Annotated in this window: 134 protein-coding genes, 2 tRNA genes and 1 pseudogene (1 of these 137 cut by a window edge); 72 read left to right on the forward strand and 65 right to left on the reverse strand. The window is 51.7% G+C overall.

What is annotated here, in order from left to right:
• The 6 genes from VGS11_06735 to VGS11_06760 form a co-directional block, all read left to right on the forward strand.
• The coding region (locus VGS11_06735) for a hypothetical protein (protein ID HEV2119780.1) at positions 1-629 on the forward strand (629 nt) is incomplete at its 5' end.
• A 212-nt stretch (positions 630-841) separates the two neighbouring features.
• A complete protein-coding gene (locus tag VGS11_06740) occupies positions 842-2,068 on the forward strand; it encodes an ORC1-type DNA replication protein (protein ID HEV2119781.1) in 1,227 nt (408 codons plus the stop codon).
• Positions 2,069-2,070: 2 nt separating this feature from the next.
• On the forward strand, positions 2,071-2,382 hold the full coding sequence (locus VGS11_06745; GenBank protein HEV2119782.1) for a winged helix-turn-helix domain-containing protein: 312 nt from the start codon (positions 2,071-2,073) through the stop codon (positions 2,380-2,382).
• 309 nt (positions 2,383-2,691) lie between these two features.
• Positions 2,692-3,954 carry a DEAD/DEAH box helicase gene (locus tag VGS11_06750; GenBank protein ID HEV2119783.1) on the forward strand — a complete coding sequence of 421 codons (1,263 nt, stop codon included), beginning with the start codon at positions 2,692-2,694 and terminating at the stop codon, positions 3,952-3,954.
• 156 nt (positions 3,955-4,110) lie between these two features.
• On the forward strand, positions 4,111-4,656 hold the full coding sequence (locus tag VGS11_06755) for a hypothetical protein (GenBank protein ID HEV2119784.1): 546 nt from the start codon (positions 4,111-4,113) through the stop codon (positions 4,654-4,656).
• Between the two features lie 148 nt (positions 4,657-4,804).
• Positions 4,805-5,941 carry a deoxyhypusine synthase family protein gene (locus VGS11_06760; GenBank protein HEV2119785.1) on the forward strand — a complete coding sequence of 379 codons (1,137 nt, stop codon included), beginning with the start codon at positions 4,805-4,807 and terminating at the stop codon, positions 5,939-5,941.
• Here VGS11_06760 and VGS11_06765 read toward each other — a convergent pair.
• The 4 genes from VGS11_06765 to VGS11_06780 form a co-directional block, all read right to left on the reverse strand.
• The gene (locus VGS11_06765) at positions 5,938-7,023 is read right to left on the reverse strand and encodes an inositol-3-phosphate synthase (GenBank protein ID HEV2119786.1); all 1,086 of its coding nucleotides are present in this window, start codon (positions 7,021-7,023) and stop codon (positions 5,938-5,940) included. The genes VGS11_06760 and VGS11_06765 overlap by 4 nt on opposite strands.
• A 78-nt stretch (positions 7,024-7,101) precedes the next feature.
• Positions 7,102-11,952 (reverse strand): DEAD/DEAH box helicase, encoded by a 4,851-nt coding sequence (locus VGS11_06770; GenBank protein HEV2119787.1) that lies wholly within the window; start codon positions 11,950-11,952, stop codon positions 7,102-7,104.
• Between the two features lie 22 nt (positions 11,953-11,974).
• Positions 11,975-16,726 carry an LAGLIDADG family homing endonuclease gene (locus VGS11_06775; GenBank protein ID HEV2119788.1) on the reverse strand — a complete coding sequence of 1,584 codons (4,752 nt, stop codon included), beginning with the start codon at positions 16,724-16,726 and terminating at the stop codon, positions 11,975-11,977.
• Entirely contained in the window at positions 16,723-17,160 is a 438-nt protein-coding gene (locus VGS11_06780) for a hypothetical protein (GenBank protein ID HEV2119789.1), read from the reverse strand. The genes VGS11_06775 and VGS11_06780 overlap by 4 nt, the downstream gene beginning before the upstream one ends.
• Before the next feature lie 277 nt (positions 17,161-17,437).
• On the opposite strand from VGS11_06780, the gene VGS11_06785 reads away from it, so the two are divergent.
• On the forward strand, positions 17,438-18,436 hold the full coding sequence (locus VGS11_06785; GenBank protein HEV2119790.1) for a replication factor C small subunit: 999 nt from the start codon (positions 17,438-17,440) through the stop codon (positions 18,434-18,436).
• Positions 18,414-19,649, forward strand: coding sequence for a replication factor C large subunit (locus VGS11_06790; protein HEV2119791.1), 1,236 nt, complete (start codon positions 18,414-18,416; stop codon positions 19,647-19,649). Before VGS11_06785 ends, VGS11_06790 begins: the two co-directional genes overlap by 23 nt.
• Here VGS11_06790 and VGS11_06795 read toward each other — a convergent pair.
• Positions 19,646-19,837, reverse strand: a complete 192-nt coding sequence (locus tag VGS11_06795) for a hypothetical protein (protein HEV2119792.1) — start codon at positions 19,835-19,837, stop codon at positions 19,646-19,648. The genes VGS11_06790 and VGS11_06795 overlap by 4 nt on opposite strands.
• Positions 19,838-19,910: 73 nt before the next feature.
• The gene (purB, locus tag VGS11_06800) at positions 19,911-21,248 is read right to left on the reverse strand and encodes an adenylosuccinate lyase (GenBank protein ID HEV2119793.1); all 1,338 of its coding nucleotides are present in this window, start codon (positions 21,246-21,248) and stop codon (positions 19,911-19,913) included.
• A 71-nt stretch (positions 21,249-21,319) separates the two neighbouring features.
• Here purB and VGS11_06805 point away from each other — a divergent pair, with 71 nt between their 5' ends.
• The 7 genes from VGS11_06805 to VGS11_06835 all read left to right on the forward strand — a co-directional run bounded on the left by VGS11_06805 (position 21,320) and on the right by VGS11_06835 (position 27,603).
• Positions 21,320-22,666, forward strand: a complete 1,347-nt coding sequence (locus VGS11_06805) for an asparagine synthase-related protein (GenBank protein HEV2119794.1) — start codon at positions 21,320-21,322, stop codon at positions 22,664-22,666.
• A 48-nt stretch (positions 22,667-22,714) separates the two neighbouring features.
• Complete coding sequence (locus VGS11_06810; protein HEV2119795.1) at positions 22,715-23,260, forward strand: hypothetical protein; 546 nt, start codon at positions 22,715-22,717, stop codon at positions 23,258-23,260.
• A gap of 31 nt (positions 23,261-23,291) precedes the next feature.
• Positions 23,292-23,750, forward strand: coding sequence for a rhodanese-like domain-containing protein (locus VGS11_06815; GenBank protein ID HEV2119796.1), 459 nt, complete (start codon positions 23,292-23,294; stop codon positions 23,748-23,750).
• A gap of 157 nt (positions 23,751-23,907) precedes the next feature.
• On the forward strand, positions 23,908-24,525 hold the full coding sequence (locus VGS11_06820) for an RsmD family RNA methyltransferase (GenBank protein HEV2119797.1): 618 nt from the start codon (positions 23,908-23,910) through the stop codon (positions 24,523-24,525).
• 194 nt (positions 24,526-24,719) lie between these two features.
• Positions 24,720-24,862 (forward strand) — tRNA-Pro (locus tag VGS11_06825).
• 145 nt (positions 24,863-25,007) lie between these two features.
• Positions 25,008-26,837: an ABC transporter permease subunit gene (locus VGS11_06830; GenBank protein HEV2119798.1), complete on the forward strand. Its 1,830-nt coding sequence runs from the start codon at positions 25,008-25,010 to the stop codon at positions 26,835-26,837.
• A gap of 4 nt (positions 26,838-26,841) precedes the next feature.
• Complete coding sequence (locus VGS11_06835) at positions 26,842-27,603, forward strand: ABC transporter ATP-binding protein (GenBank protein ID HEV2119799.1); 762 nt, start codon at positions 26,842-26,844, stop codon at positions 27,601-27,603.
• Here the strand turns inward: VGS11_06835 and VGS11_06840 are convergent.
• Positions 27,600-28,022 (reverse strand): AAA-associated domain-containing protein, encoded by a 423-nt coding sequence (locus VGS11_06840; GenBank protein ID HEV2119800.1) that lies wholly within the window; start codon positions 28,020-28,022, stop codon positions 27,600-27,602. The genes VGS11_06835 and VGS11_06840 overlap by 4 nt on opposite strands.
• Before the next feature lie 120 nt (positions 28,023-28,142).
• Positions 28,143-29,030 (reverse strand): TIGR03619 family F420-dependent LLM class oxidoreductase, encoded by an 888-nt coding sequence (locus tag VGS11_06845; GenBank protein ID HEV2119801.1) that lies wholly within the window; start codon positions 29,028-29,030, stop codon positions 28,143-28,145.
• 135 nt (positions 29,031-29,165) lie between these two features.
• Here VGS11_06845 and VGS11_06850 point away from each other — a divergent pair, with 135 nt between their 5' ends.
• From VGS11_06850 to VGS11_06875, 6 genes are all read left to right on the forward strand, one after another.
• Positions 29,166-30,101, forward strand: a complete 936-nt coding sequence (locus VGS11_06850; GenBank protein HEV2119802.1) for an ATP-binding cassette domain-containing protein — start codon at positions 29,166-29,168, stop codon at positions 30,099-30,101.
• Positions 30,098-30,862, forward strand: a complete 765-nt coding sequence (locus VGS11_06855) for a hypothetical protein (protein HEV2119803.1) — start codon at positions 30,098-30,100, stop codon at positions 30,860-30,862. Before VGS11_06850 ends, VGS11_06855 begins: the two co-directional genes overlap by 4 nt.
• Before the next feature lie 68 nt (positions 30,863-30,930).
• Positions 30,931-31,671, forward strand: a complete 741-nt coding sequence (locus VGS11_06860) for a hypothetical protein (protein ID HEV2119804.1) — start codon at positions 30,931-30,933, stop codon at positions 31,669-31,671.
• 76 nt (positions 31,672-31,747) lie between these two features.
• On the forward strand, positions 31,748-32,059 hold the full coding sequence (locus VGS11_06865) for a GNAT family N-acetyltransferase (protein HEV2119805.1): 312 nt from the start codon (positions 31,748-31,750) through the stop codon (positions 32,057-32,059).
• Between the two features lie 97 nt (positions 32,060-32,156).
• Positions 32,157-32,624, forward strand: coding sequence for a GNAT family N-acetyltransferase (locus VGS11_06870; protein HEV2119806.1), 468 nt, complete (start codon positions 32,157-32,159; stop codon positions 32,622-32,624).
• 52 nt (positions 32,625-32,676) lie between these two features.
• Positions 32,677-34,020 carry an FAD-dependent oxidoreductase gene (locus VGS11_06875; GenBank protein HEV2119807.1) on the forward strand — a complete coding sequence of 448 codons (1,344 nt, stop codon included), beginning with the start codon at positions 32,677-32,679 and terminating at the stop codon, positions 34,018-34,020.
• A 36-nt stretch (positions 34,021-34,056) separates the two neighbouring features.
• Here the strand turns inward: VGS11_06875 and VGS11_06880 are convergent, their stop codons facing one another.
• The 4 genes from VGS11_06880 to VGS11_06895 all read right to left on the reverse strand — a co-directional run bounded on the left by VGS11_06880 (position 34,057) and on the right by VGS11_06895 (position 36,679).
• Positions 34,057-34,791 (reverse strand): DUF6081 family protein, encoded by a 735-nt coding sequence (locus VGS11_06880; GenBank protein HEV2119808.1) that lies wholly within the window; start codon positions 34,789-34,791, stop codon positions 34,057-34,059.
• Between the two features lie 80 nt (positions 34,792-34,871).
• A complete protein-coding gene (locus tag VGS11_06885) occupies positions 34,872-35,048 on the reverse strand; it encodes a VOC family protein (GenBank protein ID HEV2119809.1) in 177 nt (58 codons plus the stop codon).
• Positions 35,049-35,315: 267 nt separating this feature from the next.
• Entirely contained in the window at positions 35,316-35,837 is a 522-nt protein-coding gene (locus tag VGS11_06890) for a DNA-binding protein (GenBank protein HEV2119810.1), read from the reverse strand.
• 2 nt (positions 35,838-35,839) lie between these two features.
• On the reverse strand, positions 35,840-36,679 hold the full coding sequence (locus VGS11_06895; GenBank protein ID HEV2119811.1) for an NAD(+)/NADH kinase: 840 nt from the start codon (positions 36,677-36,679) through the stop codon (positions 35,840-35,842).
• A 125-nt stretch (positions 36,680-36,804) separates the two neighbouring features.
• On the opposite strand from VGS11_06895, the gene VGS11_06900 reads away from it, so the two are divergent.
• The 3 genes from VGS11_06900 to VGS11_06910 are packed head-to-tail and all read left to right on the forward strand — an operon-like array spanning position 36,805 to position 39,498.
• Positions 36,805-37,200, forward strand: a complete 396-nt coding sequence (locus tag VGS11_06900; protein HEV2119812.1) for a translation initiation factor IF-5A — start codon at positions 36,805-36,807, stop codon at positions 37,198-37,200.
• A gap of 58 nt (positions 37,201-37,258) precedes the next feature.
• Entirely contained in the window at positions 37,259-38,173 is a 915-nt protein-coding gene (locus VGS11_06905; GenBank protein ID HEV2119813.1) for a deoxyhypusine synthase family protein, read from the forward strand.
• Between the two features lie 2 nt (positions 38,174-38,175).
• Complete coding sequence (locus tag VGS11_06910; protein HEV2119814.1) at positions 38,176-39,498, forward strand: signal recognition particle protein Srp54; 1,323 nt, start codon at positions 38,176-38,178, stop codon at positions 39,496-39,498.
• Between the two features lie 55 nt (positions 39,499-39,553).
• Here the strand turns inward: VGS11_06910 and VGS11_06915 are convergent, their stop codons facing one another.
• The 3 genes from VGS11_06915 to VGS11_06925 all read right to left on the reverse strand — a co-directional run bounded on the left by VGS11_06915 (position 39,554) and on the right by VGS11_06925 (position 40,997).
• Positions 39,554-39,910 (reverse strand): VOC family protein, encoded by a 357-nt coding sequence (locus VGS11_06915; protein ID HEV2119815.1) that lies wholly within the window; start codon positions 39,908-39,910, stop codon positions 39,554-39,556.
• Positions 39,911-40,069: 159 nt separating this feature from the next.
• Positions 40,070-40,360, reverse strand: coding sequence for a hypothetical protein (locus VGS11_06920; protein HEV2119816.1), 291 nt, complete (start codon positions 40,358-40,360; stop codon positions 40,070-40,072).
• A gap of 433 nt (positions 40,361-40,793) precedes the next feature.
• Positions 40,794-40,997, reverse strand: coding sequence for a hypothetical protein (locus VGS11_06925; protein HEV2119817.1), 204 nt, complete (start codon positions 40,995-40,997; stop codon positions 40,794-40,796).
• An 82-nt stretch (positions 40,998-41,079) separates the two neighbouring features.
• On the opposite strand from VGS11_06925, the gene VGS11_06930 reads away from it, so the two are divergent.
• From VGS11_06930 to VGS11_06940, 3 genes are all read left to right on the forward strand, one after another.
• Complete coding sequence (locus VGS11_06930) at positions 41,080-42,237, forward strand: RsmB/NOP family class I SAM-dependent RNA methyltransferase (protein ID HEV2119818.1); 1,158 nt, start codon at positions 41,080-41,082, stop codon at positions 42,235-42,237.
• Between the two features lie 7 nt (positions 42,238-42,244).
• Positions 42,245-42,517, forward strand: a complete 273-nt coding sequence (locus VGS11_06935; GenBank protein ID HEV2119819.1) for a hypothetical protein — start codon at positions 42,245-42,247, stop codon at positions 42,515-42,517.
• A 71-nt stretch (positions 42,518-42,588) separates the two neighbouring features.
• Positions 42,589-43,428 (forward strand): DHH family phosphoesterase, encoded by an 840-nt coding sequence (locus VGS11_06940; GenBank protein ID HEV2119820.1) that lies wholly within the window; start codon positions 42,589-42,591, stop codon positions 43,426-43,428.
• On the opposite strand, the gene VGS11_06945 is transcribed toward VGS11_06940, so the two are convergent.
• From VGS11_06945 to VGS11_06960, 4 genes are all read right to left on the reverse strand, one after another.
• Positions 43,425-45,005 carry an aldehyde dehydrogenase family protein gene (locus VGS11_06945; protein HEV2119821.1) on the reverse strand — a complete coding sequence of 527 codons (1,581 nt, stop codon included), beginning with the start codon at positions 45,003-45,005 and terminating at the stop codon, positions 43,425-43,427. The two genes, VGS11_06940 and VGS11_06945, sit on opposite strands and share 4 nt — an antisense overlap.
• A gap of 83 nt (positions 45,006-45,088) precedes the next feature.
• Entirely contained in the window at positions 45,089-45,511 is a 423-nt protein-coding gene (locus tag VGS11_06950) for a hypothetical protein (protein HEV2119822.1), read from the reverse strand.
• Between the two features lie 71 nt (positions 45,512-45,582).
• Positions 45,583-45,801 (reverse strand): ribbon-helix-helix protein, CopG family, encoded by a 219-nt coding sequence (locus VGS11_06955; GenBank protein HEV2119823.1) that lies wholly within the window; start codon positions 45,799-45,801, stop codon positions 45,583-45,585.
• A gap of 107 nt (positions 45,802-45,908) precedes the next feature.
• Positions 45,909-46,523, reverse strand: a complete 615-nt coding sequence (locus VGS11_06960) for an orotate phosphoribosyltransferase-like protein (GenBank protein HEV2119824.1) — start codon at positions 46,521-46,523, stop codon at positions 45,909-45,911.
• A gap of 130 nt (positions 46,524-46,653) precedes the next feature.
• Here VGS11_06960 and VGS11_06965 point away from each other — a divergent pair, with 130 nt between their 5' ends.
• Both VGS11_06965 and VGS11_06970 read left to right on the forward strand, forming a co-directional pair.
• Positions 46,654-47,847: a nicotinate phosphoribosyltransferase gene (locus VGS11_06965; protein ID HEV2119825.1), complete on the forward strand. Its 1,194-nt coding sequence runs from the start codon at positions 46,654-46,656 to the stop codon at positions 47,845-47,847.
• Between the two features lie 365 nt (positions 47,848-48,212).
• Positions 48,213-49,187 (forward strand): threonine/serine dehydratase, encoded by a 975-nt coding sequence (locus tag VGS11_06970; GenBank protein ID HEV2119826.1) that lies wholly within the window; start codon positions 48,213-48,215, stop codon positions 49,185-49,187.
• A gap of 10 nt (positions 49,188-49,197) precedes the next feature.
• On the opposite strand, the gene VGS11_06975 is transcribed toward VGS11_06970, so the two are convergent.
• The gene (locus VGS11_06975) at positions 49,198-50,205 is read right to left on the reverse strand and encodes a 2-hydroxyacid dehydrogenase (protein ID HEV2119827.1); all 1,008 of its coding nucleotides are present in this window, start codon (positions 50,203-50,205) and stop codon (positions 49,198-49,200) included.
• A gap of 105 nt (positions 50,206-50,310) precedes the next feature.
• Between VGS11_06975 and VGS11_06980 the strand changes: the two genes are divergently transcribed.
• Positions 50,311-51,120, forward strand: a complete 810-nt coding sequence (locus VGS11_06980) for a hypothetical protein (GenBank protein HEV2119828.1) — start codon at positions 50,311-50,313, stop codon at positions 51,118-51,120.
• Here VGS11_06980 and VGS11_06985 read toward each other — a convergent pair.
• Positions 51,094-51,330: a hypothetical protein gene (locus VGS11_06985; protein HEV2119829.1), complete on the reverse strand. Its 237-nt coding sequence runs from the start codon at positions 51,328-51,330 to the stop codon at positions 51,094-51,096. The two genes, VGS11_06980 and VGS11_06985, sit on opposite strands and share 27 nt — an antisense overlap.
• 312 nt (positions 51,331-51,642) lie before the next feature.
• On the opposite strand from VGS11_06985, the gene VGS11_06990 reads away from it, so the two are divergent.
• Complete coding sequence (locus VGS11_06990) at positions 51,643-52,317, forward strand: hypothetical protein (protein HEV2119830.1); 675 nt, start codon at positions 51,643-51,645, stop codon at positions 52,315-52,317.
• 19 nt (positions 52,318-52,336) lie between these two features.
• A complete protein-coding gene (locus VGS11_06995; protein HEV2119831.1) occupies positions 52,337-52,525 on the forward strand; it encodes an RHS repeat-associated core domain-containing protein in 189 nt (62 codons plus the stop codon).
• 52 nt (positions 52,526-52,577) lie between these two features.
• Here VGS11_06995 and VGS11_07000 read toward each other — a convergent pair whose 3' ends face one another.
• Positions 52,578-54,140, reverse strand: coding sequence for a DNA topoisomerase I (locus VGS11_07000; protein HEV2119832.1), 1,563 nt, complete (start codon positions 54,138-54,140; stop codon positions 52,578-52,580).
• A gap of 149 nt (positions 54,141-54,289) precedes the next feature.
• On the opposite strand from VGS11_07000, the gene VGS11_07005 reads away from it, so the two are divergent.
• The 5 genes from VGS11_07005 (at position 54,290) to VGS11_07025 (ending at position 58,983) form a co-directional block, all read left to right on the forward strand.
• On the forward strand, positions 54,290-54,916 hold the full coding sequence (locus tag VGS11_07005) for a hypothetical protein (protein ID HEV2119833.1): 627 nt from the start codon (positions 54,290-54,292) through the stop codon (positions 54,914-54,916).
• Between the two features lie 45 nt (positions 54,917-54,961).
• Positions 54,962-56,503 (forward strand): helicase-related protein, encoded by a 1,542-nt coding sequence (locus tag VGS11_07010; GenBank protein ID HEV2119834.1) that lies wholly within the window; start codon positions 54,962-54,964, stop codon positions 56,501-56,503.
• Between the two features lie 15 nt (positions 56,504-56,518).
• On the forward strand, positions 56,519-57,277 hold the full coding sequence (locus VGS11_07015; protein HEV2119835.1) for a nucleotidyltransferase domain-containing protein: 759 nt from the start codon (positions 56,519-56,521) through the stop codon (positions 57,275-57,277).
• A gap of 171 nt (positions 57,278-57,448) precedes the next feature.
• On the forward strand, positions 57,449-58,333 hold the full coding sequence (locus VGS11_07020; GenBank protein HEV2119836.1) for a hypothetical protein: 885 nt from the start codon (positions 57,449-57,451) through the stop codon (positions 58,331-58,333).
• A gap of 74 nt (positions 58,334-58,407) precedes the next feature.
• A complete protein-coding gene (locus VGS11_07025; protein ID HEV2119837.1) occupies positions 58,408-58,983 on the forward strand; it encodes a DUF308 domain-containing protein in 576 nt (191 codons plus the stop codon).
• A 64-nt stretch (positions 58,984-59,047) separates the two neighbouring features.
• On the opposite strand, the gene VGS11_07030 is transcribed toward VGS11_07025, so the two are convergent.
• Both VGS11_07030 and VGS11_07035 read right to left on the reverse strand, forming a co-directional pair.
• Positions 59,048-59,260 carry a hypothetical protein gene (locus tag VGS11_07030; GenBank protein HEV2119838.1) on the reverse strand — a complete coding sequence of 71 codons (213 nt, stop codon included), beginning with the start codon at positions 59,258-59,260 and terminating at the stop codon, positions 59,048-59,050.
• Between the two features lie 253 nt (positions 59,261-59,513).
• Positions 59,514-60,611: an Ldh family oxidoreductase gene (locus VGS11_07035; GenBank protein HEV2119839.1), complete on the reverse strand. Its 1,098-nt coding sequence runs from the start codon at positions 60,609-60,611 to the stop codon at positions 59,514-59,516.
• A gap of 86 nt (positions 60,612-60,697) precedes the next feature.
• On the opposite strand from VGS11_07035, the gene VGS11_07040 reads away from it, so the two are divergent.
• Both VGS11_07040 and VGS11_07045 read left to right on the forward strand, forming a co-directional pair.
• Positions 60,698-61,219 (forward strand): nitroreductase family protein, encoded by a 522-nt coding sequence (locus tag VGS11_07040; GenBank protein HEV2119840.1) that lies wholly within the window; start codon positions 60,698-60,700, stop codon positions 61,217-61,219.
• A gap of 79 nt (positions 61,220-61,298) precedes the next feature.
• Positions 61,299-61,769 carry a dual specificity protein phosphatase family protein gene (locus VGS11_07045; protein ID HEV2119841.1) on the forward strand — a complete coding sequence of 157 codons (471 nt, stop codon included), beginning with the start codon at positions 61,299-61,301 and terminating at the stop codon, positions 61,767-61,769.
• A gap of 42 nt (positions 61,770-61,811) precedes the next feature.
• On the opposite strand, the gene VGS11_07050 is transcribed toward VGS11_07045, so the two are convergent.
• Positions 61,812-62,174, reverse strand: coding sequence for a hypothetical protein (locus tag VGS11_07050; GenBank protein HEV2119842.1), 363 nt, complete (start codon positions 62,172-62,174; stop codon positions 61,812-61,814).
• Positions 62,175-62,465: 291 nt separating this feature from the next.
• Between VGS11_07050 and VGS11_07055 the strand changes: the two genes are divergently transcribed.
• A complete protein-coding gene (locus tag VGS11_07055) occupies positions 62,466-62,873 on the forward strand; it encodes a hypothetical protein (protein HEV2119843.1) in 408 nt (135 codons plus the stop codon).
• A gap of 41 nt (positions 62,874-62,914) precedes the next feature.
• On the opposite strand, the gene leuS is transcribed toward VGS11_07055, so the two are convergent.
• The 9 genes from leuS to argF all read right to left on the reverse strand — a co-directional run bounded on the left by leuS (position 62,915) and on the right by argF (position 72,936).
• On the reverse strand, positions 62,915-65,812 hold the full coding sequence (gene leuS, locus VGS11_07060) for a leucine--tRNA ligase (protein HEV2119844.1): 2,898 nt from the start codon (positions 65,810-65,812) through the stop codon (positions 62,915-62,917).
• A 10-nt stretch (positions 65,813-65,822) separates the two neighbouring features.
• A complete protein-coding gene (gene alaS / locus VGS11_07065; GenBank protein ID HEV2119845.1) occupies positions 65,823-68,615 on the reverse strand; it encodes an alanine--tRNA ligase in 2,793 nt (930 codons plus the stop codon).
• A gap of 124 nt (positions 68,616-68,739) precedes the next feature.
• On the reverse strand, positions 68,740-69,042 hold the full coding sequence (rpl12p, locus tag VGS11_07070; GenBank protein HEV2119846.1) for a 50S ribosomal protein P1: 303 nt from the start codon (positions 69,040-69,042) through the stop codon (positions 68,740-68,742).
• 60 nt (positions 69,043-69,102) lie between these two features.
• Positions 69,103-69,978 (reverse strand): 50S ribosomal protein L10, encoded by an 876-nt coding sequence (locus tag VGS11_07075; GenBank protein ID HEV2119847.1) that lies wholly within the window; start codon positions 69,976-69,978, stop codon positions 69,103-69,105.
• 4 nt (positions 69,979-69,982) lie between these two features.
• Positions 69,983-70,645: a 50S ribosomal protein L1 gene (locus VGS11_07080; GenBank protein HEV2119848.1), complete on the reverse strand. Its 663-nt coding sequence runs from the start codon at positions 70,643-70,645 to the stop codon at positions 69,983-69,985.
• A gap of 17 nt (positions 70,646-70,662) precedes the next feature.
• On the reverse strand, positions 70,663-71,154 hold the full coding sequence (locus VGS11_07085) for a 50S ribosomal protein L11 (GenBank protein ID HEV2119849.1): 492 nt from the start codon (positions 71,152-71,154) through the stop codon (positions 70,663-70,665).
• On the reverse strand, positions 71,132-71,629 hold the full coding sequence (locus VGS11_07090) for a transcription elongation factor Spt5 (protein HEV2119850.1): 498 nt from the start codon (positions 71,627-71,629) through the stop codon (positions 71,132-71,134). Before VGS11_07090 ends, VGS11_07085 begins: the two co-directional genes overlap by 23 nt.
• A 15-nt stretch (positions 71,630-71,644) precedes the next feature.
• Positions 71,645-71,845 (reverse strand): protein translocase SEC61 complex subunit gamma, encoded by a 201-nt coding sequence (locus VGS11_07095; protein ID HEV2119851.1) that lies wholly within the window; start codon positions 71,843-71,845, stop codon positions 71,645-71,647.
• Positions 71,846-72,012: 167 nt separating this feature from the next.
• Entirely contained in the window at positions 72,013-72,936 is a 924-nt protein-coding gene (gene argF / locus VGS11_07100; protein ID HEV2119852.1) for an ornithine carbamoyltransferase, read from the reverse strand.
• Between the two features lie 141 nt (positions 72,937-73,077).
• Between argF and VGS11_07105 the strand changes: the two genes are divergently transcribed.
• Positions 73,078-73,347 (forward strand): Rdx family protein, encoded by a 270-nt coding sequence (locus tag VGS11_07105; GenBank protein ID HEV2119853.1) that lies wholly within the window; start codon positions 73,078-73,080, stop codon positions 73,345-73,347.
• 58 nt (positions 73,348-73,405) lie between these two features.
• Here the strand turns inward: VGS11_07105 and ftsY are convergent, their stop codons facing one another.
• The 8 genes from ftsY to VGS11_07145 all read right to left on the reverse strand — a co-directional run bounded on the left by ftsY (position 73,406) and on the right by VGS11_07145 (position 77,539).
• Complete coding sequence (gene ftsY / locus VGS11_07110; protein HEV2119854.1) at positions 73,406-74,311, reverse strand: signal recognition particle-docking protein FtsY; 906 nt, start codon at positions 74,309-74,311, stop codon at positions 73,406-73,408.
• On the reverse strand, positions 74,304-74,774 hold the full coding sequence (gene pfdA, locus VGS11_07115; protein HEV2119855.1) for a prefoldin subunit alpha: 471 nt from the start codon (positions 74,772-74,774) through the stop codon (positions 74,304-74,306). The genes ftsY and pfdA overlap by 8 nt, the downstream gene beginning before the upstream one ends.
• A 253-nt stretch (positions 74,775-75,027) precedes the next feature.
• Positions 75,028-75,693: a translation initiation factor IF-6 gene (locus VGS11_07120; GenBank protein HEV2119856.1), complete on the reverse strand. Its 666-nt coding sequence runs from the start codon at positions 75,691-75,693 to the stop codon at positions 75,028-75,030.
• A gap of 3 nt (positions 75,694-75,696) precedes the next feature.
• Positions 75,697-76,155, reverse strand: a complete 459-nt coding sequence (locus VGS11_07125; protein HEV2119857.1) for a 50S ribosomal protein L31e — start codon at positions 76,153-76,155, stop codon at positions 75,697-75,699.
• Positions 76,156-76,160: 5 nt separating this feature from the next.
• A complete protein-coding gene (locus VGS11_07130) occupies positions 76,161-76,316 on the reverse strand; it encodes a 50S ribosomal protein L39e (protein HEV2119858.1) in 156 nt (51 codons plus the stop codon).
• Positions 76,317-76,661 carry a DNA-binding protein gene (locus tag VGS11_07135; GenBank protein HEV2119859.1) on the reverse strand — a complete coding sequence of 115 codons (345 nt, stop codon included), beginning with the start codon at positions 76,659-76,661 and terminating at the stop codon, positions 76,317-76,319.
• Positions 76,661-77,113, reverse strand: a complete 453-nt coding sequence (locus VGS11_07140; GenBank protein HEV2119860.1) for a 30S ribosomal protein S19e — start codon at positions 77,111-77,113, stop codon at positions 76,661-76,663. The genes VGS11_07135 and VGS11_07140 overlap by 1 nt, the downstream gene beginning before the upstream one ends.
• An 84-nt stretch (positions 77,114-77,197) precedes the next feature.
• Positions 77,198-77,539 carry a ribonuclease P protein component 4 gene (locus VGS11_07145; protein ID HEV2119861.1) on the reverse strand — a complete coding sequence of 114 codons (342 nt, stop codon included), beginning with the start codon at positions 77,537-77,539 and terminating at the stop codon, positions 77,198-77,200.
• A 42-nt stretch (positions 77,540-77,581) separates the two neighbouring features.
• Here VGS11_07145 and VGS11_07150 point away from each other — a divergent pair, with 42 nt between their 5' ends.
• From VGS11_07150 to VGS11_07160, 3 genes are all read left to right on the forward strand, one after another.
• Positions 77,582-78,289, forward strand: coding sequence for a 16S rRNA methyltransferase (locus VGS11_07150; GenBank protein ID HEV2119862.1), 708 nt, complete (start codon positions 77,582-77,584; stop codon positions 78,287-78,289).
• 37 nt (positions 78,290-78,326) lie between these two features.
• Positions 78,327-78,713: a DNA-binding protein gene (locus VGS11_07155; GenBank protein ID HEV2119863.1), complete on the forward strand. Its 387-nt coding sequence runs from the start codon at positions 78,327-78,329 to the stop codon at positions 78,711-78,713.
• Between the two features lie 125 nt (positions 78,714-78,838).
• Positions 78,839-79,456 (forward strand): hypothetical protein, encoded by a 618-nt coding sequence (locus tag VGS11_07160; protein ID HEV2119864.1) that lies wholly within the window; start codon positions 78,839-78,841, stop codon positions 79,454-79,456.
• On the opposite strand, the gene VGS11_07165 is transcribed toward VGS11_07160, so the two are convergent.
• The 3 genes from VGS11_07165 to VGS11_07175 form a co-directional block, all read right to left on the reverse strand.
• Positions 79,453-80,487 carry an aminomethyltransferase family protein gene (locus tag VGS11_07165; protein ID HEV2119865.1) on the reverse strand — a complete coding sequence of 345 codons (1,035 nt, stop codon included), beginning with the start codon at positions 80,485-80,487 and terminating at the stop codon, positions 79,453-79,455. The two genes, VGS11_07160 and VGS11_07165, sit on opposite strands and share 4 nt — an antisense overlap.
• A gap of 122 nt (positions 80,488-80,609) precedes the next feature.
• A complete protein-coding gene (locus VGS11_07170) occupies positions 80,610-80,882 on the reverse strand; it encodes a hypothetical protein (protein HEV2119866.1) in 273 nt (90 codons plus the stop codon).
• Between the two features lie 375 nt (positions 80,883-81,257).
• Complete coding sequence (locus VGS11_07175; protein ID HEV2119867.1) at positions 81,258-81,596, reverse strand: hypothetical protein; 339 nt, start codon at positions 81,594-81,596, stop codon at positions 81,258-81,260.
• On the opposite strand from VGS11_07175, the gene VGS11_07180 reads away from it, so the two are divergent.
• A complete protein-coding gene (locus VGS11_07180) occupies positions 81,595-81,912 on the forward strand; it encodes a hypothetical protein (protein HEV2119868.1) in 318 nt (105 codons plus the stop codon). The two genes, VGS11_07175 and VGS11_07180, sit on opposite strands and share 2 nt — an antisense overlap.
• A gap of 82 nt (positions 81,913-81,994) precedes the next feature.
• Complete coding sequence (locus tag VGS11_07185) at positions 81,995-82,126, forward strand: hypothetical protein (GenBank protein HEV2119869.1); 132 nt, start codon at positions 81,995-81,997, stop codon at positions 82,124-82,126.
• A gap of 51 nt (positions 82,127-82,177) precedes the next feature.
• Here the strand turns inward: VGS11_07185 and VGS11_07190 are convergent.
• Positions 82,178-82,299 (reverse strand) — tRNA-Gly (locus VGS11_07190).
• A 208-nt stretch (positions 82,300-82,507) separates the two neighbouring features.
• On the opposite strand from VGS11_07190, the gene VGS11_07195 reads away from it, so the two are divergent.
• The 6 genes from VGS11_07195 (at position 82,508) to VGS11_07220 (ending at position 87,248) form a co-directional block, all read left to right on the forward strand.
• Positions 82,508-83,359, forward strand: a complete 852-nt coding sequence (locus tag VGS11_07195) for a DUF4234 domain-containing protein (GenBank protein ID HEV2119870.1) — start codon at positions 82,508-82,510, stop codon at positions 83,357-83,359.
• Complete coding sequence (locus VGS11_07200) at positions 83,356-84,129, forward strand: hypothetical protein (protein HEV2119871.1); 774 nt, start codon at positions 83,356-83,358, stop codon at positions 84,127-84,129. Before VGS11_07195 ends, VGS11_07200 begins: the two co-directional genes overlap by 4 nt.
• 18 nt (positions 84,130-84,147) lie before the next feature.
• Positions 84,148-85,740 (forward strand): stage II sporulation protein M, encoded by a 1,593-nt coding sequence (locus VGS11_07205; protein ID HEV2119872.1) that lies wholly within the window; start codon positions 84,148-84,150, stop codon positions 85,738-85,740.
• Positions 85,741-85,768: 28 nt separating this feature from the next.
• Positions 85,769-86,224, forward strand: coding sequence for a ribonuclease HI family protein (locus VGS11_07210; protein HEV2119873.1), 456 nt, complete (start codon positions 85,769-85,771; stop codon positions 86,222-86,224).
• A gap of 202 nt (positions 86,225-86,426) precedes the next feature.
• A complete protein-coding gene (locus tag VGS11_07215; protein ID HEV2119874.1) occupies positions 86,427-86,666 on the forward strand; it encodes a hypothetical protein in 240 nt (79 codons plus the stop codon).
• A gap of 99 nt (positions 86,667-86,765) precedes the next feature.
• Positions 86,766-87,248 (forward strand): PH domain-containing protein, encoded by a 483-nt coding sequence (locus tag VGS11_07220; protein ID HEV2119875.1) that lies wholly within the window; start codon positions 86,766-86,768, stop codon positions 87,246-87,248.
• A gap of 31 nt (positions 87,249-87,279) precedes the next feature.
• On the opposite strand, the gene VGS11_07225 is transcribed toward VGS11_07220, so the two are convergent.
• The 3 genes from VGS11_07225 to VGS11_07235 form a co-directional block, all read right to left on the reverse strand.
• The gene (locus VGS11_07225) at positions 87,280-87,441 is read right to left on the reverse strand and encodes a hypothetical protein (protein ID HEV2119876.1); all 162 of its coding nucleotides are present in this window, start codon (positions 87,439-87,441) and stop codon (positions 87,280-87,282) included.
• Between the two features lie 102 nt (positions 87,442-87,543).
• The gene (locus VGS11_07230) at positions 87,544-88,371 is read right to left on the reverse strand and encodes an aldo/keto reductase (GenBank protein ID HEV2119877.1); all 828 of its coding nucleotides are present in this window, start codon (positions 88,369-88,371) and stop codon (positions 87,544-87,546) included.
• A gap of 301 nt (positions 88,372-88,672) precedes the next feature.
• Positions 88,673-88,843, reverse strand: coding sequence for a hypothetical protein (locus tag VGS11_07235; protein HEV2119878.1), 171 nt, complete (start codon positions 88,841-88,843; stop codon positions 88,673-88,675).
• Positions 88,844-89,323: 480 nt separating this feature from the next.
• Here VGS11_07235 and VGS11_07240 point away from each other — a divergent pair, with 480 nt between their 5' ends.
• From VGS11_07240 to VGS11_07275, 8 genes are all read left to right on the forward strand, one after another.
• A complete protein-coding gene (locus VGS11_07240; GenBank protein ID HEV2119879.1) occupies positions 89,324-89,896 on the forward strand; it encodes a hypothetical protein in 573 nt (190 codons plus the stop codon).
• Positions 89,897-89,947: 51 nt separating this feature from the next.
• Positions 89,948-90,928 (forward strand): hypothetical protein, encoded by a 981-nt coding sequence (locus tag VGS11_07245; GenBank protein HEV2119880.1) that lies wholly within the window; start codon positions 89,948-89,950, stop codon positions 90,926-90,928.
• A 21-nt stretch (positions 90,929-90,949) separates the two neighbouring features.
• Positions 90,950-91,552 (forward strand): GNAT family protein, encoded by a 603-nt coding sequence (locus VGS11_07250; protein HEV2119881.1) that lies wholly within the window; start codon positions 90,950-90,952, stop codon positions 91,550-91,552.
• An 82-nt stretch (positions 91,553-91,634) separates the two neighbouring features.
• Positions 91,635-91,868 (forward strand): hypothetical protein, encoded by a 234-nt coding sequence (locus VGS11_07255; protein ID HEV2119882.1) that lies wholly within the window; start codon positions 91,635-91,637, stop codon positions 91,866-91,868.
• 164 nt (positions 91,869-92,032) lie between these two features.
• Entirely contained in the window at positions 92,033-93,493 is a 1,461-nt protein-coding gene (locus VGS11_07260; GenBank protein HEV2119883.1) for a hypothetical protein, read from the forward strand.
• Between the two features lie 86 nt (positions 93,494-93,579).
• On the forward strand, positions 93,580-93,885 hold the full coding sequence (locus VGS11_07265; protein ID HEV2119884.1) for a hypothetical protein: 306 nt from the start codon (positions 93,580-93,582) through the stop codon (positions 93,883-93,885).
• 252 nt (positions 93,886-94,137) lie between these two features.
• Positions 94,138-94,704 carry a hypothetical protein gene (locus VGS11_07270; protein ID HEV2119885.1) on the forward strand — a complete coding sequence of 189 codons (567 nt, stop codon included), beginning with the start codon at positions 94,138-94,140 and terminating at the stop codon, positions 94,702-94,704.
• Between the two features lie 301 nt (positions 94,705-95,005).
• The gene (locus VGS11_07275) at positions 95,006-95,317 is read left to right on the forward strand and encodes a hypothetical protein (GenBank protein ID HEV2119886.1); all 312 of its coding nucleotides are present in this window, start codon (positions 95,006-95,008) and stop codon (positions 95,315-95,317) included.
• A 14-nt stretch (positions 95,318-95,331) separates the two neighbouring features.
• On the opposite strand, the gene VGS11_07280 is transcribed toward VGS11_07275, so the two are convergent.
• On the reverse strand, positions 95,332-96,225 hold the full coding sequence (locus tag VGS11_07280; GenBank protein ID HEV2119887.1) for a fibronectin type III domain-containing protein: 894 nt from the start codon (positions 96,223-96,225) through the stop codon (positions 95,332-95,334).
• A gap of 61 nt (positions 96,226-96,286) precedes the next feature.
• Positions 96,287-98,293 carry a S9 family peptidase gene (locus VGS11_07285; GenBank protein HEV2119888.1) on the reverse strand — a complete coding sequence of 669 codons (2,007 nt, stop codon included), beginning with the start codon at positions 98,291-98,293 and terminating at the stop codon, positions 96,287-96,289.
• Here VGS11_07285 and VGS11_07290 point away from each other — a divergent pair.
• The gene (locus tag VGS11_07290) at positions 98,271-98,744 is read left to right on the forward strand and encodes a hypothetical protein (GenBank protein HEV2119889.1); all 474 of its coding nucleotides are present in this window, start codon (positions 98,271-98,273) and stop codon (positions 98,742-98,744) included. The genes VGS11_07285 and VGS11_07290 overlap by 23 nt on opposite strands.
• A gap of 114 nt (positions 98,745-98,858) precedes the next feature.
• On the opposite strand, the gene VGS11_07295 is transcribed toward VGS11_07290, so the two are convergent.
• The 4 genes from VGS11_07295 to VGS11_07310 form a co-directional block, all read right to left on the reverse strand.
• A complete protein-coding gene (locus tag VGS11_07295) occupies positions 98,859-99,092 on the reverse strand; it encodes a hypothetical protein (GenBank protein ID HEV2119890.1) in 234 nt (77 codons plus the stop codon).
• Positions 99,093-99,125: 33 nt separating this feature from the next.
• Positions 99,126-99,764: a hypothetical protein gene (locus VGS11_07300; GenBank protein ID HEV2119891.1), complete on the reverse strand. Its 639-nt coding sequence runs from the start codon at positions 99,762-99,764 to the stop codon at positions 99,126-99,128.
• 100 nt (positions 99,765-99,864) lie between these two features.
• The gene (locus VGS11_07305; GenBank protein HEV2119892.1) at positions 99,865-101,724 is read right to left on the reverse strand and encodes a hypothetical protein; all 1,860 of its coding nucleotides are present in this window, start codon (positions 101,722-101,724) and stop codon (positions 99,865-99,867) included.
• A 202-nt stretch (positions 101,725-101,926) separates the two neighbouring features.
• A complete protein-coding gene (locus VGS11_07310; GenBank protein HEV2119893.1) occupies positions 101,927-102,313 on the reverse strand; it encodes a hypothetical protein in 387 nt (128 codons plus the stop codon).
• A 100-nt stretch (positions 102,314-102,413) separates the two neighbouring features.
• Between VGS11_07310 and VGS11_07315 the strand changes: the two genes are divergently transcribed.
• Both VGS11_07315 and VGS11_07320 read left to right on the forward strand, forming a co-directional pair.
• Positions 102,414-102,623 (forward strand): VapB-type antitoxin, encoded by a 210-nt coding sequence (locus VGS11_07315; protein HEV2119894.1) that lies wholly within the window; start codon positions 102,414-102,416, stop codon positions 102,621-102,623.
• A gap of 8 nt (positions 102,624-102,631) precedes the next feature.
• Entirely contained in the window at positions 102,632-103,024 is a 393-nt protein-coding gene (locus VGS11_07320) for a PIN domain-containing protein (protein HEV2119895.1), read from the forward strand.
• Between the two features lie 14 nt (positions 103,025-103,038).
• Here the strand turns inward: VGS11_07320 and VGS11_07325 are convergent, their stop codons facing one another.
• A complete protein-coding gene (locus tag VGS11_07325; protein ID HEV2119896.1) occupies positions 103,039-103,509 on the reverse strand; it encodes a hypothetical protein in 471 nt (156 codons plus the stop codon).
• Between the two features lie 36 nt (positions 103,510-103,545).
• Here VGS11_07325 and VGS11_07330 point away from each other — a divergent pair.
• Positions 103,546-103,779, forward strand: a pseudogene (locus VGS11_07330) (type I restriction enzyme endonuclease domain-containing protein).
• 110 nt (positions 103,780-103,889) lie between these two features.
• Here VGS11_07330 and VGS11_07335 read toward each other — a convergent pair.
• The 3 genes from VGS11_07335 to VGS11_07345 all read right to left on the reverse strand — a co-directional run bounded on the left by VGS11_07335 (position 103,890) and on the right by VGS11_07345 (position 106,781).
• On the reverse strand, positions 103,890-104,399 hold the full coding sequence (locus VGS11_07335; protein HEV2119897.1) for a hypothetical protein: 510 nt from the start codon (positions 104,397-104,399) through the stop codon (positions 103,890-103,892).
• Between the two features lie 128 nt (positions 104,400-104,527).
• Positions 104,528-105,262, reverse strand: a complete 735-nt coding sequence (locus VGS11_07340) for a nuclease-related domain-containing protein (protein HEV2119898.1) — start codon at positions 105,260-105,262, stop codon at positions 104,528-104,530.
• 76 nt (positions 105,263-105,338) lie between these two features.
• Positions 105,339-106,781, reverse strand: coding sequence for a hypothetical protein (locus VGS11_07345; GenBank protein HEV2119899.1), 1,443 nt, complete (start codon positions 106,779-106,781; stop codon positions 105,339-105,341).
• Between the two features lie 216 nt (positions 106,782-106,997).
• Between VGS11_07345 and VGS11_07350 the strand changes: the two genes are divergently transcribed.
• Positions 106,998-107,177: a hypothetical protein gene (locus VGS11_07350; GenBank protein HEV2119900.1), complete on the forward strand. Its 180-nt coding sequence runs from the start codon at positions 106,998-107,000 to the stop codon at positions 107,175-107,177.
• Positions 107,178-107,681: 504 nt separating this feature from the next.
• Here the strand turns inward: VGS11_07350 and VGS11_07355 are convergent.
• On the reverse strand, positions 107,682-108,143 hold the full coding sequence (locus tag VGS11_07355; GenBank protein HEV2119901.1) for a hypothetical protein: 462 nt from the start codon (positions 108,141-108,143) through the stop codon (positions 107,682-107,684).
• 120 nt (positions 108,144-108,263) lie between these two features.
• On the opposite strand from VGS11_07355, the gene VGS11_07360 reads away from it, so the two are divergent.
• The 5 genes from VGS11_07360 to VGS11_07380 all read left to right on the forward strand — a co-directional run bounded on the left by VGS11_07360 (position 108,264) and on the right by VGS11_07380 (position 111,698).
• On the forward strand, positions 108,264-110,120 hold the full coding sequence (locus VGS11_07360; GenBank protein ID HEV2119902.1) for a hypothetical protein: 1,857 nt from the start codon (positions 108,264-108,266) through the stop codon (positions 110,118-110,120).
• Positions 110,121-110,138: 18 nt separating this feature from the next.
• Entirely contained in the window at positions 110,139-110,678 is a 540-nt protein-coding gene (locus VGS11_07365; GenBank protein ID HEV2119903.1) for an alpha/beta hydrolase, read from the forward strand.
• Positions 110,675-110,965, forward strand: coding sequence for a hypothetical protein (locus VGS11_07370; GenBank protein HEV2119904.1), 291 nt, complete (start codon positions 110,675-110,677; stop codon positions 110,963-110,965). The genes VGS11_07365 and VGS11_07370 overlap by 4 nt, the downstream gene beginning before the upstream one ends.
• Positions 110,966-111,106: 141 nt before the next feature.
• On the forward strand, positions 111,107-111,328 hold the full coding sequence (locus tag VGS11_07375) for an AbrB/MazE/SpoVT family DNA-binding domain-containing protein (GenBank protein HEV2119905.1): 222 nt from the start codon (positions 111,107-111,109) through the stop codon (positions 111,326-111,328).
• A 1-nt stretch (position 111,329) separates the two neighbouring features.
• Positions 111,330-111,698: a PIN domain-containing protein gene (locus tag VGS11_07380; GenBank protein ID HEV2119906.1), complete on the forward strand. Its 369-nt coding sequence runs from the start codon at positions 111,330-111,332 to the stop codon at positions 111,696-111,698.
• 781 nt (positions 111,699-112,479) lie between these two features.
• On the opposite strand, the gene VGS11_07385 is transcribed toward VGS11_07380, so the two are convergent.
• On the reverse strand, positions 112,480-112,842 hold the full coding sequence (locus VGS11_07385) for a hypothetical protein (GenBank protein HEV2119907.1): 363 nt from the start codon (positions 112,840-112,842) through the stop codon (positions 112,480-112,482).
• 225 nt (positions 112,843-113,067) lie between these two features.
• Here VGS11_07385 and VGS11_07390 point away from each other — a divergent pair, with 225 nt between their 5' ends.
• Together VGS11_07390 and VGS11_07395 are read left to right on the forward strand one after the other, a co-directional pair.
• Positions 113,068-113,262, forward strand: a complete 195-nt coding sequence (locus VGS11_07390; GenBank protein ID HEV2119908.1) for a hypothetical protein — start codon at positions 113,068-113,070, stop codon at positions 113,260-113,262.
• 176 nt (positions 113,263-113,438) lie between these two features.
• Positions 113,439-113,585: a hypothetical protein gene (locus VGS11_07395; protein ID HEV2119909.1), complete on the forward strand. Its 147-nt coding sequence runs from the start codon at positions 113,439-113,441 to the stop codon at positions 113,583-113,585.
• On the opposite strand, the gene VGS11_07400 is transcribed toward VGS11_07395, so the two are convergent.
• The 4 genes in view from VGS11_07400 to VGS11_07415 are tightly spaced (at most 14 nt apart) and all read right to left on the reverse strand, a layout consistent with a single transcriptional unit that may run on beyond the window.
• On the reverse strand, positions 113,582-113,872 hold the full coding sequence (locus VGS11_07400) for a TA0938 family protein (GenBank protein HEV2119910.1): 291 nt from the start codon (positions 113,870-113,872) through the stop codon (positions 113,582-113,584). The genes VGS11_07395 and VGS11_07400 overlap by 4 nt on opposite strands.
• Positions 113,859-114,761, reverse strand: a complete 903-nt coding sequence (locus VGS11_07405; GenBank protein ID HEV2119911.1) for a C2H2 type zinc finger domain-containing protein — start codon at positions 114,759-114,761, stop codon at positions 113,859-113,861. The genes VGS11_07400 and VGS11_07405 overlap by 14 nt, the downstream gene beginning before the upstream one ends.
• Positions 114,762-114,775: 14 nt before the next feature.
• The gene (locus VGS11_07410) at positions 114,776-114,991 is read right to left on the reverse strand and encodes a hypothetical protein (protein ID HEV2119912.1); all 216 of its coding nucleotides are present in this window, start codon (positions 114,989-114,991) and stop codon (positions 114,776-114,778) included.
• Positions 114,988-115,081: the final stretch of a hypothetical protein gene (locus tag VGS11_07415; GenBank protein HEV2119913.1), read on the reverse strand. 446 nt of this gene lie beyond the right edge of the window; the window shows 94 of its 540 coding nt (coding positions 447-540); its start codon lies off the right edge, out of view — the gene reads right to left on this strand; its stop codon occupies positions 114,988-114,990. Before VGS11_07415 ends, VGS11_07410 begins: the two co-directional genes overlap by 4 nt.

A 115,081-nucleotide genomic window follows, 5' to 3' on the forward strand; every position in this document is an offset into this window, starting at 1 on the left:
ACCACGTTCTTTTGATCCTTACGAGCATATCCATTAAGCCCATCCGACACGAAACGTCAAGCTCCAAGGCTCAACCCTTATGGGCGCCTTTAGAACTGAAGTGGCGGAGCCATGTGGAGGAAGTTGCAATCGAATGGGGTATCAAAAGATGCTCTCGCGGAAGTTTGAAGATGTGTTCAATTGAAGATTTCAAACAGCTTGAACTCGATGATGACCATAGAGTAACGGTGGAACAAGAACTAGAAGGCTGGCATGAATGGTACTTACCAGTCAAAAGTACAGTTCTTGACATTGGAGCCGGCTGCGGCGAGACAGCGTTCTTTTACCTAAACCACGGCGCAAGAAAAGTCATTTGTGTAGAGTCCGATCCTAAGGCCGTAGAACTGCTCAAGAAAAACTTTGGAAGTGACAGTCGAGTCGTCATCGTTGACGCGCATGTCGATTCGATCAAAATCGATATCGAAGGCTCCGAGCGTGATATGATACTTGAAACACACTTTCCCTTCAGACTTAGGAAGATCAAAACGCTAATCCCTAACGTCGTCATTTGGAAATTGGAGGAGTATTGGGGAAACATTTTCACAAGAGCAATCAGGAAAACGCGAATATGGAGAGCGAAGATGGGGTGATTGATTTCCCACTCGCATTAAACCCTAGTCGTAGCTTTTAGCGAAGTCCTTCTTGCTGAGCCTACAGGCATGTGTTAAGCAACCGAGTCCTAGGTTTGGATTGGACCAATGGCGTAAGCCGAATTATCTTCCAGGGATTACTTTTATCCATCTCTGCTCATTTTATACGTTCATCAGTATAGTTTGAGAGCTTTCAGGTGTAAGTATTCGTCATGATCGAGAAAACCAGCATATCCGCCCCTTCCCAGATAGTACGGGACGCCCTCTCCAAACCCACCATCTTCAAAGACGAGGGTCCTCTTAGCCTCGAGTGGCTCCCATCCCGGCTACCCCACAGGGAAAACCAGCTACGATTCCTCGCCGAACTCTTCCGATCCGTTATTGACAAGCCCGGAACTACCAGTCCCAAAGTCCTCATAACCGGTGACATCGGAACCGGCAAAACAGTCCTTACGCAACGGTTCGGTACAGACATACAGCACGCGGCCAAGACTCTCAAGCTCAACCTCCAATACATCCACGTGAACTGCCGCGAGTATCGAGGAAGCCTCTTCATGATCCTCAAAAAAGTCCTTCAGACATTCACTCCCCAGTTTCCCCAGCGAGGTTTCTCCAGCGAAGAACTTCTGCACATTCTCTTAGATCAGCTTGAGGACAAGAAGCTCCACATTATCCTCACGCTCGACGAAGCGGACTCGCTGGTCAAAACAGAAGGCTCCACCAGCCTCTACAATCTTACGCGCATCCAAGAGGAGCGCCCTGGTCGACCGGTAAGATTGTCCCTCATAATCATCATGCGGGAACTCAGGAACCTTGAAGATCTCGACAGAAGCACTCAGAGCACTCTCCAGCGAAACGTCATTCGCCTCGATCACTACACTACTCCACAGCTAGAGAAAATTCTTAGAGAAAGAGCAGAACTGGCGTTCAAAGAGGGAACAGTTCCCGAAGAAGTCCTGAATTTCGTGGCGGACATGGCGGCGCCTGGAGGCGACGCTCGCTACGCTATCGAGCTACTTTGGAGAGGTGGAAAGTACGCGGACACGGAAGGTGCTAGAGAGGTGAAGCCTGATCATATCAGAGCCGCCGCAAACAGCGTATACCCTGTTCTCCGCACAGAATACTCCCAGCATCTCAACCTTCACGAGAAACTGATACTCTTAGCGCTAGCGCGAGTCTTGGAGAGAAATAATGCAACATATGCTACAATGGGCGATGTGGAGATAGCGTATCGTATGGCTTGCGAGGAAAACAAGGAAACATACCGGGCACATACGCAAGTCTGGAAGTACGTTCAGAATCTGAACGCTACAGGCATTCTCTCCACCCAGCTCTCCACTACTGGTTTCAGAGGAAAGACAACCTTGCTTGGAATATCCTCGGCCCCTGCCTCTGCCATACGCCGATGGCTCGAGTCGACCCTCTCGATTAGAGCATAGCCTTGGTCGGAGAAAAGAGGGCACCTCTAGAAAGGGTCCTTTCGAGCAGCGGTAGAATCCGAATACTAACTCTTCTTTCCGGAATCGAAGAGCTGCATCTGACGGAAATCGCGAAAAGAACGGAGCAGAGTTACAGCGCCGCCGAACGGCATCTAGACGACCTGTCAAAAGCCGGGATAGTAGAAGAGAGAGATTACGGGCGCGTCAGAATGTTCAAGCTGAATCTCGCCAATGATCATGCGAAGCTCTTGCAAAATCTGATCTTGAAGTGGAATCAGAACCAAGAATTTGCCCCTGCCCAGGCTCAAGCTTAAACCAGTCACAAATCATCATTAGATCATCTCTTCGAGGTTAATTGACGTTTGGAAAAGTGTAACGAATGCGGACGTGTAACATCACAGAACAAGAAGTGTGAGTACTGCGGCAAGACCTTTTGTGAAGATCATATGCCCAAGCATCAAGCCTGGGAGCACCGTCACGAGGGCCTTGCCGATGACGCCTCTAGCCTCTGGAAGAGAACCGAGAGACCCTAGGTAAGATGACGGGTTATGCGCTTCGTTGATACAGATTCTCGGGACTGGAAGGTCTTTATGGGGCGGCCAGACTTGCTGTTAGAACAATAGTTGGCTCAACAGTTCGAAGCCCTAGGTTTCCAGCCCCGGCTTCTTCAGGGAATCAAGGATATGGGTTTCGAAGAAATGTTCCCAATTCAAGCGGAAGCTATCGCGCCTATTCTCCAGGGAAGGGACATCATTGGACAGGCACACACAGGCTCGGGAAAGACGCTTGCTTATGCCCTTCCTATACTGCAGAGGATTGACAATCATGCTCACGGACTCCAAGCACTCGTACTAGTCCCGACCCGCGAACTAGCCGTCCAAGTCGCAGGAGAGTTCGAACGCCTTGCACGACATCTTCCAATTAGAACTGTTCCAGTCTACGGCGGCCAGAGCATAGGGGTTCAAATCGACAAGTTAGAAAGGCCTACGACTAAAGTTATTGTCGCCACTCCGGGCAGACTCCTCGACCACCTAGAAAGAAGAACAGTTGACCTAGACAGGGTCCGATTTGTGGTGCTTGACGAAGCTGACAGAATGTTGGACATGGGATTCATCGACGATGTCAGGCAGATACTTGAAAGAGTCCCGGGCCCCCGTCAAACAACCCTGTTCTCAGCCACAATGCCTGACGAAATCATTCGGCTCGCCCATCACTACATGAAAAATCCCCTGAGAATATTCGTCGACAGCGACGAGATCTCTGTTGAATCTGTCGCGCAAAAATATGTCTGGGCTGAAGAGAATGAAAAGTTCCCAGCTCTGTGTTCCCTCATAGAGGCAGAACACGTAAACAAAGGGCTGATCTTTTGCTCCACCAAGATTCGAGCGGGAAGATTAGCTCAAGCCCTTAGGGTCGAAGGGTACAATGCGCTGGCGATTCATGGAGACCTTACGCAGGGTCAACGGGACAGAGCGATCCAAGGTTTCCGCAACGGATCAATCGCCCTCCTAGTTGCCACCGACGTGGCGGCAAGGGGCCTCGACATTACGAACGTCAGCCACGTGATCAACTTCGACTTACCCGAAGAACCTCTCACATATTTCCATAGAATCGGCAGAACTGCTCGAGCGGGAAGTGCCGGGATCGCTGTCTCCCTCGTGAGCCGAAGCGATGACTCCATTTTTGAGAGAATAAGACGAACAACCTCCTCGAACATTCAGGAGATGATTAGATTGACTTCTCCTGGCCGAAGATCGTTCCCCACGCTCTTCCTTCCTCCTCGACCATATGGCCCGAGACGAGGTGGAGAGAGACATCAGCGAGGCCGAGGTAGACGTCCTGCGCGTCGTCCGCCGAGATTCCAACGACACAGACGCCGATATTAGAGCGCTTGACCGGTTTTCCTCTCCAAGGAGATGGCAAGAGTGAGAGATCCGTGCTTCTCGCCCTCGCTTGTCTACGAAAACTTGTTCAGCAGCCAGCCACTTTTATTAAAGAGAAACCGGGCCTCACCATTCACAGTATCATAAGGGGGTGGCAAATTGAATAGAACAGAAGGAGCGGTAGTGAGTGTGCTTCTGATCGCGATCTTCATGGGGACCGTCTCGGTGGAGGCAGTTGTACCAACTTCTCCGTCGCCGACTCCGACCTCGCAAGTGACCAGCATAGACATCAGTCTCCTGAACGTTGGTTCTGGTCTGACTTTCCAGCCGGGTACTGGTGAGATAGTTACCACTGGGATTGGCGTGACAAGCGGTTTCTCTGGTGGTTCCATTAATGCGACGGCCGCGTTCGCGTTCTCCCCAGTCAAAGGATTCACAACGGTGAACGCAGTTCTCGTTACGATTGTCTACTTTGGCGGAACTGGTGGCTACAATGCCTTAGCAGTCCAACTGAACGGACAAGCCCCTGTTAATCTTCCAGCGACAACTGTGCAAAACACTCTTGTCGGAGCTTTGCGAAACCAGGACCTACGCGCGGGTGCAAACACAATCAGCGTTGGCATCGTTTTGAACGGTTCGAGCGTTACCGGAAGCACATTTGTCCACCAAGTTCGGCTAACAGTGCAATACACCTTCGTGGCTTAGTAACCAATCCGACCCGATTCGACTTTCCCCTTTTTCATTTTCGCGAGCTCAACGAGAGTTGCCGTTTCATCTCTGGGAGTTTGTGCTAGTACACGAGCTTTTAATAGAAACAGGTAGACGCATTATCCAATCAAGTTAGAAGGATAAAATGAAGATCAACAAGAATTCTGACCCTCACGAAAAAATATCTGCGTCAGCTTCATCCTCTCGTATTCAATACTCCCCACGCGGCGACGCATTCAAACATCCCGTGCAGCATTTTGACGTAGCCAAAGTTCACACAGTAAGTGAAGCTCTGGAAGCGTTCAATGCTACATCATTCCAGAGCAGGATGCTCGGTAGGTGTTACAAGATCTGGCTTCATATGCTCAGCGATCCCGATCGCCCTCTAATCTTCTTCGGTCTGTCGGGCGCAATGATCGCTGGAGGTATGAGGCGACTCCTCCGGGACCTCATCGCCTTTCACGCAATCGACGTCCTCGTATCCACAGGCGCCAATCTCAGTCACGACCTATACGAGTCGCTTGGAGGACGCCACTACATGGCCCAACATCACATTGACGATCCGACGCTTAGGAGCATGAGAATAGACAGAGTGTACGATACGTATGCCGACGATGTCATGTTCACAAAGGCCGACGAGTTTGTCGAGAAATTCTCCGAAAGCCTTGAGCCCCGGGGATATTCTAGCAGAGAGTTCTTTCAGCTAATGGGACAACGAATCAACGACGAATACGGCATTCTCGCCACCGCCGCAAGGGAACATCTTCCAATCTTCTGCCCAGCACTAGCCGACAGTTCAATTGGGATGGCATTAACAGTGTATAGGAACGAGCAGCTCGACCAAGGTCGACCTCCAATGGTCTACGATCCGATGCTGGACAATCTTGAGATCATGAGCCTCAAGAGGCGTTGGCAGAAATCGGGGGTGATTTTCATCGGGGGCGGGACTCCGAAGAACTACATTCAGCAGGTCGTTCCAATGGCAGAGATCGCGGGCATGCCTGTTCCCCCGCATAGCTATGCAATCCAGGTTACGACCGACGATCCTAAATTCGGTGGTTTGTCCGGCTGCGAACTCCCTGAGAGTCAATCGTGGGGAAAGCTTGACCCGAAGGCCGAGCAGTGCACCGTGCATGTTGATGCTACGATTGGGCTACCGTTGCTGTTCACAGGTGTAATGGAGCATTATGAAGAATGGAAGGGTAGAGGTCGGTTGAATCACAATTGGGGAGAGTCTCTACAGGCTCCTGAGGTCCGAAAGACGCGGAAAGTTTCGCCTTAGCGCTCTCTTTTTCCCTGGATGTACTCTTCCACCCATTGGGACGCCTGGCCATCAGGGATCTTGACTGGTGGATACTTGAAACAGTAGGAAGAGATGCTGGTGAGTGCGCCTCCAACTCCTCGGTCCAGACCGATCTTAACCGCTCGGATCACATCTGCAACAACTCCAGCGCTGTTGGGTGAGTCTTCCACTGAAAGTTTGAGATCAATCTGGAGTGGAATGTTGCCCCATTTTCTTCCTTTCAGATAGATGTAACAGATCTTCTTGTTCTTGAGAGAAGGAACATAGTCCGACGGGCCTATTCTTGTCGGAACATCATACGGAATGAGACTTGCAACTGCTGTTGTCTTGCTGATGCGTTTTGAATGAAGCCTTTCCTCGACAGTCATGTTAAGAAAGTCAGTATCGCCACCGAGGTTCAGTTGATAACTCTCATCCACTCTCACGCCACGCTTCAGGAAAAGGTCTACGAGCGCCCTGTGAACAATTGTCGCTCCGACCTGGCTTTTGATATCATCCCCGGCAATCGGTAGTTTTCTGTCTTCGAACTTTCTCGACCAGCCATCGTTTGACGCGATGAATTCGGGGATGCAGTTCACGAAACCACAACCCGAGTCCAGTGCTTGCTGTGCGTAGAACCTGGCTCCTTTTTCACTGCCTACAGGTAGATAGTTGACGAGGATTTCAGCGCCAGAGTCCTTCAACTCGGCTGCCACGTCGACAGGTTTGGTCCTATTCTTGTTGTAGACGTGGAACGGCTCTCGCATATGAGGCGCCACTCCGTCTAGAATCGGGCCCGCTTTGACGGTGACATCCATATCTGGGACGTCACTAATTTTCGGCGCACAGTTCGGGTCTGTAAAAATTGCTTTGCTGAGATCGTTTCCGATTTTTTTCCTGTTGACCTCGAAGGCCGCTACGAACGTGATATCTTGTACTTCGTAGTCTCCGAACTTTGGATGCATGAGACCGGTGGTGAGGTTGTCTTCTTTGGGCGGGTTTTTCCGGTAGTATTGAATCCCTTGAATTAGTGCACTGGCGCAATTTCCAACGCCTGCCAGTGCTACCTTGATCTTCCCCATCTGCGAACTTTCCCAGGCTTCGGGGTGCCTACGATAGTCCCGCATTATAAGGCTAGGAATAGCGAGGCTTTCGACCCCTCATTCGGAGTCTTCGTACTCGGTTAGAACGGCTTGTTGTTCGACTTCCGAGGGTTTTGCATTCTTCGCCTTTTCCCATTCATCAGCTTTGATGAGTCCTCCAGCCTGTTCTTTGATCTTCTTCGCCAGTGATGGACCAATGGTTCGAATGCTCATCAATTGCTCAAGGCTCCTTTCCTTGATATCCTCAATCGTTTTCAGTCCAGCATCGTGAAGCATGCGCGCTCGGACTCGTCCCACCCCTTCAAGCGTGGTCAGTTTGACCAACTCCGGCCGAACACCCTTTGCAAGTCTTACTTTGAGCATTTCTAGAGGAGCAAGCAAATCTTTGTGTCCAAAAAGACGCCCTAGTTCTTGGGTGGCGAGGATCAGCCATTCGGACCCCTGCACAAGTCTGAGAAGATCGCCTGGTTCAACTTTCCTCGTCTCAAGTATTTGGTCCTCTGTCCGCTCATCAATCCAATCGGAGAGGACTTGAGCGGCCTTTAGCTCTCCGAGAAATTCCTCGTAGGCAACAGGGTCCTCGAACTGAGTTGGTATGGGATAGGTGAATTCGTCGCTTCTCTGCTCCGCTAACAAACTCAGCTTGTCGACTTCGCCTCCTCGAGGACGAGGTCGCGGGGAAAGGTCAGGGGTCTTGGAAATTAGGTGCAATATGCTTAGGTCAGTCATCTTCTTTGCTCGGTTGTACAGGCCATCTCGTAGTATCACCGCGGACATTGGATCTATGTAGAGCTCGGAGACTCGCTTGCCGAACTTTGTAGCGGAAAGGTCCTTGCCTTCCATTAGCACCATCTCTTCCTTGAAGAGAAACCTGAGAATATCGCCGATCTTGGTCTTGATCAGACGCGGCCCGTACTGGTGGGCGTAGAATGTTCTCGCAAAAAAGCTGTACAATCCTTCCTCGGAATGCGCGTAGCCGGCAGCTATGGTCGATAGTACATGCGGGCGCAGAACCCGTTCTGCTGCCAGTTTGGACCAGAGCTTCTCAGGCTGAGCAAGGACATAGTTCTCCATCAACCATTCAGACTCGTCCGGATTGCGAGCAATCAGCAATGCCTCGCCGAACTTGTCGTACCTAGGCCTCCCCGCTCGTCCACAGTTGTGAACGATGAAGTTTGACGCGAGGTAAGTTTCGGTTTCGTTTACGGAAAGATTATAGACTTTTCTTGGGCCACGGAGCTTCCTAAGAACGGCGCTCCTTACTTTCACCCAAGAATACGGTAGTCTATTTTCCCTTGTTCGATACTTGTCCAAGCCGTGATAGTTGCTGTATTCTATCTTGGGGATCTTCTTGATGGATTTTGCCAGATCTCTGAACTTTTGAATATCAGATATCCTTCGGACAGTGACCCTATAAACCGGGTTAGGAAACATGGTTGGTTTGTTGTTCAACATGACTCGATGAACGCGCGCGTCTTTTACGACTGAGCTCAGGATTCCAAGCCTGAGCAAGAGATCGTGAAGACCCCAGGCGAACCGGTCGCTTCCCGTCGCGATAACGATCGCCCTAACCATGGTAGTTATTCCTCTTGAGTACTTGGTTTCAGAGTAGGAACCATCCCCGTCGAAGACGCCTGCGAGGAACGCGCCTATCAAGCGCCGCGGGAATCGTAACAGAAAGTCAGGAATGAAAATGTCCAAGGATTTATTCCTGAACGGAATCCCAAACTGGGAGATCATTGGACCGAGTAGATTTGATCCAATTTCAACCGTGAGCTGCTCGTCGCCTCTGCTAGTGATTCGAGGATGACAGCCTAGTTTTTGAAAGACCGAATTGGCTTTTTCGATGATTCCGCGGTTCTTGTTGAAAACACGGATATGGAAGTACGTCCCTCTGTTGCTTCGAGATTTCTTTATGTGCCCGTCAGAAGCTATGATCCCAACTAGCCACATGAAGTCTTCGTCGATTGTATCGGGTATCCGTATTGGCTTGCCCCATTTGGATTTGACGAGACGAATTTGCAATGCGAGTTCGGTCTCGCTGAGTCCCAAATGTCCGCCCAACGCTACGACTCTGGATAAAGGCGGATTTCGTCTCCCCGAGGTGTAGCCCTTGAAGGTCTTGAGGCTTACTCCGAGATGTCGAGAGACATCCTTGTATTTTGCGGGAATGGCATTCCTATTGAAGAAGCCGATCCGTTGTGCAACGTATGTTATTTTCTTCGGCAGAAAGTCTAACCAGTACACATCACGCTCTGAAGTTGGGACCTCCCTCGCATATGCCATGTAGTCTCCCGTTCTGATGGATTTTATGGGGACCCACATCGGAGCGCCGTCTTTCCCTCTGGTTAGAACTGGATGTCCCGGAGTTGCAGTCAAGGTTCTTCCGATTACAGTGCTGACCTCAACAAGTTCGTCCGCCTCTCGTTCAAAGTATCCGGCGATAGGCTTGCCTAGGAGCCCGTGAGGGTTCGACAAGGATAGCACGCGGTCGCTAATTCTCTTCTTCACGATACGACCGATTGGAATTACCGATCCGTCACCCAAGGTTACAGGCACTTCTGCAGGGAGACAGAATTGCTTGTACTCTAGCACACTTATCGGATATCTACCATAGCCGGCCTCGTACCGCTCGTAGCTGCTGATGACAACAGCCCTAGCAGGGAGGTTAACACCTGCGGAGTTGTGAACTATGAATGAGCCAACATAACTGCTGTGGCCTTTGACCTCTAGGTTGTGAACTGTGCCTTGGTAGAGCTCTTGCTCGACCTTTTTGATCGGCATGTAATAGTAGTTCGAGTCGAGATACCCTCTATTGAATTCACGATTTCCTTCAAACCGGTCCGATTTGACTCTCAAGATCTTTGCCATGAAACGGGTTAGCTGTTTTCCGGAAACAGAAACCGTGTAGAGGTCGTGCCGGTGAGTAATTGCTAGGCCTTGTTCGGACCCGATCCCGACTCTCTTGCTCATCCTGATCGTCGACATGTACCCGAGTTTGACGAGCACCGCGAACAGTTGCTTGGCCAGACCCCTCGACACGGTTGAATATCTAGCCGTTCTTGCTCCAGATCTCGTGATGTCACCGTCTCCACGCCACATTCCTCTAACGAAATGGGCGAGTTGGTTGTTTGGAAGGTACATGAATTGATGTGGAATCCTTTTCTCAGCGGCTCCCTGCCCACATAATGCTCGAAGGGAATCTGCAAGCTGCTTAGAACATGCCCTAACGACCCTTCTGTGTCTTTCACCATCAATAACGCCGGGCCTCAAACCGATTGCTTTGAACCAGCCCGCGACCATTGTGGTCAGCTCTGACTCTTTCGTGCTTAGGGCAAACATCACTTGCCCTTGTCTTCCTGTGTAACCCTCGGCGAGAAACAGTCCTAACACTTCGAGCGTCTGAGGGGTTAGTTCTAAACGGTCAATTTTCAGTCTTGACCAATGTTTTCCAACGACGCCAGACTGGTTCGCCAAGGGGCCCTGCTCCGCCAGGTCAATATAGTGAATATCGCGCTCTTCTTTGATTCTCGGGAATAATACGAGATCGCCAACGATCAGGTTCTTTGCGACGGTCCAATCGGGCCTGGAATAAGTCCACCAATGACGAATTGTGCCACGAGTTCGCGTTGAATGCCTTGTGCGAATCACTCGGAGCACATTGTGCTCTGGGGTCATTCTCATCGGGAGCTGGAACCAAGGTGTGAGTTTTACAAGAGGACCGTCATACCATCTCGAAGTTGGTGTGACGACGTCTTCGAATAGGTTGCCATGAGTCAACACTCTGTCGCCGCTGGAGAGTCTCTCTATTGGAACAGGAGCGGGATTTCCAAAGATCTCCTCACCTGCGGGGAGACAAAGTGTTGGGGTTGCTGCCAGGACCTTGATTCTGCCTTCCCGAAACGCATCTTCCACTATTCCGCGATGAATTCCTGCTAATCCTGCATGGTGAAAACCGGCGCCTGCCCCAACCTGTGCAGCGAGGGCCTCGCTTAACCGAGTCTTCTCTCCTGTCGAGAGTATTCGCTCGGCAATGGTATTCAGAGCTCTCTCTTCGGGCTTTGACAATCGGCTTTTCACGGCTACCGAAGCTTTCCGTCCCATCTCGACTGCAGATCGCCTTGTCTCGGTGAAGATTAGCGCCTGGCCGCCAGTGCTCACTACGTCGAGCGCGATGTCCAGGCTTGGGGTCTTGGTCCCACTTACGATCGCGCGGCTTGCACCATCGCGGAACTGCACTTGATTATCGTGATAGATTCCCTCTCTCAGAGGGACAGGACGCCAGTCGGTGGTTACGGATCCCGCTTTCAGCCAGGATCCTACTTCTTCGGCATTCCTAACTGTTGCACTAAGCGCTAAGACTTGGATGTTGGGATTGATCTCTGTCAATCGGGTGAGAACCACCTCGAGGGTTGGACCCCTTTGTTGTTCGGTCAGGAGATGAACCTCGTCCGCGACTACTAGTGTAAGTTCGCTCATCCAGGGAGCTTTGTGCCTCAGGAGAGAGTCTGCTTTTTCATTAGTACAGAGGATAATGTCGTATCTTCCGAGCCAAGGGTCCGAGCTGTCATAGTCGCCTGTGGATATCCCAGCTCTAACATGGTCCCCGCTGGGCTTCTTGATTGTTGAGTAGCGCTGGAATTCCTTGAATTTCTCGCTAGCCAACGCACGTAACGGAGCCAGATAGATTGCTTTCCCACGGTGCTCGAGGACATGTTGTAAGATGCAGAGCTCCGCAACTAGGGTTTTCCCGCTGGCAGTGGGGCTCGCTAAGACCAAGTTCTTCCCATCCAGGACCCCCGCTTCGATGGCATGCTGTTGGGGCGGGTAAAGCTCGTCGAGACCTTCCTTAGATAATAGTTCGATTACTTGCTTGTCGATGGGGAGGTCTCTAATCTTCACCTGCATTGGCAGCTCCCTAGAATGGGTTCTAGCCTGAAGTTCGCTTTAGTTTTCCTTCCTTGGGTGAATAGATCATTCCTTCCTTAATCAACTGTCCCACGAATCGCCGTGCTTCTCCATCGGTAACCTTTTCCCGCTCGACTATCGCGGCGCTGAGAATTTTCTCATCTACGGTCCCCGTTTCCCGTTCGAGTTCAGCCACAATCGCCATTACCCTTCCCAAGGAGTCTCGAACTGTCGCTGGCTTACCAGTCATTATTGTGTCGATGTCGATCTTGCCGGTTTTCACGTCCACCCCGACATCGTAGAGGGCGTAGCTCATGATCTTGACTGCGCTCTTCGCATCTTCAACGGTTACTTCTTCCCTGAGGAAAGCGCGGGCCCTGGCCTCAGAAATCCGGACCAGGCCCTCAAGCTGTCTAGGAGTTATCGCAACAGCCGCCTCTTTGCCAGTGGTGTTGCGCATCTTCAAATAGAAATCCTGCAACTCTTTCACGGCTTCCGGAGTTAGAACTGGAACTATTCTCTTCGCGTAGCTGATGTATTTTCGCAGAAATTCAGGTGGAAAAGGCGCCTCTTCAGGTGTGTGTTTCGTCTTGTGCAGCGAGAGAATGTGCTCTGACATTCGGGAATCATTTTCGGGCTCAGGCAGATCCTTTACTAGAAAGATCAGGTCAAATCGGGAAAGGATTGTCACTGGTAGGTTGATGTTTTCGTTAATGTTCTTATGAGGCTCATACCGCCCGAGAGCCGGGTTGGCGGCGGCTAGAACCGATGCCCTAGCGTTCAATGTGGCCACTATGCCCCCCTTAGCAACACTAACGGTCTGCTGTTCAAGAGCCTCGTGAATTGCAACACGATCATCAGGCCGCATCTTGTCCAGCTCATCAATACAGTTGTGAGTGAGGATGCCTTCAGTGACAAAGTGTTCCCCTAGAGGAACGCGAAGATCATAGACGTAGCCCGTGTAGAATTCCGACTTGACGGTTCGGATTGCTTCGAGGGCATAGTCGTCTCCAGCGAGCGCGAGGAGTCGTTCTTGAGAAGACGGATCCAGCCAGGGATCTAGTCGACGGATGAGCCGTTGCAGAGGAGCTTTGTAGGGTTGACGCTTGCCGCTACGGTATGAATGGAATGCACTCCAATCACCGGAGCGGAGAAGTTCGCCGGGGACTGGCCGCAAGCCCGAAAGCGCCAGACGAAGGGGTGATGCGGGAACTGCCTCGTGTCGAGCTGAAATTCGCGTTCGCTGAGGAGGAATGACTTTCGCTTTCTCCGAGTACGGGCTTATTCGCTCCATCAACCGCTTCACATCAGCCCTGGACGTAATCTGTACGCTCATTACGCCTTGCAGATTCCTTATGCGAGCGTATACGTCGAAGCGCCGGAGCGCCCAAAGCAAGCGTCGGTTTGATGCAAGATCATTGGAGAGAAGAAGATCGAAGGAGACCACTGAGTATTGCCGATTCTTCTTTACACTAAAGCAACCATCAGCATCAACAGCTCCAGCTAGGAATCCGGCAAGCGCCGCATCATCGAGATGAAGAAGGTCTCGGAGTCCGTTCCGCGTCAACCACTCGAACAAGTATACGAAGAGGTTAGAATGTGAGACGAGAACCTGGCATTCCGAGCTTTTGGCAAACTTTGTCGTCATGGCTCGGCGTAGATACATCTTCCATGGGTGGTCCGAGACTTGGCTCATTGCTCTATGGAGTCGTCTGATGTAATTGGGGTGGGTTGATGATTGGGTGATTCTCAAGGCGGAGTGCTTGGCATTGGATTGCACATGTCCGTCTCCGTAGGCGAACCCTATGATGTATGCAAGATCCGCCGTGAGTGTGGCGATCTTGAGACGTTCTGTGTTCTTCTTTCTTCCGAAGGCAAACGGTCGTTGTACCCAGGAGTTGTATATACCTGTGTCTTTCAAGATCGCCTTGAATTGCCCTACTTTTAGCGCTCCGCGGCCATTGAGTGCATCACGTCTGAGGCCGTAGTAACTGTTGATTGCTCGTAAGGAGTGATGCTTGACCTCTAAGAGCTGGCGAATCTCCATTTTCTCTCTGGGAGTCGGTTGAATGATCCAGTTTTCCGGAACAATGTCGAGGATCCTAACCGGAGTCCGTGAGGAGGGTAGCTTCTTGAGGGCGACGATCTTGTCGCCAGGACCGAAGTTACCTATGGGCTTCCACTCTAGCGTCTTTCCGTCGAGAACTGGATGAGTTGGCGTCAAGCGGAGTTCCATTCCAGACTCCATGCTCACACGGAGAAGCTGGCCACTGTACCATCTGCGTGCAACTAGCGTTGCGGTTGCCTGCCTTGTCGCAAGTTTGACAAGGTCGAGATTTGCAACAGGCTGAAGCAAAAGGGACAATTCTAATTCATGACCTCCTGACAGCGCCCGCTCAAAGCGCTCCTCGTCGAAGAGATCAGCCACCCTCTTCTGGGCTCCACCGACAAAGACTTCGCTATCCGGATGAAGGCATGCAATTCCTTTGTCGGCGAGCACCAAGGCACCTGCTTCCAAGACCATTCCCCCGGTTTTCTCGCGAAGAACGGCCGCGGTGAGGCCTGCAGCCGTGGTTCCCCTGCCTGAAGTGTAAAGGCCTCGAGGAGCGATTCTTGACACATACTGGAGAAGTTGACTTTTCGCGGTGTTGTGAGAGATCATTCCGTTCGCGATAAACTGGTGGCTCTTGGGAACCTCAATATCATAGACATCGGCAGGCTCTCTATAGTACACGGCCGCAACTCGTTCACTGTGTTGCCTTCCAAAACGCTTCAGTCTCGCAGCTCTCTCCCTAAGGTGCGCCAGACGAGTCTGTTTCTTGGTTGACGCAAAACCGATCTTGTCGGCAAATTTTAGAATGCTTCTTCCTCTTCTGATCAGAAGCGCGTTTTCTATTATTCGTGAGTGTATTCCGAATCGTAGGAGAAGAATTTGGACGTCTCTAAGAAGCTCGATGTCTTTTGCTTTGAGGCCGATCGCCCCGCATCCTCTCTTGCTGGAGAAGACTGTTCCGTCTGCCTCGTATAGCCACCTCAGGAACGACGATACCACCTTGTTTCCAGATCTGAGAATGAAACATGGCACGCGCTTGTCTTTCAGGATGGCCAGATTGTACGCAACATCTTGACTGTTAATTACTCCTTCTGATAGCTCGACGTTGCGATTTGGCCCCTTTCGAAGACTAACCGTTGGACTGATTCCAAAGAGATTGAAGGACATATCGCAAAGTGGCTTTAGAGTGTCCTTTTCGCCCTCAGCGACCGTAAACCCTACTCTATACCGCTGCACCCACCCATCGCCAAGCAGATACCCCACGAACGCGGCAAGTTCAGATGTCACCTTCTTTGGAAGTCGGCCACGAAATCTAGGACCTAATCCGTAAGCGAGCGGCCGCCATCCAGTGTTGACAAAGCCTGTAATATAACACGGGAATCCAGAAACGACTGCGACTCTGTCGCCAACTTTGAACTCATCCAACCTCTTCCAGCGTCGAAATTGAAGACGATCGACCACCTCGACCGAAAGCAAGGGGTGATTGTGTGTGCCTCGAATGCTCTTTCCGGTCTCAGTGACGATCTCCATCGTGGGTTGACTACGGTAGATGTGAAATCGATTTGCGAGATCTTTCTCCGCTCTTCCGCGACCTGTCAGAACTGCGATTTTCAATTCTTCAAGGTGACGGCGGCCAAAGTCTTCGATTTTCGCGATCGTCCCGTCGCCTAGGACAACTCGCTCGTCGCCGATAAGGCATCCTGGATCTCCGATGAGTAACGTGTTCAAGTCTCCCCTGATACTTACTCCGTCGGGGAGATGCTTGGAGACGCCTCCGAAGAGTAGGTAGAGTATTCCTTCTTTGATCTCCCCGTAGCCGTAGATGGATGGCGCGAGGCTCATGATGAGCTTGCGGTGAACGAATGGGTCTTTGGATGCTTCTAGAATCTTCTTCTCATCATCACGGGTGATCTCGACAACTTCTGTCTCTTTGCCTACTACATCAACAAAGTTTGCCTCGAGGTATAGGTTGAAGGTTCTTAGGCGACCCTTTTCTCCCACGTACTGTTTCTCGGCTCTTACGATGGATGTGACGGCCACGCGGTCTCCGGGACGAGCTGAGTCGACAATGTCGTCTTCTAATCTGACATCGAGATATCGTGGCAGCTGTCCAGGGGGAAGGTCCTCTGGGCGTTCCTGGACTCGGGCTTCCTGGGTGTTCTTGAACTTGCATTGCTCCTCCAACAGTTCCCATGCGGTCTTCTGTTTGCAACTTGGACACGTTGGACCGGGTCCTCGCATTAAGTCCCCGCTCTGTTCTTCCTGAACGATTTCGAGGCACTTTCTGCACCGGAATACGGCCTTGAGGATCATCGGCCGAACTTGTGTGGTCCTAACTACGATCCCCTCTACAAGGGCGAGTTTTTTCATGTCCTCGGCCCCAATCTTTCGGAGAGCTCTCTTCTCTGGGAGGCGGCGGAACCGAGCGAATATTCGACCAGCATGTTCTGCGTACTCAGGGTCCTCCACGCGCATCTGGGCTGTAGCGGCCGAGCTTGCGTAACCTATGTAGTCGTCCGGTCGCTCCGTGACGCTACGAGCTAGGGCCGGATCAAAAGCGATGAGATCATCAAAGTCGATTACGAGAGAGATACCGTTGTTTACTGCGACCTGAGCAAGCCGTTTTCGGTACTTGGATCCAACCTGGTCCGCTAGAAATGAACGGAAAAAGTCTTGGAAAACGTCCTCAGGACGAGAGGTCTGGGGATTAACGAGCGTCAATTGGTGCTCTCACGGCCAAGAATGTCCTTCTTCCATGACTCCACGTTCTCGCGCACCTTCTCGTACAGTGCTTGTTCTTCGACCGTCAGATTCGCTGTGACGTCGGTGGTTTGTTCTCCGGACGCTCCGAGAGAAGCGATTTTCTTCACTCGAATATTGACAATGTCCCTGGAGAGCGCTAGTGCTTTGTCCAGATCGCGGGCCTTGGTTCTGTCTTTCGCTTCAAGGCCCTTTAACTCCTTGATAAGACGGCGGAGCTGAAAGTAGAACGACCGAGGCAGTTTCGGGATCTGCCTTGCGCCGGGCAGCGTTTCCTTGTAGTGAGTGGTCGATAGGGTGTTGAGGGTCAGCTGCTCCTCATCCTTGAAGCGGGCGTATCCCATCTGAACCAAGTGCTGAGCAGTCCACAGCGAAAGTTCGACCTCTTGCCCCATCCGATATGGGCCAAGGATCCTGTCCCCGATCCGAGTTTCGGGAAACTCGCGGAGAAGCGTAATTCGCGAAGGCGAGTTTTCAAACTCTGTATCTACAATCTCTACGATTGACGGTTCCTTCTCCAGTTTACTCGCCCCCGGGAATCACCAAGACGAAAGTGAGCCCCATAAAACCAATTCTAAACAGAAAACCAAATTGATCACACGATATTTGCTCAGAGAGGTGGATGAAACAGTTCTATATGGCTGGGAGCACCAACATGTGTGTTGGATCTGATTGGAAGCCGCTCTTTGGACTGAGAAGTACAGGCCGAAAAACCTGGACGACATCATGGACCAGGAAGAAATAGTTTCGCGGCTCAAGGATTTTGTCAAAAGGGGAACTATGCCCCACTGCTTGTTCGCGGGTCCGCCCGGGACGGGTAAGACTACAGCTGGATTGTGTCTCGCTCATGATCTGTTCGGGGAGCGATTCCAGGACGCGTTCAAGGAGCTTAATGCGAGTGATGAACGGGGAATAGATGTCGTGCGGACTACTGTGAAAGAGTTCGCGCGAATGGCTTCACTTACAACTGTTCCTTTCAAGATTCTTGTCCTGGATGAGGCGGACAATATGACCAGCGACGCTCAGGGAGCGCTTCGGCGGACGATGGAGAATTACACTAACACTTGTCGTTTCATTCTCTGCTGCAACTATTCGGGCAGAATAATCGAGCCAATCCAATCAAGATGTGCACTGTTCCGATTTACACCATTACCCGAGGAAAAGGTCGTAGAATCTCTCCATCGAATCGCAAAGAATGAGAACTTGAAGACCACTGACGGGGGTCTGAAAACTATTGTTGAAGTAGCCGAAGGAGACCTTCGAAAAGCCATCAACATTCTCCAAGCTGCCTCCTCTATGTCGAAGGGGATCTCCGAAGAGACCGTCTACCAAGTTGTGGGGAGAGCTAGGCCCTCTGACGTCCACGAGATGCTGAATCATGCCTTGAAGGGCGACTTTCTCAAGGCGCGGGATGAGCTTCGAACCCTTCTCGTCAAGTACGGGTTGTCGGGATCCGACATTGTTCGCCAGATTCACTCTGAAGTCTTCCGCCTCCCTATTCCTGAGAAGACAAGGATCAGCTTGATCGAGGCGATCGGGGACACGGACTTCCGGCTGGTACAAGGAGGAGATGAAGAAGTCCAGCTCAGTGCTCTGCTGGCCCATCTAGCTGCTCAAGCATCGGTTCATAGAAGTGTTCGAGAGGAACATGTCACAGCCCTGGACCGTTAGATACAGACCACAGACAACTCGAGAGATAGCAGGCAACAAGCCTGCACTAGAGAAGATTCGACAGTGGCTTGACTCCTGGTCAAATGGCAACCCATCCAAGGCCGCAGTTCTTCTGTACGGCCCTGCCGGGGTGGGAAAGACAACAGTTGCCGAGGCTATTGCTCGAGAGAGAGGATGGGACCTTGTAGAGATCAATGCCTCGGACAAGCGAGGTGGCGACATTCTATCGAGAATCGCTGGGCTCGCATCAACCCAATCTTCTCTGACCAGCAAGGGAAGACTCATACTACTGGATGAGGTAGACGGCATAAACCTCAGGACCGACTCGGGCGCGATCATTGCGATTCTCCGGGTAATCAAAGACTCCCAGTTTCCGATCGTTCTAACAGCCAATGACCCTTGGGATCCGAAGATCAGGCCACTGCGGGACGCATGCCTGCTCATCGAGCTGAAAAGACTAGGATTGCGCGAAGGAATCCCATTGTTAAGGGGCATCCTCGCGAAAGAAGGAGTGAATGCGGAAGAGCAGGCACTCAGGTCCATCATGGAACGGGACCGAGGCGATATGAGATCGGCAATAACCGACATTCAGATTCTGACTGGACCTAAAGAGAGCCTAACCTTAGAAGATACGGCGCTGCTGTCAACTCGAGACAGAACAGAGTCCATATTCGAAGTTCTGAGGATCATCTTCAACAGCAGAACCGTCGCCGAGGCGCGACGAGCATTGGACAGGTCGGATGTCGACCATGAAATGCTCTTTCAGTGGATACTGGAAAACACTCCAGGCCAAATTCCGAAACCTCGCGAACTCGAAGCGGCCATGTCAGCACTTGCGGAGGCTGATCTCTACTACGCGCGAATCAGAAAGACACAGTCCTGGCACCTACTATCTTACGCTCTCGATCTCATGACCGCAGGTGTGGCCGTCGCGAAGGAGACGAGCCCGGTTGGCTGGGTCTCGATGAAATTCCCGCAGCGAATTAGCTCGATGTCACGCAGTCGCCGAACAAGAGAGCTTCGAAAGGGGATTGGAGCGTTGATAGGTTACAAATCCCACTTATCAAGTCGAAGGGGAACCAAACTCTACTTGCCTATGATCCGGTTCATCCGCGAGCATGATCCTGAAAAGTATGACAGGATTGCAGAATGGCTTGATGCGAAAGAACCGCTGGACGAGATTCTCTCTCTGGAACCTGAGACAGCCGCCTAGCGGTTACGCATTACAAGAGCACCGCCAACGATCGCGATAATTGTTGAGATGACCTCAGCAACCAAAAGCTGTTGGAGCGCTTGAGCAGTGATAGTGGCTCCAGCTCCCATGGCGGTCGTGGCAGCAATTGCGCCCATGCAACCTGTGAATAGAAGGAGCATTCCTACTGTAAGAAAAGCTTCCTTCAAGCCCTACCACCTTCTATGCTCTAGCGGTTCGAAGCGAAATAAAAGTTTACTCTATTGTCGAATAGTGATCGTCCTATTCCTTCAACGCTAGGTTGACGAGTTCGCGCGTCACGCCGAGATACGTCCTGTAATCGAGTGCGTCCTTGATCTCCTGGGTCTTCAGCCTCTTGGAGATGAATTTGTCTTCGAGCAAGAGCTTCGAGAATGAAATCTTATTGTCGAGGGCTCTTATCGACATCTTCCTTATCCTCTCGTGAGCCTCTTGTCTCGGCACCCCTATAGCCACGAGCAAATTCACAATTCTCTCCGCAAGCAACGAGCCTTGTGATAGCTCCAAGTTTCTTTCCATATTTTCTGGAAGCACTTCCAAACCATCCAAGACATGTGTTACAAGCCGAAGCATTTCGTCGGTAAGAATAAAGGACATTGGGAAGATGAAGCGCTCGCTGGCAGAGTTGGATATGTCTCGCTCGTGCCAGAGAGGAATATTCTCTAGAGCCGGTATGACTAGCCCTCGCATTAACTTGGCCATGCTGGAGACCCTTTCGCTGAGCTCAGGATTCCTTTTCGATGGTAGAGCCGAGCTTCCAACCTGCTTCTCTCGCTCAAACGGTTCCATTACCTCCGAGATTTCGCTTCTCTGAAGATTCCGGACCTCCGTTGCGAACTTGTCTAGACTCGACCCTAGCAGAGAGAGATAACAAATGGTCTCCGCGTGTAAATCTCTCTGGACGACTTGCGTGACGAGGCCTGCTGGTTTGAGCCCCAACCTGCTCAACGCTCTCTCCTGAATCTTCAGCGCGTTTTTCCCAAGCCCAGCCCCATTTCCAACTATTCCGAGAATCTTCCCTACGAGAACTCGTTCTTCGACCTGGTTCAGTCTCTGCTGGTATCTTCGGACTTCCTCTAACCAGACCGCGAACTTGAGACCTAGAGTGATGACTCCGGCGTGGCGCCCGTGAGTCCGACCAACCATCAAGAGCGATCTGTGCTTACGAACCCTCGAAGCAAGGATCTCCTCGAGTCCATTGAGTCGTTTCTCTAGAACGGAGAATGCTTCCTTGAACTGGAGCGCCGTTGCAGTATCTTCAATATCGTAACTAGTTAACCCATAATGAACGTATTTACGTCCCTCACCGGTGCATGCTTCCGAGAGCGCCACGACCATTGCCATTAGATCGTGCCGAATTTCCTTCTCAATACCCTTGACATGATCCAAAGTCACTATCTTCGTATTTGCGTTTCGTCTGATTTCCTCTGCCGCTTCCTTTGGAATATTACCGACAAATGCTTGCGCCTCCGCAACCGCCGCTTCTACATCCAGCCATCGTTGGAGCTTGTTTTCTTCCTCGAAGATTCTCCTCATCTCTGGACTGCCATAACGGCCCGTGTCAATTGGAAGTATCGGCAATGTTACCGACCGAGCAAGGAAACAACTAGCCCATCATATTAAACAAACTCCGAAGAAAAACAGAGGAACAAATGACTGGTATCTGCGGCCTAATAGGCAGGGAATCGGCCGACCTCGAATCGAAAACGAAGATCATTCTTCCCCTAATGCGGAATCGTGGATCAGAATCTCAAACTTTCTCGCAAAGCGTCGCGAGCGGTGAAAGAATCGTGCTTGGGGTCTGCGATTACAATGGTCCGCGTTCATTTGACCATCAGGCGGTGCCGTTAGCCCTCGACGGCGTTTTGTTCAGTGATGACGGAAGAACAGACAAAGGCGGTCCGGCGGGTCCCGGCCGTCTCATCCAGACACCCGGAGCTTTCGCTTTCCTAACCTCGCTCAAGGATCAACTCATCGCGGGGAGGGACATCATTGGACAGAAGCCTCTCTATTTTGGAACTACTAAAGAAGGTACCACTGCCTTTGCCAGCCTGAAATCTCCTCTCATCTCGATCGGAATTCGAGAACCCGAGCCCGTTCCTCCAGGCAAAGTAATTCGAGCAGCCGCGGGAAGGTACGAGACGATCGTTGACCACTCGCTCAAACAGCCAAAGGAGGAAGCGAAAAGTGAGTCTGACGCGACTCTAGCTCTGGACGGACTCCTCACGGAAGCCGTCGGTAGAGTTGTACCACGAGGCTCGGGAATCGCGTTCTCTGGGGGACTTGACAGCGCTCTCGTTGCCTACATCGCGAAAAGTAAGGGTCTGGAGCCAACGCTGGTGTCGGTGGGACTGAAAGGACAGCAAGAACTAGCCCACGCGGAGAGAACCGCGAAGAGTTTTGGACTTCATGTCAACATAGGGGAATTCTCGAGTTCAGAGATTCTTGACTCGTTGCCGGAGGTCGTCGATATCACCGAGACCACTGACCCAACTATCGTGGGGATCTCGGTTCCCATCTATTTTGCCTGTCAGAGAATGCGCGAGATGGGCTTGAGCTACATCGCAGCCGGTCAGCTCAGTGATGAGTTATTCGGCGGTTACGGAAAGTTCGAAGACATCGCCTTGCGAGACGGGATGGAGAATCTTGGAAGGGAAATGTTCGACAGCGTTGTTTCCGCTTCTGTCAAAGACTTTGACCCCGGAGACAAGCTGGCTGTGTCAGCCGGTCTCGAACTTTGCTGCCCCTTTGCATATCTTCCCCTTGTCGAGTACGCCTTGAGGCTGCCTGCCTCATTGCGGGTTAACCTGGTCGACGGGAAAGTGATTCGGAAATATGTTCTGAGAAGAGTTGCCGCTCGCCTAAGACTTCCTGATACCGTGGTTGATCGACCCAAGAAGGCTGTTCAGTATTCAAGCGGGGTCCAGAAGGTTTTGTTAAAAGAAGCAAAACGTCGAGGAATAAGCCTCGGCAAGATGCTGGAATCCTTCACGAGATAGTGTGGAAGACTTATCCGATAGAGGACGCTCGTTCGCGAAGAATAGAAAATGGCTAAGACAGACAACCCCAGAGTCAGACATCCAAGGTCATTGCTAGCTGGTGGACTGGGCGTGTTCGGCAGCCTTCTCGCCATAGGCTGGGCCCTATTCGGCTACAACCTCCCAAGCGCTATCAATCTCGCATCGAGCCAACCGGACAACTTGATGCTTGCCCAATTCGGCGTGGCCTTCGTCGTGTTAATCGGCAGCGGTCTGATGCTAGTCAGGTACACACGGTTGGGCGGAGCAATCAATATTCTAGGAGGCTTGGCAACCTTCGCCATCGGCGTACTTTACGCTAGAACCGTGGAACAGGCCGCAAGAGCTGCAAGCCTGCAGGCTATTCCCCTCCGCTTTTCCCAGCTCTACACTGCACCCTTAGTCATACCCGTCGACCGCTTAGTGTCAACACTTCTAGTTGCTCCCGTCTTCCCGATAGCAACCCTTTTGGTTGTCAGTGGGCTCGGATCCCTCGCGACCTATCGCATGCATAGGCCGCACCATATCGGACCCGAAGCCAAACAGGCAGTTACGGTTCCTGCAAGCAATAAATAGAAAAACTCCCCCACTCCGTGCTGATACTAACATGTCAGATCGCAGAAACAAATCCCTCTTTCAAACCGATTCTAAAGTTCTCGCAACACCACCAGCGGACACTGGAGTCGCCCACAACCACTTCCTCTCCAAATTGTCCTTCGAAACCGACCCCTCAGACGTCTACCACGACATCATCAACAAGGTCTCCGGAATAATTGTCGTGGACGCAAGGACACCAGAAACGTACGCCAGAGGACATGTTCCAGGAGCTATCAACCTACCCCACCGAACAATCAATTCTACAACGACCGCCTCTCTGCCACAGGACAAGCTCATAGTGACCTATTGTGACGGGGTATTCTGCAACGCTTCCACCAAAGCCGCCGCGAAGCTCACGGCTCTCGGCTTCAAGGTGAAGGAAATGCTCGACGGAATGGAAGGCTGGCGAAAAGAAGGCTATCCTATTGAAGAAACTGTAATGCAAGTAATCGCCCCAGCGTCCCAGTAGGACCCGTCATCAGCAGTCTTCAGAATACGACCAAGTCATATGTCGAAATGGGTTGTCAGAAAGTCTGGGGCCTAAAAGAGGGCAGTGAAAGCCCAGTCTTACTGACCTGAAAATGATTCCTCCGACCGGGGTCAAACTTTCAAGGTCTCGGGGGCCTTTGATAGCAGTCCCGGGCAGGGTCATGCTTCCTCACCAGTATCTCAAGAAACTACTGGTGACTTGGAACTGGGTTCTGACACGACACGATAATGAAAGTTACAATCTGAGGATCGGAAAATTCTCCATCAAGATCACCCCTTACTTCTTCAACGTCATATACGGTGAATGGCTTGACTGGAAAAGATACTATCTGCCGTTCAGCCTCAAAGGCAAAACAATTCTTGACGTAGGCGCGGGGTGCGGTGAGACAGCTCTGTTCTACTTCCTTCGCGGAGCGAAAAGGGTCGTATGCGTTGAACCTGACCGACACCTCTCGGAGATCATCAAGGAGAACATTCATACCAATGCCTGGAACGCTGAGGTTCTCAACCGACAGTTCGACCTCGACCTCTTCGACATACAATTCGATTTCATGAAGATGGATTGCGAGGGTTGCGAAACCAAACTGTTCAATGCTACCTTACTGCCCCCTTGCGTCATCGAGGTTCACGATGAGCAGGTTCTAGCCGCTTTGAAAGCGGTGTTCAACCTTTCGTTAGGAGCTGGGAGCCTACAGTATCTCATCGGCGTATCGCAGAGACGCAAACGACAAGTCAACGACGAGAGCGCGATGTGATTTTACATTCCTCCAGAATTCGTCGTGAGAATTAGTCCAAAGTGTTTTGAAGGGGAAGACGTGGAATCGTCTCCTCAGACGGTGGGAATTGGGTTGACCATCCTGAGACCGGTCGATAGAATCTTGCCTAATCCGCACTCAACCTCTTTCCTTTATAGAAAGAGACAAAGCCTATTGACTATCGTAGAAGCCGAGGGGCCGTCGTCTAGCTTGGTCAAGGGGATTGACCCCGCCCAGAGGATACCAGAGTCCAATCGTGGACGGTGACCCTGGGGCGCTGGCGACTCCGAGAAATCGGGGCCAGAGGTCGTGGGTTCAAATCCCACCGGCCCCACCATCGACCATACTTTCCTCCGCAATCAGAAAAGTCCGCGAAAAAAAAATCGAGAAGCATCACTCGAATCGTCAAGTCCGAGTGCCCTTTTATAACGAAAGCCAACCGTCCACTTTTCTAAGAATATCGGATAGAGTTCATTTTGCATGTGCCAAGGCCGAGCCTTAGAAGACGCATTATCTCATCCTCGGCCGGAGAAAAGACCACCCTCTTTACACAGATTCTTCTAATCGCGATAGCGATCGTGGCAATCGGTCTGCTAATTGTCGAAACAATCGTCAACGGTGCCGCCAACTCGATCATGTCCAACAATTTGACCCCCAGCATTCCCTATTTCGCGTTTCGAACCTTGACGCGGATGTCTGTTGCTTACGGATTCGCGCTCGCCTTTGCGTTGGCCTTCGGCATTACCACGGCGATGAGCCACCGCGCCTCCCACGTGTTACTCCCACTTCTAGACATATTCCAATCAGTCCCAGTTCTCGGGGTTCTGCCCGTTGTCTTTCTCTTGATTCTAGGAAGTGGAAGCGGGCTTACTCCTCCCGAATTCAACCAAGAAATCGCCTCGATAATTCTGATTTTCACAGCAATGGCTTGGGCACCGACGTTCGGAGTCATCGCTGGAATAAACGCTATTCCCAACGACCTCAAGGAAGCTGCCCACGCCTACGGCATGCACGGAACTCGATATCTACGCCAGATCGTTCTTCCAGCAGTATTCCCGGAGCTGGTCTGGAGTAGTATACTTGCATGGGGTGGGGGATGGTACTTGATACCCATAGAGGAACATGTATCGTTCGGTTCTACGAGTGTCGATCTGCCCGGGATAGGGAAGTACATCTCTGTGGCGGCAGCCACGTCCGACCTAGGCTCAGCGCTTTTCGGCCTAATTGTCCTAGTTGGGATAATTTTCGCCATTGATCGATTGGTCTGGAAGCCCCTTGGAACTAGGGCTGAGAAATACAAATACGAAACGATAGCCGCACCCAGAACAACAGCGACAAGACAGAACTCTGTAGCAGTAGGCGTGAGAAAATACGAAGACCGTCTAGTTTCGCCTGTACTCTCGTTCTTCAAGTCAGAGAGATCCTACACGGCTAGAGTTCTGGAGTTGACCCGTTTGCGACGCATACGCCACATAACCGAGCGACTGAGATTTCCGGAACGAATCAGCAGGATACCGTTATGGGGCAGACTGCTCAGCTATGGGATATTCATCGGACTCGTTCTTTTGGGCCTCATTGTTACGATAATGTCACGATCCCAATCGATTGCCAACGGCATTTCCCTCCTTGCAACTGACGTGACAGCCCTCGAACTGATCGTTCTTACCCTTCTATCAGTCTCTAGACTCGTCACAGCATATGCCATTGCCCTTTCATGGACTCTGGCAGCAGGCATACTGATAGCGAGAAGCCAAAGGTTATCCAGATTGCTCGTGCCGGTCTTTGATATTGGACAGTCTATTCCTGCAACAGCCTTGTTTCCTATCGTCGTGATACTTCTCGTTAACCCTTTCAAGAGCTCCCCCTACCTGGGTTTCACCCTCAACCTTGCATCAGTGCTCTTGATCCTAACCGGCATGCAGTGGTATCTGCTGTTCAATATCGTCGGAGCAGTGAATAGCGTTCCTAACGACCTCTTGGAGGCGGCTGCGGCCTACAGGATTCGAGGAGGGCGTTTCGTCAAGGAGATTCTAATTCCCGCCTCATTTCCCGCAATACTCATCGGGAGCATACAGGCATGGGGCGGAGGCTGGAACGCGCTCATAGTCTCCGAGTACATCGGATCTGACGCCAATGTTCCTGGGCTAGGTTCATTTCTGGTTAAGGCCACGCTATCAACAAAGGACCCAGTACTTGCCCCCCTTGAGATCTACGCAGCCCTATTGGTCATGACGGCAACGGTCTTGATTATCAACCGGCTGGTTTGGCGGCGATTGCTGCGAAAGGCTGACAGATACAAGTTTGAGGGATAACTTGTTGAGCCAAGCAACAGGGCCGATACTCCAAGTCAAGGAAATTGCAAAGATCTATCCCGGTGAGGGTAAGAGCACAACCGTGCTCGACCATATTTCATTCGACGTCTACAAAGAGTTCCTCTGCATAGTCGGACCTTCTGGGTGTGGAAAGAGTACACTTCTGCGAATAATCGACGGACTTGACAAACCGACAAGCGGCCAAGTTCTCTTTCATGGCCAACCGATCACAAGTCCAAGCCCGAAGATAGGTGTAATCTTCCAAACATTCGCCCTCATACCGTGGAAGACTGTGCTTGGAAACGTCTTGATGGCGATTTCATCAGAATCAATTCACAAGGAGGAGCAGTTGAAGATCGCCCAGAAATATATTCAGGATGTCGGGTTGGAAGGATTCGAATCGTCCTATCCGAAGGAGCTCTCTGGGGGTATGAAGCAACGAGTTGGAATAGCCCGGGCCCTCGCACTCCAGCCGGAGGTGTTGTTGATGGATGAGCCGTTCTCAAGTCTCGATGCCCTGACAGCGGAGAACTTGCGACGTGAAGTCTTGGACATCTGGAGAGACCCGGCCTATCCGACTGGTTCGGTGATTATGGTCACCCATAACGTGCAGGAGGCCGTTGAGATGGCTGATAGGGTGATCGTATTGAGTGCACGGCCAGCGAAGATAGTTGATGATGTTAAGATCGATCTTGAGCGTCCGAGGAGTCCTCGGGACCCGGTACTCTATGACCTTGCGGACCGAATAATTTCGAAGATCAGTTAGTGGCTGTGGGTCTTCGGCAGCAATCTTTCCGATTGTCCATCGTAGCCGAACAAGCCTGTGAAGACTCCCCAGCTGATGATTATGCTGATCAACGTTGGTATGTCGAGAGTGGGTCCATACTTGGAGCTGATGAAACGGGCGAGCGTGAAGCGGGTGACTTGTCCCTGTTCTTTGAGCAGTTTTGCGATGTCGGAGAAGGGCTCAAGGGTTTCCAAGCGCTGATGAACGAGCTTCTTTCGTTCAGCTATCCTGCTGTTGAGCGCTTTTGTGCCCAGCTCTGTCAACGATATCTCACCCTCCTTGACGGTGACGAGACCGAGGTACTCGGCTGTGTCGATGATGGGCAGTAGCTCGTCAAGGTCGATGCGAAGGTCGATGGTAAGAGTTGCGATGTCAGCCTTTCCATTGTACGCTTTCAAAAGATCTAATAAACCGAAGACGCGATTCACGCCGGCGGTAGGAAGCATTCTAGTAACAGGAATCGTTTGGAATCGATCGGGGTTAAAGAACTTTGGATAAGCCACTCGCTCGTCTGCCTATCAGCTGAGAAGTTTCGATAATGTCTTGATCGATTCTACCTGGTTTGCCACATTTACTTTTCCGTCTGGGCTAGGCACGGCAACAAGGTAAGTAACTCCGAGCTGTTCGAGACCCGAGAGTATTTTCTTGTTTTGAGCCTGGTTTCCAGATAGCATTATGCGTCTCTCGCCCTGGGGGGATTTGTACTCGGACTGCTCAGCCTTTGTGTTTATGCCGATTCGAACGCAGATCGCTTTGGTTTTCGCTTCTGGAGAGACCTTCCCGAAGTCTGCGACGAGTTTTGCGAATTGATCGAGGGGTTGGGCGTTGGGATGCCAGGCATCACCGAGGGTTGCGGCTCGTTTCATTGCGGCTTTGCTAGTTCCACCAATCCACATCGTAAGACGCTTCTGAATCGGGTGAGGCTCGAAGACGGCATCGTTGAATTCGATCCCCAGAATACGGCTCTTGAAACTTGTCTCTCCCTTCCAGAGCGCTCTTATCAGTCGAATCGACGCGTCAAGCCTCCTGCCTCGGTTGTGGAAGTCTGATCCTAGATGGACGAATTCTTTCTCGTTCCATCCGGCACTCGTTGCCAGCACGAGTCTTCCGCCGCTGAGGTTGTCAATAGTAGCGAGTTGTTTGGCAATGACAACAGGATTTCGGATCGCCATGACGAGTGATGATATTCCCAGCCTTGCACGGTTGGTAATCCCTGCAAGATAGGATATTGTAGTTATACTGTCGAATATTTTCTCGTAGGGAGTCCCGCTGTTTGTTGGCATCAGGATATGGTCGGTGGTCCAGAGAGAGTCACAGCCGGCGCGTTCGGCCTCCGAGGCTACTGTACGGAGAGCTTCGGGCGACGATGATTCGCCGTAGTTCGGGACACCCACGCCGAATTTCATATTCACCGCATTGTGCCTCTGGTTGATAACGTTCTTCGGATTCGCCAGCTTGGACCCTAGTTGGATCCAAGTGGCGCTGGTTCAACATTTTTATCGCCCATATTGACGAACGAACGCTTCCCAAGCTTGTTTGCAGTGGAAACGCTAGACCTCTCGAAGAGGTACGGGAAGACTGACGCCCTCCGTGGCCTAAACTTTACGGTCAGCGAGGGCGAGATAATGGTAATTCTAGGCCCGAACGGCTCCGGCAAGACCACCCTCCTGATGATCCTCTGCACGATTCTCAAGCCGACATCAGGCACTGCCAAAGTTGTGGGGATTGATGTCGTGGAAGAGGGGACCAAGGTCCGAGAGGTTATGGGAATAGCGTTCCAGGAAGCACGGGGGTTCTGGCGTCACAAACCTTCCTCGATCCTGCGCTTCCATGCGTCCATGTTCGATATCGACCCAGCGAAACGTCAAGACTTGATCGAGCGGACGATGAAGGACCTGGAGCTTTGGGAGTCACGCGACAAGATGTTCATGCATCTATCTGGTGGTCAAGCGAAACGGCTAGAGACCGCCAAAGTTCTCATTCAAAAACCCAAACTGGCGATTTTTGATGAGCCCACGAGCCAAGTGGATCTGCGTGGTAAGAGGAAGATCTGGGACAAGATCCGCGAGCTGAGAGACCAAGGCTCCACGATCATCGTGGCCACGAACGAGGTGCGAGAGGCAGAGTACCTTGCGGACAGAGTCACGATACTGCACCAGGGCCAAAGGGTGGTATGCGACACGATTCCGAAGCTGAAAGACGCAATCGCTGGCGGAGATATTGTCGAAGTCGACTTTGAGGACCCTGTTTCTGGGAAACTCGTTGACGACCTCAACGGGCTCGGCGGCGACGTGTCCCTTTCATCTGAAGGTAATCAACTGCGGGCGAAGGTCTCGAAAGCAGAAGATTGGGTTCCGAAGATGACATCCGCCAGCTATGTCGCGGGTGCTAAGATCGCTTCGATCCGGATAACGGAACCTTCCTTAGACGATGTGTTCCTACACTTTACGGGCAAAGCCTTGGCGGACCAGCCATGAACCGCGTGTTGACACTCGCAGCATACAACGTCAGGATTCTGTTATCGGAGAGAACCTGGTTCGTACTAGCTTGGGCCCTGTTCGGATTGCAGATTGCTGTGTATGGATCTTTGATGTCAAAGCTGGTATCGACCGCCGTCCCGAACTATCTCTTCTTCTATGCGATAGGACTAATGGTCATTACAGTATTCGATTCAGGAGCTGATGTGGGCCGACACTTCGTCGAGCACGCTCACGAAGGAGAACTACCATACTTTCTCTCGCTGCCAGTCTCACGTGGAGGATTCCTGGCAGCCCAGGCTATCTATGGGGTCGCGAATACGATGATCAAGGTTCTGCCACCTCTGCTCGGTGTCCTATGGTTTGTCGGCGACTTGACAATTCAGGGGGCAGTGTTCGCGCTGATTTCGATGTTTCTCCTCGGGCTAGGAATCACTGGAATAATGGTGTCAATGTCGTTCATCGCATTCAAGTCCGTAGACATCTACAGCGCATTCCTCGCCGGGCTATCAGCATTGATCGTCCGGTTCAGCACGGTTTTCTACCCGCTCATCTTCATGCCCAATTTCTACTCACCGATCTCGGTATTCAGCCCCTTGACCTACGGAGCAGACCTGACAAGATGGGTCCTGGGCTTCGATCCCGAGTTCCTCATCAATCCCGTTCTCGCCGCAGCGGTTGTCACAGGAGTTGCGGTCGGAACTCTATCGCTGAGCGCGAGAATAGTCGACAAGGTCATAGAGGGAGTGAAGGCGGCCTGAGTCAACTCTCTAGGCTCGTGCGTATCGCACGGACAGACTTCTCGTATTTCTTCCGCACGAAATGGTTGATGGCTGTCCTGATAAGCCTAAGCCTTTCCGACATGCTTGTCGTTGGCCTTGTGTATGGAAGAGTGATTCCTTCCAAGGTTGCAGGCGTTTCGTATTTTCAGTTCCTGGTCCCTGGGATCGTTGTGGTCGGCTTGTTTTCTGCGGCAACTGACACGGGCCGACGAATCTGGCTCGCCCTCCGAGAGGGAGTCGTGCAATACTATCTAACGCTACCAATACGGACAAGAGGCCTCGTAGGAGCCTACATCATTTCTGGCGGCCTCGGCGGAATAGTATACTCGGGCGCGCTACTGGTCATCGCGTATCTTGCGCTCACACTCCTTGGAGCCAGCTCAATTCCCATTCAGGGAATATTGTACGCCCTCGTACTCATTCCCTTCCTGTTCGTTCTCTCGACAGGAATCGCTGGTCTAGCCGCTTTCTTCGCAAGCATATCCCGAAGAGGGGAGATCTACTGGGTCTACGCTCAGGCCCTCCAAGTATCGATGGTCACGCTCAGCACCATATTCTATCCCGCAACAACCATAGCCAAGTATCTCCCAGCACCTGTTGCAACGATAGCGGAATACAACCCTCTTAGCCTCGCTGCGGGCGTTCTCCGAAACTCGGCCTTCGCTGGAAATCCTCTCGACAGCGTCGCGCTAACAAATCTGATTGCGAGTTCGCTTCCGCTCGCAATAATCGGAGCCCTCGCATATTGGGCCATTCTCAGAAACATAAGACTCAAGGGAAAACCCTGAAAGTGGCCGAAACAGCGCGTCGAAAAACCATCAAGCGGTTCAGTCAGAACCTTCTCTCACGGTGACGAGTCACATATTGCTTGACGTTCTGAACGATGCTTTCGGCAGCTTTGCCAACGTGCCACGGACAATGGCGGTCCTTTCGTCAGAGCGATTCGACCCGGATGGATGCTTCATTGCAGAGGAGAACGGAGCGCCAATCGGATGCGTGGCTGCCACAAGACTTCCCCGAGACAAGTGGTTTGTGATAAGATACCTAAGCATCAGACCCGCAATGCTCCAGACAAAGGTCGGAGAGAGTCTCCTCGAAAAAGCAATCAAGTACGTGGAATCAAAAAGGACCAGAATTCCTGAGAGCGACTACTCCGGCGATACAGCCCTACGTTGAGATTTACAAGAAGTTTGGGTTCAAGCCGCTTAGAAGAGATTTTCGGATAAGCTGGCAGGTAGATGATATCCCAGAAGCTGCGAACTCTAGGCTTGAAATGGAGGAGGTCTCAGACGAGACCATGGATACCGCTAGCAGTTTGCTTTTCCAGGCGTCGAGTCCCTACTGGGACTGGCGGACGGAGGAGGAAAGCGGCAAGCTCGCTGTTTCCGAATCATTCAAGGAGGAAAGCTCGCACGGAGCCAAATGGATTCTCGCTAGACTAAACAAAGAACCGGTAGGGTTAGTAGGAATTATCCCTGACTACTATGAACCGAGAATAGCTTGGTTCCGAGGAGCGTTTGTCCTCCCAGAGCATCGGGGAAAGAGAATCGGCTCCACTCTGATGTCTGAGACCGCCAAACGGGCGAAGAACTTGGGCCAAAGAAAGATGATTGTCTACACCTTCTCCTACTTAGACAGTCTGGCGCCGGGAGCCCTACTCTACCTAAAGACTGGAGGCAAAATAGAGGCCGAGTATCTACAGTTTGCTAGAATGTGGGTTCCGTCCAATTCAGGAAAGTAATGCATAACCCGAATATAGCATACCGAACATTCTCTCCAGTGAGTAAGGTCTCTTGGCGTCACTGGAACCGTGGGACGTGACCATCATTGGCGGGGGAATACTCGGGACCTCAGTTTCCTACTGGCTAGCGAACCAGTACGAGGGCCGAATCGCAGTTATCGAGAAAGAACAACAGGTAGCAGTTCACACTTCCAAGAGGAATACTGGCGTCGTCCACCGTCCATTCTACTTGGACCCCATCAAACGCCGAGTCTTTGCACGATCATCGCAAGCAGCCTACGGAATGTGGAAATCATACGCGAAAGAACGAGGCCTGCCCTGGCTACCGGTGACGACACTGGAAGTTGCGACGCGAGAGGATGATCTAAAACGGGTGGAGAAGTACTATCACTGGGGCGTGGAGAATGGGATGGGAGAGGACGAGCTGGAAGTTCTCACCGCAAAGGAAGTGCGAAGGCTCGAGCCACACGTAAAAGGGCACGGGGCAATATGGTCGAAGACGGACACCTCAGTCGACTACCCCTCGTTCACACGCTCCCTACGCGGAGACGCGGAACGCGAAGGAGTCAAATTCATTCTCGGCTTCGAGGTCAAATCGATCAAAGTAACCAAGAATTTCTTGGAAATCCAGCCGAAACACGGCGGAGAAGCGATTCGAACCCGGTTCCTCGTAAATTGCGCGGGAGGAAACTCAGTGCGCATAGCTCACATGCTAGGCCTTGGAAGAGAATATGCCGACCTCAACTTCCGGGGAGAATACTGGGAAGTTGGACAAGAATGGTCATACCTAGCTTCTAGAAATATCTACACTGTAGCACAGCATCCAGAATTGCCATTTCTTGATCCACACTGGATATGTCGTGCTGATGGTCGTCGAGAGATCGGGCCCAACGCTGTCCCGGTCGCGGGACCATACACTTACACAGGTTTTTTCAAAAACCCGATACAAGCGTTGCAGAAGATCCTCGAACCTCCCATGGTGAATAAGGCAGCTCTTCTTTTCAACAAAGATTTCCTGACCTTAGCGGGAGAGGAATGGAAATCATCCATTTTCAAGTCAGAAATGGCACGAAGAGCCCAAGAGTTCATTCCGGAACTCAAACTAGATTACTTGACGAGACCGGGAATTGCAGGCGTACGCGCGCAAGTGATAGATCGGCATGGGAACTTCATCAAGGAAGCTATCGAAATCATGGGTCCGTTTTCATATCACATTACAAACTATAACTCACCTGGCGCAACAGGGTCGCCTGCCTACGCTGCCTGGCTCGTTCAGAAACTCGGGTCCCTCGGCCTTTTGGATCTTAGGAGGAGGACCTCAACATTGCCCAAGGGACCCTGGAAATATGACTCAGTAATCAGTATGGTGAGCGATGCGCCGAGAATAATCGCCTAGGACGTCGAACTCATGATTGGAGGAGACGGTGCTCAATCATGGAATGGAGTATCTGAAATTCTTCCAGATGCCAGTGGCGCCCTGCCCGTGCACCGACATACTTCCCTTCTCCGGGTCGACCGGCTTGAGTGTGAAGAGTCCCCAGCCCACCATGATATCTTTGGGAGCGACTGGAAGGCTCTCCGTCTTGAAGAACGTCTTACCATCAACAATCCATTCCGCCCGCTTCTTCTCCGCGTCGATTCTGACAGTGTAGTGGTGCATCATTTCGGGCTTCGTTCGGACTCCTGAAAACGGTGCCTCAATAACGTATGTGAACGCCGTCTTCTCATCTGTAACGCCAGGGATCAGGAGTCGCTCATAGATTGCTCCTATTTTTTTCCCGGTCGTGATGAAGTCAAATATCATGCCCGTCGAGAAATCCATGAGTATAAGGCCTGCGAACGCATCCTGTAGATCATCGGCGTTGCTTCTGTAGGTTTCGGCTCCCATATCAGCTTCGAAAACAGTTACCTGATCACGCGATACAGGAAAGGTTCTGGTGGACCCGTATAGTTGTTTGGGATCGTCAAACATGTGGATCGTGTCGTGTTTCCGCGTGAATGGATCTACTGTTAGAGCTAGACCACCATTTCGGGACGAAGTTCTAGCCTTGGGTTCTTCCCATGTCCAGTTCTCCCCGTTTCCCATGGGAAAGCTGAGGATCTTCCATTTCGAAGGGTCAACGTGCCCCTTCGACATGTCATCGTAAATGGTTGTTTCTGTCTTCAACAAGGCTTTCTCATTCGCATGTGGGACCGGTTACCGGATTTAATTGTTCTGAAAGTGCTTCACGTCCAGTAAAAGTCAAATCATTCTGGGGGAGCGTCGCCTTTGGGTTCCCAGAGTTCAATCCGGTTCCCTTCAGGGTCGATGATCCATCCGAACTTGCCATAGTCATATTCTTCCCGCTTCTCATCGACCTCTACGCCTTCCCCCTTCAGCTGATCCAATAATCTGTCGAGATCCCTAACTCGGAAGTTGATCATGAAAGGAGCCGCACTCGGATCAAAATACTTCGTATCATGTGGGAAGATTGACCAAACAGTGTAGCCAATTTGTTTGGCATCGTCTTTCTCTCACCATTGAAACATGGTCGTGCTAGACTCTTTGCTTTCCAGTTTGATCCCCAGATGACTCGTGTACCATGCCATTAGTTTTCCTGGGTCTTTGGCTTTGAAGAATACGCCTCCGATGCCTGTGACCCTGGTTGCATCAGACGAGTAGTCTTTTTGATGTCGCTTACTGAAGGCGATTTACCTCACAGATTGGCCTCGTGATATTTTGGAACGAGATAATACCTTCCTTTTCAGCTCTGTTCCGCACACTCTACACGCCTTCTCGGGTCCCCTGGATCTTCGATGACAGGCGGGGCAATACATTATCCAGTCAAACTTGTGAGCGATTCCGAAATTGGCCAGTGATCCATAGTTGAGACGAAGATGCTCGGCCATATTCTGCACTGCATAGTCATCGCTAACTATCGTGGGGTCCTGCCCGTCTTGTTTCAGGTCGAGAGCGAGGGCGACAACCTCTCGGTCGGCTTGGGAAACATGGCCTTTCTCACCTGCTTTTGCGCTGATCGCCTCCACGGATTCCATGGCCCGAGGAGATGGGAATCTGAGGATCACCTTGCCCTTCTCCTTGTTCACATGAAATCGCAGCTGTGTTATCGTCCCTCTCAACAGCTCGTCCTCTACAGCGGGGACCGTGTACACTTCTCCTCGTCGGGTTGGGTTGAAGCCCATGATGAATGCTGACGTGTCTAGGACGAGCACCTTCAACCGTTTTCCCTTTCGGAGGACAGTCTCCTGAGACTCCTCTGTAGGAATGAGTCGCCGAACCTGACGAAAAACGTGCTGTTGCCAGATTTTCTGAACGATAGCGATTGTCCGATTCTGATTTCCCTCTCAAGACGACCGTCAATGACAAGGTTGGCGCTTGGACCCGGTTCTGCCACCCGCAGTTGTACGCCTGCCTTCACTGGTACTACGATGGACCTGACTGGTTGGAGAGGGGCGATCAGAGTTAGCGATACACTATCCATTGAGGTTTCGAGAACGGGTCCTCCTGCTGAGAATGAGTGGGCTGTCGAACCCGTTGGGGTGGAGACAATGATTCCGTCGGCGCGAGCTTGGAAAACCTGTTTGCCTCGCAAAGCTAGGTTGAGGTTGAGCATTTTCGCGGGTAGGGTTGGAAGTAGGAGTGCCTCGTTGAGTGCTTCGCCCACAACTTGGTTCTTGTGAAGCACTAGGAGTTTCCATTGCTCCTCCAGTTCGTAAATGCCTTTCTCCCACTTGGTGAAAGCAGTGTCGAACTCGAATGGTTCGACTTCTGTGAGGTAGCCACGGCGACCCATGTTGACTGCGAGGATGTGCGTCTTGGGTTTTGACATCTCCTTAGCAGCCTTCAGTACGGTCCCGTCTCCTCCCAGCGTGACCAAGAGATCGATCCTCATTCGCCTGAGAGGTTTGCCTCCGGGAATCTTCGCTGCTCTTGCTAGTTCTTCGTCTGGGACTGATCTGAAGCCGTGCTGTTCGATAATCCCGTGGATCTTCTTAGCTTCGTTGAGGATTTCCTTCGAGCCTTTCTTGGCTAGGATGCCGACCGCCTTGGGCATGACTATACAGATCGTAGAAAGCTGGAATGGACCAGTTGAAAAGAATTCTCTAGCAATGGCCTCCGAATCACGCGAAGTCTTTTAGATGGAAGTCCAAGCCGACGAGCTTCTAGGACGCAGTTTCATTGAGCAAGCCGGTCGAAGTTGGCAGTTTGAAGATTGGCCAGTACGTCATCATTGATGGCGAACCCTGCAGGATTGTAGAGTTCGAGAAATCCAAGCCTGGCAAGCACGGCTCTGCAAAGGCAAGGATCGTGGCGATAAGCGCGTTCACAGGCCAGAAGCGGAATCTCATCAGCCCCGTTGATGGGAAAGCCGAGGTCCCGCTCATAGACAAGCGAACGGGACAGGTTCTTTCTATCTCCGGAAATCTTCTCCAAGTGATGGATATGGAGAATTATCAGACATTCGAGACACCTATGCCTGATGACGAGGACTTGAAGAAACAGATGGCTTCCGGAATTGAAGTCGAGTACTGGAGCGTCATGGGACGGAATATGGTCGTCCGCCGAAAGGGCTGAGTAATCCATCACGAGTAAAGGTCCTGCAACAGTAAGACACCTGCGGCTGTGGCCCGGAATGACGGCCGAGGCTCTCGTTCGAGAGATGAGCGCAACCGGGGTCCTGGGCGCGGGGCGAATCGGGGCGGCAGCTGATGTTGTCAACGGCATGTTCCGAGAGCCGGACTATACAAACGTCCTGACTCTCGCTGGCCCGATGGTTCCGTCAGGGTTTCGGCTGCTCATTGGAGATTTGATCGATCGAGGGTTTCTCGACGCGATCGTGACCACGGGGGCGAACTTGACCCATGATGTGATTGAGGCCCTTGGCCTACACCATTATCAGGGCACCTTCCAAGTTGACGACCGTCTCCTGATCAAGAAAGGGTATAGTCGGATCGCGGACATTTTTGTTAAAGAAGAATCATTCCAGATTCTAGACAAGACCGTCAGAAAACTTCTGGGAAAAATTCCAGCTGATCAGAGGCGAGGGGTGGCATTCTCGGACATCCTGAGAAAAATCGGCCTCCTCTTGCGTGACAAAGATTCGATTCTATACAAAGCCGCGCGTAACAAGGTTAAGGTCTTCTCGCCAGGGCTTCTGGACTCGATCTTGGGTCTCAGCCTCTGGAGTTTCTCGCAAACCGGGTTGCTCCAGTTGAATCCGATGGCAGATGTGACAAATATGGTGGAGATGGCAATGACCTCGAAAAAGCTCGGAGTCCTGATTCTAGGAGGAGGATTGCCAAAACACCACACTCTCTTGGCCAGTGTTCTCCGAGAGGGAGTTGACGCGGCGGTTCAGATAACCGCGGACAGACCAGAGCCGGGAGGATTAAGCGGTGCTCCACTGGCTGAGTCGATCAGCTGGAGGAAAATCCGGAAAGGAGGAAGGTTTGTCGACGTTTACGGTGATGCAACTATCTGTTTCCCGTTGATAATCGCTGCTGTCCTTGGGAAGGTTAAGAAGCGCGTGAGAACGTTAAGAGAGTAGTCTTGGAAACAGTCAGCCGTTCTCTGACGGACGCTGTCCGCAAGCTCCTGCGGATGCCGAACGTCGACGAGAAGGCGATCAAGGAGCTGGTGAAAGACCTCCAGAGAACGCTCTTGCAGGCTGACGTGAACGTCGAGCTTGTTCTCCAGCTGTCCAAGACAGTCGAAGATCGTTCGCTCAAGGAGAAACTTCCTCCAGGCATCACTCGACGGGAGCACGTTGTGAAGGTCCTATATGAAGAAATGACGAAGTTCGTCGGTCAAGACCCGGCCAAGGTCGAGGTCCAACCTGGAGTATTCCGCAAACTCATGCTCGTCGGAATTCAGGGTACCGGAAAGACTACTAGTTCGGTGAAACTGGCACGGTTCTTCCAAAAAAGAGGATTGAGAGTCGGCATCGTCGGCGCTGATACTTACCGTCCGGGCGCTCTGGATCAATTGGAACAATTAGCGGCAACAGTGGAGATTCCGGTCTATGGTGAGCCTGGCAACAAGAAGCCCGAGGAAATCGCAAAGCATGGTCTCGACCACTATCGGAAGGAGAAGACTGACTTGGTGATTATCGATACCGCGGGACGGCACAGGAACGAGCGGGACTTGATGGACGAGATGAAGAGAATTGCTTCTGCTGTGAAGCCCGACGAGATCGTGTTGGCTATCGACGCGACTATTGGACAGCAGGCGATTACCCAAGCTCGGGCCTTCCACGAAGCAACTCCCGTCGGGTCGGTGCTTCTGACGAAGATGGATGGATCTGCGAAGGGAGGAGGAGCGCTCTCGGCCGTCGCCGGGACCGGCTCGAAGGTCAAATTCATCGGAACCGGAGAACGAGTCGAGGACCTGGAGCAATTCGTTCCAACGGATTTTGTCGGGCGGCTCTTGGGAATGGGCGATTTGAACGCGCTTCTGGAGAAAGTGAAAGAGGCGGAGGTGCAGGTTCCAGAGGCGAAAGTCAAACAGTTCATGGAAGGTCGTTTTACGTTGAAGGACATGTATGATCAGATGGAGAACCTTCGCAAGATGGGACCATTGAGAAAAGTGTTGCAGATGATTCCGGGTGGTGTGAGTCTTCCTGAGGAACAGTTGGGTGTCGCGGAGGAGAAGATGAAAGCGTGGAGAGTCATCATTCAGTCTATGACCAAGAAGGAGCTGGAGGAGCCTCGATTGGTCGACAGCTCTAGATCGAAGAGGATAGCGCGAGGTGCGGGTCGGCCAGAGCGCGAAGTGCGAGAGCTAGTTAACCAATATTTCACGATGCGGAAGATGATGAAGCAGATGAAGCGACGTGGGCCTATGATGAAAGGCATGCCATTCATGAAGAAGTAAGTGTCTCCAGATGAAACGCTTCCATTAACCGGTAAATCGAGGAAAAACGAAAACATCAGGCCTTACGATGATCGTGCAGCTCGATCATGTTTCCCCAAGGGTCTGTAAGTGTACCTGAATTCTTCCCCTTCCGTTTGACGGAGTATACTTTCTTTTCCAATTGCTCCGCAGCACTTTCGAAGCTGAGGACGTGAAGGCTGATCGGAGTATTGTTCCCGTCTCGGAGAACCAGCGGTGTAATTTTCGGGGTTTTGTATAGGGTTAGCTCTCCCAGCCTTGTGGCGATGACGCTCCATTCAGGCGAGTGCTCTTTGAGCTCGAATCCGAGCGTGTCACAGTATAGTTTGACCGCCTTGTCCATGTCTCCTACTTGAAGGATGATGTGTCCGATGTCACTGACGAGTTTTGGCAAGTCTAATTCCTTACAGCTGGTGGACGAAAGGGCTTATTCTTTTCGCTCGACCCGAGCTTTGGTTTTCTCTGGCAGAAAGTAGACCCAGAGATAAATGACCCTAAGGGACGGGCTAGAATGTCTGAACCGTACACCTGTGATCTTCCTCGAATAGCCAGACTAGAGGACTCTGACGGCGACGTGGCAGGCCGGGCAGAACTGGTAGATGCTGTAGATCTCGGAGGAGTCCTTTCCCTCTTCAATGTCATGAACCATTATCGCAACCATTTCCTGCATGCAGGGAGAATGGTGCGAGTCATCCATCGGTGTAACCTCCACTTTTGCTCCTTCTGGCATGCTCTTCTCGAGCTGAACAACCAAGTCTTCCGACTTCTTGAGGGGAAACTCGTCGAAGGGAATGTGGGGAAAGCCGTTGAGCAACTGAGGGCCTTTCTTGACTGTCTTTTTCAATCCATATCCCGAAATTCAATCTCTTCTGTAAGGTATCGAATTTTAGCCTGTGAGAGACCAAGTTTAAGCCTTGAGTAACTCACGGAACGCGACGGGTCCAACTAAGGTCCTAGGCAGGGAAGACGAGCTTCTGAATAGGGGCCACATAGTGCGTTGAAAGCGCGCCTGTTTCAGGAAGTCTGCGGGGACTACCACTCTCGCGTCTCGAGGGTCGCTCGCTAGTACCCCCCTTTTTGATCGGAAGATTTCCTGTCTGGCAGTGATTCTGGGCGAGATGGGTGGTTTGGGGTGTGATTCGGGCTTGGATGGAAACCTGTTTGCTGGAGTTATCCGGATATTCCCGAACGATTTTCGGGGGAGAGTTTGGGGATGCATCAGACTCGAGATCAGGGCTGAAAATGGGCGATTTCTTGGGTCTCGTCGTGACTGGTAGCTAGAATCGACGCTTGAATTTACGAATCGGGTGCTGTTTTTCAATGGAAAACCAGTCTCCACCACAATGGTTGGGGCACGCTTTCTCGTCGAGCTGTAGCATCTCTCCCTCAGCATAGTTGAGCTGTCTTCTTCTCTCCTCGAAGGTCCGCTCAAATTTGACCGCGCATTTTACGCAGCGCAGTTCCAAAACAACTCTAGCCATCCAGTGGACCTTTTTCTGCTCCCCGAGCGAAGGTCAAGGGTAATTAAACCAGAAAGCCGCCCGACAGTAAAGCGACCCTACAGTGCTTCTCGAACCTCCTGAGGAACGATTGCGACTAGATCCGGAACTAGAACAACGTCTCCGTAAAACATACGGCCCGAGAACCGATAGAGTTCTCTCAGCGATGGCCGCGCCACCCTCAAAATACTATTTCCGAATAAACACTCTCAGAGCCGAACGGGACAATGTCATCCAATCAACGCTGTCCAAAGGTCTTCATGCAGAAGCTCACCCGGGGCTGGATGACGCCGGGTTCCTTCATCCGCGACGATCGAAGATAGAAACCGACGGGAGTATTGTGGTGGCGGACAGGTTCGCCGCAGAGGCGGTCCAACTGGGGGCCCATCTCTATGCTCCGGGTGTGAAGAGATGTCATAGGCTGCGGCCCGGGATGAAAGTAACAGTGGTCGACGAGAACGGAACTCCGGTAGGTTCTGGCGTCTCTCATCAAAGTGAAACAAGCATCTTGACCTATCGGCAGGGTTTGGCCGTGGAGACCACTCGCAGTAGAACAGGCATGCCCAGTATAATCGACACACCATGGTACTCGAATGGGCAGATTCATCTCCAATCATTGCCGGCTATTCTGACAAGCCATGTCCTGGATCCGAAGCCTAGGGAGACAATAGTCGACCTCAACTGCGCGCCAGGTGGAAAGACAAGTCACATCTGCCAGCTGACTTCGAACCAAGCCAAAGTAATCGGTTTCGATCGCAATGAGCGGAAGATTCAGAAAGCAGGGGAACTCATGCGAAGGCTGGGTTGCGCCAACTACCAGCTCATTTCGCACGATTCAAGATACGTTCACCTAGATTACAACATCAAGGCCGACCGAGTATTAGTCGATCCACCCTGCACCGCTCTGGGAATAGTCCCGAAACTCGCAATCGAGACTAGAGCGAAGAACGTTGACAGCTCAGCAGAATATCAAAAACAGTTTCTATCGGCTGCATCTCATCTCGTCAAGAAAGATGGAACAATCGTGTACAGCGTTTGCACAATTACCAAAGAAGAGTGCGAAGACGTTGCGGAGTTTGCACAGAAGGAATTGGGACTAGTGTTGGATCAGCAAGTTCCATTTTTGGCAGAAGCAGGGTTCGATTCGGATCAGCTCACACAAAGATTCAATCCTGACATTCACGAGACAGGATATTTCATGGCCCGATTCATCAAGAACTGAGACAAGCGTGGAAGACCTTCCGGGTTTCCAGAAAAAGACACAGGCTGCTGTATCGGACATTCGGAAGTCCGGCATCCGAGAAGCTGTCGTTCTCCATCACGATGAAGCAGACGGACTCACCTCAGCAACACTGACCAAAATAGCCCTGACACAGCTCGGACTTGAGACGAGGCTAATCTGTCTCGACAAGTTATATCCAGAGGTCGTAAAAGACATCGAATCAGGCGCCAGACGCATCGTTGCCTACGTCGACTTGGCTCCGGCCATGTTGATTGGCTAATCAAAGCAAACAGTACTAGAAGTCTAATCCTAGTTCTCGACCACCACGATACTTCTCCAATTCAGGATCCAATGCTCTACAATCTGAACCCTGAATTGTACGGTTTTTCGGGCGAGAAGGACGCCTCCTCCGCGACAGTGGCCTACCTGTTTTGCAAAGCTGTCGATCCCGGAACTTCCAACTACGCCCACCTAGCAACCATCGGGTCTCTGGAACTACCCGGCGAAACGCAAGGACTCAACTTGATCGCAATGAAAGACGCGAAAGACGGGGGACTGATTCGTGATTCTGGCAAGGGGGACCTTAGGATCGAAGCGAAGGGGATGAATCTCACTAGAACGCGAGCCTCCAGTCTTCTCAACATCTTGGGCTCGGTTGGCTACTACCGAAACGGACCCGCGGTTGGTGTCGGTGCCTGCCTAAGTGGCTTCGATGAACAAGCGATTGAGAGGGCCAAGGAGTTCGAGGAAGAACGAAAACAAGCTAATCGAAAAATGCTCGCGACAATAAAGAAGGATGGCCTCTCGCAGAAGAAAAGCATCCAATGGTTCCACGCCCATGAAAATTACAAAGGCATGGGAGGCAAAGTGGTCGGGAGTTTTTGCTCCTACTTACTATTCCAGCAAGGCGTCAACCCCGTCAAATACCTGATCGGCATGATGAGTATTCCACCAGACATTCCCGGTTGGGGAAAATTACCCTCATCCATGATCAAGGTCTCTGGAAGAGCTCCACGAATCCTCACTACATTGATCGAAAGAAGCAAGAAACCTCCTCTGTCAAGGATTCTTCCCGACTCATGTGCAAATATTGGTGGATTCGGTGACGGGCACTCCGTTGCAGCCTCAGGTGTCTTTCCTCTAGGGAAAGAGGAGTTGTTCTTGGAAGAGATAGATCGATTGGCTGTCTAGGCGTCTTTGACTACGGTCTGAGCCTGTTCGTGCATGAATTCTAACAGATAGTATGGTCCGCCGACTCCCTTGCCTGTCGCACCACTGCCTTTCCAGCCGCCAAACGACTGAGAGCCTGGCCAGGCGCCTGTTGTTGCGCCGCCCTTTCTGTTTGAATATGTGACGCCGAAGTCGATGTTCTTGAAGAAGGTGTCAATCTCGGTCTGATCGTTGCTGAAGATTCCTGCTGTCAGGCCGAAGTCTGTGTCATTTGCTTTTTTCAACGCCTCATCCAGGCTCTTGACCTCGTCAACGACAACGAAAGGCAGGAAGAGTTCCTCTTTCACAAGACGATCGTTCGAGGGTAGGCCGGTGACGACTGTCGGTTTGACATAGTAACCCTTAGACAGTTTCTTGTCGTCTGGTAGGCCACCTCCGGCAACGACTTTGCCGCCATCTTTCTTCGCGATTTCTAGGGAGCGCTGGTATTTCTTGACGCCTTTCTCATTGATAACGGGACCGACGAAAGTGTCCTTGTCTCTTGGGTCTCCGACTTTGAGGTTCTCTACCTTGTCCTTGAGGATTTTGAGAAAATCGTTCTTGATACCTCTCTCCACGTAGACTCGAGAGGTGGCGCTGCACTTTTGGCCGCTGTATCCGAACGCTCCTCGGACGACGCCTTCCGCTGCTTTCTCAAGGTCTGCACTTGACGTGATTACGGCGGGATTCTTGCTCCCCATCTCAGCAATGAACGGTTTCGGATAGGGCTGCCTGTTAACGAAATCGCGGTAGAGTTTCATGCCGACATCTTTCGAGCCGGTGAAAGCTATGCCCGCAACATCGAGGTTCCCAGTGACCTCGTCGCCAAACGATTCGCCGGGACCCGTAAGATAACTCAGTGCTCCAGGCGGCACTCCGGCTTTGATAAGTATCTCGTAGAGTTTGAGTCCAGACAATGGTGCAGCGCTAGTTGGATGAAACACAACTGTGTTGCCAGTGACAAGTGCAGATGCTACCATGCCTGCTGCTAACGCCAGTGGGAAATTGAATGGTGAAATGACCGCCCAAACTCCGTAAGGACGGAGAACGCTCTTCGATGTCTCTCCAGGGGCGCCGGGTTGCATAGGCTTCACGTATCCATCATCATGTTCCATCAAGTCAGCGTAATAGTCGAGCATGTCGATTGCCTCGCTCGCTTCCGCGACGGCCTCGTATCTGTTCTTGCCGACCTCGTATGTGATGAGGGCTGCAAGCTCGAATCGTTTCTCTTCCATTAGGTCTGCGGCTTTGCGGATAATGGCAACTCGTTCTGTCCACGGTTTGCGGCTCCATTCCTCGAACGCATCCTTGGCCGCCTCGATTGCCTTTCGTGCGTGCTGTGCCTTTCCCTTCTGGAAGTACCCAAGAAGAATCTTGGTGTCTAGCGGGCTTCTAACGTCGAATTCTCCCTCTCCAGCGAGAACCTTTCTGCCGTTGATGAACATGGAACGATGTTTCCCAAAATCGGCCTCAACTTGTTTTAGTGCCGATTCATATTTCGGATGAATGCTCGGGTCAGCGAGCAATGTAACATAGGTCAGCTTTGTTTCCTGACTCAAGGTATTCTTAACTGTAGCTGATTACAGGCTGAAGATAAGACTAGGCTCAATGAGTGCCTAGAGTCTGAGAACTGGTTCGGAGGTTAGGTCTGTACTGAACGAGACGCTGTCTTGTAGGTGATCGCCAAGAGCCCGCCGATTATCCCTAAAACTGACCCGACTCCTGTGAGGAAGTTGCCGGCAGCGAACAGCCCGATTACGGAGAAGACCACGATGATAGTTCCCCAGGCGGAATATTGATGGGTTCGAAAACTCATCACTACCGCACTGACTAAGACGAGGATCCCAGAGACAACGAGCAAGATGGCTGAAATTCGTGCGCTAGCTAGGGCGAATCCGAAATTAGTCGACCGAACGCTATTTCCTACGAAATTGTTGAAGGCGGCGCCCGAAGCGGTGTATTTGATGAGACCACTAGTAGACGCTTTTGCCACGCCACCGATGAAGGTCAATATTCCAGCGAGCAGAGAGATCCCGTACGCGGGAACTCGGTCCTGAGCTGACAATCTATTGATTCTCCGATAGGAAAATGTCCCGTTTGCCAAGAAATAAGCGTTGCCTGGGTTGTCTTTGCGGGCTAAGCTGCTATCTTTGCTCTGACTCTCTTGGACGGGCTGCGTGTTGTTCGCGATCGTCCGGGAGACGTGCCGGCGCGTCTGCTTCCATCTTTATCCATCCAATCTGGCACGATTACGGCTCTGATCAGTTCCTGCATGGTTACGCCTCGTTCTTTTGCCATCTTCCGGAGTTCCGCGTAGACCTGCGGGTCTAGGGACTGCATGAACTTGGTCGCCATCTTCTATTCTTCCGTTATACCTAACGCATCCGTAGGATATAATTGCACGCTTTTGACCAGGACAGAATCCTATTCGATCGTTCTATTTCCATTGATCAACAGGCGGCTTACTGCTTTGCCACTGGCAATAGCTCGACCAGAGATCGTAAGGGAACTCCTTCAATACTCTCTTTTCCACTCTTGTTGGCTAGGACGACTACTCCCACAGCTTTTGCCTTTACTCCAGTAAGTGTTTCGATAGCCGCCCTGATTGTCTCTCCCATCCGGAGTATCGTGTCGACGATCAGAACCTTCTTGCCCTCGACTCGAGAGAAGCTCGGGTTTACAGCGCCTGCGACTTTTTTCTCGCCGAGTCGCTGTGGGCGTACGGAAGCGATAGGTTTGTTCAACGATCTTGCGACGATGAGGCCTAAGGCCATGCCACCGCTTTCGATGCCGGCTACAACTTCAGGCTCTTCCATCAATCCGGCATCGATCGCATCTCTGACCATGTCTGCCATAGCTCGGCCAACGAGGGTTAGGCGTCGAACGCTGGATCCGATCGGGTTCCAGTTAACGTAGACATCATACGCCTCTTTCGTCTTGACTCCCTCTTTGCCGTGAAGTAGAAGCCACACTACCGTGTCTGCTTGAACCTTGAGCTCATCAGCTATTTCATACGTAGACATGCCGCGTTCCTTTAGCTCGCGGGCACTCTTCGAGAGCTCTTCCAGTGATCTCACGTCTACCTGACCAGCATTATTGAGTGTCGCTGAGCCTAGTTATAACTTGTCAGATGTTTAATCTGGAGTGGCAAGACGCTTGTCACCCTAACATTATAATTCGCTCAGAAGAACTCGACATTTGAACGGTATGAGAAAATTCCAGGTGGCAACTGATGACGAGATCAAGAATGCGGAGACAACGGACGTTTACTTTACGCGGACAAAGGAGATTCTGGAAAGCGAGGGACTCTCCGAGCTTAGAGTAACTGCAGAAATCACGACGGGCTCTCTTCCAAGGAATTGGGAGTGGGGCATACTTGCTGGAGTGGAGGAAGCAGCCCATCTCTTGGAAGATGTACCCATCGATGTTCACTCTTTCCCGGAAGGAACCCTGTTTCATTCGAGTGATGTAGAAGGTGTACGAGAGCCCGTTATGTTGCTTGAAGGCCGATACTTGGATTTCTGTCTCTATGAGACTCCGTTACTCGGACTTCTCTGCCAAGCATCTGGGATAACGACCATGGCGGCCCGCGTGAGGAGAGCCGCTGGCAGGAAAACTCTTCTCTCCTTCGGAATTCGCAGAGCTCATCCAGCTCTCGCCCCGATGATCGATAGGTCATGCTACGTTGGCGGGTTCGATGAGGTCTCAAGCATTGTCGGCGCAAGGCTTCTTGGAAAGGACCCTGCTGGAACGATGCCTCACTCGCTGATAATTGCCATCGGAGACCCGGTTAGGGCTTGGAAGAGCTTCAACAAACACATGCCGAAGAAGGTACCGAGAATAGCGCTGGTCGACACGTATTACGACGAGAAAACGGAATCTATCCTGGCTGCGGAAGCTCTAGGTAAGGATCTCTACGGGGTCCGGTTGGATACGCCTAGCTCGAGAAGAGGCAATTTCGCTGAGATTGTTCGAGAGGTAAGATGGGAGCTGGACTCAAGGGGATTTGATCATGTGAAGATTTTTGTCTCGGGCGGACTCAATGATGAAACGGTCGCTGATCTATCCCTCGCTGGAGCTGACGGATTTGGAGTTGGAACCTCAGTCAGCAACGCACCTAGCATCGACTTCGCACTGGATATCGTGGAAGCTGACGGGAAATCCGTGGCGAAAAGAGGCAAGTTGGGTGGGAAGAAAATGGTCTGGAGATGCGATGATTGTCTGATAGAGAAGGTAACAAGCGCGACTGCGACTGAGCCCGAATGTCCTAATTGCGGAGGGAAGACAGGCAGGTTGCCTGTGCCGCTTCTTTCGAACGGGCGATTATCGAAGACGCTTCCGTCTGCCGATAAGATTCGCGAAAGAGTTCTTGGTCAGCTCATGCGTCTTAGCGCTTCCTAGAAGGATTCAAGGCCTGTCTCTCAATCATTCGGTGAAAAGGGCAAAACTTCGAGAATGCGACTGGACCTTCCTTTAGTGCGGATCAGATGATCGCTTTCCTGCGGGTCTCAGAGAGCCACTCTTGCGACTCAAGGGTCGGTCGCTACGACCCCCTATTTTCCAAAACCATTTCCTGTCTGGTTCTGATTCTGGGCGAGTCTGCCCGTTCAGGGCACAATTCTAGGCTTGGATAGGCTTGGAAAGTAGCGGACAATTCCGAACGAATTTCCGACATTTGACCCGAGGCTTGCCAGAATCGCGATCACGGCTGATTTTAGGCGATTCTTGCTCCGATCCCTAACTTTAACCCTCAACCGATTAGGGAAATGCTCGACGGATTCATGATCCACGGCCGTTTGCCAGCGTTAGAGGACATTGTCGCGGCCAGTAGGCGAATCGAAGGAGTAGCAACCAAGACTCCGCTGGTGGAGTCGCCATCGCTCTCGAAGAGATTCGGCCGCCTCGTCTACTTGAAGCTCGAATGCTTCCAGCCCATACGGGTCTTCAAGATTCGAGGGGCTTACAACAAGATCTCCCAACTGTCATCCAAGAACATCATCGCGGTTTCTTCCGGGAATCATGGAATGGCGGTAGCATACAGTTCTCGGCTCCTTGGAAAGAAATGTACCGTAATACTGCCCGAGACAGCGGTCCAGGAGAAAGTCAACACTATCATCGAGCACGGTGCCGAGGCAATCAAGTATGGAAAATACACGACCGATCGTGATGCGAAGGCCAAGGAAATCGTCGGCAAGACCGGAGCGACACTCGTCCACCCATTCAACGACCCTGACATAATCGCTGGTCAAGGAACCTGTGGGCTAGAGATAGCGAATCAACTTGTCGACTTCGACTCGGTAATAGTTCCAGTTGGAGGAGGAGGCCTCATCTCCGGCATATCCATCGCGATCAAATCGCTGAGGCCAGAAGCGAGAGTCTACGGGGTCGAACCGGAGAACGCACCGAAACTCCAAGCAGCACTAAAGGCTGGCAAGATTGTCACTTTAGACTCGCCAAAATCAATCGCGGACGGGCTTATCCCATCAGCGATAGGAGAGCTAACCCTTGAAGCATGCAGGAAGCACGTCGACGGCGTTTACACTGTTTCAGACGACGAGATCCTTGCAGCAATGAAGCTGTTAATTCGTGATGCCCACATTTTCCCAGAACCCTCTGGAGCCGCGCCCGCCGCTGTCCTCCTCGCTAATCGGGATTTGGAGAAACTTGGTGAGAAAGTGGTGCTAGTAATATCGGGTGGCAACGTGTCATTGGATCTTCTTGCCAAGACGATTACTGGATGACGATTAGAATCTAGTATTCTTGCCTTTCTGTGGCGAGGTATTCTGCGGGGTTTACGATGTTCTTTGGCTTGAGGCCTCGAAGGAACCGTGTCACATTCTCAACCGCAAACCTCACCGGCTTTCCAGTGGCTAATCCTGATGGCCCTGATACGTGAGGAGTCCCGATGAAGTTGGACAATTCGAAGAACGGATGGGTTGTCTTGAGGGATTCCTTTCCCTCGCGATACCACCATACATCGGTTGCGTATCGAAAATCTGGGTTGTTCTTCAGGTGCTCGTAGAGGGCGCTTTCATCCACAAGCTCTCCGCGCGCAATGTTCACGAGGATCGCATCTTTCTTCATCGTGGCAAGTTTGTCCGCGCCAATGATCTTAGTCGTGAACTTTGTCAGCGGGAGTGAGATTATGACTGCGTCGCTTTCTGCTAGGACTCTCAGGAGTCCCTTGTCTCCCTGAAACTGTCTCACGCCTTTCTCTCGAACCGGTTTTCTTGAGAACGCGAAGACCTTCATCTCGAACCCTTTACCGATTCGTGCAACGGTGGACCCTATCCCTCCGTATCCAAGAATGCCTAGTGTCCTTTCCGCCAAAATCGTTACTTGCTTCCCGCCTAGAGTTCGCCTCAAAGACCATTGCCCCGTCTTTACCGCGTTATGAAAGTCAACTATCCTCTTGGCAGCTGAAAGCAACAGAGACCAAGCATATTCAGCAACCTCGTCAGAATAGGCTCCAGCATTGCTGCTGACTATGACCCTCTTGTCAAGCTGGGAAAAGGGAATGTGGTTGACACCAGCGAGGATACTCTGGACAAATCGCAGATTCCGCATCGTCGACAAGTGTTCAGGGGATAGGAAACTGGGCCAGAAGAACACAAGAAGAACGTCTATTGACGGTAGCAGTTGGACTAGCGATGCCTCGTCGAGACCGGTCGAGCTGAAAACTCTCGCATATTTGGAAAGCGCCTGAATGCTAGTTTGGTTGACGACGTCGGTGGTAATCAATAGATTGGGCTTTGGCAAGGCCACATTCCCTGTGTGGTTCGAATACCTGCAAGTGGAGCTAGTTCAGCTTTAACCATAAGTGTTAGAGAAAATAGACCGCTCATAGAGAGTGAGACTCAAACCATGGAACAGACCCCGGCGCTGGCAATCCTCGAGGATCTCGTTCCTAATGGAATCAGATTCGGAGCAAGTTATCTAGTTGAGTTCGGTCCAGACTCCCCATGGTACGAAACATCCCTTACCATAGCAGCGAGCGCTTTGAGAAACGGAGCGCGCACGGAATACCATACCTACATGCATCCACCCCACGAAGTTCGAGACTCCCTGACCAAACTCGGATTGAACGTGAGAGAACTGGAGCAGAAAGACCATCTCAGAATACTGGACACGTACGATGTGATGACCGGACTAGCTCACCCTGAAACTCCCGAGGGTATGCGGTCGAAGGGAAGGGAAGCTTACGAACATCAGTCCTTTGACCTCAATCACTGGAGCCGCAAAGTTGTCACTATCATCCGAGAGGGAGTTGCTGAAGAAGAAAAGAGGTGGTTACACATTGATGACAACACCTCTGTGATGTGTCACTATACCGATGAGAAGTTGATTATTGACATTTGGAGGACGAGGATCATTCCCTATGCAAAGATGCGGGGTCTCGCGATGTTTCATTCGTTGATGATGGGAATCGCTTCCGATTCTTTCTATAAACAGTTCGAATCGCTTTGCGACGGCATTATCGAATTCCGGACCGGTGACGAGGGAGGACAGGTCCAGCACTTTGTGAGGGTAAGAACCCTCCGCGGAATGGTTAGTGACAACAGATGGCGACGGCTTCAATTCCACAACGACGGCTCGATTACAATTGATCCAGATAGCAAGCCCAGGGAGCTCGGAATCGGAGGCTGGCTAAAAGGCCCCAAGAAAACGCGATAGGTCGAGGATAAGGGCGGCGTAATTGTCTCGATGTGTCGACATTAGCCGTTCCTGAACCGTAGTTCTAGGCCAGTTTGGAATTGCGATCTCACCCACGTCTAGTGTGAGACGATACCGCAAAGGATTGCCGGGCCGAGCCTTCGGTTTCTTCTCTGAGGGAGCGATAATCCATTTCATCAACATGTCGATCGCGCCAACTCTAGGCTGCAAACCCGTTCGTCTGGAAAGAACTGGGGTTCAGGAACAGAAGAGGACTCGGGGCCGAATATGTTGTGCGTAAGCACTGAAAGGAACTCGTTTACATCTAACACGAGCGTCACAAGCTAATTTGGTTGTTTTGTTTCAATGACGTCAGATCATCAAATACTGACAGAAACGGTGCCTGCCCATGGTTGGAGCCAGATCCGTTGTGCTCGTTAAGCCTGTTATGATGCCGTATCCGGGGAGGCGAACCAACAGACTCACCACTGTAATTCTGGTGACAGCTCTAATATTGTTGACACTTCTTGGGTCAATGGGTCCTTGGCTACAAACTGCACCTACACGAGGCCCGGCCAGGCCTCGTCAGTCAAACTGAAAAATGGTGGTACGACGCTCATGTATCTTGCATACCAGTACAATAACACAGGTACCGTCGCCAGCGTCTCCGGCTGGTTGACAAACACTTCTAACGCACAGGTAACTGTTAGCGAGAAGTATGCCTACGATCCTCTCCAGAGGCTTGTAAACTCGAATGTTACATCCGGGCTAACCAAGACCCTTGCCTCGTTCCTATACGATAGCGTCGGAAACAGGGCTCAACAGGTTCTAAACGGAATCGCGACTACCTACACATACAACGTGCTGAACAACGAGCTAACGAGTTCCCTTGCTTCCGGGGTCACGACCAGATACGCGTACGATAATAACGGCAATCTAGTTTCTAGAGTTACAGGCAACACGCAATGGGCCTTCTCCTGGAGTCCAACAGGGAACCTTGTCAGCGCGACCAACAATACCGTGACGAAGAGCTTGTATGCGTATGATGGGCTGGGACGCCGAGTCGAATCCATCGAGGGGGAAACACGCTGTTCTATGGTTATATGGGCACGGAAACGCTTGCTGAGCTGCGAAGCGGGCTCGAGAACAACTACGTCTTTGCTGGAGGCTCCGAATAGCCCATTACGGCTCAAACCCGACCGGCTTCTATCACACTGATCCCCTAGGAAGCACCCGGATGGTCACCGACCAGAACAGGAATATTGTCTTCAGCGACAACTACCAGCCCTACGGACAGGACAACTCCGCCACCGGATCAGAGACCTACAAGTTCACAGGCAAACCTGTAAGCGCGACGACAGGTTTGTACTATTACTACCACCGATGGTACGACTCGTCCATGGGTCGGTCAACTTCACCTGACTGACAAATGACAACTTGTTCGACGCACGGACCTCTTCCTCGATTGCAGTTACAGATCAGGTCTTAGCTCTGGAAGCCCAGAGAAATTTTCGTTGCAGAGTCTTAGGATAGATGCTCTTCCAGTCGTATTCGGCTTTGTTCGCCCAGTTCTTGTAGACTCTTGGGTCAATGTAGTTTCTGAGAGAAGTGTTCAGGTTGTAATCGCGAGTCCGTTTCTGGAGGTCCACGTCGAGCTTTAGTTTTCTGATGCGTTCCTCCAGCCTCATCTTCTGTTTGTCCGTCTTGACCTCCCTTGTCTTCAGTTCATCCAGTCGTTGTTGCTTCTTGAGCAGGCTTCCTTCCCAAGTCTTCGGTGGTGTCCGTTTGTGGTTGCACCTGATCGCCGCTTCGAGATTCGCAACCCGGGCATGGTGCAGTTTGACGTAGGGTGACTCTTGGGGCTTGAAGCTGTTGTGTCTTCGCAGGTAAGTTTGAACTGTCTCCGTTGCGTGGTGCGTCCTGAATACCTTCGCTGTTAGTCCCCTCACCGCCTTGTTGAGGAAACGGTTAACGTGTTGAGAAGTTACTCCGTCAAAAACGAGATCCTCTGGCCTCTTTCCCCGTGTGAATTCTTGGAGGTTCTTGCGAATTGGCGCGTTTGTACCATCGACTTTCAGGATTTTTTGCCATCGAACGCTGTCCTTTCCTAGGAAGTCGAATTCGATCCCATGAGGAAGGAATTTGAGGTGCTCGACTCTGAGGGTTGATGCGCCTACTGTGTCTGCCTCATCCTCATCCTTCTCGTCTCCGACCCTCATCGCTAGGTTGTCTATGAGATAGGCGACGCTTGCAAGCTTGCGCATCTTCAAGTCAGGTGACTGTAGATTCTTGTCGATGAACTGTTGAACGTCTGGGAGACGGCGTTGCAGATTCCGGGCCGAATCATACTTGAGCTTATCTCGTTCTTGACGAAGATCAGAGATGTCACTTGGCCAGACGTACTTGCGAACGTTGCTGAGCTTGTCTACCCAGTAAGCAATCCAGATGGACCCGTGATCATGAGCAATATCTTTCCAGTTGCCCGGTGGAGCCTCAGCATTCTCAGACAGGTTTAGAACAACGTCATCGGGGTTGATTCTCGGCTTCCAACGTCCCCTCATTGGATGGCTGCCTCTTCCCATGAAGAGACTGGGAGGCTCTACCATCCAGTTAGCAATCTCAGTCTTAACCCCATCAATCTCCGCGAAACCATACTTTTCCTTCAACGACAAGCGAAGCTGCTTTCGCTGAGCTGCCGTTTTCTTCTTGTAGTCAAGATCCTGTTTCTGCAGCTCCTCCTTTGATTGATACTCGTAGACGGGGGTGAAGTCGATCTCGGAATACTTTGCATTTGCAAAGCTTGAGGGTAGAAGTTTGAGAAAGTCCGACAGAAAATTAGTCTGAAACACAGGGTCTTGGATGTAAGGCGTAGTTCTCTTCTTTCCCCAAGCATACGCTAACTCCTCAGCCTCAGGAGAGAGTTGGACCAAAGTGCCGTGGACTCGTATGGAAAGCCGCCTCGGCTCATAGGCTGGGGGAAATGCCACGCCGTTGTGGCTCAACTCCTTCCATGCCATAACAAGTTCCTCTATGCTGTTCACTCGTTACCAGTATGAATAGCTCGGGTCCGGTCTTCCATTCTCGATATCCGCACAAAGTTGTAGATGAGGATTTTTCTTAAAAACACTGTTAGAGATTACAAGAACCGGGATAGACTAAAGAAGGTCGGATGGATGAGGTATAGGCCAGATTGAGCCGGCCAAAGGGCGCACCACTTCTTGGACCAGTAGGATTCCTCTTTGCAGCCCTAGGGTTTACAATGGCCGTTCTCGTCGCAAGACTATTCGTCGCCGTAGAGGCGAAGTGTACTCAGTCTTGTCCTGTTATCAGAGTTCAGGGATTTCACGTCCATCATCTCTACTATGGAGTTCTGTTGTTGCTGGCGTCGTCAACAATCATGGTCGTTGCAACAGATATCCGCACAAGATGGGACACAGCCCTAGTTTTCGGGGCGGGAATTGGTCTAGTAGCCGATGAAATAGGTCTCCTAATTCTCAAAGTGCAGTATTGGACGCTCCTCTCTTTGGCGACTCTAGGCTCTGTCGGGTTCGCGCTTTTTCTGGCGACCGTTTACAAGCTCTGGACTGTTGGCCGCAGAGACTTTGGGTTGCTGGATCGATACCAGACTTTGAGCATTTTCGCTGTGGTCTTAGCTATGTTGGGCTTTCTATACTTCGGCAAGCCACTCAGAGCGATGTACGTGAACGCAGCCCTAGTTGCCTGGGTCTCGGCATCTGTTCTCTTGCTGACCTTTGGAAGAAAACACATTCAAGAAATCAGGCGCACACCCTTAAACCCCCTTCCGCCTTCTCCTTAGATTAGTAGGCGTAAGGGCAAACTGCAAGTCACCGAGCCACTCGGTATCGAGGCAAGAGAATACCAAATTGCCATTGCAGAGTCCGCAGCAAAGGCAAACACTCTCGTTGTAATCCCGACTGGCTTAGGCAAGACCATTATCGCCTTACTCGTAGCTGTCAAGCGCCTTTTAGACCATCAAAACGGCAAAGTCCTCATCCTTGCCCCGACAAAACCACTAGTCCTCCAACATTCCGAGTATTTCAAACAACACTTCCCCGACAAGAAAGTCGTCTCATCAGTGCTTACCGGGGAGACTCCTCCATCCATGAGAGTCACCGACTTCGAGGGCTCCCAACTCATCTTTGCCACCCCTGAGGTAATCAGGAACGACGTCCTGAGCGAACGGTACTCACTTGAGCCAGCATGTTTGATCGTCTTCGACGAAGCTCATCGATGCGTCCGCGACTATGCATACTCTGAGGTAGCTGAGAACTATAAGCGTCAGGCGTCAAGCCCATTGATACTCGGGCTGACCGCCTCTCCGAGCGCGAGAAAAGAGCGAGTCCAAGAGATCTGCGACAAGCTCGCCATCACGAATGTAGAGATGAGAACGGAAGACGACGAGGATGTGGCTCAGTACGTCAACGACGTTACCATCAACTGGGAGCGCGTTCCTCTCCCTGCGGCATACAAAGACATCAGCAAGATTCTTCGAGCGGCGATGGAGGAGAGGACGGACAAACTCAGAGCTATGCATCAATTGCCAACAGGTGTTCGCGCAAACAAGCGGATGCTACTGGAACTGGGGGAGAAACTGCGAAAGAGCCTGAGAAGAGGCGGGTCCGGAGCCCTGTATGGAGCTGTCATTCTTCAGGCCCAGGCGATGTCGCTGAGTCATGCGATCGACGTGCTAGAGACACAAGGCTTGCACAATCTCACGAGATACCTCGCGAAGCTTGAGACTGCTAGGAGCAAGTCGGGCAAGAGCCTCTCAAGAGACGCGAAGATTCTCGAAGCCAGACGGCTCGCATTCTCGATGGAAGAAAGAGAACATCCGAAACAGAAAAGGCTCCGCGAGCTGGTCGAGGCAGAGTTGAAACTGAACAAGCATTCGAAGGTCATAGTTTTCACCCAGTACAGAGATACAGTCGAGACCCTTGTCGACAGACTGAACAAACTCGATGGCGTCTCGGCTGTCCGCTTCGTCGGTCAGGCAACCCGGGACGCGGATGATGTAGGCCTGAGCCAAGACCAGCAGACAAGTATTCTAGAGGACTTTCGACAAGGGCGCCACAATATTCTCGTAACGACAAGCATCGGCGAGGAAGGATTGCACGTCCCAGACGTCGACCATGTGATATTTTACGAAGCCGTTCCCTCCGAGATCCGTCTGATACAACGAAGAGGCAGGACGGGAAGGACTCGACACGGCAAGATGACTGTACTCATGTCGGAGGGAACAATCGACGAGGCTTACTACTGGACAAGCCAGAAGAGAGAACAACAAATGCACCGCTTCCTACAAACAGTCAAGAAGAAAGGAGCGAGACCTCCGTCAAAAACAAAACGAACGCTAGACGACTGGTCAAGCTCCCAGAGTGGCTAGGACGACGTTTCGCAATTGGCTTCTAGCGAAGCGATTCTGAGGAAAAAGAGATCCATAGCGCGGACCGTGTTGGGCGAGCTCAAGAAGAGCTTCGGCGCAAATCTCTTGGCGGTCGGCCTCATAGGATCCGTTGCTAGGGGAACGGCAGAGAAATTTTCCGACGTCGACCTTCTAATAATTCTTCAAAGGCTCAAAACGACAGCCTACACCTACAAGATTGTAGACGACACCCATTGCAGTCTAAACTTCGAGACATGGAAAACCGCGATCTCGAAACTACGCGAGCCACACCCGGAGCTGCCGGAGACTCTTGGTGGCTTCACAAAGATTCTGGGTGTATATGATCCAGACGAATTGCTACCGCGGCTAGAGGATCAAGCTCGCAGGATCCCCAGCAACGTGTTTCGGAAATCCGCAGAACTGGCCATGATATACTCTTTCGAGGACTTCTGCCGAGCCAAGAACGCATTCCTGAAGAAGGACGACATAGTCTTGAAAGATAACATCAGCAATGTGACGCATTCGGCAGCAAATGCCGTCGCGGCTCTGAACGAAACTGGTTTTGTTAGCGATCGAGAAATCTTCAAAGCTTACAAGAAATTCGGGAAACTGCACAAGAACTTCGCGACAATACGGACCCTAAGGTACGGCAACCCGCCTAGGCCTGAACTCTTCAGGACATTGATACGATTCTACGTTGGCCTCGTCGATTTCTGCAAACAAGAAGGAGTAGATTTCCCCGTAGAACGTGAAGTTCTAGAGAACCTAGCTTGAATCGACGACCTATTGGAGATCTGCGAAGAATAATAGACTGCTCTAGGGTCCTGCCTTACCGTGCTCTCGTTGGATGATTCATCCAAGCTCTGGTTTGAGCGTCTCTTCTCTCGTGCCGGTCTACCATTTTGGGCCGGAGTGTTTCTGGTTGGATTTCTTCCGCCTCTTATCATGACTTCGTTAGGGTACTATGCTTACGGTGTAAAGACAGACTTTACTGGCGATATTTTGCTCGGCGTTCCTCTCCTCCTAGTTAACATCGTTTACATTTTGTTAGCGTCCAGCTACATACGTCGCCGTGTCGAAGATCTTGAGCAATACGCGGTATCCATAGGAGCTGACAAATCACGTATCCAAACAAGCTATCTAAGCGACTTCCGGCCGGTCGCCGCGACTTGGGTGCTACTCCTGTCGACGAGCGTGTTGATTTTGGAACCCATATTCAACCCCGGATATTCATTGCTTCAAAACTTGCTGAGAGAGCTTCTCTACAGCTACACCCGCTTGCTCCAAGCGACTTTTCTCTGGGTCTTCTTATCATCTATGGTTGCGATCTACAAAATGGGAAGGCTCCCCATGCGTCTGAAGGTTTTCACCGATGACAGGACTTTGGGCCTGAAACCTTTCGCGAATACCTGTCTTCATCTGATAACGATCTATGTCGTCGCAATATTGCTGACATTCCCAATTTTTCTATATCCCAATTTCGCAGTCGAGCTAAGCCTGACCATATTCCTAGTTCCGGGCCTATTCTTCTTCCTCGTTCCACTTTTCGGTCTTCACAAGAAGATGAGCTCCGTAAAGGCTGAGAAGTCCGCCTTTGTCGGACGTCGGCACAACCGTGTCATGAGCGAGGTCGAGGCTGCGGGGGAGGCACCGTTGAGCGAAGGAATAGTGAATGAACTTCTAGCGATTGATGCTATCAAACGTGAGGTGCACCAGATGCACGATTGGCCGTTTGACATCGGAACAGTTGCGCGTTTGACAGGAATACTCGGTGCACCCTTAGTCGCCACTGTGCTTGCTGCCTATCTCATACGTCTCTTTGGAGTCTAGTCTCTAGACCTCTGCCGCGAATCGAATGAAAGCTACTAAATACCAAGCTGACCACATCTGACAAGACTCCCAAGTTGATAGAAAAGAGAAGTCCCGGTTGGCTGCGCGTTCTGGAGATCGTTGCAGGCCTCTTAGTTCTAGCAGTCGCATTTTTCGTGCTGGCTGACTCATCAGTTGCTCTTACTGTCCTTGCCTACACTTTGGGAATCGGGCTCGTCATTCTAGGTCTATCGCGAATTTTCGCTAGCGCTTACGGGCGATATTTTGCGCCCTGGTTTCGGGAGCTCAATGCCGGAGGGGGAATAATCGCCTTAATCCTCGGGTCCATTGCGATAATTGATCCGCAACTCGTAATCGGTTTCTTGAGTCTGCTCGTTGCAATCGCGTTACTAGTTGTAGGCGTCGTTGAGATTGTAGCAGCAGGTTTTGCTCGTCACCCTCCAATTTGGGTAAGAGGACTAATCGGAGTCGTAGGAGTCCTGACTGCGATTCTTTCCGTACTTGTCATACTCTACCCGACCTTAGGACAGCTGGCTTTGGCAATCATAATCGCGGTCGTACTAGTCGCAGTGGGGGTTCGAGACATCACTCACGGAATAACTGGACATCGGCCCGTCAGAATCGACCCTGGTGTCGTAACCAAAGTCTAACCCTCTTCCGAATAGGATAGACGCTGAGCAAGGTCCGTTCCAAGACTCGAATTGGCGTCCGCAACTAGAGATGCGGAATTCGGATCTTGGGGATTCTTGCTCCTGACAAAGTCAAGACTAGTCCCAAGAGGATGAGAAAGAGACCAGAGATCATGTACGCATTAGAGGAGATTGTTGCGCCATTGTACGCGACTCTTTCGTTGGCGATGTACAAGCTCTCAGCCGCGATTCCAAGCAGTAAGAATACAGCTCCGACGAGGACCATTAGTCTCCTCATTCTACGACCACGATTGAGAATAGGTGAAATGCCTCTTAAGCCCTGTTTAACCGAAGACGAGCCTCCGAGGAAATAGCTTCTACAGCTGTGACTCTCTAGGGCCGCAGTCCCGATTCGCTTATTAATCGAATTGTCAATATTCATCTTGAAAGCGACAAGGCATTTGGCCCTCTCGCTCTCCCTGGGCTTTGCTTGCCCAGGTTCTTGTCACCGTGGATTCTTGATTCAGATTATCCAGTAAACTAGGAGTACTTCATTGCCACGGGACGCCGATCTCTGTTCCCACTTGTCTCATGGATTGGACAACCTTCGGACTCAGTGGAATGCCTTCCCTCTGGAACTTTTCCATTCGTGCGTAGCTCTTCTCGCCGTGAATGTAGATCCGTGATTGGCCTTCTGCTCTGGGCGAATCCTTCAACTCTCGAGCCAACCGGTCCATGTCTTTCTTGAAATCGTCCAAGGGTCGAAACGCGGCTGGGTCCAAAGCCATGAAGAAGTGACCGACATTCGGTTTTTCCTTGTTAACATCTACGCCGAGGCCGGTTGCTGCGCCGCTCAGGACCCCGCTCAGAACGTCCACCATAAGGGCTAGACCATACCCTTTGTGTCCCGAGTGCTCTTCTCCTTCGCCGCCTAACGGTAGGATTCCGCCGCCCAATCTCTTCGATAGAGCGTCGAGGACAGCATGCGAGTCGTCTGTTCCTCTTCCGGTTTTGTCCACCGCCCATCCTAGAGGCATCTTCTTTCCCATTCGATCGTAGACCTCGAGCTTCCCACGCGGCACCACTGACGTTGCCATGTCCAGCACGAATGCTCTCTCCTTCCCAGCGGGTGCGGTTAGACTGATCGGGTTTGTACCGAGGATGGCATTTCTCCCAAAAGTGGGTACCACAAGCGGAGCGGCGTTGGTCGTGCTCATTCCAATCAAATTGTGTTCCAGGGCCATTAGGCTATAGTAGCCTGCTATTCCGTAGTGGTGAGAGTTCCGGACAGAAACAATTCCGACCGCAGTTTCTTTGGCCTTCTTGATTGCCAATTCCATTCCCTTGTGCCCAACCACCTGGCCCAAGCTCTGGCCCCCGTCAATCAGAGCGGTAGCCTTGGTCTCCTTCACGATCTTGCTTTGGTCTGTAGGTTTCGTCCAGCCATTCTTCAGATCCGAATAGTACCGAGGAAGGCGAGCGACTCCATGAGACTCGATCCCGCGCAGATCAGCTAGTACGAGCACATCAGTTGTTATCTTGGCGTCCCGTGCCGGGACTCCCAACTTCATCCATACTTTGTTGCAGAAGTCCTTCAGCTTTGCTTCTGGTACGACTACTTGCTTCTGAACAGTGACCTGATCAACCATGATTTTCCCTGCGCCCTCTGTGGAATGGAGCCTCCAAAGGGGACATTTTTTAACTTAGGCCTATTCTCAGACACATTCTGAGAGAAATGGATACTCATCAGGCAATTCTGACTAAACTCGATATTAGACAATTCAGTTCGAAGAAGGTCCCCGCGGATGTGAAGTTGAAAGTACTCGAAGCTGCTAGAGCGACTCAGACAGGAATGAACAAGCAACACTTGAGATTCGTGATGGTTCAAAACAAAGAATTGATCAAGAAGCTGGGAGAGGATAGCACGAGTGGTCCCTGGGTCGCCGGGGCAGACTTTGCGGTCATTCTCTTGACAGACCCCAAACTGGGGTTCCACTTGATCGACACCGGACGAGCTGTACAGCAAATGCAGCTCTCTGCCTGGAACAGCGGGGTCCTCTCAGGAGTGTATACCGGAATTAAGGAAGAGGCAATGCGGAGAGATTTCGGATTCCCAACGGACCTCAAGCCCACTATGATCGTAGGTTTTGGCTACCCAGTCAAGAAGATAGTTGGAAAGAAGAATCGCATGCCCATTTCGGAACTAGCTTTCCTCGATAAATTTGGCAACAAATTCGACCCAAAGAAACTCAGCTAGAGCATTTGTCGACTTGGGGACTGCGAGGGCCTAGCATGGCCGATTATCTGTCGCTCGTCCCAATTAGGGGATAAACGGATTGGACTTTACTGAGATACTAGCTAACGAATTGTGGGTTGGTGCGGCCCCAACGCTCGCGGATCTGGAAGAAATCAAGAAACGTGGTGGAGGCAAGGCGGTAATTGTCGATCTTACGAGGAATCCGCGAGAGGAGGAATGGGCCAATAAACTAGGCTTGCAATATGAAGATCGGACTCCAAAGGTCGAGGAGACTTTCGCCCCGGTTCCTGTAAGTCAGCTTCGACTCGTCGCTCGGCTCATCGAGCAACACGTTCGAGGAGGACGGACCGTCTACCTTCATTGCAAGATGGGGCTCGGCCGAAGCCCGACATGCGCAGCGGCCTACCTCGTAAGTTGCGGAATCCCTCTAAGAGAAGCGAAGGAGCTCATATTGAGCAGACGTTCTGTTTGGAACGGCGAAGACGGCAACTATGCAAGCGGGCTGAACGACTTTGCCAAGATGCTGGAAATAACGAGACTCTCAGAATAGCCTCTGATCCGAGCTATCTTGCTTCGTGGGAATCGATTCTGACTATTTCTTGAGAACTGAACTCTTGAGAACTGTTTTCACTAGTTCAGGCTCTTTCAGAAGATAGTAGGTTGCCCTTCTGGTTCTCAGGCTAATCTTGGCGATTCCCTCGATGACCAGCTTCAGGACCCTTGTGGGGTGCATTTCCAGATCGCTCCACTGCCATCCTTGATAAGAAGGGTTGTTTTGGCCTTCCTCTTCGCTCCTTGCAGCCAGCCATAGCGCCTTCCTATAATCTGGGTATTTCGCGAGGAATGCCTCCAGGTAATTCTCCTGTGGAGTCTTCGAAATGTTTGAAGGATCAATCGTGGCCTGAGATAGTATCGCGGTTCTTGAGGAATGTTGTGACGATGATGTTCTTGACACGAGGCTCGCCTTCTTCAGGAGGACCCTCGAAATACCTAATGGTTGTTTCAGGGATTTATTCGGCTCGTTTTGTCCAAAGCAAAAACTAGGTTACAAAAGGTCGCCTAGTTACAAAACTCGAGAATATCGAGATTCGATACTTCATACTCCGTAAGCTATCCAATAGTAGCTGGTGAGTCGAAACGAGTGAAGGGAGAGCTTGTGCGACGAGCGAAGAAAAGATCGAACGAGATCCCTGCCGGAGGTACCGATGACGCCTAAGCGGCAACCTGGTCAATAGAAAGAGCTAAGGTGGCATTCTATCAGAGTAATTGTCCACTTATGACTCAAGGAGGCGTCAATAGACTGGTCCGACATCCACTATCTCCGTTCAAGAAGAGGGCATTCTTCGCGATCGTGATCCTAGGAGTCGTTATGGCTATTGGAACGCTGGGAATGATGGGCCTGGAAGGGTGGGACATCGTGACCTCGTTCTATTTCATGTCCCTCCTAGCAACAGCCGAGGGCCCTGCACAGTCGCCGATGACTGTTGGAGGCAAGATCTTCGCGTCCTTCATGGCTTTCGTCTCGATAGGAGCGGCAATATCCGCGATCACCTTTACGTTCGGACCGCTCTTCGGCTCGATCTTGAAGGAAGGATTCGTGTACGTCGAGAAGGAGGAGGACAAACTAAAGACTAGACTTGAACGCAAGGGTTAAGCGCATTCCGCTTCTGACCAGTAGACCTAAGACTCGCGGGATCATTCCAGGTAGATTGCCGGCCTGTACGGTTCCGACATCCTAGCCCGTCCCTTAGGGTCATTTATCTTTGGATCTCCCTCCTGCCAGACGTCGATCGCGCACTTGAATTCTCGCCGATAGAAATCCGCTGAATCAGCAAAGATACTATTCTCCGCAACGATACCATCTTCCAAGCGTGACCGTCGCATCTCGTTGGGCATCTGGTTTGCCTGTTGAATCGCTTTGCCAGCATAGTCTGCAGCCGCCTTTCCTAGAGATCGAAGCTGAGGATCTGCCATGACTTCCTTGATGAAGTCGCTTTGTCTCTTCTTCTCTTCTGCAGCCTTCAATGCTTTGAGGAGGACCTGCCACTTCCAATCAGTCGCCGTGTAGTATGCGATTCGCTTCGGGGTGATGCCTGTGGCCTTCAGAATCTCGCCCGTATCATCCAGCACATCTCTTATGAGTGCTTCCGCTCGTTCCGCCGAGGGATCCTTCTGATTCTCGTTTTCTTCAGGCCAGTCTGCCTGAACAACGAATCCCGTGTTTCCAATACGGCTCCACATCTCCTCCGCAGTATGCGGAGCTAGCGGGGCAAGCATTCTCGTTCTGGTCTCCAGAACCTTCCGTAGAACCCAGTCTCGATTGTCCGACCTCGACTTTTTTGGCCCCAGTCTTCTATTGTACCATGCAATATCGTTCTCAAGATGGTAGAGGATGACGTTGATTGTTTCTCTGACCCTCAGCCTATCCAGCGCATTCGTGGCCGCGTGAACTGCGTTGCTCAAGCGGCTGATCATCCACCGGTCTAGCGTGGAAGATCTCGATTTCCTAGCGGTTTTCTTCGATCCTAGTTTTCTCGACTGTCCTATCAGAGCTGCAAGTCTCTCTTGGAGAGATAGGGCAAGGGTTTCACTGAAGTCAGTGTCCTGGCCCAGTTCAGCCGTTACCATTACTCCCACACGGACTGGATCTGCTCCGAACTTGGCAATTCCCTGTCGGAGCGGGATAATGTTCTCGAGCGATTTCGACATCTTCGCGCCTTCCATCAGGACGAAACCGTTGGCGACAATTCCCTTCGGCCACTGTTTCTCAGGGAAGAGGGTTGAGTGATGGAATATGTAGAAAGAAAGATGGTTGGAGACGAGGTCTCTAGCGGAGTGGCGCATGTCAACCGGGTAGAAGTATTCGAACTCGGCTCGAATAGCGCTCAGTATTCTCTTGGGTATCCCAGTTTGTCTGGCCACGGCATCGAGGGTTCCGTGTCCCAGAAGTGTGAAGCTGAAGAAGGCGTCAGATAACCTAGATTTGTCTTTCTCGAATTTCCTGAAGACCACCCAGTTCTTTGCGAAGTACTTCGATAGTATGTAGTAGGCCATGTACACGACGGAGTCGGATAGTGCTTCGATGATCCAGTTCATGTCCCACGGAAGCTTTGTCCCGAGACCTACCGCGCGTGCGCAGGCCCTTTCCTTCAGCCAGTCCATTGTGTAGTTGAATTCGGGCCGGAGCTCTTCCGGAAGGATGACCATTTGGTCTAGGCATTTGTGGGCTAGCTTCTTCCATTCCGGGTCGCCGTAGTTGATGAACCACTGGTTTTCCAGGATGTGGACTAGACACTTGGTCCCGCACCGGCAGACCACCGGCGCATTTCTCAACTCTAGTAAGATCTGAATTTTTCCCTGTCTTGTCAGTTCTTGGACGATGGCCTCTCTCGCCTTGGCGACATGCATGCCGGAGTAGCTGCCCGTGTTCTCTTTCATTACGCCGTCGTGGAATTCCTTTGAGTATAGTTCCTGGGTGGCGTGCTCTAACCGAGGGTCTTTCTGGTCTTTGACTTTGAACTTCTCGATCAGATCTGCAGCCGGGAGATCAGAGAAGCCTTCGAGCCTGATTATTGATATTGGCTGGACCGTCTGAAGGATCTGCCCCGTCTCCGGTGAAGAAGCATACTTCTCTTTGAGGTCGGCCAGAGCTTGAAAGTCGTAGGGAGCATGTCCCGGAACGGACATGACTAGCCCTGTTCCATTGTCAGGTTGCACGAAGCTTCCCGGAAAGATTGGGATCTCCCGGGCAGTGACGGGGTTGTGGACAGTCTTCCAAAGCAGATCGCTCGCGCGGATTTCGCGTTCTACCGTAACATTGTGGTTCTGGTGTTGTAGTTTCTCCACCGCTTCTTTGCTGACGATCCAAGACTCGCCGTCAACATTCGCTCTAGTGTAGGTGGCATCCGGGTTGACCCAGAGGTTGGTGACTCCGAAAATGGTCTCAGGCCTCAGGGTGGAAGTGGGATAGAAAGCTCCATCCTGTTCGAACTTGACCAAGTATGATTCTCCGATATCAGGCTCCACATCGCCCATTGTGTCGACAACTCCCACAGGGCTCTTGTCGTTGGGACACCACGCGACCGGATGCGTTCCTTTCGTGATCAGGCCTTTCTGTTTCAGGGTCTGGAAGTGCCATTCGATGTAGCGATTGTAGAGTGGATCTATTGTTGTGAATTCTCGACGCCAGTCGATCGAGAACCCGATCTCCTCCATTCCTTTCTTAATATCTTCCCGAAAGTACGACGCCATCGTTTTCGGGTCTTTCAGTTTCTCCTGTGTGGATTGTGGGATTCCGTAGATCTTGGTGAAGGTCTCAACGATCTCCGGATCGCCCTCGCGTAGACGCTTGCTCATTGCGAACAGTGGGGTGCCTGTGTAGTGGAAGCCCATTGGGAAGAGCGTGTTGTAGCCCTTCATCCGGTGATACCGGGCGTTAACGTCGGCGATAGTGTAGGTCCGTGCGTGTCCAATATGTTGGGGAGAGTTAGGGTAAGGGTATGCGGCCGTTACATAGTACTTGGGTTTTCGACGGCTAGGTTCTGTTTCGTGAATCTTGCGCCAGTTCCACTTCTTCTGCCACTTCCTCTCCATGGCGTGCCAGTCAAGCTGGGCCGGCGTTGCTGATCCCCTCCTCTGCGACTACTGATTTGAGCTGTTGGGCGATGACTTGTTCCGCGACCTTTAGCGCCTCATCGGCTTTGTCCTTGGATGGACCCCCTCCTGTCGCGAAAAAGGGTCGTCCTCCCCCGCCTCCGCCTAGGACCTTAGAGGACTCTGAAACAATTTGTCCAGCATTGATGCCAACAGCGACCGCATCACTGCCAGCCGCTACGACCACCAGAACGCGTTCTGAGACTTCGAATATTACTGCGAGCATTTTAGGATCTGTTTCCTTGAGCCGATTTGCGACTTCGACAGAATCGATGCCCCTTCTTTTCGAGGTCTTCATCAGTACGAGTCTGACTTGTCCAACAGCCATGGCTTTCTTCGCTAGCTGCTTGACATGGGTCTCCATCGTCTTTGCGTGAACCTTGTCCAGTTCTCTCTCGAGAGCATCCCTCTCCGCCACGATTGCCTTGATTGACTCTGGAAGCTTGTCAGGCGTTGTCTTCAGGAGATCGCCTGCCTTTGCAAGAGCTTCGCTCTGCTGACTGATCCGTTTCAGTGCCGGTTCTCCTGCTGAGAAGACGATTCTCTCGACACCGTCTTGGAGTTTGCTAATTTTCTCGATCTTGAAGACCCCGAGTTCTCCGGTTCTCTTGCAGTGCGTTCCTCCGCAAGCTTCGGCGTCCCATCCTCGGATTGTCACTACTCGGATCTTGGATCCTGGAACTGCGCCGCCCTGATAGAGCCTGTAACCGTACTTCGCCTCCGCCTTCTCTCGCGCCATCCATGCTACCTGGACAGGTAGGTCTCGAAGAATGACCTGGTTGACCAGTTTTTCGATCCGTTCCCTTTCTTTCGGAGTAATCTCACGCCAGTGTGTGATATCTAGCCTGCTTGTCTCCACCTCTTTCTGCGCGCCGGCTTGCCAGACGTGCTCGCCGAGCACTCTGCGCACTGAACCTATCAGCGCGTGAGTGCCAGTATGGTGGCGCATCAGATTCACGCGGCGCTGCCATTCGATCTCTCCCTCGACCATGTCAACCTCTTGGTCGAAAGGCTGGTCCAAATAGTGAACGATCACGTTTCCGAACTTCTGGACATCCGTAACCTTCACCTTCTTGCTTTCAGTTCGGAGCTCGCCGTGGTCGGCAGGTTGGCCTCCTCCTTCAGGATAGAAACAGGTCTGGTCAAGCACGACCGCTTTTTCCGCGGGTGTTGCTATGATCTTCGCTTGGAAGCTGGTCTGATACTCATCGTCGTAGTATAGCGCGCGTGTTGCCGGGAGACCCTTCAACCTTGCTTCCCATTCTGGATCGGTAGTGGGCGACTCCAGACTGGTGGTCGGCTTCGAGTGGCGTTCAGCGACTAGCGTCAGGAAGTTCTCGGGAACGTCGACCTCTACTCCAACCTTCTCCGCACTTTCTTTCACTATCTCAGGAGCTAGACCCTGGGAGTCGTAGAGCAGGACGAGTTGATCTGTAGGGATCTTTCGAATGCCTTGACTCGAGAGTTCCTTTGAGAGTCGGAGTACCGCTTCAGATCCCTTGCTGATCGTGTCTTCGTATTTTTCGACTTCAATCTTCAGCGCTTCCAGTATCTCACTTCTCATCTCTCGAAGGAGGTGGAACTCTCCACCCCACATCTTGATCTGTTCTTCGACTATGCGGGGAAGCTCCTGAAGAATCCCTAGCTGTCGTGCCAGTCTTGCTGCTCGGCGAATGATAAGCCGGGTCAGATAGCCTTCACCGACGTTAGACGGAACGACGCCCTCGGCTAATAGGAAGGAAATCGACTTTGTATGGTCGGTGATTGCGAATGCAGCTTCTAGGTTCTGCACAATGTGGCGGAACGCTTCCTTGTCGCGTCCGACTTCTTTCGCGGTCGCTTCGATATACTCGTCTCTAGAGGCTCTGCTGGTTGCGCCGTAGATCCCGGCCCACTTCGTGAGGGTTGCTAGCGTATTCTCGTTGAGGTCGACCTTCGCCAGTTCCATAACCTGAGCTAGAAGGGGGCCATATACTGCGTGGAATCCACTTGGCGAGCCCTGTGAAAGCCAAGCCCATCTTTCCATCCCGTACCCCGTATCGACTGTCCTGATTGGAAGTGGTATGAGGTCCTGTCCTTGGACCTTGTATTCCATGAAGACAAGTGTCGATATTTCCAGCCCCGCGACGATTCCTTCTAGGTCCGGGCCAGCATTTCCTCCGCCAGACCAGAAGTGTTCCTTGTACGTGATTGATTCGGAGGGGACGCCCATTACATCCGATAGTAGTTTGTGGTGGTAGCGGACGGTATCGTCTTTCCAGTAGATTTCCTTGTCCGGATAGTTGAAGGCATGTGCTCCCCCCATTTCGAAAATGGACATGTGTCGACCCGCCGCGCCGACCTGTTCGATGTCGGTGAAACGAATACAGGGCTGGCTTATGACAAGCGGGTTCGCAGGAGGAGGCATCGTTCCTTCCGTGACGTATGGTTGGAAGTCGTAGATTGACGCGCCTACCAAGTAGACATCGTTACGCCAGCGAGCCACAATCGGATAGGGCTTGATCCTTGCATGACCGCGTTCGGCGAAATAGTCCATAAATTGGATCCGCATCTCAGCTAGACTGTAGCGTCTTCTTGTCGGAGGAGTTCCGATGAACGAGTACGGGGCGCACGGAACCTCACCGCAAGTTGTCTGGTCAGGAGCTGCCCAGTAGTTACTGCCGCACGACGGACACTTTCTTCGAATAAATCCTATTTCTTTGAAGAACTGGAGGGCGAATTCTTCCGGGTTTATCTCTGGCATCTATCGTATCCCTCCAAGATTGGTCCGGAAATAAAGAAGCTTGGTCGGAAGAGCTTCTCTAGAAGGTTGTCGATCTGAGGAGAAGACTATGCGGAGCTATACCGCGAACCTCCTTCCTCACTTTCTAACCGAAAAGTGCCCCGAGTCCAGCTAGGGCTTCCTCTTCTTTCTTCTTCTCTTCTTCGGCTGGCTTCTTGTCTTCCTTCTTTGACTCGGTCGGCGCTGCTGGTGCTGCAACAGGGGCGGACATTACACTGGCGGATTTTAGAGCTTCGTCGATGTTGACTTCGGATAGTGCTGCGACGAGGGCTTTGACTTGGGCTTCTTCGACTTTGCTGCCCGCCGCGATTACGACTTTTTTCACGTTCTCTTCTGTTACTGGCTGCGCTGATGAGTGCAGCAGGAGTGCAGCGTAAACATACTTCACTTTGCTTTTTCCTCTTTTCTCAGGATTGCTTGGATTTCAGTCGAGCATCAATTCTTGCACTTAAGGGTTTCCGGGTGTCGCGCTGGAAATCTTCTGGTTCAACGCGTTTGCGTTCATGACTGCGCGTCTCAGCACCGGTTCGACGGTACCGCTTTCAAGGAAGCCTGCTTCTACGGCGATCGCCAGCGCCTCTCTCATTCCCTTCCCCAGGATTCTAGGCGCGTTCTCAGGAGTCACATAGCCAGCATCCATTGAAAGGCTAAACGCGTTGCTTACGGCTTGGAAGACGTCTTTTCGATAGGAGCTGATATCGAGGACTAGATCCTCAGATCTGAGGATGGTGCCGTTATCAAATGCTGTAGACAGGGTGAGCCCGGCCTCCATAGGCTTGAGTCCAAGTTTGGAAAGCACGGAAGCCATCTTCGGCGTGATCAGGTCTCCTCGTCTGGCGACTACAGAGTCTCTTGCAACCCAGATGCTTCCTCCCTCGATTCTTGTCTGGACTTTGATCTCTCCGAATTCGGAGATCACCGGGCCGGGGGGCAGTCCGGTGTTTCCTGCCGGAACCATGATCTCGCCTGTTGCAATGTCTCCGGCTTTGGCCGGTACCCTGACCTTGCTTTTTTCGAGCAGTATTATGAGAGAGTAGGGGTTGACATCGGTGAATAATAGTATGTTAGATCCCTGGAGGTCCTTGACGAACTCTCCGACCCTCCCATGACTGGACTCCGATAGCTCCACTGATTTCCGCAACAGATTGTTCTTGGTCACCACCATCGCGACCCTGTCTCGTAGACGTTTGCGTAATTCGTGGATCTGGGATGAGCGAACCTTAGTTAGGTCGGCTGCTGCTATTACAGGATACTTCTCCAAGAGAACTTGCAGCTGGGCTATTGCCTCTTTCTTCCAAGAAGCAACTTTCCGGGTTGTTGACATTGTCCTATGCCACCGTGGCGAGAGGTATCTTTACCAGTGGTCCCATCGAGGCTTTGATCGAGACTGCCTTGATGTTCTTGGGACCCTTTTCCAGTTTCGCCTCCAACCGCGAGATAACCGTCTGAATATTCAGAACCAGGACATCATCCGACATGTCTTCAGTTCCGACCTTAGCCTGGATTACGGGCTGATCCTTCATCTTGAGCCGTACGTTGCGTCGCTGGCGCTTGATGATATCATCAATCGGCGCTGTAGGAGGTATCGGTGTCGGCATCTTGCCCCTAGGTCCGAGAATCTGCCCAAGGGTCTTTCCCACCTGAGGCATCAATGGGGCCTCTGCGACGAAGAAGTCGTAGCTTTGAGCGATCTTCCTGGCCTGTTTTTTTTCCCGTCCCAGCTTGTCTAAGTCCTCCCTGCCAATAACGATGTCCGCGCCAGCATTCTTTGCTCGAACGGCCAGGTCGCCGCCCGCAATCACTGCAACTTTCGAATCCTTGTCAGCAGCTGTAGGGAGTTCTAGGTTCTCGTTAATCCTGCCTTCAGGCTTCTTCAGGTCTATCTCGCGAAGCTTGACTGATAGTTCGATTGCCTGGGTAAATTTCCTCTTCGGTGTCTTACTCCTCACGTCAGCCAGTGCTCTTGTGATTGAATCCTTAGACAGGGGCATTCTTTCCGTTTTCTCTCCTATTCCAGTTCCTTTAGCGCAGCGTCATACTGACCTGCGTCGAGGTTCTTGATGAAGTCTTTTGGTTCCTTAGCATCCACCGTAACGCCCATGCTTACACACGCACCGGCAACCTCCTTTACAGCCGATTTCAGAGTTCGCGCGTAGCTATCGGTCCGTTTCATCTGAGCAATCTTCACGATCTGTTCAGGAGATAGATTGCCTACCTTCGTCGCTTTGGGCGTTGCCGAGCCCTTCTCGACTCCCAGTTCCTTGACTATCAACGCGGAGGTGGTGGGTGTGCCGATTTCAACCTCGAAGCTCTTGTCTTCCACGTTCACGAGGATCTTCACAGGGACTTTCATCCCCGCGTAAGCCTTGGTGAGCTCGTTGATCCTGTTTACGATCTGTAGGATGTTTACTCCCAAAGGTCCGAGCTGTGGACCGAGTGGGACGCCAGCTGTGGCTTTGCCGCCGTCTATTATCGCGTCAACTGTTTTCTTGTCGGCCAGCTTCCTCTACCTCTCCTCTACTCACGAGCTTCACATAGTCGGCGTGTACAGTAATGGGCAATGTTGCGAAGCCTTCTTCCAATAGTTCGATGACAACCTCCTGTTTGACTTTGTCAACGTGGGTGATCTTTGCCTTCAGTCCTCTGAATGGTCCACCGACAACTTCGACGAGGTTTCCGACGCTTAGCTCTTCGATGACTGGTTTGGTTACGATGAATCGCTCGATGGCTGCCATGGACACGACGCCTTTTGTTCTGGTTCGGGCGTGTCTTGTCCCTGCTATTGCTTCATCGACAAAGTGGGGCCCCATTGCTTCGACGAAGATGTAGCCTTTGATAACTTCTGGAGCGAGTATTGCAACAATCGGCAGTTTCTTAGGCTGGATTCTGCTGGCCATGAGGTCTACTACAGTTCTCTCTTGTCCGCTGGTTGTGCGGACTGCGTATATGGAAGTCTTCTGAGTTTGGGTCGCCACAATCTTTCCCTTCTATTACCTAGCAGGAGCCTGGCTAGCCGGCAACTGGTACAGTCCGACTACCCAGAAAAGAATTCTGAGAACGAACCCTATTCCCCCGACGATCGCTACTCCTATCAGGATGATTTTGATGTTGAGTTTCGTTTCTTGCCAGTCTGGCTTCTGGGCTACGTGAAATAGGCGTCTCGCCGATTGAAGGAAGTCTCCAATGCCCATTACAAGCCCTCGATCATGGATCGGAGTTCGATGGAACCGACCTTCCTATTTTAACCATGCTAGCCGGCGGGGTTCTTGAAAGCTTTCAGCCGCGATGCTGATTATAGCCGCGCCCACTCGAGATGCAACAATCGCTGGATTTGAGAAGGATTTCATCCTCAGGCTGGCTAAAGGATGAGCGAAAGAAGTCCCTTAGCAGTATGCAACCTGTTTTCAGCTTCATCCCAGACCACTGACTGGGGACCATCGATTACGTCTCCAGTAACTTCCTCGCCCCTGTGGGCAGGGAGGCAGTGGAGAAAGATTGCACCAGGCTTAGCGTGCGAGAGTAGCGTCCTATTGACTTGGTATTTCGGAATGAACATCGATAGTCGGGCCTCCTTCTCTTTCTCCATTCCCATTGAAACGAATGTGTCCGTATAGACAGCATCTGCGGCTTTCACCGCCTCTTCAGGATCCTCCGTGATGCTAATAGACGCTCCTGACGCCTCGGCAGCCTCTTGGGCGTGTCTGATTGCTTCCGGGTCCGGGCCATAGCCTTGAGGCCTTGCAACAGATATGTTGACCCCTATCTTCGCACACCCGATCAAAAGGCTGTTGCATACATTGTTTCCGTCGCCTACGTAGGCTAGTTTTAGGCCCTTCAAGCGTTTCTTGTACTGGATTAGCGTCAAGAGATCTGCGAGAATCTGGCATGGGTGGTGCTTGTCCGAGAGGCCATTGATGACAGGTGCGTCCGTATTCTCAGCGAGTACGACTAGGTCGTCGTGGGAATAGACTCGCGCCATTATGGCTCTGACGTACCTGTCCAACACCTTAGCGGTGTCCGAAATCGTTTCTCCTCGTCCCAGCTGCATTTCATTCCAGCTGAGATAGACGGGGTGGCCACCGAGTTGAGCGACTGCCGTTTCGAAGGAGACGCGGGTTCTTGTCGAAGGTTTTTGAAATATCAGCGCTACCGCCTTTCCCTTGAGTTGTTGCAGAACCCTCTTCTGGCGTGCCATTATCGAAGAGCGTTTCAGAATAAGATCGATCTCCCTTGGAGACAATTCGACCAACGAGAGAATGTCTCGCCCTTTCAGACCAACCAAGGTTTTCTGCCCTCTCCGCGACTGTTCGTCGGCTGTGGACTCGCCTCTTATAAGAATCCGCTAGATCGAATCTTCGCGTTGATCTCATAAGTTGAAAAACGAGTTTAAATCCGGCCGTCGGGGAATCTAGCTGTGAATGGTATGGTTGATCTAGAAATAACCTATTGCCAGCCTTGTGGTCACCAGCCACGCGCTGTTGACATGGTCAATCAATTGCTTGCGACTTATGGCATGCCGCTAAATCGCAAGCTGACGATCTCGTTGAAACCAGCGGACCAGGGAGTCTTTGACGTTGTACTTGATGGCCAATTGATCTTTTCCAAGCACCAACAGGGTCGGTTTCCGACCATGGACGATCTTAAGAAACCGCTTGACCAGAAGCTCACGATTTCTCTAGAGACTCCACAATAGTTAACGGGTTGGACCCTGCTCCACGAGGGTCTTGCTGGGAACTACACTAGAATCGCATTCATCCAACCAGATTTTTTACGATAGTCTGGGGTTGGAATGGCTCTAGGTCGTCGTATCCTTGCCCTGTTCCGACCATTGTCACCGGCCGACCCATTATGTAGGACAATGATATCGCGTTACCCCCTTTGACATCAGCGTCTAGTTTCGCGAGGATTATCCCATCGACCTTGACTGCTTGCGAAAAGACCTTGCCCTGCTCCACTGCATCGTTGCCGGTAAGAGCATCAACGACTAGGATCGTCAGATCGGGTTTCGTGACTCTGACAATCTTTCTCATTTCCTCCAGCAAATTCTGGTTTGTCTGCATCCGGCCAGCGGTGTCTATCAGAACCGCGTTGATCCCGTGCGCCCGCGCATAATTGACTGCGTCAAACGCGACAGCAGCTGGATCGGCTCCATACTGGTGTTTGATCATTCTTACACCGATTCTTCTGGCGTGCTCCTGGAGCTGTTCTATTGAACCTGAGCGATAAGTATCGCTGGCGGCCAGAATGCAGGTCCTGCCTTTTTTCTGGAGAATGTGCGCCAGCTTTGCAATGCTGGTTGTTTTCCCGGTTCCGTTAATGCCCACAAATACTATTATCGCTGGCTCGCCAGCGTTCCTTTTCTTTTCAATCACCTCGAAAATATCTAGCCGTCCCGCCCTATCTAGTACCGACAACAGCACGTCACCCAGAATGGACTTCACCTTTCCTCTAGGATCCGAGAATCTGGCAAACTGGACGTGTTTCAGCTTCTCCTTTAGTTCAGTTGCTACGTAATCTGCAACAGAGACTGCAACATCACTTTCCGCAAGTGAGAGGCGGAATTCGTCTAGAACCTTGTCTAAATCCTCTCCTTGAAGTTCTGTTTTGGCTACCCGGTCGTAGAAGTTGGAAAACTGGGCTCTGAGTTTGTCAAACAATCTCTACCGGTCCACCGCCTTTCTTGCGAGCCAGATCCTCGAGGCGGGCTCGGTAGTCTTCCGTTTGGTTAATGATCTGGTTCAGCTGTTGAGTAACGTTGATCCGTGCCTTGTCCAGATCTGTAGCTCTCATGTTGAGATCCTTGATCGCGTCATCCACTGTTTTTTCCAGACAGACTCCCGCCCCAACTCCAATTATGATGTGCTCCGGGTCTTCGAGCTTTGACTTGACAAACGAGCCCGACCCTATCGGAATAAGCATCTCAACATCCCTTCCAGACTCCTTCGTACCTTCCAGAGTTTGCTTTGCAGTCTGAGTCTCAGACAGGGCGCCCGTGACAATGTCAAGTCTTGATGATAGAACTCTCGCGGACCCCTCCAGCATTCTGACCTCCACAAGTAGCTGGCGCATTTCCTCGTCCAAGTTTCGAGGGGCAGCCATCTGTTTCTTCGAGCTCGCCATCAAGCCGCCTCTGGCTCTGGCATTTCTTCAATCTGTTTGATTGTTATTTCGAACCTTCGGGCCTTATGGCGGCTTCCCATTTCAGAGTAGAGGTGCTGCAAGGCGTCCTCTTTCTTTACCGCCTTGACATCTTTGGTGAAGGGGAGCTTGTCTCCTCCCTTACGCAGTTCGCCTATTATCTTGAATCGTCTTACCTGACTCGTTGTGGTAGCCTGCCTAGAATATCCGGATTTGAGGATGGGCCTTACTTAACCTAATCCGTTTGGAAAGCGTTACTGAGGGTGATTAGCTCGGCGCCCAAAGTGTGTGATCCTACTATTGCTCCTCGGGAGTTTACTACTAATCCAGCCTTGGGATATGGGACCCCTGAGTTAACGGTCCCCTTTGACACAGGAACGCCGAGGACGCTTGAAATGGTCTTACTTTCATTGTCGCTGATCATCGGGTTCACTAGAACTCCTTTGTTTGAAGCTGTGGCAAGCGCGCCAACGTGAGGAAGCCCTCCGATTGTTGAAGGCCGGACGGGGACATCAAGTGTCTCTTCGAGTTCTGCGACCGTATTGTGTTTGAGTCGCGGGTCGATTATGGCACCGTGATCGTTGCAGAGTATAATGTTGCCCAGTGCTGTTCTTTTCTCCTTAAGGATCTCGACATGTACTCCTGTTGAGCGAAGTTGTTTTAGTTCGTCTTTCGTTGTAATGTATGGGACTAGAACAGCATTGGAGTTGCCGGTGACATAGATTCCAACGAGTCTGGACTCTGCGATTCCTACCGAGCAGGCTTCTACGCCTAATATGTCGTGGAAGCTATTGATTTTCTTGTGAGAAAGGCCCGCCGGCAAGATCGCTAGCTTGTCGTTCGCGAAAGAGAAGATTCCGACGTTCGGATCCCCGAAGATATCAGACAGAATTATGGGCACTATTCATTTTCCCTCACCTGGAAACACGATGACCTTGCCTTCTTTGTCCTTTACGACTCTTATCCTAATTTTTCGAGGAGGTTTGCTGATTCCTCTGGCCCAAAGAAGACTGTTTGTCTCTTCGCTCAGCGAGACATTATCCGTTTTCATTCTTTGCGCAGCATACTGTCTGACGTATCTTATGGCTCTAGGCGTTCGTTTTTCTCTTGGAGCTGTCCAAATACGCCTAAGATTGAGATCGTAGAATTTCTCCTCAACGATTTCTATCTCCTCCTCTTCTTCAGCAGCCTCTTCAGCGGCTGGAGCCTCTGGGGTCTCTGGCGACTTTACATCTGACTCGAGCTCCTCCGTTTCTTCCTCTGCTTTGGACCCCTCGGTTCCGGGATCGATCTTAGAAAGTTCAACATCATTAGAGGGTTCGATGTCGGCATCTTCCTCGGTCGCGACTTTTTTCGCTGTCATCTAGACTACACTTTGATCTTCGTTTCTCGCCAGTTTCGTTGCTTTGGGTTCCTCCGAACTTTACCCTCGGTTTTGGCCACGACCCATGACGGGACAGGCTGGGCCTGGTTCAGCGCGTGCGATAGGTGCTTCTTCTTCCCAGACGGTTTGTGGCGTGCCATCTATGCTCTCCTAATCTTGATCTCTTTTTTCTGCGATTGTAGTTGGACCAGAGTCTTTTTCAATTGCTCATCAGTGATTTGCGTTTGAAGACGTCCTGACTGAGCGAGTTGTATGAGCTGCATTTCCAATTCCTCGGCGAATTCTGGCTTGACCATTCGGATATTGGCAAGCCTCTGCCTTGCTTCCGGTGTGAGAATTTGGCGAATGATGGATTGTTTCTGACGCTCCACTTGTTGCTGAGCCTGCGACCGGCGTTGCTCATCGTAGGCTTGCCTCTGCATATCGGCCATTCTTCGTCGACGTAACGCTTCAAGCTCTTCGTCTGTGTAGTCTCCATTGGACATTAACTTGGGGCCTCTTGAGGCCGGGCTTTCAATTCTTTGACAACCTCAGCCGCAGTGCGGTTTAGAAGGGCTACACCTTCACGAGTCAGTTTTCGGCCTTTTTTCCCATCCACAGCAACGAGTTCGGCTTTCTGAAGTTGTTGCAAGGGTTCTCTAATGGCAGAGCCTCCCGCGGGAACGTGATGGGCTGGTCTATTTCCATGACTCGCACGTCCACCGTATTGGACTCGTAACCGCGACACTCCGACTGGTCCGCGTATGTACATCTTTCGTAGGAGTGAGGCGCATCTGAAGTACCACCAATCCGGGTTCTGTGGTGGTCTCTCTTTGTGAGCACCAGTTTTGGCGAACTCGGTCCATGGCGGGGGTGTGATGTCGCTCACGCTTTCTTTCAAATGCTTGGCTAGCCTATTGATCAGTTCCTCGGCTGGAACCTCGAAAACTGTGGGCATTTCTGGTGATTCCTAGTTGATTCTAGATTTTCGGCCGAATGGCGGGGACAGCGTAATATAAGGCTTCATTGAAAAACGCCGCGGCTATCCGAGTTTTCCGTATGGATACCTTCGAATCGCACCACAGTCGAGACATGAAATAGTGATTCTTGAATTGGCAGGACGAAGCCTTACTCGCACGTTTCTCCCGAGAACTAAAGGCTGGCCGCAGTTCTTGCACAGATAGTGCTTTCTCTCTCTTGGAATCCTAACCTTAGTCCGGGTAGAAATCTTCCGAGCGAGTCCAACGTACCTCTTCGACAACTCAACATTCCGAGGAAAGATTTCCTCGGCCTGTCGGAGGAGAATGTCTATGCGTTCACGAGCAACTGTTGCGACGACCGATCGCATCTTTCCGTAGCTTCGCCTCGTAGGCCTACTCCTCATGAGACTCATAACCTAGCCCGGTCAGTGTGTGAGTGATCAGCATTGGTCCTATCACTAGTTCTTGCGGAATCTTCGATAGAGCTCGTGCCTAATGAACTGCTCCACCACCCTGCAATATTGAAATGGGCGCACAGGAAGAGGAAGGATCCTCATACGCTCGTCCTTGACCAGACTTATCATCACTCAGCCATCCTCCGACTGGGACCCAGCGGAACTGGAAGAGGCCGTCCTGATATCCCCCATCTCTCGTTGTTTCTTGCACTTGGTTCGCCGCTCAACCAATCAGGCGGACTAAGATGTTACGTGCACACGAGAGATGACAATATCATCAAAGTCGATCCTAAGACGAGACTTCCGAGGAACACCGATCGTTTCACTTCATTGATCGAGCAACTCTACCAGGAAAAAGTTGTTCCTACAATAGGACACCCTCTCTTGTCGATCGAGCCTGGATCCATTGGGAACCTGCTTGACGATTTATCAGGAGAAGTCATTGCGCTTACAACAGAAGGCATCCCCAAACGTTTGGGTGAAGTGGCTTTGAGATTGGCAGATCTTCCCAAGCCAGTATTGTTGGTTGGAGGCTTTCCAAAAGGGCATTTCTCGAAACAGGTGCTTTCCAACGCCAAGGAAACTTATCAAATTCACAATCAAGGTCTAGAGGCATGGACAGTTGTCGCTAGGGCGATCTATGACTACGAGAAAGCAACCGCATTGCAAGGCGATTCTCCAGAAACTAGCCTTATGTAGACCAGGGCGGAACTTCTAACTTGAATGATCTAGACTGATGTCCTCAGACTTAGATCTTCAGAGACAAAAGAGAGCTCTGGAACTCCGTCGCAAAATGCTGCAGTCCCAGGCCAAACCATTTACAGCTCCACGACCAAAGCCGGCCGAATCCCCGCACGACATCGTTCGCAAGATCTTAGCAGGTCGAGGACCCGAAGTAATGGAGACTGCGCGAAGATATTATCCCGCCGAGATTGAACGATTGGAGGCAAGGATCGCCGCCCTGATCACTGAAGGGAGACTGAGGGGCCCGATATCGGCAGAGGAGCTGTATGCTTTCCTCAGACGACTCGGGTTAGTATTCAGCATGGACGTGAAGATCAGAATAAAGGAGCACGGCGAGCTCAAGAGTATCGAAGAAAAGCTTCGAAAATCATCCACCTAAGGCCCTCTCGCGACTCTTCACGGAATCTTCGTGGACAGTCCACATGGACCATAGTACTCTAGGACCAGTCAGGTGGGCACGGAAGACATTTTTTCGTTCGGCCTCCCCATAAGCACCGTTCAGCTTTGGCAGCTACTGCAGGTGCGTTCAACGTTCCTCTAAAGTGTACCCCGGAAGAGACCAAGCACTTTGTCGAGCCAGCTATGAAAGAAGCTGAAAGCTCTAACTTCACGGGGGCTTTGGAGGTCGTTAACGATGGGTTGAATGCCCATCCAGCCTCCGAAGGGCTTCTATTTCTCCGATCATATTTCTGTTACAAAATCGCAGACAGCATAAGCAGCGAGCTGAGCGCACTCCCACAACCGATCCAGCCGTTAGGCGAGGGTGTGCTGATGGTTGACGGCGCCATGACGAACCAGATGCTGGGCCGATTCCAGGAAATAGTCAAAGTTCTCGGGGACGCTGAGGAGGCGATCAACGAGATATTGCAGGTGAACCCGCGCAACAACGAGGTCACTGCGTTTAGGGCTTACATTGACAGCAAGCTGCAAAAGCTGGGGCAGGAGTCCGAGAATATGCGGATGACTTTTACAAATACTCCTAATATTGCTGGCGGTTTCTGCGTAGGATGCAGGAAGAATATTTCGTTCGACACGCAGACGGTCGTTTTTCGAAAGACCTCGTCCATGCAACTGGAAGTCTGGCATCTGCCCTGCTTCAAGAAGCAGGGTGACAAGAACTAGACTAGTTTGATTATTACCGTCGACTTTGGGCCTTTGTCTGATTCCACGACTAGCTTTGTTCCCTCCTTGGCAAAGTCTCTTTGGGCATAACCCAATCCAACGACTAGCTTTAGCCCGGGAGAGAATGCGGCGCTTGTGACATAACCCGCTTCCTTGTCACTCGCGTGAAACTTCGACTTTGGAACGGGTGCGTGATCCGAGTCCGTTTGGAATTGGACGAGATTCTTGTTGACTCGACCGATGTGAGTGGCTCGGGCAACAACTTCCTGACCAAGATAACATCCCTTGGTGAAGCTTATTGCGTCTTTGTATCCCGCTTCGAGGATTATGGTGTTCTCATCCACGTCGATCCCGTATCTCGGATGTGCTGCTTCGAGTCTGAGAATTTCCAGAGCATCTAGCCCTACGGGAGTCACTCCCTTTAGAAGGAAGCCTTGCCAGACGGCTTCCGCCTCATCGTTTGGAAGTATCACATCGTAGCCAGACTGGCCGGTTCTGTCGTGGCTGACGATCATGGTGGGTCCGAGCATCTTGTGCTGTAACGGTTTCATGTCTGCAAACGAAGTTCCGAACAACTCTCTCACGTTCTCAGCAGCTTGCTGCCCCTGCAGTGTCAAATGAACGAATTCAGAGGTGATGTCTTTGACCTGAACATCTTCCGTGATGATGAAGCGGTCGAGGATTTCTCTGACTTTAGCTCCTGGAGCATCGCCGGTGTCTACAAGAAGATCGTCCTCTCTTGCGTAGAGATAGAGGTCTGCGAGGACTCTGGCCTTTGTGTTAAGGAGCGCAGACCGGATGCCTGTCCCGCCACTCAACTTTGAGACCTCGTTGGTAAGTAGTCCGTTGAGGAAAGAGTGTCTGTCCTTCCCGGTTACTTGCAGCAGGCCAGTGTGGGAGAGGTCGATCAGACCCGCGTGGTTGCGAATGGCCCAGTATTCTTCAACCGGACTCGTGTAGGATAACGGGATCCGGCCTTCCTCAAACCTGGCACCCATCTGCTCATGGTGCAGGACCAAGGGATTAGACAAGCCATCCTAGGTGGTTCCATTCCTGGGTAATAGGATTGAGCCTTCGCGGCTCAGTGTTTAGTTTGCGTTCGAGGGGTATTGGAAAGAGTTGTTCTTGAGATTGTCTCGTGCTTGCAGTTGGTTCAGAATGGGAGTGGTCGAAGATCTGGCTTCATCCAGTGGGAGCGCGCGCTCGGGCTAACCAGAGTTTCTCGTCGCCAGTGAAGGTAGGGGAGCTGTTTGTTCAATAGGGCTGGAAACGTGGTGAGGAAATGTTCGAATTCTTGATGAGTAGGATCCGCTTGAATGGCGTGGTTCACGATACGAATCCAAAACTGTGTGAGAGTCTCATTGAATGTGTCGCCAGCTCCTTTGAGGATCGCGTATTGCTCTATCCCACTTGCGAGCAGTGGCAATGCCTCTTCAAGACTATGCCTTCTCAGTATGAGCCAAGCGAGTCTCAAGTGCCCGCGATGTCGAAAATCCTCCGACGTAAGCCTACGCTCGTGGAATGCTCTGAAGAATTCTTGATCGTTCATCTGACGGGCCCGTGACGACCGGACGAATATGTGCCTTTCTAAGGGATTATCGTTCCGTTGGGTGGGCTTTTCGCTATAAGTTCAAATTACTGTGCCAAAGGTACCGAGATAAGCGGCGTTTCGGTTGTATTGCTCGAAGTGTGGGACTCAACTGCAGGGCGATGCCGCATTCTGTTTTAAATGTGGAGCAAGCTTGAGCCAGGCGTCTACAACTAATCTAAGTCAACCTAACGTCGGTTCCGCTGGACCGGTTCAAGTGGTGGCGCCTTCCGGCGCAACTTCGCTAAAGTGCCCTAGCTGTGGAGCACCGATTGCTCCGAAGTTTGGAGAGATGATAATCACATGCGAGTACTGTGGAAGTAGTATCACGCTCGGGAATTCCGGCTGGGCAAATATCCAGAAGCAGACAATGCTTCCTCTGAAGATTCCGACCACCGATGAGATTACCGAGCGGGTCAGGTCGATGATGGATAGAGGAATGCTTAACAGGCATTTGCAGGAGAGTTCGACGCTTGAAGAAATGACTCTCTCGCTCGTGCCGTATTGGCTCGTTGCGGTCTCAGCAAGAACCTCTATCGTCGCGACGGACATGATAACTGAAAGCGCTACTGTTGCGACAACAGCGGCCTTGTTCGGAGTCTTGGCTGGGGGAATGGGTGGTGGACGAAGAGGTGGGTTCGGCGGCGCTCCATTGTTAGAGGGTGCGATGCTGGGTTCGATGATGAACCGGGGCACGGGAGGCGGAAACAAAAAGGCGATTCAGATGAACGAGAACTACAACTTTCCGATAATAGCCCTGAAGGCGCTTACGACCTATCAATCTCATGATTACGAGTTTGATCTCGAAGGTAGAACCTTGTTTGACATTTCACGGTTTCCAAAGGGGGATAAAAACGCTGAATGGTGATATCAGTGAAGACGCGACAAAATTCCAAGCGAAGACACTTGTCGATCAGCTCCAATCGCAAAAAGCGCACGCGAAGTATCATATGATTCAGCAGATATCCTCCGAAGAGGATGTGTCCGACGCCGAGCTGTTGCATGTTCCAATATGGTTTGCGAGATACGATCATAAAGGAAACAAGATCGTTCTTGTTGTCGACGGAATTCCGGAAGCATAATCAATAGTATGGGTTTGTAGCATTGTGATATGCCGTGGGCATGGTCGCGAGTGGTGCGGCCGCCGGGATTTGAATTCCCGAACCGTTGTTGAGGCGGTTTCCCGGGTCGTCAGCGTTCTGCTGTGCGTTGGTTTGGCAGGCTGATATCATAGACCAGGCTAGACCACGGCCGCACGAAAAAGAACGCGACGCTTGGGGTCATTTAAAGACTGGGAATGTGACGAGGGATGCGCGGGATGGTCGCGCTTTCGCAGCCGGCCTTCACAGCGAATTTTCTCGCGGTCTTAAATAGAGAGCTTCGGTCTCCGTTTGAATTATTTCATGAGGGGTTAGGCTTTGAGTATCGCCTTGGAAAATTTGCGACGGGATCTTCGCACCAGATTGGAGAACGATCCACAGATGTCGACAGGCTGGATCGCGTTCCCCCTCTTCCTGATAATATCGATCATAGTATTGTTCATAATCATCCTTGCTGAAATATTCGGCTACATATTCTCCCTCCCAACTGGAACCGCGTTCTCGTATGTCGATTTTCTCCGGACGATAGCGCTGACGCTATTGGTTTACTCGCTCGTTGCATTCGTGCTCAACATCGCCATCTCATACATGATCTACAAGCTCGTAAGGCGACGAAACACCCACTTCGCCCGTCAGACTCTCCTCTACGAAGACCTTGCCAGCGCAGCAGAAGAACTGGCGACGAAAAAAGGAGAGCGAACGGAGGCTTCGATTGGTCTCAACAATCTGGAGCGAATCGCGAGAGAGGCGCGAGTCTATGAAACCGAGAAAAACGCTGCTCTATGGGTAATGCTTACCCTCGCAGGCACATCTCTTCCCTTCGTCGCTCTGGCGACAACTTCAGCTAGCCCTGGCCTATTGCCACTCTTAGCCGTCTTGTACGTCTATTACTTTTTGATGAAGGACTTCTTCAGACACGAACGGAGGGAGGACCAGTTCATCCGAGAGCTGCTAGGAGTCCTCACCATCTCAGGGGTACATGTCTCTCTACCATTCAGGAATCCTCCATTGTCAGAGAGAAGCTTCGCCGTGTACATTGTCTTGAGCATCGTAACCCTTGGATTCTTCTGGGTCTACTGGGTCTACGTTCTCCTCAACGACCCTAACAACCACTTCCGACAACAAGCAATGATAGAAGACACACTGATGGCACAGATGAACGCCCTTCTAACATCAGCCTCGCCCTCCAACCCGCAACCTGCGCCACCCGCATGAGTCTACCCAGCCTTCCGACAGCTCGGCCAGACATTTCATATCTTATCGGAATAAGAGTTAGAACGGATCTCGAAATTGACCATGCCTGGATTGCCTTAGCCTTTGTCAACTACGTCATTTGGGCAACCTTTCCAATTCTATACTTCATTGTGGCAAGAGTCGCTCTTCCTTTAGTAGCATTGTTCGCTGTCGTAGTCGGCCTGATGGGCACTGCGACCTCGCTGGCAGTGGCATACCTCGCTTACTCGCTTGTCAACGTAAGAAACCAGCATTTCGCACGCGAGCAAGCGCTATTGACAGAGTCTCTCGGAGTGGTAAAGAGCAGAGTGCCTCAGGGAAACTTGAGAACATTGCTCCCACTTGATTCAGCCGAGCAGAACTTCCAGTTCCTTGTCCATGAAGAGAAGGAGAAAAGCGCCGTGCTTTTGGGATTGTTCGCACTGATCCCGTACTTCGGAATTCTCGTGCTGATCTTCATTCTTGGAATTTTCTCACGAGACCTGCAAAAACACGAGAGCAGAGAAGAGATGATCCTGGATGATCTCGACAGAGGCCTAAGAGAGTCCAATCTTACGCCGTTGATCCGTCGGAGTGGATTCGTTCCTAGGAGGTCTGTTCCGTTGCTGGTTGTTGCGAGCATCTTGACCCTGGGAGTTTTCTCCCTCATCTGGCTCTACCTCGCGATTAAGGATTTGCGCGCACATTTTGGTTATCATGCAAGACTCGAGACGAATTTGCTACCCTCTCTATCATGGGGCTCCACCAACTGAGTGGGTGGTTCGAGTAAGGTGGGTGATGCTTCTTCGTTTAGAGTCAAGAGGGTCTTCTTCGATAGGATTTTTGAGAAGTCATTCTGGACATGGAGAAAGCATCCAGCTATCATCGTTCCGACAATGCTCGGATCTGCCCTTCAGCTCATTTTGCAGTCCATTGTAGTCCTTGCGCTGATGCTTCTTCTGACGAGCTGGGCAGTAACAGGCTCGCTGTCGCGGTTTCTCGCCGAGTATGGCAACACCGGACTGTCGAGCTTGTTTGTCGACCCGGCTTTTTCGGCTAGCCTCATCTCGGTAGTTACAATGGTGGTTGTGGGACTTGTTTTTGTCGCGTTGATAGGAGGAGGCTACATCTATTCCTCCGAATATGGGATGTACCTGGAAGCCTTGAGCAAGGACAGCGTTCCCCTGAGGTCGGTTCTCGAAAACGGCTCTCGCAGATGGAAACCTATGGCTTGGACACTGCTCCTCTCCAACGTGATTACTTGGGGCCCCGCAGCAGTGGGCTATCTCGTCGTTAGCTCGTCTGCGGCCAGCGCTAACAGCTTGGAGGGGCTTTTGGCAACGTTGATAGCTTCCTTCATCTTTCTGCCCCTCTTTTTCGCATCGCTCGTACTAGCCCTGTTCACGATCTTCTCCTACCCTGCTGTGGTGGTAGATCAGCTCTCAGGGCTGAGAGCTATCCGCCAGAGCTTCCGAGTGGCGAGCCACAATCTCGGCATCACACTTACCTACTCGGTCGTCCGAATAATCTTCCAAGTCCTCCTTCTCCTGGTCGTTGCCTTCGCGAGCGTTATCGGGTTGCCTCTGACATCCCTGATCACTTTGGTCTTGAGCTTCGTCTTAACGCCGATTCTGCACATGACGAAGGCGTGGATCTACTACTATGCTACGCCTGCTGTTCCTGAGATGCCGTTTCAGGTCGCCGACCCGATCTGGCAGGATGTCTTTCATCGATTGCCGCGGGCGGCGTGGTTGAAGATCAAGATTGGGCTCTCGGAGGGGTTCAGATTCGTCACCGGGCCAAGAAACCTTCCGTTTCACCTTTTTTCCGCTCTCGCGTTCGCCCTCGGAATCTACATGGGCTATTTCGTCTCGGTTAATGGCGTAGCAGGCTATTTTCTCAGTCAGGGCTACCAGCCAGGGCATGGCAACAGCCTTCTGGCGAGGCTGCCCGTGCCGGCGCTTCCTGCGCTTGGTGTCGACATTTTCCTCAACAACTGGTTGGTCTCAATCGCTACAGGGCTCTCCGGACTGGCGTTTGGCGCTCCAAGTTTCATTACGATAATGTTCAACGGATTCATTCTAGGAGTGCTGCTTGCTCCCCAACTGTCACCAAGCATGACGATGTTCTTCGCTGCGATCCTGCCGCACGGAATTATCGAAATCCCCTCATTTGTTTTGGCAGGATCTGTGGGGTTGAGGCTGGGTTACGCGGCTTTGAAGGCGAAGTTCCAGCGCGGACCCGAGAATGACGAGTATCTCTCGAAGACTCTTAGGTTAGCCGTGTACGTCGTTGTCGGACTTGCGCCCCTGTTTCTAGTCGCAGGCTTGATAGAAGCGGACATTACGCCAAGAATCATGCAGATGTTTGGCTGGACGTTCTGATCTAGTATTCTTTGGTTGGTGCAAGAATTTGCCAGTCTTCTATGTTGATGGGCAGAGTCAGGGAAACGAGCAGAACAGCCTACCTCGAAAGGCGAGAATCGCAGTCGCCTACTCGGAGTCGGATACGATCGACCCTGGAAAGTTCAGGGTCTACTGGCAGGCTATTGGAGACAGGACTAACAACGAGGCTGAGTACTATGCCTTGCTCAAGGCCTTGGAGATGATCGAGACGAAGGCGAGCGGAAAAGTTCCCGGCAATATCAGTGAGGCGTTGATTCGTTCGGACTCCAAGCTCATCGTTAGCCAGGTTAATGGGTTGTGGAGGGTTGAGGATGAGAGGCTCATGGAGCTGAGCAGCCAGGCCAGAGATATGATTGAGAAGCTAGGCTCTATCAGACTGGAATGGGTTCCGAGAGAGGAGAACTATGCTGGTCTCTGGCTGGAAGGAAAACTGAAACCCTTGAGTGTCGAACGAGTGCAGTAGTAATTCAGTCGACGCTTAGTTTTTCCTCAACCTTTTTCGGGGATAGGCTCTCCTTCATAGGAGAAGGTTCTTCGGCCATCATAGAGAGGGGAACACCATTCTCATATCGCTGGCAGAGTTAGTCCTGACGTGAGGCGAGCGCGAACGGTCTGGCGGACTGTTTCCGGGCTCGTAGATTGACCTAGGAGAATCGTGATAGGACTTGGACAAGTTTTCCACTATCCGGAGCATTAAGCTGTCTTACAAGATTGACCAGGTCGAGAACGGTTGGACTGTAACGACTATGGACGGAACTGTCTTCGTTTTTCCTGATGCGAAGGAAATGGCGGAGTGGTTCTGCATGGTCGTCGGTGTTCCCTTCCTGTACAGGAAGGCGGAGCTGGATCCGTTGGAAGAGGAGATCCGGAAGCTTACGAAGGCGACGGCCAGCCTCCTAGCCTGACCCTTTCAAGGCTCTTGGTCTGGTACTGGAAAACAGATATTATCGATAACTGTTGATGTTTGCTGGAGGATCCTAGCCTTAGCAAACGTCCCGTCGGATATTACCCGAGTACTCGGGCCTGGTGAACAGGTCGAATTGTACATTCAGCAGAAGATCTATCATCCCAAGATCAATATTGACTCTGTGGTCTTGACTACGCAGCGGATTATTCTGCGTCACCCGCACGAGCTGGGTCTGAAGAAGGATTTTACCGATTTCAACTATACGGATGTTGCGAACGCGATTCTCGACAAGGGAATACTCCGATCGACCGTGAAGATTACGCTGCGGTTTGGTGGTGACCCGTTGAATCTCAATGATCTTCCGAATAGTGACGCGGAGAAGGCTTACGGGATTATTAGATCGAATATTTCGCGGTTCCAGACGCCTTTCTCAACAGGCTACGCGGGGATGGCTCCGGTGACGCCTGCGGCTGTGGTCCAGCAGCAGCCTCCGCAGATGCAGGGGATTGTCTGTGGTAAGTGTGGGGCGCGGAGTGCGGCTGGGCAAAAGTTTTGCGGGTCCTGCGGCAAAGCCTTCTAGACATGAACTAGCTCTGTCTGAGTCGTCCCTATTATTTTGGACGGGATTGGTCGGCTTTCTCTATCACTCGGAGTATCCTGGTGAGGAACGCCTGTTCCTCCACGTCCCCTGACAATAGTATTCTCCAGTGAACCCTCTCCTTCTCATAGCATAGTCCGCAAAGGTAGAGGTTGGAATCTTCTCTCTTAGCCACGTCCTCGAGGTCTCGTCGACACTCGGCGCACATCATACGCTAGAACTGGCTAGTTCGTGGGATAAGTAGGGTAGAGACCGGAGAAAGGAATCATCGATACTCTCAGGGCATGTTTGTCGGGTCCCATGAGTTGCGGAAATTCTCATCCAGCGAGTCGAGTATTCGCATATCCTCGGGTGGGAGGTTGTAGTCGAACACCTGGCTGTTCTCCTTGATCCTCTCTTCCCGAACCGATTTCGGTATGGTCACGAGGTTGTGTTGGAGGCCCCAGCGAATCAGCACCTGGGCAGGGGTCTTGTCGTGTTTCTTGGCTATTGCTTGGAGTTTCGGATGGTTGAGCTTCGTGCCCTGCGTCAACGGGCTGTATGCTTCCAATTGGATCTTGTTCTGTTCGCAGTAGTCTAGGAGTTGTTTCTGGTATAGGAAGGGGGTGAACTCTACCTGGTTCACCATCGGGACGACATCTGCGTCTTCCAAGAGCTCCGTTAGATGTTGGATGGTGTAGTTGCTGACGCCGATGGAGCGACATTTTCCGTCCTTCAATAGTTTGGTTAGAGCGGTCCAACTCTCATTCCTGATCTCTGGGACGGGCCAGTGTATTAGATAGAGGTCGAGATGTTTCAGTCCGAGTCTTTTCAGGCTCTGGTCGCAGGCTCGGAGTGCGCTTTCGTATCCGTGGTCGCTGTTCCAGAGTTTGGTTGTGATGAATACGTCTTCGCGTTTGATCCCGCTGTTGCGGAGTGCGGCGCCGACGTCGGATTCGTTGTTGTAGATTCGGGCGGTGTCGATGTGGCGGTATCCGATCTTCAGCGCGTATTCTACTGCTGTCTGGGTTACCTGTCCGGGTGGCGACTGGTATACTCCGAGGCCGAGGCGTGGAATCAGGACGCCGTTCTTGAGCTTGGTGAGCTGTTCGACTGCAGCCTGCATGGGCAGATGATGGACTGTTCGGGGGTTCCACTTCAACCTTCATCCTCAAGAATCGTTCGGGGAGAAGTTCCGGAGAAACCACTCTTGCGTCGCGGGATGTACTCGCTAGTACCCCCTTCTTGGTCGGAGGATTTCCTGTCTGGAACTGATATTGGGCGAGTTAGGCAGGTCAGGGCGTAGTCTGGGCTTGAATGATTATTGAGTTTGCTTGCTCTATCGCGCGGTTCACGAACGATTTTCAGGCGAGATCAGGGGATGCTTTATATCGGTGATCAGGGCTGATAATGGGCTTGTTTGGGGCTTAGGCTTTGCCGCGGATCCATCTTGTCGTGGCTGTGGGCGCGGATGGGCTCCTTCCGCTGCAGACTTCTTTGTGGATTTTCTCGTAGAAGAAGCGGTCGAATGTTTCCCCGCATTTTTCGCAGGTCACTTTTCGAGACTGGTGGGTGGACTTGAAAGGGGACTTCTTCATGGGAGCGTTGCCCATTAGCGATCAGGTAACTAGTGGTTGATGTCTCCTCTAAAATCTTCTTCTGGGTGATCACTGGCTTGGGGTAGATGGGGCGTTTGTGGAGACGTGGGCGTGCGACTCGAGCAGTGCCTAGGAGCCCCCCCGAAAATCAGGATTGTCATATCAGAAAACCGGATTCAAAAAGTGTTCCAGAGATCGATCTCGGAGTCTGGTAAGGAAAACGGGGTCTGAAAAAAGGGTTCAAAAAAGTATTGGCTCTGGAAGGCGGTTTTGTTAGCTGATTTCTGACCTGTGATTTCCGGGTCGAGGGGATCATGGTTTATCGTGCTCGGTTTGGCCCTGCTGTCAGGCAGGCTCGGGACTGGGGGCGTTTTTTAGGATCCGGTCAGCCCGAGAAGAACGATCCTCGAATGGATCCTAACGGTCAAAGCTAACAAGTGTAGATATTTCAGAGACGTGTTGAGCGAGGAGAGGAGAGCTTTGAGTTCTGTTCCTCAAGTCCGGATCAGGGCGCGGCTCGCCAAGCCTCCGGACTATGTCCTGGTAAAATTTCCGCGCTACGAGCGAGATTTCTTTCATGGCTATGCCAATTTCATCCTCGGACTGATCCTCTCCCAGGAGATCAGGAAAATGCTGAGCATTCTGGTTTCCTCCGAGGGGATTCGCTCAGATCGATCCATTGATCTACGCGTGATGATCTTTCCAGCCAAACAATTGAGACGGCAGCCCTCCAGAATTCTCTATGGCAGCTACAGTCATTCTCTCGCACAGATCAGCCTCTACCCGCTGAGGATCAGCAAGGATCGGATTCGGCGGGAGGGAACAGCACTTTTCTCAGCCTCTCTTTACGATCTCTCGATCTCGCAGAGGAAACTTATCGGCGAGGTTGCCACGGCAGCCGTTTCCACGCTCATCCACGAGGTCTTGCATGTGAAGTTCCAGCAGAGAAGCCTTGCCCGGTATGTCGAGGAGGGAATGGTTCAGAGATTGGAGAAGACATACATGAGGCAGTGGGCGGACAAGCTTGACGGGGTCCTAAGGTCGCGATTCTAGGCGAACATAGATCATGGTCTCGGTGTGACGGAGGACTAAGAGTCGGGAGTTGTGAACACGCCTCAAGCAGTTACTGAGAAAGAGGCACGACATTATCTCGCACTTTCCCGCGAACTACGCTGGACGTTCCCTTCATCTCAAGGCACTCCAATCATCAGAGGACACGCCACGAACCAGCAGGCTGAGAAAGCTGTCCATGATCGAGAATCCTACGCAAACGCAGCGCGTGTCTTACTGGAGAATGGAGACGAGGAGGGCGCGGTCGAGATCGCGGCGAATGCCTGGCGACTCTGGGTCCTGGCCCAAGATGACCAGGGCGGACACGCATTTCTCGGTTCGGTCTTAGATAAGGGAGAGAAGAAGCCGTCACGGGCCAGATCGCTGGCATTGTATGGCGACGCGCTAATGGCGTTCAGGCAGGGGAAGATTGAGGAATCACGACAGAGAAGCCAGGCTGCGCTAGACGCAGCACTAGTAGTAAATGATCATGAAGCGCTGACGCTTGCGTATCTCGGGCTCAGCCGTGTAGCGTTTGAGGACGGCGACTATGTCAAGTCATGCGAACTTGCCGTCAAAGCTCGAGAGTTCGCGCGGAACTTAGATCCGGCGATGGGACAGGCGCCGTTGTTCCTTCATGCCTCGGCGACCCGGCTCACCCGTGATTACGATCGGGCGGCCGCTTTGTTTGAGGAAAGCCTCAAGCTGAATCGGAAGATCGGAGATCCCGGAATGGTGGTAGCTGAGCTGCAAAACCTGGGTTTTGTCGAGATCCACCGAGGCAATGTGGACAAGGCAGAACGCAACTTCACTGAATCCGAGCGATTAGGATCCGGAAAAGATCCATACAGTGCAGCGATGACGAAAGTCAGTCAGGCTGCTATCGCATTCCTACGGGGAAAAAGGGACGAGTCCCGCGCTCTCTTGGAGCGTGCTCAGTCCATGTTCAAAGAGGCTAAGATTGATCCGGGTCCTGACGACCTGTTCGAGATCGACTGGCTTCGCGACCAGTTGAAGAAAAATACCAGAGGTTAGCGGCAAACCTGTGGATTTTTCTTGAGTGAAAAGACTCTAGGCCCCTGCACCCTCGAGGGCAGATTCGTAAGGCTGGAACCTCTTCGAGCGAGTCATGCCGCGGCGCTGTGGGAAGTTGCTAGGGTGATGGACTGGGGTTGGATGTTGAGCCGACTGTTGTCTAGAGAAGATGTGGATCGACGGATCGCAGATGGGGTAAGGGCGGAGGAGGGAAGTGAAGCGTACGCGTTCGCCGTCTTTCGAAGGCGAGACAACTTGGTGATCGGAAGCACATCCTATTTTGGAGTCGCTCCAAAGCGCAAGATTGCTGAGATCGGCTACACCTGGTACCTGCCTGAGGTTTGGGGCACAGTGGTAAACCCGGAATGCAAGCTCCTTCTGTTGAGGCATGCTTTCGAGGACTGGGACGCGATCCGTGTGCAGCTCGGGACTGATTCAAACAATGTCCACTCACAACGAGCTATCTTGAAACTTGGAGCGAAGTTTGAGGGAAGGCTGAGGAATCACGGCTTTAGACATGACGGGTCAATCCGCGATACAATGCTCTACTCGATAATATCCAGTGAATGGCCCGCGGTCAAGAAGGGACTCGAAGCGAGAATAGAGAATTTCTCTAGAACCTAGCGCCGAAGGTCTGATTTGTAAGGGGTCGCCAAACCTTTTTCTTACCGTAGTTCAACACCGCTCCCAGAGAAGTATTCGCACGTTGAAGACAGCTGACAAAACAGATACTTGGTGGGAGAGAGCTAACAAGAAGCTCGCCGAATCTACACTCAAGACAAGATTCACACTTAACAAGGAGGGCAGAGTCGAGGTCAACCCTCCAGTTCTCCCAGAGGACTATGAAGAGACACGATTGCTCTTCGAAATAGTGGACGATGTCTTCGCGATGATCGAAGAGGAACGGGAAGAAGCAGAGCTCGACGAGCCAGACAACTAGACACTTTCCGAAGAGACCTCTTTCTGCCGTTCGAGAAGAGTCCCTCCCGACTCTACGAGTCCAAGATACAAGAATCAACCTGCAGATGCCGAAGGGAAGCTCCTTCAGAGAAGATTTCCGCACTGTCTAAATACTGGACATTTCCACGTTTTCGTGATAAGCTCATGTCCAAGTCAGCTTGGGGAGTGACCGTCCTTGCGGTTCTACTCGCTATCCTTGTCCTATCTCCCGCAATTATCTCGGCTCGAGCCACACCAACCTCATACGTGCCTGGAGTGACTCCTGGACAGTGGGCCAAATACAAGGTCCTCTATGACTCCTGCTCTGCATCCGACCCTACCTATTGTGCAACGTCCGGCCCCAAAGGCTTGGATGTCGACTATGGCTTACTCCAGATCGAAACGGTTTCCGGATCCACTGTTACCCTAAGTCTGCTATCCGTTTACAAGAATGGAACAAGCTCGCATACAGGAATCATGGCGGATGTCTCATCTGGAACCATTAATGGCACCGGACTGGGAGGCAGCTCCAGCGCCGACTATTTTGTTCTCGCCACAGGCCTCACAGCTACCGACCCGATTTGGAAGACCTCAGTGAACCCCGCACCGACGCTCAACACCACCAAAACCGCGACGGTCGTAGGCAGTCCTAGAACTGTCAATGATCTCAATTATTCACTCTCATACACTAGCATGTTCGGGAGCTTTTCCTCGGCGACCGGGTATTCATTCGACCAAGCATCAGGACTTTTTGTCGAAATCGCTGTCTCATTCTCTTCAACATTACCAACTGGAAGCAGCGAGTTTGCTTTCGCAATTGGAATGATTGACAACAACATTTGGCATGCCTCGTACTTGCCGGACTATGGCCTCAACGCGAACCCAACTACTCTAAGCATTACTGGAACAGCGACTGGTACCGCTTCGATTACTCCGTCCCGGTTGTATGCGTTTTCGGCTAAGATCGACCTCAAGGCCACCGCATCTGCTAGCGGCGTAACCTGTTCACTCTCTCCCAACACTCTCGATAAGAGCCTCTCTGACTCTTCCACTCTATCATGCTCTGGTTCTCCTGGATCGTACACCGTAACAGTCCAAGGAAATGGTAGCTACCTCATTCGCACCGTTGCAGTCTCGGTCAACATCGTTTCTTCGTCCAACTCGAATCCGGACTTCCAGATATCGTCAAGTGGAGGAATTAATTTCCAGACGGGAGGTTCTGGCACTTCTACGATCACGATAACTGCCCAGAACGGCTACAGCGCAGCTACGAATCTCGAAATTAGCAGCACTCCGTCCGGTCTCACATGTAACCTCAGCAAGAATACTGTCTCCGGATATGGTACTTCGACCCTTACGTGTTCGGGTCCACCGGGAACCTACACGGTGACAGTCAAGGCGACCGGCGGAGGCACTACACATTCCACTCAGACAACAGTGACTGTCAACAGTGCTGCGACACCTACTCAGCCAGCTAGCAGCCTCCCGATGTCGTACGTCTACGCTGGAGTAGGCATTGCCGCAGCCGCCGCTGCCGGAGTTCTCGGCTTCCTTTTCCTCAGGAAAAAGCCGGGCGAGGCTGGCGCCGCAACCAGCGACGCCACAGCAACGGCTACCCAAGCGTAAATTCGCGCCTGATCCTCCAGCGTGAGTCGTGAAGCCCTGACATCGGGTACACGCGATTAAAGACCGACGGATACATCACTCGCCGATTGCGAATCGTCTTGGCTTCTACCGGACGCTTTGGCTGGTTCCTTATCGGCGTGATAATCGGCGCGATAATACTCCAGCTCTACAATGGAATAGTCGGGTTTCTACCGGGCTGGCTTAGAACCGGAGCAGTCATTGTCAGATTCATAATCAGTCTCGTCGCCTGGTTCGGCCTGATGCTCGCAGTCGCCAGCGTTCTCGGATGGCGAGTCGTAAGAAAAGACCAGATGAACTACCTCCTAGTCGGATTCGGCGCCATCATCGTCACCCTGGAGTTATTGCTTGCCATACCCTTCGGTCTTGCCTGAGCATTTTTCGATATGTCGTAATTCGAGAATATCGAGTTTCGAGAATTTTGAATCCCTGTATATAGTGTTAAATTCGAACCGCGTATGCGTGTGTGAGTATGCCGGTTATAGATTTCAATCCTAGGCTACCGGCATTATCGAATGAATACGGGACGGCAGAAGAAAGAATCAGTGGCACGATCGAGAACGCCGAAGGGGGGCGCTGTGATACGAAATACCCCAGATGGAAAGGGAGGTTTGAGAATGAGAAAAATGGTTAGAATAGTCCCCATCTCTATCGGAATGATAGTTCTTCTGATGGTTATGTCCCCGGTACTGGCTTCGTCGAACGGGCCAACTGTCAAGATCCTTGGAAACGACTCGTCACGGATTAACGAGAGAGTTCTCAGCACTTACCATTTCGGCCCTGGCAGGATACACGTTATGCCAGGAGGCATGTTAACGTTCACTAATATCGGAACTTGTAGTGTTCCAGCCGACTGCACCCACACGATAAGCATCGTCGATGATTCGCAGCTTCCTGTGAATGTCACTCAAGTCTTTGCATGCCTCTTCGACTTCCCTGGAACGGTCTGTGGTGTTATCTCCAGCGCACACTTCCCGCAGGGACCCACGGGTCCGGTGAATCCGGTGGCCAATGTCACTGGTGAGCCTTCTGGATTCCGGGGAGGGAACTCGTTTCTGATAAATCATGGACAGACACTTGACATCGGTATCACGGCACCGACTGGCACTACAATTCACTACATGTGCGCTATTCATCCTTGGATGCAGGGCGCGATTATTGTGGGACAGGATGCGACAAACACGGGAGAGTAGTTGTACGAGAGGATTCCAATCCTCTCTCCTCTTTTTCAACTTCCGAATACTAGGCGGTCATTAGCCTCGCCATAGAGGCTCATTTGTCAGATAGACACTTCGAGCGCCTGCTTTCTTGGGCGGATGTAGTGCGGTTGCACGTGGGGAGGAGGTCTCTGGGGAGTACGCTTCCCTCGTCGGTTTCGGCACCATCACCACTCTATTCGCCTAGGTCCGTCTTCCAGAAAGACCGGGTAGGTGACGGTGGATCACATTTGATTAAGAACCTAGAGGGACGCGGACAGGAGAACAGCGAGTCACAATGGCCTTCACAGAACGCTTTAGCTGGTTCCTGAGAGGCGTAATCCTAGGAATCGTAGTCATAGTAGTCTACTATCTAGCCTCAATTTTCGTGATTTTTCCCGGATTTCGTGGGGAGCCGACACTGGCGATTATCATTGCCTTAATTGAGCTGGTAGCCTGGTTCGGACTGATGCTCGCGGTGGGCGGGGTTCTCGGATGGCGAATCATACGAAAGGATCATGTGAACTATCTCCTTGTCGGGTTCGGCACGGTAATCATCACCCAACAATTAGTAGATTACGTACAGTTCGCCGTCAGCTGGTTAAGATAGAGTGGGTAGCCCGTCTAGCTTGACCTGAGAGATTGGCGTCTTCTAAGGAAAAATATCAAGGTAGCGGTGGACGCCACGATTCCGGTGAGAAGAATATGCCAGTATTCTAGGATCGAAGAGAAGATCTGGTTCGGGTTCTGGTTTATCACTGGACCTGGAGTTGGCCCTGTCGTCGGGTTAGAAGGCGGGACGGTTGCTTGTGTCGCGACCAATGTTCTAGGACCTAGCCAGTAGTCTCCTTGGTCATTGATCGCATCAACCCGGAAGTCATAGTTCGTTCCTGGTGTCAACCCGGTGACGATCACGGTATGTGTTGTGTTGGAGATTGTGAGCCACAGATCGTAGGACAGAGAGCCACCTATGCGGTATGCGACGGTGTGGGAACCGTCCTTTGTGTTGGTCCATGTCAGGGTTAGGCTGGTGGTGCCTACGTTGGAGGCGATGAGTGCGCTGTTGTCTGGCCATGGATGGGTGAAAGGGTCCGTCGGCACGTCAACAAACATTACCATTAGCTCACCTATGACAAATCCTGGCCATGGAGGACACGACTTGTCTTCGGGTATGCAGAGAATGAGATCTCTTCCGACCCACTGAATGTACGACCTTTCTTGCAGTTCTTCCTGGACTTCGTCCTGCACCAATATTTTGCTCAGATCTGAAAGTCCTACGGTATAGCTTATCCTAACTGTTACGCTCCGTTCCATGTTGAACACTTGGGAAACCTGAATTCCCGCAACGTGGGACGTGTGCCTAGCTATGGTTGATAGATCCTTTTCTAAAACGGTCCTGAATGGATAGTTCGATTCTGCCCGAGCAAATGGCAAGCTCGACATGCCGTTGAGCGACAGAAAGACTAGAAAGATTATCGTGACAAGCTTTGTTTTCGAAATTCCCAACTTAGCTGCCACTAATCACCGCTTCACTTGTTTACTTGCAGTTCAATCTCATAATCTTAGCTGAGGTCCCTGGTTAGCGCTGTCCTAGAGCCATATCTAGGAATCTTGCTGCTCGCTTGAAGGAGTCTATCTCGTTCTCCCGTTTTACAAACCCATGTCCTTCGTTTTCGTAGATTTTGACCTCGACTGTTACTCCGTTTTTCCGTGCTGCTTCGGCCATCTGTTGTGTTTCTTCGACTGGGCATCGGATGTCGTGTCGGCCAGCGAGCAGGAGGAGGGGTGCACGTATTCGGTCTGCGAAGAATAGTGGCGAGCGGTCTTGCCAGAGGTCGCGATCCTGTACCGGGTTGCCCATCAACCATTCATCGTTTTTCTGTAGCACCGGGTCTTCGTTCATGTGGGCTGTGAACCAGTTGGCGAGGGGGACGATGCTAACGCCGGCCGCCCATATCTCTGGAGTTTTTGTGAGAGCCATCAAGGTCAGATATCCTCCCCAAGACCCGCCCATTACTGCGATTCTTTCTTGATCGACGTAGCCTGTTGTTTTGAGGTAGTCGACTGCGGCGACGAGGTCGTTTAGATCGCCTTTGCCAGCGTCTTTTCGGAGGGATTCCATGAAGACGCGTCCGTAGCCTGTTGATCCGCGGTAGTTTGGGGCGATGATGATGTATCCGTGGCTTGCGAGGTACTGGATGTTAGGGTACCAGCTGTTGAAGTGTTGCCACTGGGGTCCCCCGTGAATGTAGACGATGGCTGGGTGTGAATGGTCGGGTTTGATGTTTGGAGGTACGTAGAGAAAGCTGGAGATGGGGGTCTGGTCTTGGGCCGGGTAAATGATTAGGTGTGGTTGGACGAAGTTGTCCTGGTTTAATCCCCCGACGAGTGAGTAGGTGATTTGTTTGAGGGTGCGGGCTTTGAGATCGTAAATCCAGATATCATGCGGACTATCGCCTGATGCGTGGATAATCGCGAGCTGTTTGCCGTCTGGACTAAACTTGGCGGCGCGTATGACTCCGTGGCCCGGTGGGATCTCTTCCTCTTTTCCGTCGAGGTCCCTGATGTAGAGGTGGATGTTGCCCGCCTGGTTGACAAGGTAGGCATACTTGTCCTCTGCTGGGCTTGTGTCTACTAGCTGGCTGTCCCAATCCTGGAGGGTAAGCCACTGGAACTCTGCGCTCTCCTTAAGATCCATTAGAGCGACTGCTTCGATTCCCTTGTCGTTCGCATTGCTGGTAACATAGACTCGTTTGTTGTCCCGGGTCCAGCCGCCGACGATGCTGGTCGAGCGATCGTCTATTACAGAGAGAACTGTCTCGCGACCCGTCTCCATATCATGGACGCTGACGCCGGTGTACTGGTAGTTTCTTGTTCGGCAGAAGGCGAGTTTTTTTCCGTCAGGGCTTGGCTCGATTGCTTCGCAGTCGCCAGTCTCGCTGCTGATTATCTTCTTGACTGTTCCTGTCGCGAGGTCGTGGTGGAAGATAGGATAGGTTCCGGGTATGTCGCGCTCGGCCGCGTAAACGAGCGAGCGGCTGTCAGGGCTCCATTTCATGTCTCGATAACCGATCTTCTCCGTCATCGTGATATTCCGAGTCGTGTTCTCTGTCAGATCCAATAGGTAGAGGTTGGGCTTCTCATCGCCCTGATAGTCCTGGGAGTAGAGGAGGTGCCGGCCGTCGGGAGAGGGGTCGGCTAGATCATTCCTCTCATCACTGACTGTTAGCTGGACGGGCCAACCGCCCGCGCTTGGCACGCGCCAGATATTGTATCTTCCAGTAATATTCGTCTCGAAATAGATATGCTCACCATCAACCGACCAGCGGAGGGTGAACATGGAACGCGTGTAGTAGAGCGTGTCGATGTCCAACGGACGATAGGCTGGGTTAGATGGACTACTGACTGCGTCACTAGCCAGTTTCGACGCGGGTGTAGGAATCATTTGTCCGAAAGTGCCGAAACCGGAATAGTTAGAACTATCGGAGAAGATAATCATCTCAACGTGAGGATACCCGATGGGAGTTGTGCCTTCTGAAGGTAGCGTTGTCCAGTTTCCCTTCTTGGAGAGGCTAGAGCGAATCAACAGCGTCTACCTCCACAAGGACAGAACACGCCTCGGTTACGGTCTGTTCATCACAGACGACAGGATAGTTGGGCTGAGGGGGAGCCGTCTATACTGGCTTGTCACAATTCTCCACACGATGGTAGTCCCTTCCGGATCAATCCTCGGGATATTCTATCCCCCATTCGGCGAGGGACTCGGACCACTCCTTCTTCTTCTCGCTCTCTTTATAGTCGAGCTTGCGTGGATTGGTATCGACTGGTTGCTGGTGGTTCCAGCTATCGATCGCATCTTTCGCGGGAGAGATTTCTCGATCGACGAATTGGAAGAGAGGAAGGACTTTGAAGCTAGGAGAAGTGTTGTCTGGGAGATAGAGGTCAAGCAGGGCAAAGATGCTTTCAGCGGGGCGGGTCGAGTTCAGGCTCAGATCGGGTCGAGGGTTCAACCTTCGAATCTTGTGGACGAGGAGTAATAGCCGACGGTTTGAGGAAATGTTCGGACTGATCGAGACCCTTACAGGTTGCCAGCCCATCTACAACCATAAGGGCTGGGCAATATGGAGACTCAATTAGATCTTTTCATCGGTTCAATCCAGGCTTTTCATCCTACGCTTCCAGACGGCCGGAAACAGTCCAAAGAGGAATATTACCAAGCCCAATATCGTCAGGTACAAGCCGAAAGTCTTGGGACAAACGACTCCCGAGGGTGGCGGGGGAGCACAGATCGGGGTGCTAAATTGGACTTGTGCTCCGTAGAGCGCGAGGCCGAGTCCCACGATTTCTACGACGAGTTCAACGAAGCGTCGGCTGATAGTAACCACAACCCCCCACCCAAGGAATAGTTGACTTTTTTCTTATTTCGCTATCTCGGTGGCTTTTTGAAGGCGTTCGATTCTCTGGTTAACCGTGGGCCAAAGATGGAAACGTTTCCGCGGATATCCCGTGGCAGAGATTGCTTCTCCATATTTTGCCAGAGTCGCTAGAAGTTCTTGTTTTCCGAACTTGTCTGCTGTTCGTCTATCAGCATCATAGAAGAGGCGTCTCCAGCGTCTTCTGATGTATAAACCGAGCACAATGCCTGAGTAAAGCACGTAGAGAGCCATAATGGTCAGCAGGAGCTCGAGGTAATAGGGTCCTCTGCCAGAACGGAATAGAGCGATCAAGGCGAAGGCGAGGGGAAAGGGCGCAGGGGCGAGCGGTAGGAGCAGGTGCAGTGCGGGGTCGCGACCGTCGTCTCGCAATAGGACGTAGTTGTAGATTATCTCTGGTGCCAGCAATGTCTTCCAATCTTCAGGTGTCAACTGGCCCTTGAAGCTCTGAGGGAGTCGTACCTCTCCGTACCTCACAACCACAAGGTGGGAACGAATATCATTGTCCCAGATGACCGCGTCTGGTTCGGGCTTGGTTATTCCAAGCTGACGAAATAGCTCGCCAGCATACTTCAGAATCTTCTCATCATCTGGACTGTTAGAGACATCTTGAGCGGGAGGCACAATCTCTCTCTTGCATCTATGATTATAAGTGGCGAGGGTGCTAGGCCGGAAAAACAAGAAAGAGGGGATTGCCAGTCCTTGGGGCTGGCGCTTTGGGGGTTTAGCTGGCGTTGATGTTGAATATGGCGATGAATATGTCGCTGTCGAATTTGCCTGGCGTGACGCCTGTGTAGACCGCGTATATCGTACCATCGTTTGTGATGAGGTCGTTGTTGTAGTCGCCGATGAAGGCGCCGTCGCGGAACGCGTTGTCAAGGTTTGATGCGAACTGTGCGATCAATGTCTCCTTCCATGTTACCAGGTCGGTGCTGGTGCCAACTGTCGCGCGTGCTAGTTTGTTCGGGACAGGGGTGTTGTCGTAGCGTCTGTCTTGGTATAGGACGGCTACTTGGCCTTTCTGATTTACGGAGACCCATGGATAGAACTGGTCCTTGTTGTTCACCGTGCCAGGTGCTTTGTCCTGGTTCACCTGTATTGGCTCTGTCCATGATGATCCCTGGTTGTCTGATCTGATGATGAACACGTCGTTGTCTGTCATCTTGCCAGCTGGGCATGCGTAGCCTGATGATCTTGGACCGACAGTTACGCCTGAGAACTCGCCTTGGTGTGCTCGATCGTCTGCCCAGGCGATGTAGAGCTTGTCATTGGCAGCGTTTGTCCCGTCGACTTTGATCGCAAATCCTTCAGTGGCCGCTAATCGGAAGTTACTGTTGCAGAGCGTGGATCTTCCTTGTCCGCCCGTGGTCTGTGTTGGGTAGTCTAAATTGGGTTGGTCGTAGACTGGGAATGTTGCCTGGAAGGGTCCGTCGACGCTGAAACCGGATCCGGGGTGGACTCTGCTGACGAGGTATTGGTCCCGTGAACTTGTTGCGCTGAATTCTCCGTTGATGAAGGTGACGTAGATGGTGCCATCGGTGCCGACTACTGGGACGGAGAACTGGTCTTCGACGCATCGGCCTGTATTTGCTGGGATGGCTGGGAACATGCAGTTTGTGTTGCCAGGCGCTCCGGTGACATCGATGGGGTTGGAGAACGTGTCCCCGCGGTCGTCCGAGTAGGCGAGCATGATCGGTGAACTCGTAGCGAACATGCCTGAGGGGTCGAGGTTGAACTGCGACCACGTGACATAGATGCGACCGTAGAACAGGCTAGTGGGGGTGTTGTCGACCGCTATCCATTCCTTGTCGTTGAATGTCATGCAGTTTTGGCCTGTGGGTCCGCCGTCATAGTATGTGATGGTTCGTATTCCGCCGCCTGTTGCAGTGGGTGTTGCGAGGAATCTGTTGATGACGGGCCGTGTCCAGTCGAGTCCGTTGCTTGATCGGTAGAGGAATACTCCGCTCGCGCAGTTGTCGTTAGCGAAACCGATGCTGGTATAGTAGTATTCATTGTATCTTGCGCCGTAGACCAAGGCCGGGTCTCCGGTGCCGATTGGCGGGGCTGAAAAGACACAGGTAGAGCCTGACCCGCCCGCGCAGAGAAGCGGGAAGGGTGGGAAGTATGTGGGTGAAGGGAACGCCGCTCCTTTGATGTGAGTGTAGACGCCTCCGCCTACCGGGCCTCCGATGCCATAGTCGTTTGCCCCAACTACGACAGTTCCAGTTGAGGGATTGGCTGTGACGGCAGGTTCGTCTTGTGGTCGCTGGTTGTAGTTCTGGTTGATCCGGTAGCTGTTTACTGTTTGTATGGGACCTACGTCTCCGCCGTTGTCATCGTGATGATCATCTCCCGTCTCTGGACCGGTATAGCCCATGCTGGTGACCTTGGCGAACATTGACAATGATGCGATATCAGAGAGGGCGGGTATTGCCTTAGGTGGGCTGGTCGGGTCCTGTCGGATAGGCTTGATCAGACTGGTGGCGAAGAGGGTCGAGGTTAGCAACATGACGATTAGCACAATAGCTATTTTGGTCGTGAAAGTCGTTGCGAGGATCTTGTGGAAATCTCTTTGACTAGACATTTCTTCTCTGTTTCGGGTCTCAGCATATTCTTCGCATAAAAGCGAAGTCTCGCACGCAGATATTTTCGGACCTCCAATGATTTCTAGACTCGATATTTTCGAGTTGCGATAATGTCGGGCCACGATACATTCAGACAAAGAAGATTCGATGACAGCTTGAACGGGGCGACCCGGGACTTCAAGCAAAGACCTGACACGTTGTTCATCGGCAACTAGAAGAGGAGGTTCCGGGTCTAAACTGCCAGAGCGCGAGGAGGAGTAGTCCACCCATGAATACTACGGTGCCGAGTACCGCGAAGTACGAGGCGAGTGCTTTGTTAAGGTAAGTCGCGTAGAACGCCAGCCCGAGTCCGGTGGCTGCGAGGATTACTGCCGCTGGGAGTTGGTACATTGCGCGCCTTATCGGGGTCCACTCTAGTGTAAATTGTTCCTGTCGCGCATCTTTTCGCCCGTTGACCCGGTTCCGGGTCACTGGCGGATTCATCGCATAAAAGGTAAGTCTCGCAGGGAAATATTCTCGGAAACCGATAATCTCGACAGGCGATAATTTAGAGCCACGATATATTCCGGTGAAGATGGCTTTGGTCACTTGATGCCAAAAGGCGGTGGTCTCGCGAGTCGGTGACTGCAGGAAGCGATTGTCCCAATATCTTAATAGGTGTAGTAGTAGAGAAGTATACTGGTATACCTTGGCATCGCCCGACAAGACCGTGAAGATCTCGCGAGAGACTCTGTCCCACCTAGAACATCTCCGGGACGAGATGAAGGCCGCGAGCATAGACGAAACCGTGAAGGCACTCATCAAGAGCCACCGTCGGAGGATTTTGGTCGGAGCCTTCGGGGCTGACAAAGGAAGGGTCAAGCCTTTCAGTGAAGATGACCGGGGTGAAGACCGGTAAGAATAGTCGTGGACGCTTACGCCTGGATAGAGTTCTTCCTAGGAACTCGGAAGGGAAGCAAGGTCAAAGAGCTGATCGAGACGGTTGAGGACGCGTATACCCCTGACACTGTTCTAGCTGAGCTGGCGAGAAAGTACTTTCGCGAGAGATCGCCTGAGAAACTCGTCAGAGAGAGACTGACAGCAATTCACGGTGCATCTCAGGTGCTCCGGATATCTTCGGAGTTGGCCGTTCAGGGGTCGAAAGCGTACCTGGACCTGTTCGAGCGGGCGAAGAAACGAAAGCTACAGTCGCCAAGCCTCTTTGACGGTCTCGTCCTCGGAGCAGCTCGCCTACACGATGCAAGGGTAGTTACCGGTGACCCCCACTTCGAGGACCTTCCCGAGACCATCTGGATCTAGCAAAACCAAGACGGCTATGCGGGCATTTTCGAGTAGTACTGTTTGAGCGTTCGCAGCATCTCTGGATCATGGTGTTCTTCGATGATAATCCGATATCCCTCGTCTTCCTCTCTAGTGACCAGCTGTTTGGTCGCGTAGACCTCACCAATGTAGCTGTCCTCCTCGATTATTCCGATTCCTTGTGGCCGGCGGCGGAGGACGTCGAAGACGATCTTGAGAAGATTATCCAGATCCTTCACGGGACGAGTGTCTGTTACAGTTGGTGAGCCCTTCCAGAGGAGGAAGACGACTGTTACCGCAACAAGTCTACCGGCCAGTTGTTGTCTGAGCCGTTCGAGATCGTCCTTGGACAGCCGTTCCTTGATGGCGTTGGCAAGCTTCTCCTTCTTCTCAACAGTATTCTGCCCGTTGCCTGGGGTTAACGGCTCGAACGGAGCAATGGTGAGGTCTAGAAGGGTCCTTTGAGCTTCGAGCTGTTGTGTCAAACACGCACGCTGGAATTCCAGACTGCGACCTAGGGAATTAGTGTTTTGGGAGATGAGACTCTGAGGAAAATCGCATTGGAATTGATACAAATGATGAGGAAAAGTGTGACAATAGACTGGACGCGAAGAGAGAGCGTACAAGCAGAAATTCGTCTTAAAGTCAAGAAAGTCCTGAGAAAATACGGCTATCCTCCCGACAAACAAGAGAGAGCAACTCAAACTGTACTGGAGCAAGCAGAACTGATAGCGAGAGATTGGGTACGTGCTTAGAGCAACCAGAGCTCCTAAATTGAAAGAGCGATTTTCCTCCACATGAGTCCCATCCCCAGCTAGAACAGAAGAAGAGTGCCTCGAGGCATTTGGGAGAGACGTTGAGTTCATCAAACCGGAGGTTGATAATGAACCGAGGACAAGTTGATGACGACAAAGGCTTCTTCCAATTTTCCGTAGCCATTTTCGTCTCTGAAGAGATCGAACCTCGGATTTGTGATCGCCTTGCCTGATTGGATACCCGTTAGAAGTACGTGGTATTTGCCTGCGTTCTTGCCCGTCTTGTTCCTGGACGCGAGTCTAACGAGTTCGAGCGAGGGAGTAATCCAATAAGAACCCGTCTGTTCCGAATGAAACATGAAGAGAAAGTTCTCCCGAGGCTCCTTGATTTCGAACGCCGCAATTCTTCCGGCGTCAATTGGTATACAGTCCTTTGACCTAGCCTTGATTTGGAGGTCAACATAGGCTGGTCTTCCATTGACAATTTTGCGAATGACACAATCTATTCCTTGATCGTCGATGAGTATCTGATAGACATGGTAGCTCCTCTTCAAGAGTTCAGATATCGCAGCGTATTCTTGTCGCTTTCCAAAGGAAGCGAGGCTTCGGTATGCACCCATAATAACAAGACTACTTTTGACCGGGTTAAATCCCTCGTGATACTGTCATCTTTCCTGCAACGATTCCAACGGGAAACCAGTTCGGATTATTTGGTCAAACCAAGAAGGGCAAAGAGACAAGCGTAAAACTATGCTTTGGGCATTCGGTTGCTCGCGAGAATCCTGTCTGCCAACTTGTCAGAATATGTTGCCGTCAATCGAAATCCTGGCTTTTGAGCCAGGAGAAAGCTGCAGATGTGGCCATTTTTCAAGACCGGGACTGTCGGGCTGTGCAACCACAATTGTACAGATGGATGGGCGAACACGATAATTGGATTAACGTCCGCTGTGAACCCAGACGAGTGAAGCAGATTAGCGAGGACTCTCGCGTTATTTCGAGCTTGAACACTTACACTAGAAACGTCATACTTCTGGCGTCTTCCTTGGAAGAACCATCTATCACCATAGCACACGTACTTACCCGAATAGTTCTTGGTCTCGATGACAAAGACCCCTGTGGGTCCGATCACGATGTGGTCGATGTTTCCCGAGCCTCCTGGAAGCATTACATCGTTTAGCAGAACGAACTCGTCGCTCAGGTGGGAGAGCTCCCAAGTTACTACCTCTTCGCCTTGGATGCCTTTCCTCGTGGGCGCACATTCCTGCCATGAGCTCAACGCTATCAACATGAGAACCAGTCCTGGCGTGAAAAACACAAATCCCGCAATGAATCCGGTTCCGGGATCCAAGAATTCGGTTAGTAATCCGGCTGGAACTGCCAAGCATATGAAACCAATCCCGTAAAGCCCGTATCGTCTGAGTCGTCTATTGCTTTCCTCGACTTTTCCCTTTGCGTAGTGTGATACTGGTTTGACTATCTTCAAACAAATGAAAAGCTGTGGAGCACAGACAATTAAGTCGCTAGGGAACAGCGCGGCCGGTTATCTGCCTCGCGTGGTTTCAACCAGCATCTCTTTTCGCCTTGGTGACTTTGGTCTGCTTGACGCGTAAGCATTCCGCGAGGGATCTTTTATGTGTAGTGCAGGCGATCAGGTCAAAGCGGTTGTCCAGGAAAGCCGCTTCGGCCCAGTTTGTCACCAAGCATTCATGACTATCGCCGTCGGTTGTACTTACCTGGAACTTTTGCCTGTCACTTGTGACCATGATTTTTTGAGGAAGAGGTGCTCCGAGTACTCGGCGTTCATTCCTGCGTTCATATGGGACTATTCGGTATATTCCCTGAGAAACATTAGAGGTATCCCAAGTCCAGGTGTAGCTGTCCCAATTTCCGAGCCATAGGTGGCTTTTATCAGGCTTCTTTTCATAAATCCAAGAGGATAGTTTTCTGTCTGGGTCGGCGGGCAAAGTGAATGGACCGCCGACGAGAATCCCGTCTAAGGTTTGAACTTCAAACATGTTGGAGCTTGGGAGGAACTTGCTTTCATCGCCCAAATTGGTGACCATGACATTTATCGGTTCTCCCACTTTGCATTGGACCCGGTCGACTGTCCAATCCCCCTTGCCCCAAGTAGGGCTCAGACGTTGAGCCATGACAATGAATGCTAAGGACGCAAGGAGCAAGAACGATACCAGGGTCGACAGAATCACCAAGGCTACTTCAGACAAATGGAAGAACAAGTAGAGCATCGCTAACTTCACACCAAGAATTGCAAACCCGAAGACGTAAAGAGAGGTCACAAGATTCTCATCGATAACCCTCTGACTAAAATCCACAAGCCATCTCCCAAGTCTCAGGATCTTGGCTCGGCGCGATTCACTTGTCCTGAACGTCGACAATGCCCAAGCCCATCGTGACAAGACCCGCACTCTGATAGATGATGTTCTAGTTCTGGCAGATCTCGATTTTGCCAGCATTATCGATTGCGAGATTGGGATAATTGAAAAAGCGACCAACAAGCCTAATGTGATGTATCCGTTGAGTGAGAGGGAGAGTGTTTGAGACACAACAGCAAGTCCCAAGCCAAAAACAGCGACTAGAAAGAAGAAATAGACGAGATCAGTATGCGACAGCTCGAACGATCTTTTGTATCGCTCGGAGATCTTCTCCGTCAACTCGAAGTTCATGACTCTTTCAAGTATCCTTGCCCTCCCTGCAACGGCGTCTTGGAATAGGCGATAGCTTCTCTCCACGTATCGCAGAGCTACTATTAGCAGCATCATCGACCCTATTGCGGCTAGCTTGACTTGATCGGTGAGCGCGTCTTTCCCGCCTATTGATGATGGCAGTAGAAATGAGTTAATAGCAAGTAGAGCCGTTACGACAGTGAATCCGTATTTTCTCAGGTCGCTAATTCGATCGTCAAAGTCCTTCAGGAGACTTCTTGCGGCCTTCCACTCTTCCAACCGATTAGTAGTAAGCGAGTCCGTCGACGTGAGGCTCAATGATTATCTTCAACATTCCGTAGACATTGATTTCCTCAATTATGGCTTGCCTTTCTTAGAACCTCGGCAAGTCAAGGAGACATTGCATTATCCCACGGAGTTCTCATTTTCCAACCCAGTGCAATTAGGATCTGATCTTGGAATGGTCAACACAATGGTCAAGGACCCTCAGATAGGAAGATCAATAGGAAGCTGGATAGAGAAAAGAAAGCTAGAATGAAACAAGATAGGAAAGCTCTACTTGACCCGTTAGATTCACTCGCTGATTCCCTAGCTCAGGTGCACACCCTGAAAGCCATAGAGCTCAAGAAGGAGCGGGACAAGCTTAACGATACGGCAGACAGGGTTTCGAATTTTTCCCGTCGAAAAGTTGTCATTAGAAATGATACGAAATGACAATCGCAAAATTAGGCTCTCGTTGGTCCGATGACGAATTTGTATTGGCCCTAGCGCTTTACAAAACTCCAGGTGTCAGACTTGACAAGAGAGATCCTAAAGTGGTTGAACTGGGTCAAATTACTGGTAGGACTTCTTCATCAATCGCGCGTCGGCTGGCAAATTATAGAGCAATTGACACAGAGAATCGCTCTGGACTTACCCATTATCCCCTAGGGGCAAAGAGAGCGTGGAAGCTGTTTGAAGGTCGGGATGAAATGCTTACGATCGAAGCGGCGAGATTGAAATGCAAACTCCTTGACCGAATTGCTGGAAGGTGACACCCTTAGTCAGTGTCTTTGATCGAAGGTAGGGTTTCGCGGGAGTAGGAATCTCATGATTCATGTGTAATCGATTCAACATCGGCAGAGCAGAAGAGTTTGAAGAACTGAAACCCAAACCGATGTTGTTCAGAACATTGTTCCACGGGAGCAGGGGCTAGAGGTTTTCGTAGAGTCGACCCTTTTACACGAGTACGGGAACTAGAAGTCCTAGAAAGACGCCGTAGACAATGTGTGCTAGCAAGCTGCTCGTCAAGCCTTTTGTTGTCATTCGGAAGCATCCTGCGGACTCGAACAATCCTCTAGTCAGATAGGGAGATACAATCCAGAGGACGATACTGTACACAACACCACAGACAACAGTCGGCAGAAGCAGAACTGCTGCTTGGGACAAGATAAGGAGAACAAGAAAGAGTATTCCTAGGATTGTTGCGTGGAACAGGTGCATTGCGACAGCCATCAATGCTCCCGGTCTTCTCTGGGTGAATTTTCTGATCAATACGGATACCATGACACTGTTCACCTGCCACTCCGCCACACCCTCCAATCCCCACTTTTTCCAGAAGGCAAATTCGAAAAGAGTCATCAGGACACCTGCAGCCAGGCCTGCGAGGCCTGCTCCTACGAGTCCGAGTGAAGGCGACATTCGACCGACACTTGAAACCGGCCATACTTTTATCCGCCTTCCAGCCCACAGTCTAAGCAGGCTTCTCACACGTTTCAAGAATATCCCAAGCCACGGTCATCGTTTTTTCGAGCGACCACCTTGGTGATCATCGCTCTTGCACTATCAGCGACAATACAGGATTCTCGTGCAATACCGGCTTCCCCCGCTTCCCAGGGTCCAACGACTAGCGCTTGGGTCAAGACCTACGGCTGGGTCGGTAACAGCGAAGCGCACTCGGCCGACAAGACCTCTGACGGGGGTTACATTGTTGCCGGTTCTACCAACGAGACCACATGGGCCATCCAAGGGTCACCCCCTTCGATTGGTTCTGATTCTGACGGGTGGATTCTCAAGCTAGACTCTTCAGGCAGCGTCCAGTGGCAACGATCCTACAGAACGACTGGTATCGATGCGTTGTTCAAGGTCAAACAGATCAGCGATGGCGGTTACATCGCCGTTGGCCTAACTCGTCTGCCAAACTGGGGAGATGTGAACGCGTGGGTGTTGAGGGTCGATTCTCAAGGAAACGTTCTCTGGGACAACTCGTATGGAGGCAGCCAGACAGAGCAAGCGAACGACGTTGTCCAGACGAGTGACGGAGGGTTCCTAGTCGTTGGCTTCACCTATTCGTTTGGAGGATTCCCAGCGTGGGCTTTGCGTCTCAACCAGGCGGGAGGAATAGTCTGGCAGAAAGGATACAACACGACAATCGGCGAAGCCGACGTTAGTTCGGTCGTAGCCACTTCCGACGGTGGATTCGTTATCGCTGGATCATATCGTTTTGATCACAACTCTGGTACGAGTTTCGTCGAGGCTTGGTTGGCCAAGATAGACGAGAACGGAAACCTCGTCTGGCAAAGGAGCTACGCGGGTGAGGGAAAAGGAGACCAGGCCTACTCCGTCAGCCAGACCTCTGACGGCGGCCTCGTGCTCGCCGGCTTTACAACCTCCTACGGGGACTCGTATGCAGCGATCTGGGTCCTGAGACTTGATGCGCAGGGCGGCATCATATGGCAGAAGGCGTACGGTGGTGGAGGCTTGAACTTTTTCGATCAGGCTTACTCTGTGGCCCAGCTTTCCGATGGCAGCTTCATCGTTGGCGGATCCTCGTCTAAAGCGGTGGTCCTAAAACTGGACTCGCAAGGAAACGTCGTTTGGAGTAGAGGATATGCCGCGGCTCAGTTCTGGCAGACCCTCCCGTCACCTGACGGCGGTGTTCTTCTCGAAGGGGGCGGTCTGGTCGAGTTTGGCAGTGGCAATGGCGGAATGGCGCTTGTTGTCAAGCTTGACCCCGACAACTTGATCGGACCGGGCTGCGACCTTGAGGGCCCGTTCAACGCCACAACGGTCGACAGCACCGCGGTCCCCGCCGCGACTCTACTTTCGAGCTTCAACACGCTAGCCCTGTTTTACCCTGTTAACGCTATCGTGAAGGACACCGCAACCACCATCTCCACGCTATGCAGCCAATTCGAGATGACGGCCACCCTAAGCGCGGATGCGCTAACACTGCACGCCCTCGACAAGGTGGCCATTCACGTCCACGCATCCAGCGACAACACTCCCCTCACCGGCGCAAACGTCACCCTGGACCGAAACGTTCCTGGGAACTTCTCCAAGACCACAGGTCTGACGGACAGCACTGGTAATCTGACGGTCTTTTACGGAGCCCCAAACGTCTCCACAGCTACCACCATAACGATCAACGTGACAATTTCCAAACAAGGTTACTGGACAAGCCAGAAGCTGATTCAACTAACAATGAACCCGCTTCAAAGAGTGTCACCAAACACGGCCTCGTCTATTCCGTGGCGCTATCTGATCGTAGGAAGCATAGTCCTCGGCTCAGTCCTAGGTCTGACAGCGATCTTCCTGGCCCGTGGTCGAAGGGCCAAAACCACCGAAACCCCTCCGAGCAGCCCATCTTTTATCGATGCAGATCCGCTCTTATCTTGAGGTCACAGGGAGGTATTCTTGGAGACGGGTTTTGTCGAGGTGGACGGTGGCAAGCTGTACTATGAGACAGACGGCCAGGGACCCGCTCTCGTCCTGATACATGCAGGATTCCTGGACTGTAGAATGTGGGACAGCCGGTTCCAGCTCTACTCGAAAAACTACACGACCATACGATACGACGTCCGCGGCTACGGTAAATCCGATATCGCAAAATCGAAATATTCTGATCATCAAGATCTCCGAGCACTGCTAACACACCAGAATATCGCTCGCGCTACAATCCTAGGCGTTTCCAACGGCGGCAGAATCGCGCTAGATTTCGCCGTAGAATATCCCGGTATGGTCCAATCTCTCATCCTAGTCTCTCCGGGCGCGAGCGGCTACAGGGTCTCCGGCCCAGAGGAAGAAAGGCTCTGGAACGAGTTCGAGGAACAGATGAAGCCGCAGGAGGTCGCGGACCGCGAGGGCCGAGCAGCAGACGCTGTCGAGATGGATGTCAACGCCTGGCCGCAGCACAAGACCCTGCCTCCCGTCAAAGCATTCGCGAGATCGCCATGAATAACTTTCACGTCTACGCCGAGAAGCCCTGGCAGTTCATGGAGAGACCGAACCCGCCGGCCTTTCAGAGATTATCGGAGATTCACGTTCCGACCCTCTTCATAGTCGGCGACAAAGACATGCCCGCCCAGATCCTCGAAGTGGACAACATCCACAGGCACATGCCCGGCTCTAGAAAGAACGTGATCAAAGGCGCGGATCATATTCCCAACATGTCAAAACGCGAAGAGTTCGACAGCATAGTGCTCGACTTCCTGAAACAACCCTCTATCCAGATACAGGCCTGACCGCAACAATGACAAGCAGGTCGCAACCGGGGAAACATTCCACGTCGCGAGTGTTTATGTTAGCTTGCACCTGGGCGTACGAAATAGGATTATGGAACAGGTAGGAATAGCTTAATAATAGGAATATGCCCCTAATCAAGTATGACTCAAGAGGTTGTTGTGACGAGGCGGGGCCAGACAACCATACCTCAGGAGATCCGGAAGAAGCTCGATATCCGAGAAGGAACAAGACTGCTCGTTGATGCTGAGGGAGGAAAGGTTGTCTTCCGGAAGGTCCCGTCGATCTTCGATCTCGCCGGAAAGAGCAAGATGACCAGGGAAGAAGCCTTCAGACGTCTCGACAAGATGCGAGAAGAGAGCTAGAGTGCTCTTCGACACCCGCTATTTCTGGGCCGTCTTCACAACAAAAAACCCTGAACAGCTAAGCAAGCTGAGAAACATCTTCGACGAATCCAAGAACGCGTTCGCGTCCACGATAAGCCTCTACGAGATCTACAAGCTCACCATCAGCCAAGAAGACAGAACGGTCGCAGACCTCCGAGTAGACTCTGTCAAGAAAGAATTCACCATCATAGACGTCGATCCGGAAATCGCGGAAGAGGGAGCAAGGATAAGCCACCGCGTCAAGGTTCCCATGGCCGACGCGCTAATAATGGCAACCGCCAGAAAGCTGCGAGTTCCCTGCGCCACCGACGATCCCCACTTCACTGAAGTAAAGCGTATCTGGATCTAGCCCAACCATGCCAGGGTTCTCTCTTGCTCAGGGTCGAACATCGACAAAAATGTCTACAAGTAAGACCGGAAAACCCTCATACGCACCATGAACATAATCGGAGTCTCCCGTTCACCGACGCCCTACAAGGTCAGGACGCCAAAGGAACAGTATGTACGCTGCGGCGCGGACATTTTGCTCAACGCCGTCGGACACGATCTTGAGGGAGAGGCAACGTGCGTTATCTGCGGACGGCCAACCCGGCTGACGATCGTCGAAGGAAAAATCAGTAAACTTCAACCTGCCAGCGCAGTTCTCCACGTCGTAGAGATCCGGTCACTCGGACAGAATGCCCAGGTCGTATGCGAGGGCAGTCCTCTCTTCGACAAGAAAGGGTGCCTTCAAACTTGGTTGAAGACCTACAAGGGACTACCCGGACGAGTCTACAGTCTTCAAGAGTACATGGCTCGAGCCTCAGAACTAATATCTGAGCGTGTAGGACCCGCCCGGTCGGAACCAGAGAATTACCCCATCTCCAAGAGTGTTCAGGTCATGCGATGCGCTGATTGCGATTGTTCGCCGGCAGAATGCTCGAATTCAAGGTCTGCCATAGAATGCCCGAGCTGCCGGTTAGAATCCTGCTGCTGTTGGGTCGCTCCCACCTCGCCCTCCTAAAGCCAAAGAAGAAATCTTCCCTTTCATGTCAGAACGGCGAAAGCTCAATACCCGTCCAACTTTCAGAAGATATCAAGAAAGATTTATGGAAGTTTGTGGTCCTGACTTTCTTGACTTTGGATCACCCCTAACGCGAGGAAGCCGACTCGTTCCCGTCTCGGTGCCATAGCGACGGCAGGCTTGTGAGTTTTTCCCACCCTCGTCCCGGGTCTCCGATATCTTCGACGGCGATATTGTCGAAATAATCGTCTAGGACAGCAGCCCTCTCCTGCGCGAGAGGTGGAACACAATAGTCCTCCTCCTCCCATAGAGCCAACCCATCCTCCCTGAGCCTCGCGTTGACAAGCCCGTTTTCAAGCGATCGTCCGAACGGACGCATCCTCGAAATCTCCCGGGAGTCAAGCCTCCCCCTCAACTCGAGAAGCCTTTCGACCCGAGGCTTGGCTGTCACCAACCAGAAGACCATATGCTCGCAGACCTCAAGTGTCAATACTAGAGATCGAGAATAAAGGGATATTCGCTTCAAAATTGCACAAAGCCCGACAGGTTCTAGCGTGATTCTGCTCGGCCACTGTTTCTAATCAGCTGTGGCCGATTAGTAAACGACGTCGGGTCCTTTACGAAACCCCAGACTCCATAAGCGAAAAACGGCCCATTTTCAATTGTCTCTCCGATTCAAAGGGTTAAATGGCTTAACTTCGATTGGATTGACAGAATGAGCTTTGCTGCAGCCGAGAAAGCGGCGAACCGGATTATCAAGAACATGAATGATCAGTTCGAGAACCTCCAAGGAAAAGCGACAAGTCTCGAGCAGCAACTTACGGATATCAGTACGCGTGTAACTCAGATTAGTGAGCAGCTGAAGGGAATCGAGAAAGCTATCAAGGCAGTCAAACAACGGGTAGTCTAATCACGTCGAAGACAGTCTATCTCCACAGCGTCTCGATACGGGGGGTTACGAAGACCACAGAGTACGCCACGAGCGAGCGAATAGATGAGTCAATCGCCGCCCTGAGGGCAGTCTACAAGATCTCACTCGGCAGATATGTACAGGACTTGCTAGGTGGTACAGTCGATTCAGTCTCAGTGGCCAAGGACTCTCCGTACTGCTACTTCCACGCGAGACGGCTGGAAAAGTCGCTCTCGATAACGATCAAGGAAAAGGATCGCATCGTAGAATTCTCGATGCCCCTGCACGAGGCCAAGAGGATTCTGGTTCCCCCTCGAACCTAGGTCCTTTCGCTGAACAGGTCTATCCGACCCTTCGAGTCAAACCGGATCGAGAAATTGTACCTCTTACCGCCAAGCAGGGCAGTGCACTCTCGTCCTCTGTAGTTTCCCGTCATTTTGATCTCATCGATTGTTTTCCATCCTGTTCTCTTCTTGACCTCTCTTATCATGTTCTTGAATTCGACGGCGCATATGTCGCAGCAGAAGAACATGCGTTGTCCTTCGATCGTTTCCCAGTAGTCGCCCCATGTTGCCTGGCATATCGCGCAGCCTTTCTCAGCTACTTTCAAACCGTCCGCTCCTCTCCAAGCGCGCCATCAGATAACGATCAAAATAATCGATCGACCGAAGAAACGTCGCCTGGACATCATCCGTAATGCCATACAACCTCGAATATTTCTCGACCAGCCCCAGGGCCCGTTCCGAATGGCCCACATCAGCCTCGTAACCCTCCCGCAAGAACGCCTTCGCCTCCTTCGATATCTCATCATTATTCAATATCACCGGATCAAAATATCCGATACTAGCACCCTCACCCTTCAACTTCCGATTCGCAATTAATTCTAGACCGTGCATTGCCGCCAAGCCCTCGACCCAGTGATCATCCCGACAGATAGAGTCCCAGACTCGGATCGCCTCCCTCGTATCCTCCAAAGGCGCCATCCGAAACGCTTTCTCTCGATCTAGACCGAGGCTCTCACCCATCCTCAACAACAACTCATAATGGCTCGGCTGACCTGATCCTACGCCACCGTATTCCGTGTTGATATTATCCAGTTCATACAAGACCACGTCCATCTCGTCTGTCCGGGCCATGATGTAGCTGCATGACCGGACCCACTGACGGAGGAAATGCTGATGCTCAACAACATACCCCAACAACACCGCCCGGCTAGGATGCTGCAACGCGAGAACAAACGGGTGCGGACTCGACCCATAGAACTTCTCGATAAAACGCCGCTTAACCCACGCCTCCAGACTCCCACCTCCCAGACTGAAAAATTCAGATAATAATTTCGAGAGAGTCTTCCGGTCAGATTTATTCTTGGTAATATTCCGGTTCAACCACATCACATGCCCCGCATCACTCCTCCCCGCCTCTGCAACAAAATGACCCGCAAGATCCTCAAAATCATCATGCTTCTGAAAACCCACACCACAGCTAGGACACTTCGTCAATCTTCTCCGATCTCCTACAGCGGGAAATCTTTCGGCAACCGACCTCGAAGCTTCTGGTAATCAACATCAGACCAGTACTTTCCCCGAATATCTTCTAACATCTTCTTCAACTGATCAGCCGTCAAACCCCGAGCACTACCAACCATTTCCACAGTATGCTCAAAGTCGTCATGACAAGAAGCATAACAGTTGCCCATTCCAGTCATGAGTTCTCGCTCCCTAGGAGTCATGAGCTGTAGGCCTCCGCATGTCTTTCTTGAATCATTGGAATCGCAGTTTTTAACATCATACTCGCTCGGCTTGCGCTCTGAGCGGCCTGG

It is taken from the genome of Candidatus Bathyarchaeia archaeon (assembly GCA_035935655.1).
Classification (GTDB): domain Archaea; phylum Thermoproteota; class Bathyarchaeia; order 40CM-2-53-6; family 40CM-2-53-6; genus 40CM-2-53-6.

Coding starts and splice junctions, on each gene's coding strand:
- VGS11_06740 (HEV2119781.1), top strand. CDS start 842: ATGATCGAGAAAACCAGCATATCCGCCCCTTCCCAGATAGTACGGGAC.
- VGS11_06760 (HEV2119785.1), top strand. CDS start 4,805: ATGAAGATCAACAAGAATTCTGACCCTCACGAAAAAATATCTGCGTCA.
- VGS11_06765 (HEV2119786.1), bottom strand. CDS start 7,023: ATGGGGAAGATCAAGGTAGCACTGGCAGGCGTTGGAAATTGCGCCAGT.
- VGS11_06770 (HEV2119787.1), bottom strand. CDS start 11,952: ATGCAGGTGAAGATTAGAGACCTCCCCATCGACAAGCAAGTAATCGAA.
- VGS11_06780 (HEV2119789.1), bottom strand. CDS start 17,160: ATGGGGCAAGAGGTCGAACTTTCGCTGTGGACTGCTCAGCACTTGGTT.
- VGS11_06790 (HEV2119791.1), top strand. CDS start 18,414: ATGTCACAGCCCTGGACCGTTAGATACAGACCACAGACAACTCGAGAG.
- VGS11_06805 (HEV2119794.1), top strand. CDS start 21,320: ATGACTGGTATCTGCGGCCTAATAGGCAGGGAATCGGCCGACCTCGAA.
- VGS11_06810 (HEV2119795.1), top strand. CDS start 22,715: ATGGCTAAGACAGACAACCCCAGAGTCAGACATCCAAGGTCATTGCTA.
- VGS11_06815 (HEV2119796.1), top strand. CDS start 23,292: ATGTCAGATCGCAGAAACAAATCCCTCTTTCAAACCGATTCTAAAGTT.
- VGS11_06845 (HEV2119801.1), bottom strand. CDS start 29,030: ATGAAATTCGGCGTGGGTGTCCCGAACTACGGCGAATCATCGTCGCCC.
- VGS11_06855 (HEV2119803.1), top strand. CDS start 30,098: ATGAACCGCGTGTTGACACTCGCAGCATACAACGTCAGGATTCTGTTA.
- VGS11_06860 (HEV2119804.1), top strand. CDS start 30,931: ATGGCTGTCCTGATAAGCCTAAGCCTTTCCGACATGCTTGTCGTTGGC.
- VGS11_06870 (HEV2119806.1), top strand. CDS start 32,157: ATGGAGGAGGTCTCAGACGAGACCATGGATACCGCTAGCAGTTTGCTT.
- VGS11_06885 (HEV2119809.1), bottom strand. CDS start 35,048: ATGATCAACTTCCGAGTTAGGGATCTCGACAGATTATTGGATCAGCTG.
- VGS11_06895 (HEV2119811.1), bottom strand. CDS start 36,679: ATGCCCAAGGCGGTCGGCATCCTAGCCAAGAAAGGCTCGAAGGAAATC.
- VGS11_06905 (HEV2119813.1), top strand. CDS start 37,259: ATGACGGCCGAGGCTCTCGTTCGAGAGATGAGCGCAACCGGGGTCCTG.
- VGS11_06925 (HEV2119817.1), bottom strand. CDS start 40,997: ATGGCTAGAGTTGTTTTGGAACTGCGCTGCGTAAAATGCGCGGTCAAA.
- VGS11_06940 (HEV2119820.1), top strand. CDS start 42,589: ATGCTCTACAATCTGAACCCTGAATTGTACGGTTTTTCGGGCGAGAAG.
- VGS11_06955 (HEV2119823.1), bottom strand. CDS start 45,801: ATGGCGACCAAGTTCATGCAGTCCCTAGACCCGCAGGTCTACGCGGAA.
- VGS11_06965 (HEV2119825.1), top strand. CDS start 46,654: ATGAGAAAATTCCAGGTGGCAACTGATGACGAGATCAAGAATGCGGAG.
- VGS11_06970 (HEV2119826.1), top strand. CDS start 48,213: ATGCTCGACGGATTCATGATCCACGGCCGTTTGCCAGCGTTAGAGGAC.
- VGS11_06980 (HEV2119828.1), top strand. CDS start 50,311: ATGGAACAGACCCCGGCGCTGGCAATCCTCGAGGATCTCGTTCCTAAT.
- VGS11_06995 (HEV2119831.1), top strand. CDS start 52,337: ATGGTCACCGACCAGAACAGGAATATTGTCTTCAGCGACAACTACCAG.
- VGS11_07020 (HEV2119836.1), top strand. CDS start 57,449: ATGACTTCGTTAGGGTACTATGCTTACGGTGTAAAGACAGACTTTACT.
- VGS11_07030 (HEV2119838.1), bottom strand. CDS start 59,260: ATGAGGAGACTAATGGTCCTCGTCGGAGCTGTATTCTTACTGCTTGGA.
- VGS11_07035 (HEV2119839.1), bottom strand. CDS start 60,611: ATGGTTGATCAGGTCACTGTTCAGAAGCAAGTAGTCGTACCAGAAGCA.
- VGS11_07040 (HEV2119840.1), top strand. CDS start 60,698: ATGGATACTCATCAGGCAATTCTGACTAAACTCGATATTAGACAATTC.
- leuS (HEV2119844.1), bottom strand. CDS start 65,812: ATGGAGAGGAAGTGGCAGAAGAAGTGGAACTGGCGCAAGATTCACGAA.
- alaS (HEV2119845.1), bottom strand. CDS start 68,615: ATGCCAGAGATAAACCCGGAAGAATTCGCCCTCCAGTTCTTCAAAGAA.
- VGS11_07075 (HEV2119847.1), bottom strand. CDS start 69,978: ATGTCAACAACCCGGAAAGTTGCTTCTTGGAAGAAAGAGGCAATAGCC.
- VGS11_07080 (HEV2119848.1), bottom strand. CDS start 70,645: ATGCCCCTGTCTAAGGATTCAATCACAAGAGCACTGGCTGACGTGAGG.
- VGS11_07095 (HEV2119851.1), bottom strand. CDS start 71,845: ATGGGCATTGGAGACTTCCTTCAATCGGCGAGACGCCTATTTCACGTA.
- VGS11_07105 (HEV2119853.1), top strand. CDS start 73,078: ATGGTTGATCTAGAAATAACCTATTGCCAGCCTTGTGGTCACCAGCCA.
- pfdA (HEV2119855.1), bottom strand. CDS start 74,774: ATGGCGAGCTCGAAGAAACAGATGGCTGCCCCTCGAAACTTGGACGAG.
- VGS11_07125 (HEV2119857.1), bottom strand. CDS start 76,155: ATGACAGCGAAAAAAGTCGCGACCGAGGAAGATGCCGACATCGAACCC.
- VGS11_07130 (HEV2119858.1), bottom strand. CDS start 76,316: ATGGCACGCCACAAACCGTCTGGGAAGAAGAAGCACCTATCGCACGCG.
- VGS11_07135 (HEV2119859.1), bottom strand. CDS start 76,661: ATGTCCAATGGAGACTACACAGACGAAGAGCTTGAAGCGTTACGTCGA.
- VGS11_07140 (HEV2119860.1), bottom strand. CDS start 77,113: ATGCCCACAGTTTTCGAGGTTCCAGCCGAGGAACTGATCAATAGGCTA.
- VGS11_07145 (HEV2119861.1), bottom strand. CDS start 77,539: ATGAGGAGTAGGCCTACGAGGCGAAGCTACGGAAAGATGCGATCGGTC.
- VGS11_07155 (HEV2119863.1), top strand. CDS start 78,327: ATGTCCTCAGACTTAGATCTTCAGAGACAAAAGAGAGCTCTGGAACTC.
- VGS11_07180 (HEV2119868.1), top strand. CDS start 81,595: ATGATAACTGAAAGCGCTACTGTTGCGACAACAGCGGCCTTGTTCGGA.
- VGS11_07175 (HEV2119867.1), bottom strand. CDS start 81,596: ATGTCCGTCGCGACGATAGAGGTTCTTGCTGAGACCGCAACGAGCCAA.
- VGS11_07185 (HEV2119869.1), top strand. CDS start 81,995: ATGATTCAGCAGATATCCTCCGAAGAGGATGTGTCCGACGCCGAGCTG.
- VGS11_07200 (HEV2119871.1), top strand. CDS start 83,356: ATGAGTCTACCCAGCCTTCCGACAGCTCGGCCAGACATTTCATATCTT.
- VGS11_07230 (HEV2119877.1), bottom strand. CDS start 88,371: ATGCAGGCTGCAGTCGAACAGCTCACCAAGCTCAAGAACGGCGTCCTG.
- VGS11_07235 (HEV2119878.1), bottom strand. CDS start 88,843: ATGAAGAAGTCCCCTTTCAAGTCCACCCACCAGTCTCGAAAAGTGACC.
- VGS11_07260 (HEV2119883.1), top strand. CDS start 92,033: ATGTCCAAGTCAGCTTGGGGAGTGACCGTCCTTGCGGTTCTACTCGCT.
- VGS11_07270 (HEV2119885.1), top strand. CDS start 94,138: ATGGTTAGAATAGTCCCCATCTCTATCGGAATGATAGTTCTTCTGATG.
- VGS11_07275 (HEV2119886.1), top strand. CDS start 95,006: ATGGCCTTCACAGAACGCTTTAGCTGGTTCCTGAGAGGCGTAATCCTA.
- VGS11_07305 (HEV2119892.1), bottom strand. CDS start 101,724: ATGTCTAGTCAAAGAGATTTCCACAAGATCCTCGCAACGACTTTCACG.
- VGS11_07335 (HEV2119897.1), bottom strand. CDS start 104,399: ATGGGTGCATACCGAAGCCTCGCTTCCTTTGGAAAGCGACAAGAATAC.
- VGS11_07350 (HEV2119900.1), top strand. CDS start 106,998: ATGAAACAAGATAGGAAAGCTCTACTTGACCCGTTAGATTCACTCGCT.
- VGS11_07355 (HEV2119901.1), bottom strand. CDS start 108,143: ATGTCGCCTTCACTCGGACTCGTAGGAGCAGGCCTCGCAGGCCTGGCT.
- VGS11_07370 (HEV2119904.1), top strand. CDS start 110,675: ATGAATAACTTTCACGTCTACGCCGAGAAGCCCTGGCAGTTCATGGAG.
- VGS11_07375 (HEV2119905.1), top strand. CDS start 111,107: ATGACTCAAGAGGTTGTTGTGACGAGGCGGGGCCAGACAACCATACCT.
- VGS11_07390 (HEV2119908.1), top strand. CDS start 113,068: ATGAGCTTTGCTGCAGCCGAGAAAGCGGCGAACCGGATTATCAAGAAC.
- VGS11_07410 (HEV2119912.1), bottom strand. CDS start 114,991: ATGACTCCTAGGGAGCGAGAACTCATGACTGGAATGGGCAACTGTTAT.